We start from the raw sequence: 100735 nt of genomic DNA, 5'->3' as shown, positions 1-100735 counted from the left end.
TTCTCGCTTCTCGCTTCTCGCACTTCCCAAAAACAAAAAAGGCCGATACCTAAGTATCAGCCTTTGTTTTAAGCCTAATTATTTTTAGTGATGTTCACGGTTGTAGATGCACAGCATATCTAGGTAAGCGCTAACTAGCGTTGATAGCTCAGCTTCGCTCTTGGAGCGGTTCGCTTGTACGAAGATAGAGTAGCAAATGCCGTGGAACAGATTCGCCAAGTGTTCCGGTTCATGTTGGTCACAAACTTCACCACGTTCGATCGCTTTGATGAACATGTTTTGTACCAATAGTTGGTTTGTGCGGTTTGTGGTCACGAACAGCGGCCATACTTCATCACGCGTTGATGCGCTCCACTCGAACCAAACTTTCAGCCAATGGCAATCTTGGCTTACTAGCTCAATCATTGCATTAGTGATGTTGGCGATGTTTTCACGTGCGTGAAGGTCTAAGTCGATGTTATCCGAAAGGAAGTTTGAGAACTGACGTACAACGTGGTTCAGTACTTCATCAACCAAATCTTCACGAGTTGGGAAGTAATTAAATACTGTTGCAACAGAAACTTGTGCAATCTCAGCAATGTCTGCGTGACCACCACGGCCAATACCGCGACGAGCAAACACTTCAAGAGCGATTTCCATTAGTTGCTGTTTACGTTTTAAAGGGGAAAGCCTAGTGCGAGGTCTCTTAGCTATTGAGTCCATATTCTTTTCCTTGCCATTGAGTTGATATTATTTGGGGGTAACCCCCTAATTGATTATTTTAATAGTTGCTTAAAGCATTGATGAGTGTAATGGTGCATATGTGCAAGGTCAACATCTGATGCCCAATTTATAGACAGTAATGTCATTATTGATGATTCATTCAACTAGATAAATCCGAAAACTAAGACTTTCATCCAAGAATTCAATGGAATGGGATGCGACTTTCCACCTACTGAGTGGGGTGTTACACTACACGCCGCAAGATAAGGTGATCGTTTGCGTACGACCAACCTCAACCCACAAAGAAAATTGAGCACAGTATGAAACATACAATAGAAGTGATGATTTCTGAGCAAGAAGTTCAGGATCGAATTCGTGAATTAGGTAAGCAAATTACAGAACATTACCAAGGCAGTGAAGATCTGGTATTGGTTGGTTTGCTACGTGGTTCATTTGTATTTATGGCTGACTTAGCACGTGCTATCGAACTGACTCACCAAGTCGATTTTATGACCGCTTCTAGCTACGGTAACACGATGGAAAGCTCACGTGATGTACGTATCTTGAAAGACCTTGATGACGACATTAAAGGCAAGGATGTACTGATCGTAGAAGACATCATTGATACAGGTAACACGTTAAACAAAATCAGTGAAATCCTGTCTCTACGTGAACCAAAATCTATCGCTATCTGTACGCTGCTTGATAAGCCATCTCGCCGTGAAGTAGAAGTTCCGGTTGATTGGGCTGGTTTCTCTATTCCAGATGAGTTTGTTGTTGGTGTTGGTATTGATTACGCTCAGAAATATCGTCACCTACCATTTATTGGTAAAGTGGTTCCGCAGGAATAATTTCTGTCGCCAGTTTTAGAATTAAAAAAACGCCCATCTTAAATGGGCGTTTTTTATTTATCTTGTTGACGATTTATTTGTGATGATTAATCGCGACATAACAATTTGTTGTCATCGTTAAGAATGGTCGAGAGCGCTTTTTGGTAAGACGCTTCCACGGTCTCTTTTGAATTTGAACGAATCCCTAAGTACTCAAGACGACCATCTTCAATGCCGTACACCACTCCATGAATTTCAACATCCTGACCGCGTTCCCATGCGTTTTGCATGATGGTTGAGTTGCCCAAGTTATATACTTGCTCGGCTACGTTGATTTCACCTAGTTTATCGGCGCGATCGTCAAGAGGCATTTGGTCAAGGTAAGCGCGGTGCTTAAAGTAAAGATCACGGATGTGAAGTAACCAGTTGTTGATAAGGCCGAGTTGAGGGTTATCAATTGCGGCATTCACACCACCACAACCATAATGACCACAAACGATGATGTGCTTTACTTTGAGTACGTCGACGGCGTATTGCACGACAGAGAGGCAGTTTAGGTCGGTGTGGATGACCTGGTTAGCAACGTTTCGGTGAACAAATAACTCGCCTGAGAAAAGTCCCGTTAGTCGCTCTGCTGGAACGCGACTGTCTGAACAACCAATCCAAAGAAAGTCTGGTTTCTGACCTTCCGCTAGTTTTGCGAAATATTCTGGACGATCAGATTTTATTTCTTCTGACCATTTCGAGTTATTTTCGAATAATTGTTTAATTTCCGGCATCTGACATCTACTTCCCTAAAATTAAAAAAACCAACCACTCTCTAGTGCTTACTAAGCGATCAGCGCTGTAACTATACACAATGTTACAATTTCGATCCCGTTAAATATTCATTCAAGATGACTCATCTGACTAGTTCTCGCTGTGAAAATCATAAAATATGCAGCCATCATTCAGTAAGCAAATAAGCCCAATTTGGTCGTGGCTTTTTTTCGTTTATTTCTTTAGCGAAATATTTGTTAGATTGATGGCATTTTGTCTTTTTAATGCAGGGAGCAAATTCGTGTTCGGTAGTCGCTTTAAGGATATCAACCTCAAAGGGGATCTGTTTGGTGGTGTCACAACGGCCATCATTTCACTTCCTCTCGCATTAGCATTTGGTGTGGCTTCAGGAGCTGGTGCAGAAGCTGGTTTATGGGGCGCGATCATGGTGGGGTTATTTGCTTCACTGTTTGGTGGTTCCAATACACTTATTTCTGAGCCAACCGGTCCCATGACGGTGATCATGACAGCGGTATTAACCAGTATGATGGCCAAATACCCAGAAACGGGCATGGCCATGACCTTTACCGTGGTGATGATGGCGGGCGCGTTCCAAATTGTGCTCGGTACATTAAAGCTTGGTAAATACGTAACGTTAATGCCATACAGTGTTATCTCCGGCTTTATGTCGGGTATTGGTGTCATTCTCATTATCTTGCAGTTGTCGCCTTTACTTGGCCATGCTGCGCCATCTGGCGGTGTGATAGGGACACTATCGGCTCTGCCAGATACGATTTCTAATCTTAAGTTCAGCGAACTGTTTTTAGGTTTGTTGACGTTGGGTATCTTGTTCTTCTTCCCTAAGCAATATCGCAGATACGTGCCAGCGCAGCTGGTGGCTCTTGTGGCGGTAACGTTACTTTCTGTCCTTGTCTTTGATGCCGATGATATTCGCCGAATTGGTGAAATCCCAGCAGGTTTACCTTCTTTGGTGGTGCCACATATCGATCCTGCGATGTTTACCGAAATGGTCATCGATGCATTGGTATTGGGTACGTTAGGTTGTATTGATACCTTATTGACAGCGGTTATTGGTGACTCACTCACGCGTAAAGAGCATGATTCAGACAAGGAACTGCGTGGCCAAGGTTTGGCGAACATGATTTCTGGGCTGTTTGGCGCTCTGCCAGGTGCGGGGGCGACGATGGGAACGGTGACCAACATCCAAGTTGGCGCTCGCTCACCGTTATCCGGTGTGATTCGTGCGCTGATTCTCGCGCTGGTGGTGTTGGTCGCTAGCGGTTTGACTGAACCCATTCCGATGGCTGTATTAGCCGGTATTGCGGTTTATGTTGGCTTTAATATTCTGGATTGGAGCTTTATCCAACGTGCCCATAAGGTGAGCTTTCCGGGGATGGCGGTCATGTATGGCGTCATGCTGCTGACAGTATTTGTCGATTTGATTGTGGCTGTAGGGCTAGGGGTATTTATTTCTAATATCATCATCATTGAACGCTTGAGTCGTGAGCAAGCACGCCAAGTTAAAGCCATCAGTGATGCTGATGAAGACGATGTACCACTGACCGATAGCGAAAGAGGCTTGTTGGACAGAGCTAATGGTAAAGTGTTGTTCTTCTATCTGTCCGGTCCGATGATCTTTAGTGTTTCTAAAGCGATCTCTCGTCAACACTCGAGCATTTCTGACTATGAAGTCATGATCCTCGACTTAACAGATGTCCCTATGATTGATGTGACGGTCGGCTTGGCTTTGGAAAACGCCATTAAAGATGCTTTAGACGCGAACTGTGAAGTGTACTTGTTGTGTCCTAACCAACGTACTCGTGAGCAACTAGAGAAATTCCATGTGATTGATTTAGTGCCGGATGCGAATACATACAAGTTCCGCTATGAAGCGCTCAATGCGGCTATCAGGCATGTTGAAACTGATGAGCATCAAATGCTGACGCTTTAATCAACAGTCTCTTTTAACTAAGCGCTGCTGGGGTTCTGGGAGCGCTTTTTTATTGTTTTTAGATTGAGTGATTAAGAATCATAAAAGATAGGTATTTCTAATTTTATAGAAAGGTTTATTTGTATTCATCGTTATTCAACGATAAACTAATTCAACTTTAGTGCAATACCGATAGTCGGTTATGACGCCGACAGCAGTTTCCCCATTTGGTATTGGCATTCACGATTCATCAACAGATGGCAAGTATTACGCAATGTACGCATTAGAAATTGAACAGCTTCGCAAGACCTATGCGGGCGGATTTGAAGCGTTGAAGGGCATCAGCTTACAAGTAAAGAAAGGTGACTTTTACGCACTTCTTGGGCCGAATGGGGCTGGTAAATCAACCACCATTGGCATTATCTCTTCTTTAGTCAACAAGACATCTGGCACCACCAAGGTGTTTGGGTATGACATTGATACGCATCTTGAATTGGCGAAGCAAAACCTAGGTTTGGTTCCTCAAGAATTCAACTTCAACCAATTTGAAACTGTCGAACAGATTGTCATGCAGCAAGCGGGTTATTATGGGGTTTCAAAAGCGCTAGCTAAAGAGCGTGCAGAAAAGTACCTGACCAAACTCGACTTATGGGAGAAACGTAAGGAACGTGCGCGTAACTTGTCTGGTGGTATGAAGCGTCGTTTGATGATTGCGCGAGCTCTAATGCACGAGCCTCAATTGCTGATCCTTGATGAACCAACCGCAGGGGTGGATATTGAACTGCGTCGTTCAATGTGGGACTTCTTAAAGGAGATCAACCAAGAGCAGGGCATTACCATCATCTTGACCACGCACTACTTGGAAGAAGCAGAAATGCTGTGTCGTAATATCGGTATCATCAACAAAGGTGAACTGATTGAAAATACGACCATGAAGGCGCTGTTGGGTAAATTGACGGTAGAAACTTTTATCCTAGATATTGAGTTCGACGGTGAAGTGCCAGCACTTCAAGGGGTAAGTAGCCAATCGATGGTCAATGGTTCATTGGAAATCGAATTAGATAAGAGCCAAGGGTTGAACTCGGTGTTTAACCAATTATCTGATCTAGGCGTAAAAGTGCTGTCTATGCGAAACAAAGCGAACCGTTTGGAAGAGTTGTTTGTCAGTATCGTACGTGGAGGTAACCAATAATGTACCAATTGTATTGGACGGCTTTTTGTAGCCTAGTTACAAAAGAAGTGAACCGTTTTACGCGTATTTGGGTGCAAACTTTGGTACCACCTGCGATTACGATGACGTTGTATTTCATTATTTTCGGTAACTTGATTGGCTCTCGCATCGGTGACATGAACGGCTTTAGTTACATGGAATACATTGTTCCGGGTTTGATCATGATGTCGGTGATCACGAACTCGTACTCGAATGTGGCTTCCTCTTTCTTTAGTTCCAAATTCCAAAGAAACATCGAGGAATTGTTAGTGGCGCCAGTGCCGAACTACATCATCATTCTCGGCTTTGTGATGGGCGGCGTCGTACGTGGCCTATTAGTCGGAACGATTGTCACGTTTGTTTCGCTCTTCTTTGTTGATTTGCAAGTCGATCACTGGGGCATCATCATTGCGACCGTCTTTATGACGTCAGTGGTATTTTCACTTGGTGGCTTAATTAATGCGGTTTATGCGAAAACGTTTGATGATATCTCGATTATCCCTACGTTCGTTCTGACTCCGCTGACTTATCTTGGCGGTGTGTTTTACTCCATCAGTCTATTACCTGAATTTTGGCAAGGGGTGTCTAAGCTGAATCCAATCGTCTACATGGTGAACGCTTTCCGTTATGGTTTCCTTGGTGTGTCTGATGTGGGTATCGTTACGTCGTTTAGCGTATTGATCGTCTTTGTGGTTGCGCTCTACGCTGTGGCTCACTATCTAGTGACTAAGGGGATTGGGTTAAGAAGTTAACCTTAACAACACATTCAAAGGGCAGCCATGAGAGCTGCCCTTTCTTAATGCACACCAATACATTCCCATACAATTTTTCGACTTTTAACATGCTAGGTTTGATTCATTTGTTGTAAATGCATTTGCTGTAAATGAGTGAAGCCATGAATATTGTCCCCTCTCCATCTTTCTCTTTTAAATTGCTTGTTCCTAAATATTGGTCTGTTTGGTTCGCCTTTGGTCTGTTGGCGCTGATTGTCAATCTGCTTCCATACTCAGCCTTACGTTTGTTAGGTAGGGGCATTGGTTCGCTTGCGATGCTGGCCATGAAGCGCCGTAAAGGCATTGCAAAGCAAAATTTAAAACTCTGCTTTCCCGAATACAGCGCTCAAGAATGCGATGAACTGGTAAAGACAAACTTTAAATACACAGGGATGGCGCTGATCGAGACCGGAATGGCTTGGTTTTGGCCTGAGTGGCGAGTGAAGCGTCTAGCCAAGGTGGTTGGAAAAGAGCGTTTACTGGAACAAGAGAAAAATGGGCGTGGTGTACTGGTGGTTTGCAGTCATCACCTAAATTTGGAAATGACGGCGCGTATTTTTAGTCAATTTGCCAAAGGCTATGGTGTTTATCGACCGAATTCAAACCCTGTTTATGAGTTTGTTCAGCATCGAGGACGCACGCGTTGCGGCCATCAAATGATTGACCGGAAAGACGTTAAATCAATGCTTAAAGTGCTGAAAAACGGTCAGCGACTGTGGTACTTACCTGACCATGATTACGGTGTTAAAAATTCGGTCTTCGCCCCGTTTTTCGCTGTTGAGCAAGCCGCGAGTACTGCAGGATCAAGTGTGCTTATTGATGCGACAAAATGTGCAGTGATGTCAGGGGTTACGGTCAGTGAACATTCTCACTACACGCTCTATATTGGTGAAGATCTCAGTGGACGTTTCGAGCGCCGTAATCCAGTCAAAGCGGCAAGTATCTTAAATCAAGAACTTGAAGGCATGATAAGAAGAGACGTGCCAGCTTGGATGTGGCTGCATAAGCGGTTTAAAACTCGTCCGGAAGGTTTGAGTGGCGTTTATGCGTAGGAGGGATACAAAAAAGGTCGGCTTAGTGCCGACCTTTTTATTTGCGAATTTCGTTTATTCAGCGTTTGCTGAATTCGCTTCGCTAGATTCTTCTTCTTTAGCTTCTACCGCCATATCAACAGTTTGGTTGTCGATGAGGCGTGCTTTACCTAAGAAGGCAGACATCAAGATCACGGCTTGAGTGGTCTCTGTTGTGATTGCTTGAAGTGTGCGAGCATCACGAATGAAGATTTCATCTGGCTGCAAACCGGCAGCGCGTAATTGATCATTCGCATCTTCAATCACTGAAGCGTAATCGTCACGACCACCACGCATCGCGCTACTGATCCAGCGCATAGTACGTGCTAAAACAGGTGCGCGTTGACGCTCATCAATCGTTAGCAGGCCATTGCGAGAGCTCATTGCAAGGCCGTCCATTTCACGAACGGTTGCGACACCTACGATTTCGATGTCCATTGCTAGATCATCAACCATCTTACGAATAACAGCAAGCTGTTGGAAATCTTTCTCACCAAAGCAAGCTACATCAGGTTGAACGATGTTGAATAACTTATTTACGATAGTCGTCACGCCACGGAAATGGCCCGGACGAGAAGCGCCTTCAAGAATCGTAGAAAGCCCAGGCACATCGACAAAAGTCTGTTTATCTAAGCCTTCAGGGTAAATGATCTCTGGTGTCGGTGTGAATACCAACTCGACGCCTTCACCGCTTAGCTTGTTAAGATCTTCTTCAAGTGTACGAGGGTAGTTATTTAAATCGTCTGCACGTTCAAACTGCATCGGGTTGACAAAGATGCTTACCACAACGACATCGGCGTACTCGCGTGCTTTACGGACCAGTGTTAGATGGCCTTCGTGTAGGTTGCCCATGGTTGGGACAAACGCAACTTTACGACCTTCACGTTTGAACGTCTTGATCTGTTCACGAATGGCTGAGATTTCTGCAAAAGTGTGCATGCATTTATCCTCTAGGCAATAGTATGAGCGTCGTCTGGGAACACTGCGCTTTCAACGTCTGCCATGTATTTTGCCACAGCTGTACGCATATCGCCTGTTTCAGCAAGGAAGTTTTTCGAGAACTTTGGCATGTAGTTCGCCGAAATTCCGAACATATCGTGCATAACTAGGATTTGACCGTCCGTTACGTTACCTGCACCGATGCCAATTACTGGTACATCAAGTACTTGAGTAATACGAGCTGCCAATTCAGCTGGAACACACTCGAGTAAAACAATTTGAGCGCCGGCTTCTTGCAGTGCTAATGCATCTTTTACCATACGATCGGCTTTTTCTTGATCGCGACCTTGCACTTTGTAACCACCAAAGATGTTTACAGATTGTGGTGTTAGGCCCAAGTGTGCACAGACTGGTACCGCGCGTTCCGTTAGCATTTTTACGGTATCTACTAACCAGTCGCCGCCTTCAATTTTTACCATATTTGCGCCAGCACGCATGAGTACTGCTGCGTTCTCACACGCTTGCTCTGGCGTTGCATAGCTCATGAATGGCATATCAGCCATCAAAAGACAATTCGGGCTACCAGCGCGTACACAGCGAGTGTGATAAGCAATATCTTCAACAGTAACAGGTAATGTATCGGTCTTACCTTGCAGAACCATGCCTAGAGAGTCACCTACCAGTAAAACTGGCATTTCTTGGCTTTCGAAAAGTTGGGCAAAGCTTGCATCGTATGCAGTTGAAGTAGCAAATTTACGACCTTCTTGCTTCCACTTAATCAGGTCGTTAATGGTCATTTTTTTCATTGTTTTATCCTCACTAGGAGTTGGCTATGACTGCCAAATATTGAGGCCGTTGCGATCTACTTTTTCAAGTAGTGACGACACCTCGATCCCGTCTGGGAGTTGTAAACTTGGTGCAATTTCCGCAAGAGGGTAGAGTACGAACTCGCGCTCTCTCATTCCATAATGTGGAACTGTCAGTCTTTCGGAATCAATCACCTCATTGCCGTATAACACGATGTCGAGATCCAAGGTTCTTGGTCCCCAACGCTCGTCTTTACGGACACGCCCTTGTTCTTGCTCTATTGCTTGGGTGCAATCGAGCAGTTCAAGTGGCGTCAAATTGGTTTTAATTGCCACAACCGCATTGATGTAATCCGGCTGGTTTTGCGGACCCATTGGTGTGCTGCTGTATAGCGAAGAAGCTTGAATAAACTCTGTTTTAGGCAGGGTCTTCAGCGCTTCAATCGCTAATTTAGCTTGGCTGACGGGATCAGCCAAGTTACTGCCTACCGCAATGTACGCTGTGATCATGAGTTTGGTTTACTCTTTTTCTTGCGATAGGTTTTACGACGTCGTTGGCCTGTTTTTGGTGCTTGGCCATCTAGGTCTGCCGCCATGGCTTGGCGCATTTCTCGGCCAGCATTTTGGAAAGTTTCCCACCACTTAGCAAGCTTCTGAGTGTCGCCGCCTTCAATTTCACCGCGCATTTCAAGAAAATCAAAGCCAGCTCTAAATTTATTGAGCTCCATCAGGCGGAAAGCACGTTTACCATTGCGACGTGGAAGACGTAATTGCAGCTGCCAAATCTCGCGTATGGTCGCGGTATGACGGCGCGGAATGGCGATTGAACGTACTTGGTCATCAAGAATGATGTTGCTTGCTTCCATGATGGCATCGTAATGGCACAGATTACGCTGTTCCATGAGTTTGTCTGCCATTGCACACAGTGGGTACCACAGCATTGCAGCAAACATAAAGGCAGGGTTAATACGCTTACCTTCTTCGATGCGCATATCGGTTGAATCTAACACTAAATCAAGCATTTGCTCAGTGTGAGATTCATAATCTTCAGTGAAGTGCTCTGAAATTGCAGGGAACAACTGTTGGAATAAGTTGTATTCACGCAATAAATGGTAGGTTTCTAGCCCATACCCAGACTGAAGCAGTTTCAGTGATTCCTCGAACAGACGTGCCGATGGAATATCACGTAGTAGTGGTGCCATCTCTTCGATTGGTGCCGCGGTATCTTCTTCGATATCGAAGTCCAATTTCACCGCAAAGCGAACTGCACGCAGCATACGTACTGGGTCTTCGCGGTAACGGGTTTCTGGGTCACCGATCAGGCGAATAAGGCGATCTTCTAGATCTTCAATACCACGCGCATAATCGTGAATTGAGTAGTCTGCGATGTTGTAGTACATCGAGTTAATCGTGAAGTCGCGACGTTCGGCATCTTCATCTACGGTGCCGTATACGTTGTCGCGAAGTAGCATCCCTTCTTTCGATTGCTGGGAGATACTTTTGTTCTGTTGCTCTTGGTGGTGACCACGGAACGTTGCAACTTCGATGATGTCTCGACCAAACATAATGTGTGCGAGACGGAAGCGACGACCGATCAAACGGCAGTTTCTAAATAACTGTTTGATCTGCTCTGGTGTCGCGTTCGTTGCAATATCAAAGTCTTTTGGTTTTTGTCCAAGCAGTAAGTCTCGAACCCCGCCACCTACAAGATAAGCATCGAAACCGGCACCGTTCAGTCGGTATAGCACTTTCAGTGCATTGTCACTGATATGCTTACGCGAGATGTTGTGCTCTTCACGAGTAATTACATTAAGAGCGAGTTCTGGGATCATGGCAGATTCGCTTGGTGTATAGTCGTTTGTATTCATGTGCATCTGGCAATAACTGGGTTTAATCCAATCTTGCTTTGGTTAGTTTCTACGCCTCGAGGGCCAATTTTGCGGCTAATGATAGCCTACGCAGTGCCATTTGAGAATCACGGTGTGATCTCGATCTCTGCTGGAAGCTGTTCTAAGTGCCAATTTTCGCAACCCCAACGCAGTATTTCTTCAAGGTTTGCGCCTTTTACATCGTCAGGTATATCAAAGCCTAAAAATGTCATGGCATGCAGCAGAGCTGGCTTCGGATTGTCGACATCAATAGCCGTCGCATGGTTTTGTTTTGACAGCTTATTACCGTTTGAATCCATCGCTAACGGTAAGTGTAAATAGCTTACTTCTGGTTGCCCAAGTATTTGGTACAAGCTGATTTGACGACCTGTGGGCTCAATTAAATCCGCACCACGAACGACTTCGGTAACCCCTTGGTCGATGTCATCTAATACTACCGCAAGATTATAGGCAAATAATCCATCTCGACGCTTAATAATGAAATCTTCATTTACTAGAGCTTCTGGAATCGTCATGGTGCCTTGTTTCTTATCGAGAAAATCAGCGATAGGTTTGGTCATTTTTAGGCGAATCGCGCCTTCTTTCAAGCCTTTATCTCGACATGTCCCCGGATAATAGCCGCCGTGTTCTTTAATTTGCTTGCGAGTACATTGGCAATAATAAGCGTCGCCATTCTTTAACCAAGCATCGATTTGTGTTTGGTATAAGTGATGACGTTCGCTTTGGTATACGACGTTGCCGTCCCAGTGCAAATGGTAAGCGCGTAGTGCACTTAGAATCTCGTCAGAAGCTCCCGGCATTTCTCTGGGTGGATCAAGGTCTTCGATACGTACCAACCAATCTCCGTGATTGGCTTTCGCTTGAAAGTAGCTGCCGAGCGCAGCTACTAACGATCCAAAATGTAATGGCCCAGAAGGGGATGGTGCGAATCGACCTACATAGCGTGTCATGCGTGTATCTCGAAATTATTCTAATAAAGCTAAGCCAAAACAAAAAGGGAGCCTGAGCTCCCTTTCAATAATCATCATGCTTGGTTGATTAACCTTGCATTTGTTTCTCTTTGATCTCTGCAAGTGTTTTACAGTCGATACAAAGGTCTGCGGTTGGACGCGCTTCAAGGCGACGAACACCAATTTCAACACCACATGATTCACAGAAGCCGAAATCTTCTTCAGTGATTTTATCTAGTGTTTTTTCGATCTTCTTGATCAGGCGACGCTCACGGTCACGGTTACGCAGTTCTAAGCTGAACTCTTCCTCTTGAGAAGCACGGTCAACTGGATCTGGGAAGTTTGCTGCTTCGTCCTGCATATGGTGTACAGTGCGATCGACTTCTTCCCTGAGCTGATTACGCCAAGCTGTTAAGATTTTCGTAAAGTGTTCAACCTGTTCTGGTGACATGTACTCTTCACCAGGCTTTTCCTGATATGGCTCCACACCGGCAATGGCTAGGATGCCTATCGTTTTCTTCTTTGATTCTGGCATACAGCATCTCCTACTTACACCTAGTCAACTGCTTTGCAGTCAATTTAAGGCGGGTATCTATAGCAAAAAGAGGCGGTGCAGGCAATTACTGAATTGCAAACTTATCGTCATTGTGAAGATGACATCATTTTTTCTCTTAATTGATAAATTCAATAGCAGAGATTAGCTTGACTTCAGTATTGCTCAGTTCAGCTTTGTAGCAGAGAACTTCCACTCCAGCGTCTTGTGCTTGTTTTAGTAAAGTTGAATATTTCGCGTCTATATGGTGCGCCGCAGATACTTTTTCAATACCTGAATGTAAAACAGTGAATAAAAGTATGGATCTACTTCCAGTTTGTGCCATTTCTGTGAGCTCTCGCAGGTGCTTTTGTCCTCGAGTAGTCACGGCATCAGGGAAATAGCCTTGACCGGATGCGCTTTCTTCATCCAACAGCGTGACGCTTTTCACTTCTATATAACACTTTGATTTGTCACTTGCGCTGAGCAAGATATCAATTCGACTATTTTCATTGCCATATTTCACTTCAGTTTGAAGTTTGTCATACCCACACAGTTCTGAAATGACATTATTTTCAATTGCTTCTACGGCAAGTTGGTTAGCTCGAGCGGTGTTAATACAGATTTTATGGCCCTGTTGTGTTTCACTGAGCTCCCAACTATTGGGATATTTACGCTTAGGGTTATCAGAAGTGGAGTACCAAACTTTGTTGCCTGGTGTGGCGCAGCCTGTCATTGCACCAGTATTGGCACAGTGGATAGTGCGAACTTCGCCGTTATCCAGTTCGATATCGGCAAGAAAGCGTTTGTAGCGTTTGAGCAGAGTCGCTGACTCTAGAGTAGGTTCGAAATGCATTTTGCTTCTTTAGGGGGGACTGTTTTTATGTACAATGTTGCCAACATTACAACACAAGGTATTTCCTTTGTCACAATTGCCGATTGAAGCCGTGATGCCGCAATTACTTGCTGCGGTTAATCATCAACATCAAGTGATCTTAAAAGCTGCGCCGGGTGCCGGTAAGTCGACATTCTTTCCTCTAAAGCTTCTTCAAAGCCAAACCGTCACGGGCAAAATCATCATGCTAGAACCAAGACGTTTAGCGGCTCGTAATATTGCGCGTTATCTAGCACAGCAGTTGGGGGAACAAGTTGGAGATCGAGTTGGTTATCGTGTACGTGGTGAGACGAAGGTAAGTAAAAATACGCAACTTGAAATTGTAACGGAAGGGATCATGACTCGGATGATCCAAAATGACCCAGAGTTAGATGGCATCGACCTGCTGATCTTTGATGAGTTTCATGAGCGAAGTATTCATGCTGATACGGCATTGGCCTTTAGTTTAGAGGTTCAAGAAGCGTTGAGAGACGACCTCAAGCTGGTAGTGATGTCAGCTACGCTTGACCAAGATGCCTTACAAACCTTGTTGCCAGAGGCTGAATATATTGAGTCTGAAGGGCAAAGTTTTGAGGTGGAAACGCGTTATTTACCTCTGGGTACAAATGATCATTTGCCCACATCAATGGCAAGGACGATTGAAAGCCTAATTCAGAAAGAAACAGGGTCGTTGCTCGCCTTTCTGCCCGGCGTTGGGGCAATTAAGCAGGTCGCGGAACGTTTGTCACATCTTCCTAATACTGTGGAAGTTTGCCCTTTATATGGTCAATTGAGCTTTGCCGAGCAACAAAAAGCCATTGCTCCCGCTTCTGGAGGTAAACGCAAAGTCGTGCTCGCGACTAACATTGCTGAAACTTCTTTGACCATTGAAGGCATTCGATTGGTCGTCGATTCTGGATTAGAACGTGTGGCGCGTTTTGATTTGAAGAATGGACTTACGCGCTTGGAGCAAGTGCGAGTGGCACAATCGTCTGCGATTCAACGTGCTGGTCGTGCAGGGCGTATTGAAGAGGGCATTTGCGTCCGGTTGTATTCGGAAAGCCAATTCAAGCAGCAACCGCAAGTTCCCCAACCAGAAATCCTGCACTCAGATTTAGCAAGCTTGGTCATGGAACTATCATTCTGGGGAGCAGGGGATATCGCAGAGCTTAAATGGTTGAATATTCCTTCTTCAGCATCGCTTGCTCAGGCTAAACAGCTGTTGATTTCTTTAGGGTTACTTACCGAGCAAGGCCAACTCACTTCTGCAGGTAAAACGGCCCACGCCCTTGGTGTAGAGCCGCGCTCAACAGCAATGCTGATTCAAGCACAGCAGCGCAGTGAAAAAATGCTAAATACTGCTTTGGCTGCGGTCGCCCTAATTGAAGAGCCCGAGCGCAATGTGACTAACATCGCGCATAGCCTACATCGCTGGGTAAGTGGTACACATGCAAAGAAAGCTATATTGCACAAGCGATCTCAAGCGCTGGCGCACAAACTGGATACAGTATTCAGCCTACCTGATGTTGATGAGCGAGTGCTAGCGTTAGTATTGAGCTTAGCTTTCCCCGATCGCATTGCGCAGCAGCGTGTTAACCAATATGGTCGTTTTACTTTGTCGAACGGGCATGGTGCTGAGTGTCGACCAGAAGAGACACTCGGTGGTTGTGATTACTTAGTTGCGATTGATTTGATGCGCTCGCATTCTAACTCAAGCCAAATTAACCTAGCTTGTGACTTAGATATCAACGCATTACAAGAAATGTTCGAGCACCTTTTCACGACGGCTGAGCTGGTTGATTGGGATGAGAAAAAAGGCCGTTTGATTGCCGAACGCCAAATCAAACTTGGTCAACTGGTGATTAAGCGTGAAGCCTTGCCGAGTCCGGGTAAAGAAAAAATGACACAAGCTTTACTCACTTATGTCCGCCGTCAGGGCTTACAGAGTCTAAACTGGACGTCGGCAGCGGAAAATTTGTTAGAACGTATTCGCTGCGCAGTGGAATGGTTACCTGAGCAAGCTTGGCCAAGTTTTGATGAGACCAGTTTGCTTAATGGCCTAGAAGAGTGGCTAGAGCCGTACATGAGCACGGTTTCATCGGCGAAAGATTTGGCGAAAGTGAACCTAGTGGAAGCGTTAAACGCTCGATTAGGTTGGCCGTTGAATCAACAGATTGATGAGTGGTTGCCAGAAGATTATCGCTTACCAACAGGTTCGAAAAAGCGCATTCGTTACCAATTTGGTCATGAGCCTGTGCTGTCAGTGCGTATGCAAGAAGTGTTTGGAGAGAGCACTTCTCCAACGGTGGTACAAGGTCGCAAGCGATTGGTGTTAGAGTTACTTTCTCCAGCACAACGGCCTCTTCAGGTGACAACGGATTTAGCTGCCTTTTGGGCAGGAAGCTACAAAGAAGTGCAAAAAGAGATGAAAGGCCGATATCCAAAACACGTTTGGCCTGATGATCCTGCCACTCATGTAGCGACAACAAAAACAAAAAGACAATTGAATAATGACTGATACAAAAAAGCCCAGTGCAAAAAGAGCACCAGCGAAGAAAACAACGTCAAGTAAAACGACTGCCGCTAAGAAAAGCGGTGCGAAGCGACCGAGAAAATCGCCATCGAAGAAGCCAAGTAATGGCAAGCAGTCTTGGCTTAAAATCATTTGGTCATTTAGCTGGAAAGCGGGTGTAGCGTTGGCCGCAGTATTGCTTTTCGTCGGGATTTATTTAGATAGTGTAGTGAAAGATCGTTTCGATGGGCAGTTGTTTGATTTGCCAACGGTCGTGTACGCTCGCATTCTCAATTTGAATCCTGGTGAAAACATAACCATCAAAGAAATGCGTAACGAGCTAGATGTTTTGAATTACCGTAAGGTTAGTCAACCGCGTTATCCTGGCGAATACTCTTCCTCTTCCACTCGTATTGAGCTCATCCGTCGTCCTTTTGAATTTGCTGATGGCCCTGAGCCTGATCGTCACGTGATGTTGCATTTCTCAAGCAGCGGCTTAACGCGCATTCAATCTCTCGAATCAAAAGGTGATTTAGGTTACTTGCGTATTGAACCTAAGATGTTGGGTATGCTGGAGAAAGATCAAAACGAACAACGATTGTTCCTACGTCGTGATCAATTCCCTGAAATTCTTGTCGATGCACTTCTTGCGACCGAAGATCGTGATTTCTACCAGCATGATGGAGTCTCTCCTTTGGCGATTGGGCGTGCACTTGTTGCCAACATCAAGGCAGGCCGTACCGTACAAGGTGGCAGTACGCTGACCCAGCAGTTAGCAAAAAACTTATTCTTAACTCGCGATAAAACGTTATGGCGTAAAGTTCGTGAAGCGTATATCGCACTGATTTTGGATTATCGATACAGCAAAGATCGAATTCTTGAGGCTTACCTCAACGAAGTTTATCTCGGTCAAAGTGGCGGGGATGCGATTCATGGCTTTGCTTTGGCATCACGATACTACTTTGGACAACCAATCCAGGAGCTTCGTATCGACCAACTTGCGATGCTGGTGGGTATGGTTAAAGGGCCATCTTACTACAATCCAATTCGTTACCCTGAGCGCACGAAAACACGTCGTGATCTAGTTTTACGCCTCTTGATGCAACAAGACATGCTGACTTCTGAACAGTATGAACAAGCAGTCAATCGTCCGTTAGATACGCAAAGTAAACCTCGTATAGCAAGCCGTCAGCCCGCTTATTTCCAGCAATTGAATATTGAGCTGAAAGAAAAAGTGGGTGATAACTTCAAAGCTGAAACGGGGTTACGTTTGTTTACGTCTCTCGATCCTGTTTCGCAAAGTAAGCTAGAACAAGCGATTGCGAAAAAGGTACCTGAGTTGGCTAAGCGAGCAGGTAAAGAACTTGAAGCTGCAGCGGTTGCGGTTGACCGTCATAGTGGTGAGATTCGTGCCATGGTTGGTGGTAAGCGTGTCGGCTACGAGGGCTTTAACCGAGCATTGAATGCGAGTCGTCCAATTGGTTCGTTAGTGAAGCCTGCAATTTACTTGACGGCATTAGAGCAACCAGAGAAATACAACCTCGCTACCACGCTTCACGATACGCCGTTAAGTTTGAAAGGCAGTAAGGGTAGCGTTTGGTCGCCACGTAATTTCGACCGTAAATTCCGTGGTGATGTGCCTCTATACCTAGCACTAGCGAAATCTCTTAATGTGCCAACCGTTCGTTTGGGGATGGAACTCGGTATTCCTGAGGTTTCTGATACGCTAGAACGTCTCGGCGTTGATAAAAATGAGATCCGCCCAGTGCCATCTATGTTCTTAGGTTCTTTCTCTCTGACGCCATTTGAAGTCGCACAGATGTACCAGACGGTAACAAACTCGGGTAAACGCGCGAAACTGTCAGCATTGCGTTCGGTTATCGATATGGATGGTAATGTGATTTATCAATCACTGCCTCGTTCGGCTCAGGCTGTTGATCAGCAAGCGGCATGGCTAACTACATACGCAATGAAGCAAGGTGTTGCACAAGGAACTGGCCGTTTCTTACAAAGCCAATTCTCATGGGCGGCGTTAGCAGGTAAAACGGGCACCAGTAATGACAGCCGTGATAGTTGGTTTGTCGGTGTTGATGGTCGGGAAGTGACAACCGTTTGGCTGGGGCGCGATGATAATAAATCTACCAAGTTGACGGGTTCAAGCGGTGCTCTGCGTGTTTACGCCGAATATTTGCAGCAACGTATCCCTGAGCGACTGGAATTGCCATGGCCAAAAGAAGTGACGACATTGGGTTTCCAAAAAGCGGCGAATGGTGCGTTGGAACTGAACTGTCGTAGCGAATATAAGTTGCCAGTGTGGGATAAAACAGGCCAAATAAAACAGCAGTGCGAGAAAAAATCGAACTGGTTGAATAATTTATTTGATTGGTAAGGCTACCAAAAACGCTATCACTGACTTGTTTCATTGGTCGATTCTTAGTAAAAGTAGTTGATCAATATTCAGTAAAGGAAGATGTGAATGTCCAATAGCCCGTTAGTGCATGGTTTTGCGCTTTGGGTCTGCTCCTTTTTGATTGCCACACCTTCCTTTGCTAAACATCTCGAAGAGGACGGCTCTCGTCCTAAAATTGCGGTGGTTCTCGCTGGTGGTGGTGCGAAAGGCGCTGCGCATATTGGTGTGCTTAAAGCCCTTGAAGAGATGAACATTCCCGTTGATATCATTACCGGTACAAGCATGGGCGCTTATGTCGGAGGTTTGTACGCGACGGGTATGAGTGCTGATGAAATTGAGAGTTTTATCTACAGCGTGGATTGGAACAGCGGTTACCGAGATCGCGTTGATCGCAGCCAACGTCGCGTTCGCGACAAAGAATACGAAGACCGCTACCAAATAACGACAGATCTTGGTCTGAGGTTTGGTGAGGTGCGTTCCCCAACTGGTGTTGTGCAAGGGCAGAACATGTTGCGTATTCTGCGCGAAACGACGGGCAATCTAGGACGCTTTGACTCTTTTGACCAACTTGCTATCCCTTATCGTTCTGTCGCGACTGACATCGTCGAGCTTGATGAAGTCGTGCTCGATAACGGTTACTTAGTTGATGCGATGATGGCGAGCATGTCGGTACCGGGCGCGCTTCCTCCATACGAGCTCAACGGTCATATGCTGGTGGATGGTGGCGTTGTCAATAACATGCCTGTCGACGTAGCGCGCGCGATGGGAGCGGATATAGTCATTGCGGTCGACATCAGTACAGATTATAAAAACAAAGAAGACTTCACCGGCTTGTTTGCGGTTGCGGATCAGTTGTCGAATTATTTGGTGCGTCGTAGCACTCAAGAGCAAGCGGAAACTCTGAAAGATGATGATGTTTACATTCGTCCAGATGTTGGGCAAATGGAAACCGTAGAATTTGAAAAGATGCCGAGTGCATTTCAAGCTGGCTACGACATCACTAAAAAACTCAAATCCAAGCTTGAATCCTTGAGTGTCTCTAACGCGGAATACCAAAAATATATCGAGCACAAACAAGACGTTCGTAAAGGATTAGAATATGGTGATGAGCGGGTTGTTGATCAAATTGTTATTGTCAATAACACCCACTACAGTGATGTCTTACTTACCAACCGACTCGAGCTTGATACTGGTCGTCCTCTCAAAACGGCTGAAATCGAAAAAGCAGTCGAAAATCTTTATGCCTTAGATCGTTTTGAACTGATTACTTACCATTTTGAAGAGATTGAAGGTGTTAACCTACTTGTCTTTGAAGTGAATGAGAAGTCTTGGGGACCAAACTACCTGAACTTCCGCTTTTTCTTAGAAGATGACTTTAATACTGACAGCCAATATGGCATTGGTATCTCGTCGAACTTCACTAATCTAAATTCACACGGTGCCGAGCTAACGCTGAATGTTGACATGGGTACAGATAAGTTGATTGAAGCCGAGCTTTATTCACCGGTACTGTCGAGTCAGGAGTTGTTTGTTTCGGGTAAGTTGAATTACAACAACGAAAACCGAAACTGGCCTTTTAGTGATTTAGAAAACCCGGATATAGGTTCGGTTTACGATTTTCTTCCTGTCTCGTATACCGAGTTCATAACGGAACTTGCTGCGGGTGTGCAACCGACGTTATGGCAAGAGTTCCGTGTTGGTGGGCGTTATACCAAAGGGCAAATAGAGGCCTCAACGCTCGCATCTGCTGGGACTTTTGATTACGAGCGTTTGGGGGTATTTGCTAACTACCGTCTAGATACCTTAGACGACTTTGCTTTTCCCACGCATGGTATGTTGATTGATTTGGATTACCTGGTGTCTCATGACAAGAGCCCTGAGGATTTTCGTCAAACCAATACTAATGGTGATATCGAAGATACTGTGTATGAGATCACGGCACGTTTCAAAGGCGCAGTGACGCACAGTCGTCATACTTTAGTCGGACAGGCGGAATACAGCTTTGTAGAAAGCAAAAACTCCTCGATCCCGTTAGACCCACGTGAACTTGGTGGTTTCTTGAATCTATCTGGTATTCCACGTAATAGCCTGATTGGGCAGAACTTATTCTATACCAGCTTGGTGTATCGTTATAAATGGATGGATAACGACTTCGGGCTGTTTGAAGCGCCAGTGTACCTAGGCGCATCACTTGAACACGGTGGTGTTTGGTCAGATAACGATCTGAAGCTTAATGAAGCGCCACTGTATAATGCCGCATCGATTTTCTTTGGTGTTGATTCACCAGTAGGACCAATCATGTTGGCATACGGTCGTACAGAGCAAGATTTAGATGCTGTGTACCTGATCGTTGGAACATCATTTAAATAACCGGGAAAAGGACAGCAATATCTCCGCATATTTAGCCAAAATAAACAGGACTTTAGTCGTAAGTTGCTATGTTGGTCAAAATGATGAGATTTTAATTTAAGGTTAAATTTGCTATCCTTTCGCCCACAGTTTGGCCTCTGCGGCGCTGTTTCTCAATCAAGAATTGAATGAAAACAAGGGCAATGGAGAGCCAAGTTTCCAAGGATGTTCACTCCTTTACTTTTAAAAACAGTAATAAGAAGGAGGAACCGCAATGAGAGGAAAAAGTCGTGCTTGAAGCCTACCGTAAACACGTCGAAGAGCGTGCTGCCGAAGGAGTTGTTCCTAAACCGCTAGACGCAGAACAAGTTGCTGGACTTGTTGAACTTCTGAAAAATCCCCCGCAAGGTGAAGAAGCCTTTATTCTTGACCTGCTAGAGAACCGTATCCCACCGGGCGTAGACGAAGCGGCTTATGTTAAAGCTGGCTTTTTGACTGCGGTTGCTAAAGGCGAAGTATCGTCTCCACTTGTTAGCCGTGAAAAGGCAGCAGAATTACTAGGTACGATGCAAGGTGGTTATAACATCGCTCCGCTCGTCGAGTTTTTAGATGATGATGTTCTTGCGGCTATCGCAGCAAAAGCACTGTCTCATACCCTGTTAATGTTTGATGCTTTCTATGATGTTGAAGAAAAAGCGAAAGCGGGCAACACGTTCGCTCAACAAGTCCTTCAATCTTGGGCGGAAGCCGAGTGGTTTACAACGAAAGAGAAAGTAGCGGAAAAAATCACGGTTAAAGTCTTTAAGGTAACCGGTGAAACTAACACCGATGACCTGTCTCCAGCTCCAGATGCTTGGTCTCGTCCAGATATTCCAGTACACGCGAAAGCGATGCTTAAGATGGAACGTGATGGCATCAACCCGGATCAACCTGGCAGCGTTGGTCCAATCAACCAAATTGAAGAACTGCAAAAAGACGGCATTCCACTAGCATACGTAGGTGATGTTGTTGGTACGGGTTCTTCGCGTAAATCAGCGACCAACTCAGTATTATGGTTTATGGGCGAAGATATCCCATTTGTACCAAACAAGCGTACTGGTGGTATCTGTCTAGGCGGTAAGATTGCGCCTATCTTCTACAATACGATGGAAGATTCAGGAGCGTTACCAATTGAACTAAACGTACAAGACATGAATATGGGCGATGTGATCGACATTTACCCGTACGAAGGTGTGGTTCGTAAAGAAGGTTCTGAGATCTCAAGCTTTGAACTGAGTAAAGTGCTGCTTGATGAGGTACGTGCTGGTGGTCGTATTCCATTGATCATCGGTCGTGGTCTAACGAGCCGTGCTCGAGTAGCTCTTGGTCTTGAAGAGACAGATTTGTTTGCTAAACCCGTTGATCCAACTGCTTCTGACAAAGGTTATACATTAGCTCAGAAGATGGTCGGTAAAGCATGTGGCGTAGAAGGTGTGCGTGCTGGTCAATATTGTGAGCCTAAGATGACAACGGTAGGTTCTCAGGATACGACTGGCCCTATGACGCGTGATGAGCTAAAAGATCTTGCGTGTCTTGGTTTCTCAGCGGATCTCGTGATGCAGTCATTCTGTCATACGTCAGCATATCCGAAACCAGTCGACGTGAACACGCACCACACACTACCTGATTTCATTATGAACCGTGGCGGTGTATCGCTTCGTCCAGGCGATGGTGTTATCCACTCATGGCTGAACCGTATGCTTCTGCCAGATACTGTTGGTACTGGTGGTGATTCGCATACTCGTTTCCCTCTGGGTATTTCATTCCCAGCAGGTTCTGGTCTAGTGGCATTTGCAGCAGCAACAGGCGTTATGCCTCTTGATATGCCTGAATCAATCTTGGTTCGTTTTAAAGGTGAGATGCAGCCAGGTATCACGCTACGTGATCTTGTACACGCCATTCCTCTATACGGTATCAAGCAAGGCCTGTTAACAGTAGAGAAAGCGGGTAAGATCAACGAATTCTCAGGCCGTGTCCTAGAAATTGAAGGTGTTGAACACCTGTCTGTGGAACAAGCATTTGAACTTTCAGATGCATCGGCAGAGCGCTCAGCAGCGGGTTGTACTGTGAAGCTTTCTCAAGAGTCGATTGATGAATACCTAAACTCGAACATCACTATGCTTAAATGGATGATTTCGGAAGGTTACGGTGACCGTCGTACAATCGAACGTCGTATTACTGCGATGGAAGAGTGGTTAGCAAACTCAGAGTTGATGGAAGCAGATTCAGACGCTGAATACGCACATGTGATTGAAATCGATCTAGCGGAAATCAACGAACCAATTCTTTGTGCACCTAACGATCCAGATGATGCGCGTCTTCTGTCTGACGTTCAGGGTACTCAGATTGATGAAGTATTTATCGGTTCTTGTATGACGAACATTGGTCACTTCCGTGCAGCAGGTAAATTGCTCGACAAGTTTAACGGCCAGCTTGATACTCGTTTATGGGTAGCACCACCAACCAAGATGGACCGTGACCAACTAACTGAAGAAGGTTACTACGGTATTTATGGCCGTGCCGGCGTTCGTATTGAAACGCCAGGGTGCTCGCTATGTATGGGTAACCAGGCTCGTGTTGCGGATAAAGCAACGGTAATGTCGACGTCTACTCGTAACTTCCCGAATCGTCTAGGTACTGGTGCGAACGTTTATCTATCCTCGGCTGAACTTGCAGCGGTTGGTGCGATTCTAGGTAAGATTCCAACTAAGGAAGAATACCTGTCTTACATGGACCAGATTGATGCGACAGCAGCAGACACATACCGCTACTTGAATTTCCACAAGATGGAACAGTACACCAAGAAAGCAGATGATGTGATCTTCCAAGAGCCTGCATAATCTTAGCAAGTTTTGTTAATACTTGAATAAGCGCTCACCGATTGGTGGGCGCTTTTTTTGTGGAACGCTGCGCTTCGAAAAGAGAGAATGCTTCGCTCTAGGAATCGGGAAGTAAGCGCTGGAATATTAAAGATAAACGTGTGAGCTCAAAACACGTTGATAGTCTTTGTCCCTCAAAAGATAAAATGAAACCGTCTCTCGTCTCCCGCTTCTCCCATCCAACATCTCCCTGTATACTCCGCACCAAATTGATACGAAAAGGCGATCACGATGGAATTTGAATTCATCCGCAACACATTGATGGGCGAATACTATGTCAAATGCAGCATGGGGCATGAGATTGTGGGTCGTTGGTTGCAAGAAGAAATAGGCAAAGACCCAGCAAAAATTGCTCAGGTAGAAGCTTTAATTAATCAGGCATTTTCTTCGCCATCTCAAGAGCATAGATTGACCGGTACAGAGATCAGTTTGATGATCCACGGTGATGAGGTGCTAGTGCAAGAAAACGCGCTGGGCCATGAGTATGAAGTGGAAATGGAAAGCGAGTTTGATTTCTACGATGCAGAGAGTACAGCCAGCTGTGGTATAGAAGATTTTTGTGCCTTGATAGAGCAATGGAAAGACTTTTTGAACATTTAATGCACAGTTTTGGGTCGTCTAATTAGGATTGCCTTATATTTGTGAAAAGGGCGCACCGATATGGTGCGCCCTTTTTGTTTATAAGTTTGTTAATTTTACTAATTCTATATAAATCAATGGGATAAAAAGTTGGCACGCCGCTTGGATTAATATGAATGTTTCAGGATGAAAGCTGCGGAGAAGATTCAATGAAAATCATTAATGCCATTATAAAACCTTTTAAGTTAGACGATGTACGCGAAGCATTGGCTGATGTCGGTATTGAAGGGATGACAGTATCAGAGGTTAAAGGTTTTGGTCGTCAGAAAGGCCACACGGAGCTATACCGTGGCGCCGAGTATCAAGTCGACTTTCTACCAAAAGTAAAACTAGAAATCGCAACCCATGCAGACAATGTGGATCGCGTGGTAGAAGCCATCACTAAAGCGGCGCAAACTGGCAAGATTGGTGACGGTAAGATTTTTGTCTACGACTTAAACCAAGCGGTGCGTATACGTACTGGCGAAATGGACGCAGAAGCACTTTAAGAATTCAAGGGATTGGAGAACTATCATGGAATTAACAACAACGGTAACTGAATTACGTTACGCACTCGACACCTTTTTCTTCCTCATTTCCGGTGCGTTGGTCATGTGGATGGCAGCAGGTTTTGCCATGCTAGAAGCGGGCTTAGTTCGCTCTAAAAATACAACAGAAATTCTAACTAAAAACATCTGTCTTTACGCGATCGCTTGTACCATGTTCCTATTGGTTGGCTACAACATTATGTATGTCGATAACGGTGAAGGCGGTTGGTTACCATCATTTGGTGCACTAATTGGCACACAAGGTGAAGGTGCTGACCACTCTCTAGAGTCGGACTTCTTCTTCCAAGTCGTATTTGTAGCAACAGCAATGTCAGTGGTTTCTGGCGCTGTTGCAGAGCGTATGAAGCTTTGGTCTTTCCTAATTTTCTCAGCGGTACTGACTGCATTTATTTACCCAATGGAAGGTTACTGGACTTGGGGTGGTGGCTTCCTATCAGAAGTAGGCTTTAGTGACTTTGCGGGCTCAGGTATCGTACACATGGCGGGTGCTTCAGCAGCATTAGCAGGCGTACTATTACTGGGTGCACGTAAAGGTAAATACGGTAAAAATGGCGAAATCTACCCAATCCCAGGTTCAAACATGCCTCTTGCTACATTGGGTACGTTTATCCTTTGGTTCGGTTGGTTCGGTTTCAACGGCGGTTCTCAACTTATGGTTTCGGATTTTGAGAACGCGACTGCAGTTGGTCAAATTTTCCTAAACACCAACGCTGCAGCTGCAGCAGGTGCAATTGCCGCACTATTTGTATGTAAAACAACTTGGGGTAAAGCAGACCTGACTATGATTTTGAACGGTGCGTTAGCTGGTCTTGTTGCTATCACGGCTGACCCTCTATCTCCATCACCGCTTTATGCTGTGGCGATTGGTGCGGTATCAGGTGCGCTAGTAGTCTTTAGCATCATTGGCTTGGATAAGATTAAGATTGATGATCCAGTAGGTGCTATCTCAGTTCACGGTGTGTGTGGTTTCTTCGGCCTAATGGTTGTGCCACTGAGCAACGGTGATGCAACGTTTGGTGCACAGCTTCTAGGTGCGGCAGTTATCTTTGCTTGGGTATTTGGTGCAAGCCTAGTGGTATGGGCAATCCTGAAAGCGACAATCGGTATCCGCGTATCGGAAGACGAAGAGCTAGAAGGTATGGATATGCACGACTGTGGTGTTGGTGCTTACCCAGAATTCGTGACTGTGAAATAACACTCACAATGTAATAAATAGTTACAAACTTAACATTAAAAAACCTGCTCCAATGAGCAGGTTTTTTTATTGATTAATTGTTTTCTTATTGAACATGCATATAATAACGCAACTGATAAACGTTATCATTAGCATGGTAAAGGATTAAACAATGAAAAAACTGCTAACTCTTTCAGCGATTACTTGCGCTACTCTGGCTCCAACGGCAATGGCTGCTGAAGAAGTGAACGTGTACTCTTACCGTCAACCTTTCCTAGTTGAACCTATGTTCAACGAGTTCACTAAAGAAACTGGCATTAAAGTAAACGTTAAGTTTGCGAAAAAAGGTCTAGCAGAGAAGTTGGCTCAAGAAGGCGAATACAGCCCAGCTGACGTAATCCTTACTACAGATATCAGCCGTCTAGCTGAACTGACAAACAAAGGTCTGGTTCAAAAGGTAGACAGCAAAATCATCGAAGAAAACGTACCAGCACAGTACCAAGACAAAGAAAACGAGTGGTTTGCTCTGACTCTACGTACTCGTAACGTTTACTCTTCACGTGACCGTGTTGGCAAACTAGGTAACGACTTCAACTACGCGGATCTAGCAAAGCCTGAGTTTAAAGGCAAAATCTGTACTCGTAGCGGTAAGCACCCTTACAACGTATCTCTAGTGTCTTCTATGATCGCTCACCACGGTGAAGCTGAGACTAAAGAATGGCTGGAAGGCGTAAAAGCGAACCTAGCTCGTAAGCCTCAAGGTAACGACCGTGCTCAAGTTAAAGCAATCAAAGAAGGTCTATGTGATGTTTCTCTAGGTAACAGCTACTACCTAGGTAAAATGGTTAACGACAAAGAGCAAAAAGCTTGGGCAGACGCGGTATACATCAACTTCCCTAACCAAGAGACAACAGGTACGCACGTGAACATCTCTGGTATGGCGATGGCGAAGTTCTCTCCAAACAAAGACAACGCTGTGAAGCTTATGGAATTCCTAACGGGTGACAAAGCGCAGCAAATGTACGCAGAAGTAAACTACGAGTACCCAGTGAAGGAAGGTGTTAAGCGTTCTGAGCTTGTGGAATCTTGGGGTGACTTCAAAGCGGATTCGATTTCTCTAGACGACATCGCTTCTCACCATGAAGCAGCAATCAAGCTACTAGATGAAGTGAAATTTGACCTTTAATTCCATGTGGGGGTATAACTGTACCCCCATTTTATTAAAGGATATGAGATGTATTTGCAGCCGCATTTGTATTTCATAAAGCCTTGCAGTATTTAGGCAATGAAGAATAAACATTCTCTATGGAAAACCAGTAGTGGGGTGATTACCCTGTTACTGGTTTTGCCGATCTTAGCGATCTTCTATACCGCCATTGGCGAGACAGATGACTTGTTCACACACTTGATGTCGACGGTCATGCCTACCTATATCTATAACACCGTAGTTCTGACTGCAGGTGTGATGCTTCTTTCTTTGATTCTGGGTATTCCAAGTGCTTGGTTTATGGCGATGTGTAAATTGCCAACTGAGAAGTGGTTGCAGTGGGCCTTAGTTCTACCACTTGCGATGCCGGGTTATATCATTGGTTACATTTTTACGGATTGGTTTGATTTTGCTGGGCCAATTCAAATCTTCTTACGTGATATAACGGGATGGGGGCCGGGTGAATATTGGTTCCCTGATATTCGTACCTTAGGTGGTGCGACTTTCGTTCTTTCTCTTGTTCTTTACCCATACGTTTACTTGCTTTGTCGTGCTGCATTTATGGAGCAGAACGTTTCTCTACTGCAGAGTGCTCGCTTGTTAAAATGCTCCCCTTGGGAAAGCTTTTGGCGTATCTCTTTACCGCTTGTAAGACCCTCTATCGCTGTTGGTTTGTCTCTGGTCGCGATGGAAACCATCGGTGACTTCGGAACCGTCAGCTATTTTGCTGTGAACACGCTTACTACGGCGGTTTACGATACTTGGCTTGGGTATTCGAACCTCAATGCAGCCGCGAAAATCTCAGCAATGATGTTGATGATTGTAGTGTTGTTATTGAGTGCAGAGCGCTACAGCCGTCGTAAGCAGAAGCTGTTCCAAAGTCAGTTTAATAGCCATGAAGACTTCCGTTATGAGCTACGAGGTTGGCGAAAGTGGGGCGCATTAATTTGGTGTTGGGGCTTGGTGGCAATCGCGTTTATCTTCCCATTGCTACAGTTACTTGATTACGCCATCACTTACTTTGCACAAAGTTGGACGCCGGAGTTTCGTGAATACGCATGGAACAGTTTGGTGGTGTCAGTCGTGGCTGCAATCATTGGTGTTGCGATTGCGTTGACTGTGAACTTCAGTCAACGCGTAAACGGCGGCCGCTCTAGCTTGGCGTTTATGCGTTTGTCTTCGTTGGGCTATGCCGTCCCTGGTACGGTACTGGCTATCGGTGTGATGGTTGCGGTGTTGTTTATGGATCACCGTGTTAACGATATTGCGAAAGCGATGGAATGGGGGAGACCTGGGCTTATTTTCTCTGGTTCTATGTTTGCGCTGATTTTCGCGATGGTGGTACGTTTCTCGGCTGTTGCAATTGGCAGTGTGGAAAGTAACTTAAATAAGATCTCTCCATCGTTGGATATGGCTTCCCGTACCATGGGCTGTACGCCAAATACCATGCTTTGGCGAGTGCATTTCCCGTTGGTTAAACGTGGTGCCCTAATTGCTGGTTTGTTGGTGTTTATTGAGTCAATGAAAGAGCTCAATGCTGCATTACTATTGCGACCATTTAACTTTGAAACCTTAGCGACGTATGTATACAACTTCGCTTCGGATGAGCATTTAGAGCTTGCCGCACTTCCGGCTGTATTACTGGTCCTTGTCGGGTTAATCCCGCTTGTAGTTGTTAACCGTTCACTGGAGCAAAGTCACTGATGAGCTGTGCATTATCGATTAAAAACCTAACTTGTCAGTATGACGACCAGACTGTCCTTGAATCACTTTCTCTCGAAGTTGAGCAAGGGCAGATTGTCTGCCTACTTGGCGCGAGTGGCTGCGGTAAGACAACGCTTTTGAAAGCGATTGCTGGCCTGCTTCCTCTGAGTTCAGGTCAAATGAGTTTGAACTGTCTTACGATTGATGACGGTAAAAACTGGCTACCACCAGAGCAGCGTAATATCGGTATGATCTTCCAAGATTACGCTTTGTTCCCGCACCTGACAGTCGCTGAGAACATTGCTTTTGGTTTGAAGAACGAATCGGCGCAGCAAAAGCTGATGAAAGTCGAAGAGATGCTCAGCTTGGTTCACCTTAAAGGTTACGGTGACCGTTATCCTCACCAACTTTCTGGCGGCCAACAGCAACGTGTGGCGATTGCTCGTTCATTGGCTTACAAACCAGACCTTCTGTTGTTGGATGAACCGTTTTCCAATATTGATACCCAAGTTCGTCATGAACTGATCCGTGAGATCCGTAAAATCTTCAAAGAACAGGGGGTTACCGCGATTTTTGTCACCCATAGCCGTGAAGAAGCTTTTGCTTTTGCCGATAAGATGGCAGTGATGAACCATGGTGTGATTGAGCAGTACGGCACGGCATCTGAACTTTACTACCAGCCTTCGAGCAAATTTGTTGCGGACTTCTTAGGTGGTGGTAGCTACCTTGTTGCGAAGAGAATTTCCGACAATGAATATCAAACCCACCTAGGTGTGGTGGAAGCCAATGCTCAGCAGGAAATCCAAGTAGATGATGAGTGTGCATTACTGCTTCGTCCTCAACATGTTCAAATTACTGCGGATGAAGAGAGTGCAATCAAAGTACTTGAACAGCACTTTATGGGGGATCACTGTCGCTACGTGATAGATGTCAATGGTGACCGACTGTTGGCTACTTCAGCTCAGGCGTTGAATGTCGGGGATAGTGTGATAGTAAAAGTTGAAACCCAAGGTGTATTAGCTTTCGCGTAATGTTTACATCTATAAAATAAAAAGGCCCGGCGCTGATGCCGGGCAAGTGTTCTTCACCTATAGGATTGTGCTCAAAGCGAGCACAAGGTTCAGTTATAAAGACAAGAAGTCCTTAAACTGTTGAAGAACACGTTCTGCAGTGTCCTTATCTTGCATTTCTGCAAAAATTCGTAGTAGTGGCTCAGTACCTGAGAAGCGAGCAATAATCCAACCGCCGTTCTTGAAGTACACTTTCGCACCGTCTTCGTAGCTGACTTTCTCGATCTCAAATTCAAACTCAGGCAACTGCTTCTCAACATAAATCTTGTTGAATAGCACTTCTTTTTGCGCAGGTTTGAACTTGCAATCGCCTTCTGCCATGTAGGCATATCCGTATTTGCCGTAGATTTCATCCAGTAACTCAGACAGTTTCTTACCAGTGACTGAAATCATTTCTACTAATAGGCTTGATGCAAATACACCATCTTTGCCTTTAATATGGCCACGAATAGTTAAGCCGCCAGAGCTTTCACCGCCAATTAGTGAGTCGTCAGCTTCCATTTGAGAGCTGATGTGCTTAAAGCCTACAGGTACTTCAAAGCACTTCTCACCGTGGTCTTCCGCAACTTTGTCTAACAAGTGTGTTGTTGCGATATTACGCACTACTGAACCGGTCCACCCTTTGTATTCGAGCAAGTAGTAGTAAAGCAGTAGTAGCACTTCATTCGGGTGAATAAAGTTGCCTTTCTCGTCGATAATACCAAGACGGTCCGCATCACCATCGGTACCAATACCGATGTCATAGCCTTCTTGCTCGACAAGGTGCATCAAGCGGTAAAGGGTTGCTGCACTTGGTGATGGCATTAAGCCGCCAAAGTCAGGGTTCTTACCGTCGTTGATTACGTCTACTTCACAGCGGCCATTAATCAATACGGTTTGCAGCGCATTTTTAGCAACACCAAACATCGGGTCGACCAAAACGCGAAGGTTCGCTTTTTTGATGGCTTCAATGTCGATAAAGTCGATGATCGAATCGACGAACTCGTTCATCGGGTTAATAATATCAATCAGTTTGTCTTGTACTGCCTGATCAAAATCGACGCTTTTCACATCTTGTGCTGTAAGCGTTGCGATTTGAGACTCAATTTTTTCTGTGATGATTTCATCGGCATCACGCCCACCTTCGATGAAGACTTTGATGCCGTTATAATCCGCAGGGTTGTGTGAGGCTGTAATACACGCAGAGTATGCACAGCCCATCTCTTTTGCTTTAAACATCACGATAGGCGTCGGCACGAACTTATCGATAAAGCTAACTACGATGCCATTTGCCGCCAAAACTTCAGCAAACCAGCGACCAGCTTTATCAGAAAGAAAACGGCGGTCATAACCGATAATAAAGCCGCGATCAGCAACGGACTCAGCGTTGGTAATGTTTGCGACTGCTTGAGCAACCAAACGTACATTATCTTTAGTGAACTCCTCACCGATAAATGCACGCCAGCCGCCTGTACCAAATTTGATCATGATTCGATCCTCGATAAGAGCGGCGTCCCACCGCTTCTTAAATCTTTGCTAGCGAACCGATGCACTTATCGAATTCAAGTGCATCGGATAAATCAAAAGGGGAGAAGCTCTCCCCCAAAGAGATGATTAACCTAGAGTAACGATAACTTCGTTTACTGAACCTTCCGCTTGAACTGGTACAGAGGCACCATTTACTGCTTCACCGTTCACAGTAATCGACTTAACGCCTTTGCTTACTGAGTCTGGGTTAACGACTTTGATGTTGTACGTTGCACCTAGCCATTGGCGAGTCACTTCGAAACCTGGCCAGTTCGTTGGGATACATGGATCGATAGTCAGACCATCAAAGCCTGTTCGCACACCAAGGATAAAGTTGGTAACTGCGAAGTATGCCCAGCCAGATGTACCTGTTAACCATGGGTGGTTTGCACGACCGTGGTCTTGGTGGTCACGACCCATGATGAACTGCACGTATGAGTAAGGTTCTGCAATACGTTTTTCGATGATGTCGTTCTGGTTGTATGGGTTAAGTGCATCGTAGAATTTCATTGCACGATCACCACGACCCAGTTTCGCTTCAGCTACCCAAGCCCATGGGTTTGGATGCGAGAAGATTGCACCGTTCTCTTTTACGCCTTGGTAAACACGAGTCACGAAACCGATGTCATCGTTCGGCGTTGCAAATGATGGTGAGTTTAGATGCAGGCCGTACTCAGAGAACAGGTTCTCATCGACTGCGTCCATCGCTTTTTCACCGCGCTCTTGAGAAACCGCACCAGAAAGTACTGCTAGCGTGTTTGACTCAAGGTGCACTCGGCCTTCCGCTTGTTGCGCTGTACCGATCTTGTCACCATTCTTCGTCAGACCACGGATGTACCAACCGCCTTCGTCGTCCCAAAGGTGTGTTTCACACGCTTCACGAACGTTTGCTGCCATAACTGTGTATTTCTCAACATCCGCTTCTTTACCTAGGTATTTCGCTAGGTCAATGAACTCTTGCAGTGCCCAGAAATGTAGGAACGACACCATTGAAGATTCACCACCACCTAGGTTCAGACAGTCGTTCCAGTCTGCGCGTAGACCTTTACAGATACCGGTTTGACCGACGTATTCAGCCGAGAAGTCTAGCGCTGCTTTCATGTGGTCATAAACGGTTGCATCACCGCCGTCTGCGTAAGGGATCACTTCGTCAAAGAAACTGTGCTCACCCGTTTCCATCACGTACTTACAGATGGTTGGAACTAGCCATAGGTGATCATCTGAACACGTGTCTTCGATGCCGTGGATCTTGTCTTCATCAGAAGGCGTTGGAACGACGGTTGGAGATTTAGATGGCTTAACATCAGCTTTCTCAGGATCGAACCAGTCTGGATCGAACAGGTGCAGACCGTAACCTGCTTTCACTTGGCCACGAAGTAGGTCAACAAGACGCTTGCGGGTCATTGCCGGGTTGGCGTGAGGAACAGAAATCGCATCTTGCGCTGTATCGCGGTAGCCAAGACCAGTACGACCACCCACTTCGATGAACGAAGCAAAGCGAGACCACACCACACAAGTTTCTGCTTGGTATAGGGTCCAAGCGTTGATCATGGTATCTAGACCTTCGTTTGGTGATTTCACTTGGAATTTATTACAACGCTCATCCCAGTGTGCTTTGATGCCCGCAAATGCATTGTCTACTTCAGCGAGATCTTGGTATTTAGCGCGAAGGCGGTCGCCGTTGCCTTTACCGATACCTAGGATGTATGCGAAACGAACTTCTTCACCTGGTTGGATAGTAAATTGCTTGTGTAGAGAGCCACAGTGGTTGTAACACGTTTGTGCGGTGTTAAAACATTTACCTTGTTCTACTGCTAGTGGGTTTGCTTCGTCGCGGTATAGACCTAGGAAGCTGTCACGTTGGCCGTCGTATGAATCTGGGTCAAACGTTGAAGCTAGGTAGTAGAAACCTTCGAAATCGTTGGTGTTATAGTACAAGTCGTATTCAATCACACCTTCATTGTAAGACGTGCCTGCAGAGTACAGAGACATCTGGTGGTTTTGGTTGTCTGATTGAATATGGCTGAACGAAAATTCTACAAACGAGAATGCACTGATTGTGCGCGGCTTGTCTGAAGTGTTCTTGATAACCACATCCCAAACTTCAGCGTCTTCGCCTTTTGGTACGAATAGGGTTTTCGTTGCTGTAATACCGTTGTATTCACATTTGAACTTAGAGTAAGACAAGCCATGGCGAACTTCGTAGTTTGCTTCATCTAGGCTTTTTGCAACTGGTTGCCAAGAGATTGACCAGTAATCACCTGTCTCATCATCACGTAAGTAAACGTAGTGCCCAGGACGATCGAATGTCGCGTTTGGACGGAATTTAGTAACACGGTTGTATTCTGGAGAGTTATAGAACGAGTAGCCGCCTGCGTTGTGCGAGATAACGGTACAGAACTTCTCAGTACCTAGGTAGTTAGTCCATGGCGCTGGTACGTCAGGGCGAGTGATGACGTATTCGCGATTCTCGTTATCGAAATAGCCGTATTTCATTTGTGTATTTCCTTTTTACAATACTGCGTTTGCAGTCAAATTTAATAATTCTTTAAGCAAGATGTATTGTCATCTAGCTTGGTATTACTTCCACGGTTTACGGTAATTCACTCCCTGCAAATCAAGCAGAGGAAGGTGCCCTTTCAAACGTGATAAATAGTCGGTCCAATCGCGGTGTTGTTTTTCAGTCCAACATGCTTCTGCCATGGCTGTTAAGCGAGGGAAAATCATGTAGTCCATACGCGATGGGTTGTTGATGATTTCGCACCACAAGGCAGTTTGAATGCCCCAAATGCGCTTTCTGATTGGGTCATCAGCAGGGACTTCTGCTAATGGCTCATAGTTGTATGCTTTCTCTAATGGCAATGGGTTTGCCCAGTCAACACCTGGCTCTTCTGGTGCATAGTCTTGGGTCATGTCGAGGTAGGTGGTTTGTGCTGGTTGCAGCACTACATCAAAACCTTGGCGAGCGCAGTTCAATGCAGCTTCTTCGCTTAGCCATGAGTAGATCACTGTATCTTTACTCACTTTGTTGCCGTGTTGGGCTTCTTCCCAACCTACCATTCGTTTGCCTAATTTTCGTAGCTTGTCTTCTGCATGACGTAAGAAGTGCCCTTGTAGCTCTTTGTAATCGGTATAACCCAATTGCTCCATAAGAGCTTGGCAAGAAGGGCTCTTAGACCACACGCCATTAGGAACTTCGTCTGCCCCAATATGGACATAAGGCGCTGGGAATAGAGCTGCTACTTCTTCAAGTACTTTGTCGATAAACTCGTAACTACCCGGCAGAGCAGGGTTGATGACATTATCGTTATAGTGCTGAATGCTGCGATATTCGGTTTTGTCTTCCGCTTCAACAAGTAGGTGTGGCAGAGATTTGATTGCTGCGCGGCAATGCCCAGGAACGTCAATCTCAGGGATGATAGTGATGCCACGCTGTGCTGCAAAAGCCACCACGTCTTTAATTTGCTCTTGAGTGTAGAAACCGCCGTAACGCTGAGTTAAATGGGTGTATTGCGGTTCGATGGTTTCATCGATACCACGCCAAGCGCCAATGTCTGTTAGTTGAGGTAAGGACTTAATCTCGATACGCCAACCTTCATCGTCCGTTAGGTGCCAATGGAAGGTATTGAATTTGTAATGTGCCAACAAATTGATGAGGCGTTTTACTTGCTCTACCGAGTGGAAATGACGAGCGCAGTCCAACATCATGCCACGGTAGCGAAAGCGAGGACTGTCTTTGATAGAGCAGCACACCACTTCCATAGTGTTGGCACTCTCGTCTCGTTTTAGTAGTTGCAATAAGGTCGCACAAGCATGGGTAAAGCCAGACGAAGACCCTGCCTCAATCTTGATCGACTCTTCAGATACTTTAAGTCTGTAAGTACCTTCGTCCAGTGTTGGGTTACTTTTGAATAAGATTTTCCCACTGTTAGAAGAAGACAATTTGAATTGGTGAATGCGTTCAAGCTCTTCCAGCAACCATGCTTTTGCTGAATTCGCTAAATCTGTGTATATCGCGACACCAACTTGCTCATCGAAGCTAAACGACAGGTCACTCACTTCAATATGGTTGGGCTTTGGTAATAAAGGCTGTGCATGCGTTAAGCTTGCTGGAATATCACTGCGTTCGCGATAAGGTGAGGCCAAAACGATAGGAGTAACATCAACTTGTGCGCGTTGTGGATTTCCGTCAACGACAAAGTCAATCATGGCTTCATTAAATCCATCCGAGTAATAACGGAATGGGTTTGAACCAATACTGAATTCACAGTAATAGTGATGGTTGGCAGCCAATACCATACCTTCCGGTTTTAGTGTGCAAAAGCTACCAATTTGAGTCAGTTGACCATTTGAAACGCTGTCTGGAAGAATATAGCGGTCGAAAGCGAAAGTCAGGCTCCAATTGTTTAGGTCTTGGTCGCTCAAGTTATGAAAGGTGAGTCCAAAGCGGCAGTTTTGTTTTTGCTCAGAAAGGACCACTAAATCAACACGATATTCCATCTTCACTCCTACTCAACACTCACGGCGTAAAGGTTATGCTCTGGTTTACCAGCAAACATAATAGCGCCTTCAATCGCATCAAATTGAGGCTCTACCACCCATTGTTGAACGGGCGGTGACAGCCAATGCAGGATGCGTTCAGCAATACTGCCCATTAAGCAAATACGAGTCGCCCCGCGTTTGTTTAACGCAACCAGAAACATCTCAATATCGGCAGCGGTCTGCTTAAGCATTTCAATCGCTAGTGCATCACCTTGTTCTGCATGTTGGAAAATTGCTGGAGAAAATTGACCGTAATCGCGAGGTAGAGCTTGTTTGGACCATGCCACTACGTTGTCGATGTCATTTTCAAAATGAGCCATGACATGCGCTGCTAGAGGTGTTTTTTCACGGATGCCATCTTCTGCTAGCAAGACTTGTTGAATCAGGCGTAATCCCATTACTGCGCCGCCGCCTTGGTCGGAGATCGGGAACTCACGTCCACCAACAACGTGCTGCTCAAGGCCTTTCAGGAAAATACCGCAAGAACCGGTTCCAGCAATCATAATTGCACCATCTTTACCGCTGTGCGCGCCAATACAAGCACCGTAAGCATCAGTGTTGAGTGTCATACTGGCAAATGGGTGTTCCAAAGCCATGAATGCTTGCCAAGAGGTTTTGTGTTCAGCTCCCGCAAGAGCTAAGCCAACGTGCATAGAGGCAAAGTCTTGCTGAGTTAGGCCGCCTTGCTGCGCTGCTGAAGCGATGGATTCAAGAATGGATGCCATGGCGACTTCCGCTCCCAGCATGACGTTTGCACTTCCGCTTTTCGCTTCACCAATGAAGTTACCTTGCGCGTCTTTGATACGGGCTCGACATGAAGTGCCGCCGCCGTCAATACCTACAAAATACATCCCCATGGTTATTGCTCCTTAATTTCTTGAGAGTTCGCTAAAGTCGAGATGTGCTGAGCCTGACTCATTACTGCGAGTAGGTACCAAGCGCCATGCGGGATCCATTGTTCTCCCCAACGCCAGTTCTGAAGCATGTCGTCTTTCTGTGCTGGTGGATTAAATGCAATGTCTTCCTCATCTTCGAAACCGCCGGTGATACCGTTGCAAACGCCACCTTTTGCGTTGAAGAAGCCATATTGAGGAAGGTAGTCCGGATTGTTACGGCCATGACCGTCCAACATGCACATGTCGTACGGGTTCAGGCCCACAATCCAGTTGATAGAATCTTGTGCGAGTTTAGAAAGCTGCTGCTTTAGAGTTTCTGACTCAATAAATGGTTGCGCCAAATACGCCATGGTTGCCAGTGAACCTAAGCGAGCATTCTCACCTTGCCACCAGTAACCCGATTCATTGTTGTGTGCCACAAAGAACGCATCACGTTTTGCTTCGTCCACGCCTTTTACATATTGGCGTGGGTAACCAAATGGGTTCTTCACTTTATGGGTGATTGCGACTTCAAACTCACAAGCTTGGGTGATGATTTGTTTTGCTACTGAAGCGCGCTCAGAGTCGTCTTCAATCGACAAGTATTCACATAGTGCGATAACAGGAAGCCCTGCTTCTGCCGCATGGAAGTAAGGGCGGCTGCCATCATGATTGGCAGCCCAAAAATGTTGAATGTGCTCATCACTCATTTGACGAGCAGAAAGACGATTTGCCCATACGCGGCTGTCTTCTAGGTAGCGTGTTTCTTTGGTGGTCTTGAATAGCTCAACGGCTGCAAGCAATGCGCAGTATTCATCGATGATGTTCTCTTCACCATCGTTTAGATATTGGATGTTGTGCTCTTTTAAGTGCCAGTAGCCGTTTTCTGCTGCATTACGGTATTTTTGTTGGTCGAACTCACCGTGAAACTCCAGACGTGCTGCTGAAGCTAATGCCGCAATGCTAACGCCAGCACCTTGTCGGTAACCGGCTTGGTAGTCATCAAACTTATGACCAAGTTGGGTTTCGTAGGCGCATATTTCACGTTGAGCTGTGTCTTTACTCCACTTGTCGAACACGGTCATGTAGAAGAAGCCTTTTTCGTTTTGCATACGAACAAGGAAGTCTGCACCGAACAGGGCTTCTTCAATAAGGCGAGTAGAAGTGAATTTAGCCAGTTTGTCGTTGCCTTCAAGCAGAGACAAACCTTTCAACATGTTCCACACCACCATTGGTGTCTGCTGTGGGTTTAGGTAGTTTGCGTATGACAAGTGACTCAGATATTTACTGACATCGCCTGAAGCGTCATACCAACCGCCGTGAACATCTGCGGTTTCGTCGGAATTTAGCAGTGGAACCTGACGATCTTGTTGATCAAAAATGCCACCACAACGTTGAGACTTAAAGTAGTGGATCACGTCAGATAGTGTTTGATCGAGAAGAATATGTTCACCAATTTCAAAGTGAGATGAACGCAAATGATCGAAACGAAGGTAGTAGTTACCAGGAGTATTAAATGAAGAAAAGTCTACAAGATAGAAATGACCTTGATGCCAGCTCGCTACTTTGCCTTGCTTTTCCACTGTTAGCGTAGCGACAGTTTGGTGGCTGTCCGCACAAACCAATAAAGCAGTATAAGAAGACAGACGTGGTTGGCTTGTCTGGATGATCGCTTTTTTAGGGCCCAGACGCTCGTAACCAATGTGGTTAGTCAGTAGCAGCATTCAAGTTTCTCCGGGAAACAATAAAATATAAAGGGAAAAAGGGGCCAGATTTATACCTGACCCTCGTTATGATTAATCTTCAAATAAGTAACAACGAACAAAGTGGTTGTCAGATAGCTGAGTTACAGCAGGCAGTCGCTCACGACATTTGTCTGTGGCATGAACACAGCGTCCTGCGAATGGACAACCAACTGATTCTGGCGTCCAAAGTGGTATCTCGCCTTTGTTGCCTTTCAACTTCTCGTGGATTGACTTTGATGGATCAGGAACGGCAGAAACCAGCAGTTGTGTGTATGGGTGTTGAGGCTTGTGAATGATTTCCTCTGTATCGCCCCATTCAACCATGTGGCCTACATACATAACCGCAAGATCTTCAGCGATGTAACGCGCTGTCGCGATATCGTGCGTGATGTAAAGCAGAGACATTTGTTTCTCAAACTTCATCTCTTCCATCAGGTTAAGAACACCGGCACGGATCGATACATCAAGCATTGATGTTGGTTCGTCAGCCAGTACCACTTCTGCACCAACCGCAATGTTACGAGCCAAGTTCACGCGCTGACGTTGACCGCCAGAGAGTTGATGTGGGAACTTTTGCGCCGTTTCTTTTGGTGGAATCAGACCAACTTGTTCTAGTAGGTTGTACACGCGCTCTTCCAACTCTTTTTTGTTGCCCGGAGAAACCTTCTTGTGGATCAGAAGTGGGCGAGCAATATGGTGGAAGATGTTGTGTGTAGGGTTTAGCGAGCCAAACGGGTCTTGCCATACCATTTGCACACCTTCACGGTAAGTCATCAAATCGTGACGAGAGGTGATGTCTTGGATATCACGACCTTTGTACTCGATGATGCCATCGGTTGGTGCGTACATTTTAGCAATCATTTTTGCAGTAGTAGACTTACCTGAACCAGACTCACCTACCACTGACAAGCCGCGGCTCTTGTACATTTTGAAAGATACGTCGTTGATTGCACGCATCTTAGATTGCTTGATTGAGTTACTGTTTAAAGGGAAGTCCTTAACGACATTTTTACCTTCAATCAGCAGTTCGCCGAATTGTTTGCTCATAATTCTCTCCAGTGTAATTTTTGTTCTTAGCTAGCGTTATTTTTTGTTGTTAAACCTTAGCTTGAGCAATGGTGTCGCCGTACAAATGACAATTTGAGAGACGACCTGGTTCAATTTGACGTAGTTGCGTTGGTACTCGTGTACATGCTTCATGTACGCGGTCGCAACGAGCTTGGAAGCGGCAACCTTGTGGCACTTCTAGCAAGTTCAGCGGGTTACCCGGAATACCAGTCAATTTGGTCTTTGGACCAGTTAGTGGAGGGAAAGAGCTACCCAAACCTTTGGTGTAAGGGTGGTAAGGACTCTCCAGAATCTGCTTAGAAGGTGCAACTTCAATTAATTCACCTGAGTACATGATGCCGATACGGTCAGAGAACTCGACCATCAAAGACAAATCATGCGTGATGAACAGGATTGAGAAACCAAACTCTTCTTTAAGCGCGTAAATCTTTTGTAGAATTTCACGTTGAACTACTACATCTAGTGCGGTAGTTGGTTCATCCATGATGATCATTTTTGGATTCAGAGCCAAAGCGATTGCGATTACTAGACGCTGACGCATACCACCAGAGAACTGGTGTGGGTAGTCGCTTAAGCGGCTTGGGTGGATATCAACGATTTCCAGCAGACCTTCAGCTCGTGTTTTTGCTTGAGCACGCGTCATATTGGTATGACGCATGATGACGTCGCAGAACTGTTCTTCCATAGTAAGAACAGGGTTCAAAGCGTTCATCGCACTCTGGAATACCATCGACATTTCGCTCCAACGGAACGCTTGCATACGGTCATCACTGTACTGGAGGATATCTTCGCCATTGAAAATAACCTCACCACCAGTGATAAACGCTGGTGGCTTATGAAGGCGCATTAGCGAGAAGGCAACAGTCGATTTACCACAGCCTGATTCACCTGCTAGGCCGAATACTTCGCCGGGTGCGATGTCAAAGCTGACGTTGTTACAGGCGCGGACATCGCCCGCATCTGTAATGTAGTCTACGCATAGGTTACGGATAGAAATTAGTGGTGCAGTCATGATTATTTATCTCCGCTCCATAGTGCATTTTGTGGTGCCAGTTCAGGCTCACGCTCTTTCTTGTCTTTTGCTGCTAGTTTCTTCCAGCGCTTCATGCCTTTGTGAGAGCGAAGCTGCGGGTTCGCAATTTCATCAACGGCGAAGTTAAGTAGAGCAAGACCTGTAACCAGTAACGTTAGTGCAATACAAGGAGCTAGAACTTCCCACCATGCGCCGATTAACATCGCCGATGAGGTTTGCACGTTGTACAGCATGATGCCCCAACTGATGGTGTTCGCATCGCCCAGACCTAGGAACGAGATTACAGCTTCCGTGTTGATTGCTAGCATTACTGAACCGATGAAGCTTGCACCTACGATTGGGATAAGGTTTGGTAGAATCTCAACGAAGATGATACGAAGAGATGACTCACCAAGAACCTCAGCCGCTTTAACAAATTCTTTTTCACGCAAGGCCATGGTTTGAGCTCGAACCACACGTGCACCCCAAGCCCAGGAGGTACCGGCAATGATTAATGCAATGGTGAGTGGCCCAGCCTCCCCGATAAAGGCGGCAAGTACGAACAGTAATGGCAGTTGTGGGATAACTAGCATGATGTTCATGGCAGCACTTAATACGTCATCAACACGGCCACCAAAGTAACCTGCTGAGATACCGATAACTGTTGCTAGGAAACAAACGATAATACCCGCACCGAAACCAACACCTAGAGATACTCGCGCGCCGTATGCCACTTGAGACCAAATGTCACGACCCATGCGAGACGTACCTAGAACGTGGTCCGCTTTTTTCGACATGATAAGCGTACGACGGTCGTCGGCTAGATTTTTAGCCACCCAGCCATCAGGGTTGTTTTGCGCTTGTTTTACAACAAAGCCAGGGTATTCATGTGGGTTACCCGTGCGTTTGTCTGGTGCGTGTTGAGTAATTAAAGGAGCAGCCACTGCAACAAAGATAAACAAAGCGATAATGGCTAAACCAACACGTGCGAACGCGTTACCTAAAATCAGTTTAAATAGTTCTTTCATGATTATTTGCCTCCCTTACGTAGGCGAGGGTCTAGAATCATGTACAGCATGTCAGCCATTAAGTTGAAGCACAGCATGAACATCGTCATGATAATTAGCTGACCTTGAAGTACTTGGTAGTCACGTGCGTGAATTGCGTTTAGAAGCACTGTGCCTAGGCCTGGGTAGTTGAAGATCATCTCGATGATAAGCTGACCACCGATTGCCATACCTAGAGACATTGAAAGTGCTGTAACACTTGGTAGTAGCGCGTTACGTGCAGCGTAGTTAAATACAACACGGTTTTGGCTTAGACCCTTACCTTTTGCCATCGTGATGTAGTCTTCAGCAAGAAGGTTGATCATGTTGTTACGCATATTTACTAGGAAGCCACCAATCTGAACAATCGTTGCACAGAACAATGGAAGAACCGCGTGATAACCAACGTCCTTTATGAATTCCCAACTTGTCCAGTCAGGAATGGTACCCGGTGTGTAAGCGTAACCAGATGGGAACCATTTAAGACCGATTGCAAAAATAAACAGCGCTAGCATCGCGATAACCATTTGCGGGATTGCTTGGATAATCAGCGTTCCAGGCGTTACAAATGCATCGTATTTGCTACCACGTTTCCATGCTGCAAAGATACCCAGTACAGATGCAATAGAGAATGAAAGCACAACTGCCGTACCAGCTAGGAATAGTGACCAACCAAATGCACTGCCTAGTAGAGAGTTAACTGAAAGCGGGTAGAACTGGATAGAAGTACCTAGCTCCCAGCTTAGAATGTTTTTAATGTACGACAGGTATTGAACATAAATTGGACCATCTACGAAACCTAACAGCTCTTTCATTGCTGCGATTCGCTCTGGTGTTACCTGTACTGATGCGTTAGCAAACATCATGGTAACTGGGTCACCAGGCATTGCTCGCGGAATAATGAAGTTTAACGTCGCTGCAACCAAGAGCGCGACAAGATAGAACGACAAACGTCTTAAAAAATAACCCATAACTCACACCTTACTCACCCAGATTTTTTCCCTGTTTCTGGTTTCAGGTCGCTCCTAGCGAAATTTAGAGCGAAAAATCCCCTGACGACGAGCGCCATATGTTGGTTTGGTCACAAGGGGATTTTTATAGGCGGCACACGGGATGTGTGCCGCTAGAAATGAACTTCTACTTATTTAACTGGTTTTAGATCCAATACGTGAAGTAGACGCTCTGGGATACCAGCCCAAATGTTTGGACGGCCCTTAGGATTTTCTTCGTTCCACCAACCTGTGAAGCGAGTTGTGTTGTATTGGTACATGTAAGCACCAGACAATACAGGAATAGTCACTTGGTCTTGAGCGATGATTTGCTGGATACCGTGAGCGATTTCTAGCTGTTCTTGCTTATCAGCTGTTTTGTAGAAGCTGTTAAGTAGGCCATCTAGCTTATCGTTCTTGTAGAAGTGCATCGCGAAACGAGGCATACCGTCGCCAGACTGAAGTGCTGAGTTGTAAGCACTGTTCCAGTAAGTGTATGGGTCTGCACCGTGGAAGTAGTTGGTGTACGCAACATCGTAAGTACCTTCAAGCATTGCTTGGTTGTACACAGAGAAATCTGGTGTACGAGCACGTGCTTTGATACCTACTTCTGCAAGTTGCTCAACAGCAAGCTGTACAGTGTTGTTGAAGTCAGTCCAACCGTTTGGAGATTGGATTAGAAGCTCGAAAGACTTACCTGATGGAGTGTCAACAAAACCATCTTTGTTTACGTCTTTGAAGCCAGCTTTAGCTAGAAGCTTCTTAGCGCCTTCAGCGTTGTATGAGTTGTAAGCTTTGAACTTGTCATGAGTCTTTTCGTCAGACCAAGCTTCGAATGCGTAGCCAAGGCCAGATGCGAAGTCGTTCACAGTACCGCCGCCGTAGAAAGCGATATCAATGATAGTTTGACGGTCAAGAGCCATAGAGAATGCACGACGGAAGTCAACGTTAGTTAGTGCTTCGTTTTTCGCTGCATCTGGGTTCTTGAAGTTTACAACGAATGCCTGTGTACCTGCTGGCGGGTACCAGTAGTGGTGTTTAGGGCTCGCTGCTGCGTAAGTGCGGTCGATATCTGGAACGAATGAAGAAGTCCAGTCCATCTCACCGTTTACAACTTTACCTAGGAATTGGTCGTTGTTTGCGATTTGTGGAACACGTAGACAGTCAACGTCTAGGTTCGCTGCATCCCAGTAGTTAGGGTTTTCACACTGGATGTACAGTTGAGGAGTGAAAGTATCGATCACTGTGAATGGACCAGAACCAACTGGGTTTTCGTTAGTGAATGTTGCTGGATCTTTCACTTTACTCCATACGTGCTGTGGTACGACAGGTACACGAGCAATTTCGTAAGGAACGTTAGAGTTCGCTTCAGTCAGAGTGAACTTAACCTGGTATTCATTAAGTTTTTCTACGCCAGCAACCCAAGTATTGATACCAGACTGGTCTAGTTCTGGCTTCTCTTTAACTAGGTTGAAAGAGTAAACTACGTCATCTGCATTGAATTTCTCACCATCAGACCATTTAACGCCTTTACGAATATCGAAAGTTACGCTCATTAGGTCGTCAGACATTTGGAAGTTTTCTGCTAGACGGAATACCGGTGTGTTACCGTGCATTTCGTTGAAAACAACTAGAGGCTCGTAAATAAAGTCAGTAGTTGTGTGCAGGTTAGTTGCACCCAAGAAAGGGTTAAAGTTACGAACAAAAGTTGTAAACTCTTTAGGGTGGATAGTCAGTTCACTGCGCTCAGCGGCTGTAGCTACTGATGCAAAACCTGTAGTAGCCGTTGCAATAATTGCTGTTGCTAGTGCTGTTTTTTTAATATTGGCAAGCATAGCTGTTCCTTACTATTTGCTTTCATTTCACTAATGGAATTGAATGTCATCAATTGATAAACACTCTCCAAGGCCCACCTCTTCACTACACTTCAAATTGTGTCGCTCTAAGAGTGGCCTGTAGGCCTTAGGCAGGACTAAGAAAACACCTTATCCACAAAATAATCAAACTCGATTCCCGTTAAAAACGTTAAAAACTAAGCCAGCTACGTTACAAACGTCATTTTGTTCGTTTTTAAGTCTCTGTAGGCTAAAAAACAAACGTTGATATGTGTCGCAGTTTATATCCGCACAAATACTGCGTGTTAGTGGTTGCTTACGTCATAGGTCTTTTATTGTATGTTTATTTTTTTGTTCTCTTTGCTTTGGCGATCTGGCTCACACACGAAAATTTTGTTAATTAACTAGGTGAAATTTAATCTGCCGTTCTGTTGTGATTGACTTCGCAATCTCCGTTAATTGTTGGTCAATTTTCCCTTTAAAAGTAAAAAACAGCCCATTTTGGCGATGAAATTTGGCGGCTGATTATGCTTTTTTTATAGGGGAAAGGAAGTGTTTTTTCTGCGTATTTGTTCGAAATGACACGATGCTATTTGCCGTCGCTCAACCCAGAAAAAACTTGGTTTAATCGTCTTTTAAAAATGATTCTGATATGTTGCTTCCAAGTCTTATAGGAAGGACTGAGGTGGGAAAGTGGTCCATTATTGAGTGGTGAATGAGGTGAATGAGGTGAATGAGGTGAATGAGGTGAATGAGGTGAATACATTTGAGCATTGCTGTGGAAGCTAGGATGGCTGCTTTTACTATCAAAAAAGCCCTGCGCGAGGCAGGGCTTGAATTAAAATAGGCATGCTTAGCTCGTGAGGAGCCTTTGCAGTTTGTCCCGCTGTGCTTCGATGTAAGCACGTTCTGGGCTTTGTTCTTTACAGTGCTCAAGAATAAACTCTATCGAGTTTAAAACGGTTCTCCAGCGTGGTGTTTTTGGCAAAGTTTCGATGCGCATGTATTTATCAAGTGTTCGAGTCTGTAATGTACTGCGGTCTAGGTAAACACGCCAAAAGCCGCTTTGCTCAGCGAAAGCAAACTTGGTTTCTCCTGTAACGGACTCCCAGTATTCTAAAGCATGTGTCATCGCATCAACCAGTACTTCACGCATCAACTCTTGTTTATCTTTCTTATTGCCTAATGCTTTGTCGGCAAGACGAGTAAACTCTCCGCCCAGTTCTTTCAGTTTTTGTAGTTGATCTTTGTCTCCATCGAACGCATAGCATGAAAGAACTTCTACTGCCGTTTCCAGATTATGAATACGTGCTGCGTTTGCTCCACCACCAACGTTAAAGATGTACATAACGTCTAAACCAGAGCCTTCTGGCAGTTTGAGAATGTCTGCTTCAATGTTTTGACGAATATCTTCGATGTAGATATCAATCTTGCCACAGTAGTGTGGTTGCTTGACGGTTAAGAATTTTGGCGCAATGAGTTCATCAGCTGATGAGCGTTTTAACTGTTCTAGGCTGCGTTTGAAGAGTTTACAAGCAGCCTCGTTGGCAAAGCGAATTCGTTGGTCTTCTCGCAAACAGATGATGGCCTCAGGAGCAGATTCAAGTTGCTCTAACAAACGTCCTTGTGTTTCAAGTAAACTGGCTTCGACTTCTGCGCGTTGACGCAGCTCAGATTCAAGCAACTTGTTTTCCATGTGACGCATTTCGGCTTTGCTTGCTGTCAAATGCGCTTGGATTCGAGCGGCTAGTTCTTGTTTATTAAATGGTTTGGACAAGTAATCATTTGCACCAGCCTCGAAGCCTCTTACACGATCTTCTGTCTGGCTTAATGCCGTTAACATGATGATCGGCAGTTCTGCGTGGTCGTAAGTGTTACGTAACTCGCTACATACCTGGTAGCCACTCATGCCTGGCATCATGATATCCAATAGCAACAGCTCTGGTTTCTCTTGTTCAATTAACGCTAGCGTATCAGGGCCATCTGAAATCGTACGCACTCGATAGCCTTCCAATCGTAAGAAGCTCTCTAAAACGCGTAAGTTTACTGGTTCATCATCTGCGACGTAGAGTAGTGGACCATCCGGGTTTTCTGGCAGAGATAAGTCGTCGGTGTTTTCCAAATTTGCTTCAGGGATTTGGAAGTGACCACGAGCCGCCAGAGTTTGTGTTGCTTTTATTTCCTCTTCTGTTGCAAGAGGTAAAGTGAAGCTAAAGGTTGTTCCTACCATTGGTTGACTACTTACATACAGTGAGCCGCCCATTAACTCGATAAGCTGACGGCTAATGGATAGGCCGAGTCCTGCACCCTGACGGTAACGACTTGCATCTTGGCCCGCCTGAATGAGCGGTTCAAAGATGTGCTCCAAGTGTTCCGCTGGGATACCTTGGCCAGTATCAACGACTTGGACGCGCACCTGATCGTCCACCACATTTGCGGAGATGACAATTTTACCTTCTGAGGTGTACTTAATTGCGTTACCAATCAAATTGTAAAGCACTTGCTCTATACGTTGTGGATCGGCAGAGACCGCTTTTAAGTCCGCAGGAACTTGGTTAATGATGCGGATTGTTTTGTTACCTAATAGGTGGCCAGAGAGTTCTAGTACCAAACGTGTTGCACTTGCTAAGCTTACCGCTGATTTTTGGATATCCATGCTGCCATAGCGCATCTTATGATAATCCAATAAATCATCAACGAGATTTGCCAAGCGCTGACCACTCTTAATAATGATGTCTAGCTGGTATTTTTGGCTCGCAGGAATCGCACCGTTTGCGCCAGATACCAATGTCTCTGCAATCCCCACCATGCCGTGTAGCGGTGTCCGCAATTCGTGAGACGTAGTTGCTAGGAATTCATCTTTGAGTTTGTCTGCTAATTGCAACTCCTCGTTTTGCTTTTGAATCAACTTAATGTTGCTCTCAAGCTCTTCGTTTTGTTGTTTAATCGTTTGAATCTTTTCTCGAATTGAGCGCTGCATACGTTCAAAGCTGATCGCAAGACGCCCGATCTCATCTTTTCGCTGAGTATTAAAGGTCGTCTCATCTAAGTCACCAGCAGACACTTTCTCAGCTGCCCAAGTAAGCTTGAGTAGCGGCGAAGTGATGAAATTAGATAAGTAATGTGAAGCGATAACGACTAATACAATTGCAATCAACATCGCAATCACAAACAGTTTCTCAAGCTGATGGACACGGGCAAACGCTTCTTTTTCAGGAAGCTGTACGACTAGCGCCCAAGTTAGACCACGAGTTTCAATGGGTGCAAACGCCGCGATCATCTCTTCACCTAAGCGGTTGCTGTAAGTGCCTACTTCGGTTTCGCCCGCGAGTGCTTTGTCGATAATTTCTAGGCTGTTTTGGATGTTGTCTTGCTTGGTGTTAATTGTACGAGGTTTGTGATCACTGCCAACCAACAAAGTCTCAATAGAAGAATCACGGTTAATTTCTGCAATTAGCTTTGTAATGCCATTGTTTGGTAGTCGGAACATGGCATAGCTGTGCAGGTAACCTTGCTGAACAATCGGCGCACCTAGCCAGGCGACTTGCTTACCGTTTTCGATCTCAAAGTCAGAAAACACAACAGGTGTGTAATCTTCATTGACTTTACGACGCGCATTAACGTCCTCCGACAGACGTTTGAATGTTCGGCCCAAGGCGCTGTCTTTATAGCTGCCAGTCAGTAAGTTTGTGCCGTAATTGTCATCTTTATTGATTGAATAAGTCACGTTACCGTCAATGTCGACCAACAAGATGTCGTTGAAGTCAGAGCGCTTTAACAGTTCTAGATACGCCCAGTGGTAGCGTTTATGTAATAGGCGATAACGCTCACTACCAACATAGTTAGAGGACTCTGGCAAAATTGAAGTTTTTATCTGGTCGCCACTGCCTTGGATATAACGTTGCTGTGCGTTCTCTCTCGCTTCGTCAATATCATGCCCTAGGCGACTGAATGCATTGACTAAACCATAGAATCGACCACCACTGGCATACGCCAATTCTGAGCGAACAAAGCCCATGACCTCAGTTTCTTGAGCCGCAAAGTAGTCGATGATCTGTTGTTGCTTCGTGTCACGCACAGAAAGTAGGTGTGAGGTACTTTGTTCTTGAAGATCTTTACTGTGTGACTGCAGGAAGAAAATCGCAGTGATCGTCAAAGGCGTGATACTAAGAACCAAAAACGCGGTCATTAGCGTGCTTTGCAGGCGCTTAAATTTCTGCTTTTTGTAGAATTTAAACATGAATAAGATTACAACTCATAAAAGGGCAGCGACCAAATTACTAGGGCTTGCCAAGGTTCTCGTTAAAAACGGATAAGAAGTTAGATTCGATAGAATTAACAAAATTAACGAGTTTTTTTTCTTTGACAAGAAAGTTGATTGCAAAGCGTGGGGAGTGACGCAGTTTTTCGAAGAGTTGAATGAAATTTAAGTAAGAAGTGCGCAGGATTTCACCTGCGCAATAGAGAGGCTAAGGTTTTTTCGCGTAGTAAATCGAGAACTTATTAGTCTTATTTAGCGTCTCGCAATTATTGAATGTTTGCTCAATAATTGGAGGGTATTTCAAGAAGCTGTTTGCAACGATGATCATTTCACCATCTCGTGTCATGTAGCGTGGTGCTTGTCCAAGTAAGGTTTCGGCAGCGTTATAGTTGGTGTCTAAACCACTATGGAATGGTGGGTTACTAATGATAAAACGGTAGTCTTTAGCCGTGTCTGAGTAGATATCTGAGGCAAAAACACGACCTGATAACCCGTTCGCTTCGAGTGTTGCTTGGCTTGAAGTGATGGCATACGCGTTGATGTCACACATTTCAATCGCAATTTCTGGATTGGCTTTCGCCATAAATGCGCCTAAAACACCTGCACCACAACCGAAGTCGAGCACTTTACCTGACAGGTTTGGCAACGTTTCTAAAAGTAATTGGCTACCCAAGTCAAATTCACCATGGCTGAATACACCTGGAAGGCTTTTTACTTCAACGGATTGTTCTCCAAGAGTAATGGTATAAGATTTAAACCATTCTGCTTGATCAAACGGCTTTGGCTCGCTCAAGCATGTTCCCCAGTAAAATGAACAACGACGAGCCGTGTCGTACTTCTTCACAGGGCCATAGCCTTTAAACATTTTCTCAATGCTTTTCACGCCGGAGCGATTTTCGCCGACGACTACGATCTCAGTGTTGATGCCTAGCTTCGCCATTAACATAGCGAGTAGGTACTCCGCCTCTGGCTTTGCCTTTGGCCAGTACAGTAACACCATGTCTGCCTGCGTATCGGCATCAAACTCTGAACCAAAATGGCTTTTGATTTTTTCAGAAGTACTGATTTGACGGTAATAGCTGTAGTTTGAAGTGAATACTTCAACAGACTCACAGTGATCCACCAGTTCCAGTGGAAATAAGTCTTCTACTTCACCAGCAACTAAAACGTGTTTTCCGTTAAAATACTCGAGTTGACGCTGAGCTATTTGGCTTGGAGCGATATAAGCAGACATAAATTTGGTTCATCAGAAATAATTAGGGCCAGATTTTCGCATAATCTGGCCCAAGCTTGAAGTGAATAAGCGGTTGTTAGCTATTGTCTTGTTGGTTGAGGAAGTCTTTAAACTCTTCTTCGTAGATATTGAATAGAACCATGGTCACGGCAAAGATCAGTGGACCGTAAATAAGGCCAATTAAACCAAATAGATGCAGACCGCCCAGCAGCGAGAAGAAGATCATTAGCGTGTTCATGCCTGCGCTGCCTTGCATTAGCAATGGACGTAATAGGTTATCGATCGAACCAACGACAACGATACTCCACACCGTCAAGAAGATTGCCCAAGTGGTGTCACCAGTCAGGAACAAGTAGGCTGCTGCTGGAATCCAGATCAGTGCGGTACCGACCACTGGAATGAAAGAGGCGAAGCCCATCATGGTGCCCCAGAATAAGCCAGGGAAACCAGCAAGCCACATACCGATACCGCCAGCGAAACCTTGCGCTATTGCGGTTAAGAACGAGCCCATAACTGCAGATTTCGATACTTGCTCAATTTCGGTCAGTATTTTGTCTTCTTGGCTACGAGAGAGTGGCAGAATATGGCGCATCGCCGAGATGATCTTGTCGTGGTCACGCAGTAGGAAGAACAAAACGAACAACATTAGGAAGAAATCCATTAGGAAGTTCGTTGCATCACCGAGGATTTTTGCGCTAATAGCTACAAGGTTTGAACCAAATGATGTGGCGAATTGACCAATCTTCTCTGCGATAGCTTGAGGCTCTATTTTATCGAAAGGTAAGTACTCATTAACCAGTGCTAAACCTTTGACTACCCAAGGGTGTTGGAAGATATCTTGGATTCCACCATTGGTCACCCACTTATAGGTGTTTTGAGAAAAGACGGAACCTTGCTGAACGATAGCAGCAAAGACAAACAACAATGGAATCACAATAATAAAGGTTAGAACCACGCAAGAGAGTAGCGAGACCAAGTTTTTATGGTTAGGCATTTTGCTCTCAAACCACTCATGTATTGGGAACATAAGTAGCGAGATGATAAAGGCCATTACGATTGAGTTTACATAGGGCTCAACCAATAAATAGCAGGCAAAAGCAGCGGCGAGTAGTGCAACAACTAACACTCGGTGACTCGACGTGATTTTTACATTGTTCGGCATGGGATTAATCCAACTTACGGATGATGTTACGGCTAGCGCTTTATACCACAGCGTCAAACCTTTATTACTTTGCACCGACGATTCTTTCAAGCTTATGACATAGCCGAATTGGGAAGGTGCAACGGACCTTGTTATAATGACCACAAATCAGGCAGTTATCAATCAAGAGATAGAAAAATGGGTTGTTGTAACGGTGACAAGAAGTGTCAGAGTGAAAAGAAAACTAAGCGTATTCCGTGGTTTGGTATCGTTCTTGGCGTGTTAGCTATCTTAGTGATTTTTAACTGGCAAGCGTAATGCAGGCAATAAAAAAGGACCGTGAAGGTCCTTTTTAGTATTGATGTTCTGGGGAGAAAAGCTTACTTCGCTTCTTCTGCCAGAATTGCAAAACAGCGATCTGCCGCTTCTAATGTTGCATCGATCTCTTTTGAGCCGTGTGCAAGAGAAGTGAAGCTTGCTTCGAATGCCGATGGCGCTAGGTATACGCCGTGTTTTAGCATTAGGTGGAAGAAACGTTTGAAGCGCTCAACATCGCACTTAGTCACGTCTTCGTAGCACGTTACGGTTTCTTGGGCAGTGAAGAAGAAGCCAAACATACCGCCCACTTGGTTTACTACCAATGGCACGCCGTGTTTGTCGGCAAGTTCTTTGAAGCCTTGTGCAAGTTGCTTAGTTTTTGCTGCTAGGCGCTTTTCGTTCCCTTCTTCTTTTAGAAGGTTCAAACATGCAAAGCCTGCTGCCATTGCAACTGGGTTACCAGAAAGCGTGCCCGCTTGGTAAACAGGGCCTGTTGGCGCTACGTATTGCATGACTTCTTTACGACCACCAAAAGCGCCCACTGGCATACCACCACCGATAACCTTACCTAGTGTCGTTAGGTCTGGTTTGATGTTGTAGTGTGCTTGCGCGCCACCAAGAGCAACACGGAAACCTGTCATTACTTCATCAAATATCAGTAGTGCACCTTCTTGGTCACAGATTTCGCGTAGACCTTCATGGAAGCCTTCTACTGGTGGAATACAGTTCATGTTGCCCGCAACTGGCTCAACGATGATACAAGCGATTTCGCCTTTGTTTGCAGCGAACAGTTCACGGACTGAATCTAGATCGTTGAATGTTGCCGTTAACGTATGCTTAGCAAAATCTGCAGGAACGCCAGGAGAGCTTGGTTGGCCTAGAGTTAGTGCGCCAGAGCCCGCTTTTACTAGCAAGCTGTCAGCGTGGCCGTGGTAACAACCTTCAAATTTCATGATCTTGTCACGGCCAGTGAAGCCACGAGCAAGACGGATAGCACTCATGGTTGCTTCTGTGCCAGAGCTCACCATGCGGATTTGTTCCATTGATGGCACGAGCTCAGATACAAGCTCAGCCATCGCGATTTCCATCTCAGTTGGCGCACCAAAACTTAGACCGCGTTGTGCTGCATCGATAACTGCTTGACGGATAACTGCGTGGTTATGACCTAGAATCATAGGACCCCAAGAGCCAACGTAATCAATGTACGCTTTACCATCGGCATCAAAAATCAGGGCACCGTCTGCTCGTTCGATAAATAGCGGAGAACCGCCAACGCCGTTGAATGCACGAACTGGTGAGTTCACACCGCCAGGAATGGTTTGCTGAGCCTTTTGATATAGCTCTGATGATTTGGTCATGGGGTTATCCTCTTTTGATTGCTCGGACCAAGTGGAGCGCATTGTACCTAGCTAATTTCAAGTTAGAAACGTTTTGGGTAATTTATGTGTAGTCTGGCGTTGTAATCTTACATATCAGCATCGGATATAAAGAATCGGCGGTGAATACTTGAACGAGTTGGTCAGGTATTGGATAATCGCTCTAATTAGCACAAATTTGACGTCTTGCTTCAGGCTTGACGCATTACACGAGTGAGAGAGGTCTTCGTGAGCGAAGTAAACGTACCATTGTCTTTTTCTGATGCCGCGGCATCTCGCGTTCAAACGTTGATTGCGGAAGAAGAAAACCCAGCGCTGAAATTACGCGTATACATTACTGGTGGCGGCTGTAGTGGTTTCCAATACGGTTTCACATTTGATGAGAACGTAAATGAAGGCGACACAACAATCGTAAACAGCGGTGTAACACTGGTTGTAGACCCAATGAGCCTGCAATACCTAATCGGTGGCGTGGTTGATTACACAGAAGGTTTAGAAGGAGCTCGCTTCTTCGTCAATAACCCAAATGCGACGACAACTTGTGGTTGTGGTGCATCATTCAGTGTTTAATTAACACGACAACAGGCAGCCAATTGGCTGCCTGAGTTTTACGTAGCAGGAAGTCACGTAAACGCACTCCCAGTTCCAAAGAGAGCTGCGAGCTAAAAATAAAAAGGACTTTGTATGTCTGGATCTTCTTTTGGACGTCGTATTGTAGAGCGTCCATGGCTAGTCTCTCTAACGCTTGTGATCGCTTTAGCTGCTTGGCTCGCAATGGGTCAACTTAAAGCAAAAGACGAAACGGCTTCTCTTTCAAACTCTCAATCTGAAGACACACCTGTTGCTAAGGTGATGTTCAACTCTTTTACCGCCCAACCAACCAGCAAAACCATTGAACTGTACGGTCGCACTGCACCAAATCGACAAGCTCGCCTAGGGGCTGAAGTCGCAGGTAAGATCATCAGTTTGAATGTGCAAAAAGGGCAAAACGTGAAACAAGGGCAGGTGATTGCCAATATTGATGAACGTGACCTCGATATTCAGCTCAAACGCGCTAAAGCGATGCTGCGTGTTAAAGAAAAAGAGTTTAAAGCCGCAGAGTCTCTGAAAAATCGAGGTTTACAGGGTGAAGTTGCGTTTGCCACAGCACAAGCGGCCTTGGTTGATGCTCGAGCAAGCCTAAGTAACGTTGAAACTGCACTCAAAAACACCAAAGTAAGAGCGCCTTTCGATGGCATTCTTGACCATAGATTCGTTGAAGTTGGTGACTTTGTTGGTGTTGGCGATCCGATTGCCACCGTTATTGACCTTGAAAAGTTAGTCATCGAGGCGGATGTGAGCGAGCGTCACATTCAGTATTTAAAAGAAGGCCAAGTCGCTGACGTTCGCACTATCAACAACGTCCACCACCAAGGCACAATTCTTTATATCGGACGTGTGTCTTCGACTTCAACCAATACGTTCCCCATTGAGATCGAAATTGATAACCGTGAGAGTGCAATGCCGGCGGGGATCAGTGCCGAAGTCGTGTTGTCTTTGAGTGAAGTGTTGGCCGTAAAAGTGACCGCAGCGATGCTTGCGCTCGATGAAGAAGGCAACCTTGGCATCAAGACACTGCGTGAGCAGCATGTCCACTTTGTTCCTATTCAACTTGTGAAAGCCGAAAAAGATGGTGTTTGGCTGTCTGGATTGGGCGACCAAGTGGACATCATTGTGCTCGGACAAGGTTTTGCGCGTGATGGTGATTTAGTGATGGCGACGAAGGTGGATGATGCCATCGAAGCCGCGAATCAGCAGTAAGGAGGCAATATGTTTGCTTTGATTGATGCTGCGTTATTGCGTGCACGTACCATGCTCACCTTGTTGGTGATGATTTTGATTGCAGGTGTGATCACCTACATCACGATCCCCAAAGAGTCGAGTCCCGACATCACTATCCCAATCATTTATGTTTCTGTTGGGCATCAGGGGATTTCACCAACAGATGCAGAACGCTTATTGGTACGCCCAATAGAGCAAGAGTTGCGTTCGATTGAAGGCGTAAAAGAAATGACCGCTGTGGCTTCAGAAGGTCATGCCTCTGTGACGTTAGAGTTCAGTGTAGGCGTCGATCTTGCTGAAGCAATGGCCGATGTGCGTGATGCTGTCGATCTAGCTAAGCCGAAGTTGCCAGAAGACAGCGATGAACCGACCGTAAATGAAGTCACATTTGCCTCTGAAGAACCAGTACTTACGGTTGTGCTTTACGGGACTGTACCAGAACGTACAACCGTACAAATTGCCCGTGTACTTCGCGATAGATTAGAAAGCTATCGTCAGGTGCTAGAAGTCGATATTGCGGGAGATCGGGAGGACATTGTAGAGATCGTCGTCGATCCATTGCTGATGGAAAGCTACGGTTTGGATCAAGCGGATATCTACAACTTGATCGCGTTAAACAACCGTGTCGTAGCAGCAGGTTTTGTCGATACGGGATATGGTCGTTTCTCAGTTAAAGTCCCTTCTGTTTTTGATTCTTTAAAAGACGTCTTAGAGTTGCCAATTAAAGTTAATGGCAAAGAGGTGATTACCTTTGGAGATGTGGCGACGGTGCGTAGGGCGTTTCGTGATCCTGAGAGTTTTGCTCGCTTAGATGGTAATCCTGCTGTTGTTCTCAACGTCAAAAAGCGCGCAGGTGAAAACATCATTGAGACAGTTGAGTTAGTCAAACAAGTAATGCTTGAGGCACAAAAGCGTTCAGAGTGGCCGAATAACCTACAAGTCAAATACACGTGGGATCAGTCTGATGACGTCAAACTGATGCTTAACGATCTGCAAAACAACATTCTCTCGGCAATCATTCTTGTGGTGATTGTTATCATTGCAATTCTTGGGGTTCGAACGGCGTTGCTTGTTGGGATCTCTATTCCGGGATCTTTCCTGACGGGGTTATTAGTTCTGTCGGTATTTGGCTTAACGGTCAACATTGTTGTGTTGTTTGCTCTCATCATGGCAGTCGGCATGCTCGTTGATGGGGCAATTGTCGTGACAGAGTTTGCCGATAGGCGGATGCAAGAGGGTATACCACGTAAAGAAGCCTATCGTGATGCTGCAAAACGTATGGCATGGCCGATTACAGCCTCTACGGCTACCACTCTCGCCGCATTTGCTCCATTACTCTTTTGGCCAGATATTACTGGCGAGTTCATGAAGTATTTACCATTAACCTTAATTGCAACCTTGACTGCTTCTCTTGTAATGGCGTTGTTGTTTGTGCCGGTTATAGGCGGAATCATTGGTAAGCCTCAAGCTGTTAACCAGAAAAGCCAGCAAGAGATGGTTGACTTGCACAACGGAGAGTTTGAGAAAGCGACGGGCATTACAAAGCTTTACTATCGTACGTTGTCGATTGCGATTAAGCACCCACTTAAAGTGTTACTTAGTGCGATATTGCTTGCGGGTGGAGTCGGTTTTACTTACAGCAAAGCTGGCTTAGGTGCGGAGTTTTTTCCAGAGGTAGATCCTGCTTTCTTTACCGTCAAGGTGCGTTCTTACGGTGATTTATCGATCAACGAAAAAGACGTCGTGATGAAAGAGATCGAAAAAGTCATGCTAGGACACGATGAGTTTGAGAGTGTCTATACGCGTACCGGAACGGATTCAAATGATGGTGATGAGATTGGTCAGATTCAGATTACGCCTGTCGATTGGCAATATCGTCGCAAAGTGAAAGACATCATTGAAGAGCTCAAACAGACTACTAATCAATTCTCAGGCGTAGAGTTGGAGTACAAATTCCCCGATGCTGGTCCGCCAGTAGAGCATGATCTCGTCATTGAAATGTCGGCACAAAACTCAAGCATTGATCAGTTAGACAGTGCGGCCAAAATGGTTCGTTACTGGGCTGATCGCAATCCCGCTTTAACTAACTTGAGTGATACCACTAATAAAGAGGGGATTGATTGGCAGATTGATATCCGCAGAGACGATGCTTCTCGTTTTGCTGCTGATGCGACTTTGGTTGGTAATACTGTCCAGTTTGTGACTAACGGTTTGAAGATTGGTGATTATCTGCCCGATGATGCCGATGAAGAAGTCGATATCTTAGTGCGTTATCCGCAAGATAAGCGGGATATCGGGCGCTTTGATCAATTACGCGTAAAAACGGCGGCTGGCTTAGTTCCGATCACGAACTTTGCGCAGATTAAGCCGGACCATAAGCAAGATACGATTCGACGTGTTGATGGTCGACGCGTAGTGAACATCAAAGCAGACATGGTTGAAGGTTATAACCTTGCTCTTGAATTACCAAAGATAGCTGCAGAAGTAGAGCAGCTGGGCTTGCCTGCTGGTATTGAGTTTAAAATTCGCGGTCAAAACGAGGAGCAAGAAAACTCTTCTGCGTTTTTACAAAGTGCCTTTATGGTTGCACTTGGCGTTATGGCGTTGATTTTGATTACCCAGTTCAACAGCTTTTACCAAGCCTTTTTGATCCTTAGTGCCGTCCTGTTTTCTACGGTTGGTGTGTTTGCTGGCTTGCTCATCTTCCAAAAACCGTTCGGCATCATTATGTCGGGTATTGGGGTGATTGCGTTGGCTGGTATTGTTGTAAACAACAACATCGTATTGATCGACACCTATAACCAAATGCGTAAACGTGGTCTAGAAAAGTCAGACGCGATATTACGGACTGGGGTTCAGCGCTTGCGCCCTGTGTTGCTTACCACAGTGACGACCATATTAGGTTTGTTGCCAATGGTGTTAGAAATGAACATCGATTTGGTGAACCAAAAAGTTGAATTTGGCGCACCAAGTACCCAGTGGTGGTCTCAATTAGCAACCGCAGTTGCTGGTGGCTTGGCATTTGCGACCGTGCTGACTTTGGTTTTAACGCCTTGCCTGTTAATGCTTGGACGTGAGCATAATATTGATGATTCTCAAACAGAAACAAAAGAGGCAGCCTAGGCTGCCTCTTGGTGATTCAATTTTTACTCGCATCACTCAACATTATTTCATTGCGAGTAACTTACTGTAACGGTCAAGCTTCGCCATGCTGATTTTCGCGTTAGCCATAAAGGTTTGCTTTGCTTTCCCCGTCAAAGATTTCGATTGCGGCAATTTTACCGTCCTTGCGTTCTTGTGTACGCCGTTTACTAAGAATTCATAATGCAGGTGAGGTCCGGTTACTCGTCCAGTACCACCTAGAGTACCAATCGTTTGTCCTTGTTTAACACGTTGACCTGTCTTCACCATGCGTTTGGTTAAGTGTAAGTACTTAGTCACATAGGTATTGCTGTGTTTAATGAAGACGTAGTTACCATTGAATTTGTTGTAAGCCGACTTAAGCACTACGCCGTTACCCGCAGCCCAAATTGGAGTACCAACTGGTGCTGCATAGTCTGTACCACGGTGAGGGCGAACTTTCCCGGTTACTGGGTGAAGGCGACGAGGGTTGAAGTTTGAGGTTACACGGCGGAAATCCAGAGGCGCACGTAAGAAGGCCTTTTTCATTGCTCGACCATTTTCGTCGAAGTACTTACCACTCTTCTCATCTAAAATCGCGGTGAAGGTGTCACCTTGGTTTTTAAAGACTGCGGCGATGATCTTACCACGTCCAATGACTTCGCCCTCGACGACCTCTTCTTGATAAAGCACTCGGAAGGTGTCGTTTTTACGAATATCCAGCGCAAAGTCGATATCCCAACCAAAGATTCCCGCCAGCTCCATGATTTGATTTGCATTCAATCCCGATGAAATACCAGCATTCCAGAAGTTAGATTTAATTGTCGCTTCGGCGTAGTTGTATTGATAGTCGACTTCTTTTTTGTCGACTTCAGAGACGTATTTACTTCCCTGCAACTTGATACGGAAAGTTTCAAAAGCATTCAATGTACGTTTTAGCTGTATAAAATCGTTATTTTCATCAAAGCCAAATTGCAATCGGTCTCCGGGACGAAGCCGAGTAAGCTGCGCTTTGATCTCTTTATCTGAAGTGATGAGTTCGTGAAGAAGACGAGGGGAGAGCCCCACACGATTAAACAGGACGGCAGCGCTTTCGCCATTTTTGACTTTGTAGGTTTCCCAACGCAAAACAGAAGGAAGATTAGAAGAGGCGCTGCGCTCGGGAGATTCTACAGAAATTGGTACCGAATAGTGCTCACCAACTTTGAGTCGGCTTTGCTGCGGGTCGAGGTCTTGCGGATCAGGCAAAAAGAATAGTGCAAAGATGATGAGGGCACTAAAAAAGCCGATCAATACTTTGTGCAAGAGTGGGAGTCTGACAAAAATCGAATGCATAAGGTACTTGATTGCTAAATTAAACGTAAAAATTGACAACTACCTAGTCTAACGTGTTTCAAAATGCATCGCTATTCAAGTAAGATGTTCAGCTATTATATTTTTGCCAAATCTGTGGGAGTGAACAAGAATGGCGAGCATTGAAGCTGCATTAGCCGAGATTAAGCGCGGTGTTGAAGAGCTGATTCCAGAAGAAGAGCTGATCGCGAAACTAAAAGAAGGCCGTCCTCTACGTATTAAACTCGGTGCCGATCCAACAGCACCTGACATCCACCTAGGCCATACGGTTATTTTCAATAAGCTTCGCTTGTTCCAAGAGCTAGGTCATGAAGTGACGTTCCTAATCGGTGACTTCACTGCAATGGTTGGCGACCCAACAGGTAAGAACACAACGCGTCCTCCACTTAGCCGTGAAGACGTATTGCGCAATGCAGAGACATACAAAGAGCAAGTATTTAAGATTCTTGATCCGGCTAAGACTAAGATTCAGTTCAACTCTGAGTGGCTATCTGAGCTTGGTGCCGAGGGTATGATTCGTCTAGCGGCTAACCAAACGGTTGCACGTATGCTAGAACGTGACGATTTTAAAAAGCGTTACGCAGGTGGTCAGCCAATCGCTATTCATGAGTTTATGTACCCACTACTGCAAGGTTGGGACTCAGTAGCAATGGAAACAGACGTTGAGCTTGGTGGTACTGACCAGAAGTTCAACCTACTAATGGGGCGTGAACTGCAAAAATCTCACGGTCAAAAACCACAAGTGGTATTAATGATGCCACTGCTTGTTGGTCTAGACGGTGAGAAGAAGATGTCTAAATCTTCTGGTAACTACATTGGTATTAGCGAAGCGCCAAGCGAAATGTTTGGTAAGATCATGTCTATCTCTGACGATCTAATGTGGAGCTACTACGAGCTACTGTCTTTCCGTCCATTGGAAGAAATTGCACAGTTCAAAGCTGACGTGGAAGCAGGTAAGAACCCTCGTGATATCAAAGTACTGCTAGCGAAAGAAATCATTGCTCGTTTCCATAGTGAAGCGGATGCTGATGCGGCAGAGCAAGAATTCGTGAACCGTTTTGCTAAGAACCAAATTCCAGATGAAATGCCTGAGTTTGATTTTGAAGCGGGCACACCAGTAGCAAACCTACTGAAAGAAGCAGGTCTATGTGCTTCAACTTCTGAAGCAATGCGCATGGTTAAACAAGGCGCAGCTAAGATTGAAGGCGAGAAAGTTGCTGATGCGAAGTTTGCGCCAGAATCTGGAACTTACGTATTCCAAGTTGGCAAACGCAAATTTGCACGTATTACTATTAAGTAATCAATAACTGCCCAAAATGAAAGCGCCTAATCGGCGCTTTTTTTGTATTAAAATTTAGTGAAATCGTATGACATTGACTGTAAAAACAGATGAACTTTGTTACTATACGCGCGCTGTAAAATGAGCAGCTTTATCGGAGATTTACATGAACAATACCGACCATCCTCCCAGTTGCTGGGTGAGTAAGATTAAGGGAGCGAAATAACCCGCTTCGGTATTGGCGATCTCCGCCTTACCTGAGTGGTAAGGCATCTTTTCTATTTTTCCTTCTTGTTATTTCCTTCAACTAATTCTGAACAGACAGTGCAATTGTATTGATGTCTTCACGCATCTTGATTTTGTTATATAGAAAGCAAGTGCGCGAACAACCTTTTGCGTGCGTTGTCGATGGTCGTTACCAATGCCAATCGGGAGATTCGCCATGACGGTAATGAACAACACTTTTATTGAAACAACACCAAACTTCTCAGAGGTTGAAATTGGTGCCGCTCGTAATGCATTTCTGCAATATGAGCAGGAGCAACAGCTACACTTATTGACCGTAATGCCTATCGACGAAGCCGTCGGTATTTTACAGCACTGCTCGGTTGGTTATGTGAACAGCCTAATTGCTCAACTAGAACAAGCAGGGTATGACAAACGAGCGAGACATTATGCGCACCAGCTAGGGCTGCATATGTCAGAGGTTGATACACCGGACGGTTATTTATCGACGAGTGTTATCGAGCATGTGAAGCAGCGTATTGGCTGGATCATTGCCCTTGCATTACTTGGTATTGTCTCTGGACTTATCATCGCTCAATACGAGGACACACTAAGCCAATTGGTTTTGCTGGCTGTATACATGCCCGTGATTGCTGCTGCTGGTGGTAATACAGGAACGCAGGCGGCTACGTTAGTTATCCGAGCTCTTGCAACTGGAGAGCTTAAGAAGCGTCAATGGCTTGCAGTGCTTTGGAAAGAAAGCCGCGTCGCTTTATGTATCGCGTTTACGATTTCTATCGTGATGATTGGCAGAATTATGCTGTTTAGCGGTAATCAATCAACGGGCGGTTTTGAGCTTGAAACCATCGCATTTGCTATTGCAGTCGCTCTGTTTATTCAGGTGACGATTTCGACGACATTAGGTGGGCTACTGCCTATTATTGCTCGAGCATTTAAACTGGACCCTGCCGTTTTGGTGAGCCCAGTTTTAGCATCAATTGTTGATATCTCAGGTATGTGGATTTACTTTACCGTTGTTAACTACTTCTTAGGTATTGCCTGACTGAAGCTGATAATGTCTTGATAGAAGAGTTTTTCAAAACGCGTAATAGGGGCGACGACAGGTTTGTTATCGTCCCTTTTTTCTGGGAAATAATCCGATACAAACTGAACAAACACAGTGTTTGGTTTACCATTCTTATCTAACCCATACCCTGCCATATTGTAAGTCCCGTATAACGAGCCACTCTTTGCTATCAACTGCCCTTTGATCGGTGCTTTACGCATACTTTTTCGGTACTGCAAAGTCCCAGACTCACCTGACTTTGGCATGATGGCGATTAGGTTGAGTTCCTTCTCATGCTGCCAAATGTAACGCAGGATTGCCGCCATAGAGGTCGCTGAGATTCGGTTGTTACGTGATAAGCCAGAGCCATCTTCTAGTCTTGCATTACGAATATCGACTCCAGTATTGGCAAAAATAATTTGCTTGATCGCTTCTGTACCATTGGCGAAGCTTCCCGCCTGGACAAAAAACTTCGCGCCCAATGTTTTGGTCAGTGTATCGGCAATAAGGTTATCAGAGCGTTTAAGCATTTGATCCAACAATTGAGGTAAAGGCTTCGATTTATGTATCGCGAGCAATTTACGCTGCTTTTCTGGAGGCGTGCCGATACGGATATTGCCTTTCAAGCTGATTCCAACTTGTTTAAGCAACTTCTCTAATTTTTTGCTGGTGTAACTTTCTGGGTCTTGTACGGCAAATTTAAGAGGTAACGGTTTGTCCCCTCGGTCAACGAGGCAGCCGTTAAGTTCATAATGGTTGTCGGGCTTGGCAATTAGGTCTAAATCGCAATGACGGCTCTTTTGGACGCTTCTAGACACGGTTTTTACACTAGTGCTGACATTAATTGGTTGATGTTCAGGAACATAAACCCGTGTTGAACCGTTTTTCTTGGTGTAGATGGAAGCTTGAACACAGTTGTCATTTAGAGTGATCGCCGATGCTGGCGCACTATAACAAACCCCTAGAATGTCCCACGGCCAACCGACCGCGCGGTTATATCCAGTAAAGGCACTATTATCAAGCCATAGGTCGCCTTTGATTTGCGTTAAACCGTTTTTCTTTGCGCGAGTCAGTAGATTTTTGAGATCGCCAGTCAACAACGTTGGATCACCAGAAAAATGAATGACGGCGTCCGAGCTAGAGCTTTCTAGGGTAGTGCGAAAAGCAAAGTTGTTTCCCAATTCAAGTTTCGCAGCCAAAGCGGTGACGACTTTTAGCGTGCTAGCTGGCGGGAAATATTGGTCGGTTGGATTAATACCGGTTAGCTCGCTTTGGTCGTTGAGTTTTTCAGCAATCAAGCTGACACGGGAGCCTTCTGGCAAAACCTCTTGATGAGGATAAGCCATAGATGTAAGTGGGGCGAGACTAGAAAAAAGTAATAAAGACCAACGTAAGCGCATAATGACAGTTCGTGAGGTTAGTTATGCAATTGAGTATATACCGAAAAATTGCAGAATTCTGGATATAAAAAATGCCCGCATAGTGCGAGCATTTTATCTTCAAGTCTTAAGACTGAATTAGAAGTCGTAACGTAGGCCTAGAGCTAGCTCGTCTTCTGCGTCAGCTTTAGTCGCTTTGTGGTTAGCGAATTCAGTTGAACCCATTTTATCGCCAGCATCAATTAGGTTGAAGTTGTACGATACGTAACCACGGAAGTTAGGCTTGAAGTAGTAAGACGCGTCGATAGCGAAGTTGTTCGCTGAAGTATCGCCGTTTGTCTCTGCGTTGTTGTACGTAGAAGTGAACACAGTTTGACCTAGAGTGTAAGCACCCGCTAGTTCGTAACCTGTGTAGTCTACAGTGTTTTTGAAGTCAGCTTCTTTTTCGCCGTCAGTGAATACACCAGCGAAGTATAGATCGCTCATAGTGTAAGAAGCAGCAAGCATGTATTCGTTAGCGTCAGCTTGATCTGCGTAACCAGCACCTAGGTCAAGACCAGTGTCACCTAGAGTGTAGATTGCAGATAGAGAGTAGCCATCTTCGCCGTTGTCTTTGTATGCGCCGTTTTCTTCTACACGGTCAGCAAAACGGTAGCTAGCTTTAACTGCTAGGTTTTCGAATTGGCCTTTGTAAGAGAACATGTTGTCTGAACGGTCAGCCGCAGCTAGTTTGTCAGCAGCTGTGTTACCAGCGTAAGCCATGATATCTGTGAAGTCAGTGATAACGCCTAGCGCACCGTCGTTCTTACCGTAAGTAACTTCACCGAAAGCACCGCCTAGACCAGCGTATGCGTAACGAGTGTCTAGATTGCTGTTGCCGTCTACGCCGCCTTCTTCAGCTGTAGTGAACTCACCTTCCCAGAAACCAACACCGTATAGGTTGTCGTTGATTGCTTGAGTACCAAGGAAGTTTAGACGGATGCGAGAGTTATCCGCTACGTCGCCATCTTTCATAGATAGACGTGCTTCAGCACGGCCGCCCATTTCTAGAGAAGTGCCGTCTTGGTTGTAAAGTTCAGCTGCGTTAACGCCAGTTGCCATAGCTGCTGCAGATACAGAAAGAGCAATTAGAGTCTTTTTCATCTTATTTGTCCTAGTTAGCTGTCCATAATCATTGTTTTATGGGGGAGAGGTTATCTCTCACAAGCTGTTGTTGTGCGTATAGTTTCACTCGTGAGAATCGCCCACATTCGAAAAAGCTATGACGTAACAGCTTGCCGGACATGTTTTACTGCTAAAGTTTCCTTATGAGTTAGTAAAATGATATAAATCCAACTAATGAACAGTGTTCAATTGTTTGGGTTTTTAGTTTAAGTTATTGTATTTAAAAGGTTAGGTTGGGGCTGGCATTGGTCTGACATTGATTTGTTTTTATCTTTTTTGATGTTTTTAGTGTAATGAACAGTGTTGTTTTCCAATAAACTGCGATGATGGTTAAATCTAAAAACAATTCATGACGAGGTATTTCTTTCGCTGTCACGCTGTGAAATCGAATTAGGGTGATTTCATATCGGAGTTTGTTTAAACTAACTGAAACAAATCTTCGAACGCACTACCTAGCCATTTGGTTGGGTGGGCTTTTTTTGTCCAAAGACACCTTTGGCCTTGAGGTTATATAATGGAAAAAGTTCCAATGACAATGCGTGGCGAACAATTGCTACGCACAGAACTCGATCGTCTACTAAAGCTTCGCCCACAGATTTCAGAAGCAATCGCAGAAGCACGCGAACTTGGTGACTTGAAGGAAAATGCAGAATACCACGCGGCTCGAGAAGAGCAGGGTATCTGTGAAGCACAAATCCGTGACATCGAATACAAACTGTCTGTGGCTCAGGTTATCGACGTAACCAAGATGGACAACACAGGCAAAGTGATTTTTGGCTCAACAGTGACTTTGATCGATTGCGATACAGAAGAAGAAAAAACTTACCAAATTGTTGGTGATGACGAAGCTGATATTAAATCGGGTCGAATCTCTGTTAGTTCTCCAATTGCTCGTGGTTTGATTGGTAAGATGGAAGGCGACGAAGTCGTTATTCAAACCCCAGGTGGTGCGAAAGACTTCGAAATCGATAGCGTAGAATACGTGTAATCACTCGATATGTCTTATCGTTGGATGCAAAAAAGGTCGCCATTGGCGACCTTTTCTTCTTCCATAGGGTAAGTTGAGATTACTTACGAGGAATTTCGATTTTACGCTCTTCAGATTGGCGGTATAGCACAAGTACTTTACCAATAGTCTGAACTTTTTCAGCGCCCGTCTCACGTACGATAGCGTCGATGATTAGCTGTTTTGTCTCACGGTCTTCTGATGCAACTTTCACTTTGATCAGTTCGTGATGGTTTAGAGCGATTTCAATTTCTGCTAGCACGGCTTCTGTAAGTCCATTTGCGCCCATTAGCACAACAGGTTTTAAACTGTGAGCCAGGCCTTTAAGGTGCTGCTTTTGTTTGGTGCTTAGGTTCATTACGCGGCCAATTTTCTTTAAAATAAGGGTTGAAAAAAGCTATTTTAACGCCATCTATTGCTGAAGACTATAATTTATTGAGCAATAGGTTGAGCCTATTAGAACAATAGCTCCTATTTACGCCTTGTTGGGATTAAAATGAGTAAACAAAAACATTCGGCTAGTTCTGGTCGTTGGTTGAAAGAACACTTTGATGATAAATACGCTAACGAAGCTCGTAAAAAAGGCTATCGTTCTCGGGCTTACTTCAAAATTGATGAGATCCAAACGAAAGATAAATTGTTGAAACCTGGTATGACTGTCGTCGATTTAGGCGCGGCTCCGGGGGGCTGGTCTCAATATGCTGCTAAGATATTAGGTGACGAAGGACAAATCATTGCGTGTGACTTATTACCAATGGATCCAATCGCTGGTGTAAGCTTCTTACAAGGTGACTTTCGTGACGATGCGGTATTAGAAGCGTTGTTGGAAAGAATCCAACCTTCGATGGTAGACGTAGTAATGTCTGATATGGCGCCTAATATTGCAGGCAACAACTCAGTAGATCAGCCGCGAGCTATGTATTTAGTTGAATTGGCTTTAGATATGTGTCGACAAGTTCTAGCACCTAATGGTAGCTTTGTCGTAAAGGTTTTCCAGGGTGAAGGCTTCGACGAGTACGTTAAAGAAGTCCGAAACATGTTTAAAGCCGTAAAAATCAGAAAACCAGACTCATCGCGAGCTCGCTCACGAGAAGTCTTCGTTGTAGCCACTGGTTACAAAGGTTAACTATTTCGCTCGTTTAGAGCATGGTTAACACTATAGCTACAGCTAATAAACTGTAGTACCCTACCTTTAATTACAATTAGTTATCGAGAGGCTGACACCTTGAGTGACATGGCAAAAAATTTAATTCTGTGGCTTGTTATCGCTGTCGTGTTGATGTCGGTATTCCAGAGCTTTGGCCCTGGAGAGAGCAACGGCAGAACCGTGGACTACACCACGTTTGTACAGGAAGTTGGCCAAGGCCAGATTCAAGAAGCAACTTTTAAAGACGGTGAGATTAGTTTCGTTCGTCGTGGCGGTGGTGCCCAAATGGTCACCTACATGCCAGTGTATGATCAGAAGCTTCTAGATGACCTAATCAACCAAAATGTGAAAGTACAAGGTACGCCTCCTGAAGAGCAGAGCTTACTTGGTACTATCTTTATTTCTTGGTTCCCAATGATCTTACTGATTGGTGTGTGGATTTTCTTCATGCGTCAAATGCAAGGCGGCGGCGGTAAAGGCGCAATGTCCTTCGGTAAGAGTAAAGCTCGTATGATGAGCGAAGAACAAATCAAGACAACTTTTGCTGACGTCGCAGGCTGTGATGAAGCAAAAGAAGATGTTAAAGAACTGGTAGACTATCTGCGTGACCCAAGCCGTTTCCAGAAGCTGGGCGGTAAGATTCCAACGGGTGTTCTAATGGTTGGTCCTCCGGGTACTGGTAAAACGCTACTAGCGAAAGCCATTGCAGGTGAGGCAAAAGTACCATTCTTTACTATCTCAGGTTCTGACTTCGTAGAAATGTTTGTTGGTGTTGGTGCATCTCGTGTGCGTGACATGTTCGAACAAGCGAAGAAAGCGGCACCTTGTATCATCTTTATTGATGAGATCGATGCGGTAGGTCGTCAGCGTGGTGCTGGTGTTGGTGGTGGTCACGATGAACGTGAGCAAACACTTAACCAAATGCTAGTAGAAATGGATGGTTTCGAAGGTAACGAAGGTATCATCGTTATCGCTGCGACTAACCGTCCAGATGTATTGGACCCAGCGTTGCTACGTCCAGGCCGTTTTGACCGTCAAGTTGTGGTTGGTCTACCTGATGTACGTGGTCGTGAACAGATCCTTAAAGTACACATGCGTAAAGTACCTCTTGCTGGCGATGTAGAGCCTTCTCTCATTGCACGTGGTACGCCTGGTTTCTCTGGTGCTGATCTTGCTAACTTGGTCAACGAAGCTGCACTGTTTGCTGCTCGTGGCAACAAACGCAATGTATCTATGGTTGAGTTTGAACTAGCAAAAGACAAAATCATGATGGGTGCAGAGCGCCGTTCAATGGTGATGTCTGAAGAGACAAAAGAGTCTACGGCTTACCACGAAGCTGGTCACGCTATTGTTGGTCGTCTCGTGCCTGAACATGATCCAGTGTATAAAGTATCTATCATTCCACGCGGACGTGCGCTTGGTGTGACAATGTACTTACCTGAGCAAGACCGCGTAAGCATGAATCGTCAACATCTTGAGTCGATGATTTCTAGTTTGTATGGTGGTCGACTGGCTGAAGAGCTTATTTACGGCAAAGAGAAAGTATCAACTGGTGCATCCAACGATATTGAACGTGCAACAGATATTGCTCGTAAGATGGTGACACAGTGGGGCTTCTCTGAAAAATTAGGTCCGCTTCTTTATGCAGAAGACGAAGGTGAAGTATTCCTTGGCCGTAGTGTGACGCAGACTAAACACATGTCTGATGATACAGCGAAGCTTATCGATGACGAAGTCCGTAAGATCATCGACCGCAACTACGATCGTGCGAAGCAAATTTTGGAAGATAACATGGACATCATGCATGCGATGAAAGACGCGCTAATGAAGTATGAAACCATTGATGCTGGCCAAATTGACGACCTGATGGAACGTAAAGAAGATATTCGTGAGCCTGCTGGTTGGGGGGATAAACCTACTAATAAACCAGAAGACGACGATAAGCCTCAAGCGAAGCCTGAAGTAAAAGCGGAAGAGAAGTCTGTTGAGCCTACTAAACCAGTAGAGCAATCAACGACTCAAGAAGCGACTTCAAGCGAAGCGCCAGAAAAGAAAGACTCTGAATAAAGAGTAGTCTTTGATAATAAACCCCGAGTTAAGCTCGGGGTTTTTGTTTATGTTGTAATTATTAAAGCTATGATCATTAAAGCAAATAATAAATCCCTCAACCTATCCCATCCTCACGTGATGGCGATTCTCAATGTCACGCCGGATTCATTCTCTGATGGTGGCAAGTTTAATAATCTTGATTCTGCTTTGATCCAAGCTGAGAAAATGATTAAGGCTGGAGTGAGCATTATTGACATCGGTGGCGAATCAACACGTCCCGGAGCGCCAGACGTTACATTAGAAGAAGAGTTGCAACGTGTTATTCCTGTGATCAAAGCTATCCGTGAAAAGCACGATGTTTGGATTTCTGTTGATACCAGTAAAGCTGAAGTGATGCGTCAAGCGATTGAGGCTGGTGCAGATCTCATTAATGATGTTCGCGCCCTTCAAGAGCCGGGAGCGTTAGAGGTGGCTGCTGCATCAAACTTACCAATCTGTTTGATGCACATGAAAGGGCAACCTCGAACCATGCAAGCCAACCCTCACTATGATGATTTGATGAGTGATGTGGCTGAATTTCTGCATGAACGTATTACCACGTGCGAATCGGTAGGGATCGAAAAGTCACAACTTATTCTTGATCCTGGTTTTGGTTTTGGCAAAACCATAGAACACAATTATCATATGCTTGCTCATCTCGACAAGTTTCATGAGTTTGGTTTACCTATATTGGCTGGGCTTTCGCGTAAGTCCATGATTTTTAAATTATTGGATAAGCCAGCGAGCGAGTGTGCTAACGCAAGCGTTGTCTGTGCGACTTTGGCAGCGATGAAAGGTGCACAGATCATTCGAGTTCATGATTTTGAAGAAACCATTGAAGCAATGAAAATTGTCGAGATGACGAAAAATAATATCTAAAAGAATTAAGGAAAGTTTTATGTCTGATAAAAGACGTTACTTTGGTACCGACGGTGTGCGCGGGAAAGTAGGACAATACCCAATTACCCCTGATTTCGTACTTAAGCTTGGCTGGGCTGCTGGTCGTGTACTAGCAAAACAAGGTACTAAGAAAGTGATCATCGGTAAAGATACGCGTATTTCTGGTTATATGCTTGAATCTGCACTGGAAGCCGGCCTTGCTGCTGCGGGGTTAAAAGCGACCTTTACTGGTCCGATGCCAACACCGGCGGTGGCATACCTAACGCAAACCTTCCGCGCGGAAGCGGGGATTGTTATTTCTGCTTCACACAACCCTTATTACGACAACGGTATCAAGTTCTTCTCGTCTGAAGGTACTAAATTACCAGATGATATCGAGCTTGCTATTGAAGCTGAGTTAGATAAAGACATCGAGTGTGTCGAGTCTGCTGAGCTAGGTAAAGCGACACGTCTAAATGATGCTGCTGGTCGTTACATTGAATTTTGTAAGAGCACATTCCCATCGGAGCTTAGCCTAGCAAGTCTTAAGATTGTCGTTGACTGTGCACACGGTGCGACTTACCACATCGCTCCTAACGTATTTAAAGAGTTAGGTGCAGAAGTGATCGCAATGGGTGTAGAGCCAAACGGCACTAACATCAACGCTGAAGTTGGCGCGACTGACGTTCGTGCTTTACAAAAGCGCGTTGTAGAAGAGCAAGCTCATCTCGGCTTGGCGTTCGATGGTGACGGTGACCGTATTATCATGGTTGACCATCTAGGCAACAAGATTGACGGTGACCAAATCGCTTACATCATCGCACGTGATGCTCTGCGTCGTGGTGAGCTAAAAGGTGGTGTCGTTGGTACGCTAATGACAAACCTAGGCATGGAAAATGGTTTGAAACAATTAGGCATTCCATTTGTGCGTGCTGCAGTGGGTGACCGTTATGTCATGGAACAGCTACTTGCTAAAGGCTGGAAAATTGGCGCGGAAAATTCAGGCCACGTTATCTTGCTAGACAAAGTAACTACGGGTGATGCTATCGTAGCAGCACTGCAAGTGATTGCGTCTGTAGTTGGCAGTGATATGTCGTTGCACGATTTGTCGCAAGGTATGACACTTTACCCTCAAGTGCTTGAGAATGTTCGTTTTGCTGGTGATAACAATCCACTTGAAGAGCAAGCCGTACTAGACTCTGTAGCGGCGGTTGAAGCGGAGTTAGGCGATAAGGGTCGTGTGTTGCTTCGTAAGTCAGGCACCGAGCCATTGATCCGTGTTATGGTGGAAGGTGAGGATGCAGATCTCGTTCAAAGCTCTGCGCTTAAGATTGCGGAAGCTGTAAAAGCGAGTTGTTAATCATTGCTTTAATGCCTTTTGCGAGAGAAAAGGGCAACTTTTGCCCTTTTTTTGAGCGCTTAATGCGTTAGTGCTGATTTTTTGCTAATTTTCCCTTGTCAGCGTTACTGGCTTTCGCTAGTATTGCTCCGCCTCCCGTTAGGAGGTCGCTAGCCTTGTTCTAAAATGAAAGTATTATTTTTGAACGGCGCTGGCTCAACAATTTGGAACATAGGTGGAAAAAATGTTTTCAGTTCTACTTGTGATTTACCTGTTGGCGGCGCTTGGTGTGATTGGCCTTGTGTTGATTCAACAAGGTAAAGGCGCAGATATGGGAGCCTCGTTCGGTGCAGGTGCTTCAAACACAGTGTTTGGCGCAAGCGGCTCAGGTAATTTCTTAACCCGAACAACTGCTATTTTAGCAACCGTATTTTTTATCATTAGCTTGCTACTTGGTCGTATGTCTACGCACAAGACTGAGTCACAATGGGTAGACCCAACGTTAGGTCAACCAGTTGTAGAACAAGTTAAAGATGCAGCGAGTGAAGTTCCAGCACCTACTGGTGATGAGATTCCTCAATAAGCTGTAAAAGTTTATGCGCCGAGATGGTGAAATTGGTAGACACGCTAGCATGAGGTGCTAGTGCCTTTGGTGTGAGGGTTCGAGTCCCTCTCTCGGCACCATGAATTTACAAACTTGTAAATCACTTGTTTGAGGGTATAATGCTCAGCAAGTCGGACGCGGGGTGGAGCAGCTTGGTAGCTCGTCGGGCTCATAACCCGAAGGTCGTCGGTTCAAATCCGGCCCCCGCAACCAATCTCTTCTTTCATTGGAAAGAATGATGCGATTGGCAAGTTTGCACAGTGCTAACCACACTGTGAGTTAAGAAAAGCATTTTTGGCTATTCTTAACGTATCAGGGTCCAGCAGCATAAAACCCCGACTTTCGGGGTTTTTTGTTATCTGAGTTTTTATAATCTCTCAGATACTGCTTGGTTTTTTGATTGGGCTCTGAGCCCTTTTTTTGTTTCTGGAGTGGTTAAAATGACTGGTTTAGAAAGACAACTTACTGAAATGCTTGAAGCTCCAGTAGAGGCATCAGGCTACGAGTTGGTTGGATTAGAATTTATTCGTGCGGGTGCGCACTCAACGTTACGTATTTACATCGACCATGAAAATGGCATCAATGTAGATGCCTGTGCAGAAGTTAGCCATCAGGTAAGTGCAGTATTAGACGTTGAAGATCCAATTTCTGTTGCTTACAGCCTAGAAGTTTCTTCTCCAGGCTTAGAAAGACCACTTTTCAAAGCAGCACATTACGAGCAATTTATTGGTCACGAGGTCAGCATCGTATTGAAAATGGCTGTTGCCAACCGCCGCAAGTGGGCAGGTACTATCCACAGCGTTGATGGTGAGACAATAGCGGTTACTGTTGAAGGGCAACAAGAAGAGTTTGCTCTAAGTAACATTTCAAAAGCTAACCTGATCCCTAAATTTTAGTTCCCTAAAAAAGTTTAAGCTTAGAGGCTAAATACAATGAGTAAAGAAATTTTAGCGGTAGCAGAAGCGGTATCGAATGAAAAAGCGGTACCTCGTGAGCGTATCTTTGAAGCTCTTGAGATTGCTCTAGCAACTTCTACTAAGAAAAAGTACGAGATCGAAATCGACGTACGTGTTGCTATTGACCGTAAAACGGGCGAATTCGAAACATTTCGTCGTTGGTTGATCGTAGAAGATGTTGAAAATCCAACAAAAGAAATCTCACTAGAAGCTGCACAGTATGAAGATCCAGAACTTCAACTAGGCGACTTTGTTGAAGATGATATCCCTTCAGTTACTTTTGACCGTATTACGACACAAACGGCTAAGCAAGTTATCGTACAGAAAGTACGTGAAGCTGAGCGTGCACAAATCGTTGAACAGTTCATTGACAACGAAGGTGACCTTATCACTGGCGTTGTTAAGAAAGTAAACCGTGAAACTGTCGTAATGGACCTTGGTAACAACGCTGAAGCGGTAATCCTACGTGATGACCAACTTCCTCGTGAAAACTTCCGTCCAGGTGACCGTGTTCGTGGTCTTCTGTACAAAGTAGCTCCAGAAGCTCGTGGTTTCCAACTGTTCATCACGCGTTCTAAGCCTGAAATGCTGGCAGAACTATTCCGTGTTGAAGTGCCTGAGATCGCTGAAGAGATCATCGAGCTTAAAGGTGCGGCACGTGATCCTGGTTCTCGCGCTAAGATCGCGGTTAAAACAAACGATAAACGCATTGACCCAGTGGGCGCTTGTGTTGGTATGCGTGGTGCACGTGTACAAGCAGTATCTGGCGAACTTGGTGGTGAGCGTATCGATATCGTTCTTTGGGATGATAACCCAGCACAGTTTGTTATCAACGCAATGGCGCCAGCTGACGTAGCATCAATCATTGTTGATGAAGATGCACACTCAATGGACATCGCAGTTGAAGCAGATAACCTAGCTCAAGCTATCGGTCGTGCAGGTCAGAACGTTCGTCTAGCGTCTCAACTAACTGGTTGGGAACTGAATGTAATGACTGTTGCAGATCTTCAGAAAAAACACGCTGAAGAATCTCAAGCATCAATCGAGAACTTCATGAAGTACCTAGACATTGAAGAAGACTTCGCTCAACTGCTTGTTGAAGAAGGTTTCTCAACGCTAGAAGAAATCGCATACGTACCAGTTAACGAACTGCTTGACGTAGACGGTCTTAACGAAGAACTTGTTGAAGAACTACGTAGCCGTGCTAAAGACGCACTAACCACTATCGCACTAGCACAAGAAGAGTCATTTGAAGGTCTTGAGCCAGCTGAAGACCTACTAGGTCTTGAAGGTCTAGAGCGTGAAATGGCGTTCAAACTAGCAGCGAAAGGTGTTGCAACACTAGAAGATCTAGCCGACCAAGGTATCGACGATTTAGAAGGTATTGAAGGCCTGACAGAAGAACGCGCAGGTGAGCTTATCATGGCTGCACGTAACATCTGTTGGTTCGGCGAAGAAGCATAATATCAGCAAGGAGGAAGCGGCATGACACAATTAACAGTTAAAGCTCTGAGTGAAGAGATTGGTACTCCAGTCGACCGCTTAATGGAACAACTTGCTGACGCTGGCATGAACAAAGCGAGTTCTGACCATGTATCGGATGAAGAGAAGCAAAAGCTTCTCTCTCACCTGAAGAAAGAGCACGGCGATACGTCGGGCGAATCTGAACCTACTAGACTGACGCTTCAGCGTAAGACTCGCAGCACACTAAGTGTTGCAGCAGGTGGCGGCAAAAGTAAGGATGTTCAAGTAGAAGTGCGTAAGAAGCGCACGTATGTGAAGCGCAGCACTATCGAAGACGATGCAAAACGTGAGGCTGAGGAAGCAGCAAAGCGTGAAGCTGAAGAGCTTGCGAAGCGTGAGGCAGAAGAACAAGCCAAACGTGAAGCTGCAGAGAAAGCACAGCGCGAAGCCGAAGAGAAAGTGAAACGTGAAGCGGATGCAAAACGTGACGCTGAAGAAAAGGCAAAACGCGCACAAGCTGAAAAGGCTAAGAAAGACATGAATGCAAAAAATGCGGATGTTAATACGCAAGCGAAGAAAGAAGCTGACGAGCTAAAGCGTCGTCAGGAAGAAGAAGCCCAACGTAAAGCTGAGCAAGAAGCAGCTAAGCTTGTTGAAGAAGCTCGTAAACTTGCAGAAGAAAACGAAGCTCGTTGGTCTGAAGAAGAGTCTAAGAAGAAAGAACTTGAAAACTCTGACTACCACGTAACCACTTCTACGTACGCTCGTGAAGCTGAAGATGCAGCTGACCGTAAAGAAGAAGGCGGTGCTCGTCGTAAGAAGAAGAAACCAGCTAGAGAAGAGCAGTCACGTGGTGGTCGTAACCAACGTGGTGGTAAGGGCCGTAACAAAGGCAAACTTGCTAAGCCAACTTCAATGCAACACGGTTTCGATAAGTCTGCTACTGTAGCAAAACAAGACGTAGTAATTGGCGAAACAATCGTTCTTTCTGAACTTGCTAACAAGATGTCGGTTAAAGCGACAGAAGTTATCAAAGTGATGATGAAGATGGGCGCTATGGCGACTATCAACCAAGTGATCGACCAAGAAACAGCACAACTTGTTGCTGAAGAAATGGGTCACAAGGTCGTTCTTCGTAAAGAGAACGAACTGGAAGAAGCAGTACTATCTGATCGCGACACTAACGCAGAAGCAGTACCTCGCGCTCCAGTTGTAACTATCATGGGTCACGTTGACCACGGTAAAACGTCAACACTTGACTACATCCGTCGTACACACGTTGCTTCAGGCGAAGCGGGTGGTATCACACAGCACATCGGTGCTTACCACGTTGAAACTGACAACGGTATGATCACGTTCCTTGATACTCCTGGACACGCAGCGTTTACTGCAATGCGTGCTCGTGGTGCTCAAGCGACAGATATCGTTGTTCTTGTTGTAGCAGCAGACGATGGCGTAATGCCACAAACAGTTGAAGCGATTCAGCACGCGAAAGCGGCTGGTGTTCCTCTGATTGTTGCTGTGAACAAGATCGATAAAGAAGACGCGAACCCAGATAACGTTAAGAATGAGCTAGCTCAATACGACGTAATCCCTGAGGAGTGGGGCGGTGAGAACATGTTTGTTCACATCTCTGCTAAACAGGGTACAAATATCGATGGTCTTCTAGAAGCTATCCTTCTTCAGTCTGAAGTTCTTGAACTTACGGCTGTAGCTGAAGGCATGGCGTCTGGTGTTGTTGTTGAATCTCGCCTAGATAAAGGTCGTGGTCCAGTTGCAACCGTACTTGTTCAATCAGGTACGCTAAACAAAGGCGATATCGTTCTTTGTGGCCAAGAATACGGTCGTGTTCGTGCAATGCGTGACGAACTAGGTCAAGAAATCACTCAAGCTGGTCCATCTATCCCTGTAGAGATCCTAGGTCTTTCAGGCGTACCATCTTCAGGTGATGAAGCAACAGTAGTACGTGACGAGCGTAAAGCACGTGAAGTAGCAAACTACCGTGCTGGTAAGTTCCGTGAAGTGAAACTTGCTCGTCAGCAGAAATCTAAACTAGAGAACATGTTCTCTAACATGACTGCTGGTGAAGTTGCTGAACTAAACGTAGTACTAAAAGCAGACGTACAAGGTTCTGTAGAAGCGATTGCAGACTCACTACTGAAACTGTCTACTGACGAAGTTAAAGTGAACATCGTTGGTTCTGGTGTTGGTGGTATTACTGAAACTGATGCAGTACTTGCAGAAGCTTCTAACGCAATCATCCTTGGCTTTAACGTTCGTGCTGATGCTTCTGCTCGTCGTGCGATTGAAGCAGCAAGCGTTGATCTACGTTACTACTCAATCATTTACCAACTGATTGACGAAGTTAAACAAGCAATGGGCGGTATGCTTGCTCCAGAATTCAAGCAAGAAATCATTGGTCTTGCTGAAGTACGTGACGTATTTAAGTCACCGAAACTGGGCGCAATCGCTGGTTGTATGGTTACTGAAGGTCTGATTAAGCGTAACAACCCAATCCGCGTTCTACGCGACAACGTTGTTATCTACGAAGGTGAGCTAGAATCACTTCGTCGCTTTAAAGATGACGTTCAAGAAGTTAAGAATGGCTACGAGTGTGGTATCGGCGTTAAGAACTACAACGACGTTCGCGTTGGCGACCAGATCGAAGTATTCGAAATCGTTGAAATCAAACGTACTCTAGACTAATTGACTAAAATTACTAAACGTCTGAAAGACAAATAGTAATTGGTTGTTGAATACACCATGGGGGGCTGGCTTGACCATCCCCCCATTCTTTCTATTTAAGAGAATGAATATGTCAAAAGAATTTAGCCGCACGCAGCGCGTATCGCAGCAGCTGCAAAAAGAACTAGCGATGATCCTTCAACGCGAAGTTCGTGACTCTCGCCTAGGCATGGTTACGATTTCAGATGTAGAAGTATCACGAGATCTTGCTTACGCAAAAGTATTCGTTACTTTCCTATGCGTGGGTGAGCAGACGCCAGAATCATGCCTAGCAGCGCTACGTGAGCACGAAGTGCACATTCGTATGATGCTTGGTAAGCGTATTCGTCTACGTCTAACGCCTGAAATCCGTTTTTACTACGACAATACGTTAGTAGAAGGTATGCGTATGTCGAACCTAGTGTCTGAAGTTGTGAGCGAAGATAAACGTAAACAGCAAGATTCAGGTCGCGAAGAAGATCAGGCAGGGGAAGAGTAATGGCTCGTCGTCGTAAAGGTCGTCCAATTAATGGCGTTATCTTGTTGGACAAACCAACAGGTATTTCTTCAAATGATGCACTGCAAAAAGTAAAACGTATTTTCTTTGCTGAAAAAGCAGGTCATACGGGTGCATTGGACCCACTAGCGACGGGCATGTTGCCAATCTGCTTAGGCGAAGCAACTAAGTTCTCTCAGTTCTTGTTGGATTCTGATAAACGTTATCGCGTGATTGCTAAGTTAGGCGAGCGTACTGATACGTCAGATTCAGATGGTGAAATAGTAGAGACTCGTCCAATCGACGTAGATCTAGCGAAGCTTGAATCGTGCATCGATACATTCCGTGGCGAATCGGACCAAGTTCCTTCAATGTTCTCTGCATTGAAGTACCAAGGTAAACCATTGTATGAGTACGCGCGTAAAGGTATCGAAGTACCACGTGAGTCTCGTAAGATCATGGTATACGAAATTGTGCTTCACCGTTTTGAAGGCGATGAAGTTGAGATGGAAGTACATTGTTCTAAAGGCACGTACATCCGTACTATCGTTGATGATCTTGGTGAAATGCTTGGTTGTGGTGCGCACGTGACGATGCTGCGTCGTACGGGTGTTGCTAAGTACCCATATGATAAAATGGTGACGTTAGAGCAGTTAAACGAACTTCTGGAGCAAGCTCATCGCGATGAAGTTGCGCCAAAAGAGCTGCTTGATCCGTTATTGCTACCAATGGATACTGCGGTTGAAGATTTACCAGAAGTAAACCTCAATGCAGAGCTTACCAATCTTGTTCAGCATGGTATGCCTGTACAGGTGTTCGGCGCACCTGCTGGTACGCCACTTCGCATGACTTCAGGTGAAGAGAAACTTTTCATCGGAGTCGCTGAACTAAACGATGACGGAAAAGTGGCACCAAAGCGTTTAGTGGTTTTCCGTGACGAAGCATAAGCTCACCAATGAATTGAAAATACCGGCGAAATCGCCGGTATTTTTGTATTGCGCGGATAAGGAAACTTCCCTATAATTCGCGCTTCGCGTAGCGGCTGAATCAGAGATTGGCTGCTACAACTTTAAACTTACTCTTATTAGGAGAGAATTATGTCTCTGAATGCAGAAACTAAAGCAGCAATCGTTGCAGAATACGCACAAGGCGAAGGCGACACTGGTTCACCAGAAGTTCAAGTAGCTCTACTTACAGCTTCTATCAACCACCTACAAGGTCACTTCAAAGCACACAAAGGCGATCACCACAGCCGTCGTGGTCTTCTACGTATGGTTTCTCGTCGTCGTAAGCTTCTAGATTACCTAAAAGGTAAAAATCTAGCTCGCTACCAAGACCTAATCAAGCGTCTAGGCCTACGTCGCTAATAAGCGACTGCATAGCAGTTTGTCTAAAAGGGGCTTTATGCCCCTTTTTTGTTGCCCGTTACTTATTTTGGCTGCTATAACTTAGCCAAATCAAACTTATGCCGTTATACTACACGCGGCTAAATCTCGTTTTGAGATTTTCACTAAGCTCATCGTATTACAGTCAACCAAGTCGACCAAAAGGTCGCGACTATTAAAAGTGTACTTCAGTCTGACTCAGTCCATTTTTACTAGTCGCGATTCGTAATACCTTGAGTGTCAATTAACACACTCTGAGGCGCCTTTATTCGTAAAGAACGCTCGGAAACAAGGAATAACAATGTTCGAAAAACCAGTTGTTAAAACGTTCCAGTACGGTAACCACACAGTTACTCTAGAAACTGGCGTTATCGCACGTCAAGCTACGGCTGCAGTAATGGTTACAATGGACGATACAGCAGTATTCGTTTCAGTTGTAGGTAAGAAAGAAGCGGTTACAGGCCAAGATTTCTTCCCACTAACAGTAAACTACCAAGAGCGTACTTACGCGGCAGGTAAAATCCCTGGTGGTTTCTTCAAGCGTGAAGGCCGTCCTTCTGAAGGCGAAACGCTAACAGCTCGTCTAATTGACCGCCCAATTCGTCCACTATTCCCTGATGCATTCAAAAACGAAGTTCAGGTTATCGCGACAGTAATGTCTGTAAACCCAGACGTTCAGCCAGATATCGTAACAATGATCGGTACTTCTGCTGCGCTTGCTATCTCTGGTATCCCGTTCAACGGTCCTATCGGTGCTGCGCGTGTTGGTCACGTTGATGGCCAACTTGTTCTAAACCCAAGCAACACAGAGCTAGATGCATCTAAGCTAGACCTAGTGGTTGCAGGTACAGAATCTGCGGTACTAATGGTTGAATCAGAAGCAGACAACCTAACTGAAGAAGAAATGCTAGCTGCGGTTGTTTACGGTCACGACCAACAACAAGTTGTTATCAACGCGATTAACGAATTCAAAGCTGAAGTTGCTACTCCTGCTTGGGATTGGGTTGCTCCTGAAGAGAACACTGCGCTTAACAACAAGATTGCTGAGCTAGCAGAAGCGAAACTTGTTGAAGCTTACCAAATCACAGAAAAGATGGCTCGTTACGACCGCATTCACGAAATCGCGGCAGAAGTAAACGAAGTGCTACTTGCTGAAGATCCAGAAGCGAACACAAAAGAAATCCACACTATCTTCCACGATCTAGAGAAGACAGTTGTACGTCGTAGCATCATCGCTGGTAACCCACGTATCGATGGTCGTGAGAAAGACATGGTTCGTGCGCTAGACGTACGTACTGGCGTTCTTCCACGTACTCACGGTAGCGCGCTATTCACTCGTGGTGAAACTCAGGCGATCGTTACAGCGACTCTAGGTACACAACGTGACGCTCAAATCATTGATGAGCTAACTGGTGAGCGTAAAGATCACTTCCTACTACACTACAACTTCCCTCCATACTGTGTAGGTGAAACAGGTTTTGTAGGTTCTCCAAAGCGTCGTGAAATCGGCCACGGTAAACTGGCTAAGCGTGGTATCGCTGCAGTAATGCCATCTGTAGATGAGTTCCCATACACAGTACGTGTTGTATCAGAAATCACAGAATCTAACGGTTCTTCATCAATGGCTTCTGTATGTGGTACTTCTCTTGCTCTTATGGATGCAGGTGTGCCAATCAAGTCTTCTGTTGCGGGTATCGCAATGGGTCTTGTTAAAGAAGGTGACGATTTCGTTGTTCTTTCTGACATCCTTGGTGACGAAGACCACCTAGGCGACATGGACTTTAAAGTAGCAGGTACTCAATCTGGTATCACTGCACTTCAAATGGACATCAAGATCGAAGGTATCACCAAAGAGATCATGCAAATTGCGCTTAACCAAGCTCAAGGCGCACGTAAGCACATCCTATCTGTAATGGATGAAGCAATCTCTGGTGCTCGTGAAGACATCTCTGAATTTGCTCCTCGCATTCATACAATGAAGATCAGCTCAGAGAAGATCAAAGACGTTATCGGTAAAGGTGGTGCAGTTATCCGTGCTCTAACGGAAGAAACTGGTACAACTATCGAAATCGAAGACGACGGTACTATCAAGATTGCAGCAACTGAAGGTGCTGCAGCGAAAGAAGCTATCCGTCGTATCGAAGAGATCACTGCTGAAGTTGAAGTAGGCCGTATCTACACTGGTAAAGTAGCTCGTCTAGCAGACTTTGGTGCATTCGTTACTATCCTTCCAGGTAAAGATGGTCTAGTACATATCTCACAAATCGCTGAGAAGCGTGTTGAGAAAGTGTCTGACTACCTAGCTGAAGGTCAAGAAGTTCAAGTTAAAGTTCTTGAAATCGACCGTCAAGGCCGTGTACGTCTAAGCATGAAAGAAGCAGTAGAGAAGCCAGCAGAAGAGGCGTCTGACGCATCTGAAGCGAAAGGTGAGTAATCTTAGTTTCGACTTTTGGTCTTTTATTAGCTTAAGAGCCTGAAAGCATGCTATAAAAGGGGAGCATTTTCGCTCCCTTTTTTTTTGGTTTGTTTCGAAGTATTTACCCTCAAATGAGGTTAACTATCCTATAGTGCATAAAAGAGAAACAGACCCAGAGCGGTCCAAACAGGAGTACTAATTAGTGAAATGGTTTCAAACCGCAAGTTTATGTGTTGCTATCGCGCTGACCGGTTGTGCTAATACATCTCAACAATCATCGGAGAAATGGATTTATCCACCGATGGCCGTTCCTCTGCAGCCGAGTGTTCAACAAGAGGTTCAGATCGCGCGTCTGTCTCAGCTTTTACAACGCCCTGATCTAAGTGATGAAGTGCGCGCAAAAATGCATTACGAACGTGGTAACTACTACGACAGTGTTGGTCTTCGTGATCTTGCTCGTTTGGACTTCAACCAGTCTCTACAATTAAACCCTGCTCAACCTGATATATTTAACTTACTTGGGGTGTACTTTACCCAGGTAGGTGAGTTTGATGCGGCTTATGAAGCCTTTGACTCAACGTTAGAATTAGCACCAGAAAACTCTTACGCAGAACGTAATCGAGCCATTGCGTTGTACTACGGCGGTCGAATTGATCTTGCTTTAGAGGACATGACTAAGCACTACGAAGAGATGCCTAGTGACCCATTCCGTGCATTATGGTTATACATCATAGAAGCAGAGCAAAACCCCGAGCAAGCGAAAGCGAACTTAGAAAAACGCTACCAACGTGATCGCAGCGAAGAGTGGGGATGGGTGCTTGTTGCCATTATGCTTCGTGATGTGTCAGATGATGCCGCACTTAAAGCTATTATGGATGGCACGCGTGAAAATTACCGCCTTGCGGAGCGCCTGACAGAAACCTACTTTTATTTAGGTAAGCGCTATCAACTGGAAGGGGATGTGGCTGATGCCATTGCCTTGTATAAATTGGCGATTTCTTTCAATGTGTATGAGTATGTTGAGCATCGTTACTCTTTCCTAGAGTTGGCTCAAATATACGATAGGCTACAACAAGAACAGCTGGCTAAGCTCAAAGCCGAGCAACAAAAAGAAGAAGCAAAATAACAGAAGGCCGCTCACTTAGAGCGGCTTTTTTGTGCTTGAAGATTTTGAACCTCTCCACTAAAATAGTTAGCCTTGCTAACTAAATGGATTGTACTCAATGGCATTAGAAAAAAGCTTGATTGATTTGGAACGTTTTTGTGCAAAAGCGTGGCGTGTTTATGCCAAGGAAGATCCGCTTTCTCATTTGAGCTTTAACGAGTTTGATTATCTACGAGTGATCCAGCTTTACCCAGAGGGAGTTCGAATTACGGACCTTGCTGAGGATCTTCAGGTGACAAAACCTTCCGCTTCTAACATGGTGGTTCGTTTGGAGAAAAAAGGATTAGTACAACGCATTGCTTGTAATGAAGATGCACGTTCAAAGCGTGTTCTTTTAACGGAAGAAGTCATTCAAGAAATGTCGTTAGAGCAAGTGGTTTACAAGGATATTTCTGAACAACTCGTGCGTAAACTTGATAAACAAGAAGCACAGCAACTGAAAGCGCTACTGGATAAAGCGCTCGGAAACTAAACATACATTTTATTCTTTTATCTATTTAGTTAGCCTTGCTAACTATTGGTGGTAGTCATGCAAAACTCTATATATAAACAGTTTTGGAAATACACAATTCCGACCGTTGCAGCCATGTTGGTCAACGGCTTATATCAAGTCGTAGATGGAATTTTTATCGGTCGTTATGTAGGGGCTGATGGATTAGCCGGGATCAATGTAGCCTGGCCGATCATTGGCTCGATACTTGGTATTGGTATGATGGTGGGCGTAGGTACGGGTGCACTCGCCTCGATCAAACAAGGTGAAAAAGACAGTGAAGGTGCTAAACGTATTCTCTCTACCGGTCTTTTGCTTTTAGTTGCTTTGATGCCTGTCGTAGCAACAACTTTGTTCTTCTTCGCTGATGACTTTATTCGTTGGCAAGGGGCTGAAGGTCGAGTATACGAACTTGGTTTGCAGTACCTGCACATCTTAAGCGTGGCGTGTGTGTTCTCGTTAGGTTCAATCGCAGTGCCGTTTTTGCTGCGTAACGACGATAGCCCGAACCTAGCCACCATCTTGATGGTGATTGGTGCAGTGATCAATATCGTGCTTGATTACTTGTTTATTGCTTGGCTTGGTTGGGAGCTTGAAGGTGCAGCGATTGCGACTGCGTTAGCACAGATGGTGGTCACCATTCTTGGTGTGGGATACTTCTTTACTTCAAGAGCCAACATGCGTTTGTCTTTCAGTGACTTGAAGATGCAGTTTGATGTTATCCCTAAGATTGTCATGATCGGCACATCAAGCTTCTTCATGTACGCATACGGCTCAATGATGGTCGCGCTGCACAACGCGCTGTTTGCCCAGTACGGTAGTGCGTTGTTGATTGGTGCTTATGCTATCTTGGGTTATATCGTTACGGTCTACTACTTGATCGCGGAAGGCATCGCTAATGGTATGCAGCCTTTAGTGAGCTATAACCATGGCGCACGCAACCAAGACAATATTCGTAAGCTGTTGAAGGTCGCAATGGGCACGTCAGTGCTCGGTGGTGTCGCGTTTGTTATTTTGATGAACATCTTCCCGTATGAGTTTGTCTCGGTGTTCAACAATGCCGATCAAAACCTGATTAATGCGACAGTAGTCGGCATTCGCCTCCATATGTTTGCATTGTTCTTGGATGGTTTCTTAGTGGTTGCTGCGGCGTACTACCAATCGGTGAACAAAGGCAGCAAAGCCATGTTTGTGACCATTGGCAACATGGTTATCCAATTACCGTTCTTGTTTATTATGCCCAAGCTATTTGGTGTAACGGGTATTTGGATTGCATTCCCACTGTCTAACATTGCTTTGAGCTTAGTGGTGATGAGTATGTTGTGGCGTGATATTAAGAAGTTAATGAATGAGAGTACTGTAGAGCCGAGTGTTCAAGTTTCTTAATCGAAAAACGCAAACGAAAAAGCGAGGTTAACACCTCGCTTTTTTGTTGGCTTGAAAACCCTGAGAAGGGCTTAGATGTTCTTCACTTCTAAGCCAGCAAGCTGATGCCAGTAACCGTTACATTGGCGGTCTTGGATTTTGCCTGGGTTAGTACCTTTCTCGTTTGAACGGAATTGGTCTAGTTCAGAGAAGGTACTGATACCGAGTGGGCTTAGACGAACCACATCAACCAAACCTTCCATGCTCGGGAGATCATTGACCAAGTTGTAGCAGTAACCCGATTGAGTCTGAATGCCATTTAGGTTGAAGACTTCTTGACCTTCTTGGCTGCTGACTTGGATACCTGTTGGGTACTTAATACAGCAGGTCTCGCAGTCGTCTTTGGCTTTGTTTTCTGCACGAGCGGTAAAGCAGCGTGCCGAGTAAGCCAGTGGCAGGTAACCATGGCTGAAAACTTCCACTTCAAACTTATTGCGAATACCTAGTTCGTCACATTGAACCAGCGTGTTGCTGAGCCACTCACGCGATAGCTCTACTGGCATACACCAGCGGGTCATGCCTTGTTTTAGGAACAAGTTAAGCGTGTGGGCGTTGTAAGTGTTAACCGCTGGGCCAACGACGAAAGGCACTTTGTGCTCAGAAGCCAGTTGAACCGCAGACACATCGTTAGCTTCAATCGCGAAGTCACCGTTGTCGATGTACTTTTTCATGATGTTGACTTCACTTGGCGCTTCTAATAGTGCCATCGTTGAAAGCACCACTTGTTTACCAGATGTAGACAGTTCTTTCGCAATATCAAACCAATGTGCAGGCTTCATTTCACGACGTTTTGAACACACGGTCTCACCTAGGTAGATGATGTCCGCAGAGCTTGATTTTGCTTGTTCGTAAAACGCTTCAACGTCTTGCTTTGGCCAGAAGTACAATAGTGGACCAAGTGCGTATTTCATTGAGTTATCCATCTTAACCTCTACTGCCATTTACGGTGGTAAGCACCAAGTGTGGTTTGCGTACCTTCCGATACGTTTGCCAACGCTGCATCCCAAGCCGCTTCAACTTGGTAAGCTTCTGGGTTTGCTTGGTAGCGATCAATCGCTGCACGCCACGTACGCGTTACTTGTTCTACGTAAGCAGGGCTACGTTGGCGACCTTCAATTTTTACGGAAGCCACATTTGCCGCAAACAGCTCAGGCAACATAGAAAGGGTGTTTAAACTGGTTGGCTCTTCCAGTGCGTGGTAGCGTTTTTTCTCGCCTTCAATTTCAGCTTCAAAACGACCTTTACACAAGGTTGGGTAGCCCGCGTTTTCACCGGCGCTGTAGCGATCGATCAGGATGTCGTTAAGACGAGATTCCAGACCGTTTTCTGTTTCTTGCCAGCGAACGTATTTCGCTGGAGAACACGCGCCCACGGTGTTTGGTGACTCGCCGGTCATGTAAGACGACAAGTAACAACGACCTTCTGACATGATGCACAAACTACCAAAAGCAAAGACTTCCAGCTCGACATCGCTGGTGATGTTGCGAGAAAGCTGTTTTACCTGATGGATAGACAATACGCGAGGCAGTACAACGCGCTTCACGTTGAAGTTTTGTTTGTAGAAATCAACAGCCGCAACGTTGGTCGCTGAGGCTTGCACAGATAAGTGCAATTCTAGTTCAGGGTATTTGCGAGCAGCGTATTCCAGAACCGCAATGTCAGCGACAATCAAAGCATCAACACCAAGAGCCACTGCGTTATCGACGGCATTTGTCCAGCGATCAAAGCCATTTGGATGGGCAAAGGTGTTGAGCGCAACGTGGATCTTTTTGTTGCGGTCATGAACGTATTGCACCGCTTTTTCTAGCTTCTTGCCGTTAAAGTTAAGACCAGCAAAGTGACGAGCGTTGGTGTCGTCTTTAAAGCCGATATAGACGGCGTCTGCACCGCAATCAATCGCGGTTTTTAGCGCAGGCAAGTTACCCGCAGGACACAAGAGTTCCATATGCTCACAATTTTAGAGAATAAAAAGGTGCCCGCATTTTATGAAGAATTATGAATAGCGAAATTGACCTAAGTTAGGTTTAGCTCAATAAAGTTGAGATTTACCCCTTGAGAGTAAGGGGTAACACTCAGATTTTGTTGCAGTTGAGATCAGTTCTTATGACGGCGGTTTTGCGCAAACAACTCTTCAACTTCGTGTTTAGGTTGAGGACGGTAAAAATGGAAGCCCTGAATCGAGTTACATTGCAGGTTCGATAGCAGTGTTGCTTGTTGGTGGGTTTCCACACCTTCGGCGACCACGGTCAAATCCAATGATTTACCAAGGTTGATGATGTTCTCAATCACTGTTACTTGTTTCGGGAGCGTATCGATGTCGTTGATAAACGCGCGGTCGATTTTTAGTTCATCGATGGGGAAGCGTGCTAAGTAGGAAAGGGAAGAGTAACCCGTACCGAAGTCATCAATAGACAATGCGAAACCCAGCTTTTTGATCGCATTAAGCATTTGCAGCGTGTGTTCGCTGTCGCTCATTACTGCACTTTCGGTGAGCTCGAAGGTAATACAACTTGGGTCAAGTTCGGTAGTGCGCAGCAGCTTTTCCATGTAGTCGATCAGTTGTGGGTTACCAAATTGCTCTGGAGAGAGGTTGATCGCCACGCGTCCCGGTAAGATGCCTTGCAGTTTCCAGCGCTTTACGGTGTTAAACACATCGCGCATTACCACACGACCAAGGTGTTCAATCAAGCCTGCACGTTCAGCTACGGGGATAAATGCGCCCGGGCTAATGTAACCTTCAACCGGATGCTTCCAACGTACTAACGCTTCGGCTCCGTTAATGCTGAAGTCGCGGGCGTTAACTTTCGGTTGGTACCAGACTTCCAAGCCGTTTTGCTGCAACGCTTTTTGTAGCTCGATCTCTAACCACAAACGCATCCGCGCTTCTTTGTTCATCTGATCGTTAAATTTAATCAAGCGGTTACGACCACGGTCCTTTGCTTCGTACATCGCGGTATCAGCGTTTTGTAGCAGAATGCGCGCGTCTTGCCCGTCTTCTGGGTAACGCACACTACCAATAGAACACGCAAGGCGCTTACTGAAATGGTGCAGATCGAAAGGTTGGTTAATCAGAGAAATAATGCGCTCAGATAAAATCTCCGCCATGCGAGTGTTTTCAGGCTCAGGCAGGATGATGCCAAACTCGTCGCCGCCTAAATGGCCAATAATTGCTTGGTTTGGCAAAGAACGCTTTAGACGAGCGGAAACCTCTTGAATCACTTTATCACCGATGTGATGGCCAAGTGAGTCATTGATATTCTTAAAGTTATCGATGTCGAGGTAGAAAACCAGCAACGGCGTCTGGCTCTTAATCAGTTGCTCTAATCGTTTAGTAAAGCCAAAGCGATTATACAGCTTGGTCAGTGAATCAATGTGTGCGTCTTCATTGGTGGCAGAAGAGAGTAGTTTTGGCGCATCATCAGCGTCTTGGATCAATATGATTTGGGACTCGCTACCAAGAATTGCCGTAGTATCCGCATGCAATTGGACTTTACGTTCAAATCCACAACGTGCGCTGGTTAAACAAACAAAGGGCTTTTCTGATAACAGCGTGCTGATGCGATGGGTGAAAACCTTTTTGCTGTTTTCATCAATGAACAAGCGAGTAAGCTCTTCACCCAGTAATTCGTGGGGAGAGTTTAACCCCAGTAAGCGAGCTGAAGCAGGGTTTGCAGAGATGATAATGTCATCTTCAACAAGCAATAAACCGTCAGGTAAGAGCTGGGTGAGCTTGGCAAACTTGCTTTCAGATTCTTCTAAAGAGCGAACCAGAATTTGTTTTTCTGATGTATCGACGGCATGAAAAACCACAAAGCGGATTTCGTTTTCTTCGTGAATCGGAGAAAGACTGAAGTGCAAACTGGTTTCGAGATCGGTTTCGTCGAGTGTGATTTCTGCTTCGACATGCTCGCCTTTGAAGGCACGCTGATAGTAGGGCGCGAGCTTTTTGTAGAACTGCTCTCCCAATACCTGACTGTCGTTAAGGCCGATGATTTCATCATGACCTAAGCCTGCAATGTCACAATAGCGATCACTTACCATTCGATAATTGTGTTTCTTATCAAGAATGGCAAAAAAGAAAGGGCTATTTGAGGTTAGCGTTGCAAACCAATGTTGTAATTGCTGGGAAGGCATTAAGGTGTTACCGATCTCCAATGAGCCTGATTATTCGTCCGTGTAATAAAAACGCTATTTTGATAACTATAACTTTGAACATACCGTTATTATAGCGTTTATCCACGACTTAGCGTCAATAATACACGTAAGGTCAAAAAAACGACGCTAAGGTTGGTAAAACTGCCTACTTCTAAAACAAACAGTTTTATTGATACATAACAGGTACTGGTATTACTCTATTGCGTAATATAAACGACCTTATGACAAAGTAACGGATAATTAGCGTGTTAAACAAGATTCGCAGTCAACTAGTAAAGAACGCAGCATCAATTTTGCGATCTCCAGTCCAGTTATTGCCACAAACTGTTCAGAAAAAAGCCTTGTTAGAAGGCCTAAAAATGGTGTTCAAAGAAGCCCTAGAAGATGGCGATTTTGAGTTCCTTGAAGACAAGTGGCTAAAAGTTGCGATTAAAGACTTGAACTTAGCATGGTATATCAGCTACCAAGATGAAAAGTTAGTGGTAGCAGAGAAACCGGTTCAGGAAGATGTGAGTTTTAGTGGTAACCTTAACGACCTAGTACTTATTGCTGGTCGTAAAGAAGACCCTGACACGCTGTTCTTCCAACGTCGCCTTTCTATTGAAGGTGACACCGAGCTTGGCTTGGAAGTGAAAAACCTGATGGACAGTGTCGACTTAGAGCAGTTACCAAAAGCAATGCAGGTTGCACTGAACCAACTGGCTGACTTTGTTCAAAAAGGCGTTCAAGCACCAGCACAAGAAACCGGAGTAGCGAATGCTTATTCGAACTGAAGCCCCTGCGGACATTCTGACCATTGACCGCCTATTGAAACATGCTTTCCCCACTGAGGCGGAAGCCAATCTAGTGATGCGCCTGCGTGAAAACGGCAAGCTCACTTTGTCGTTGGTAGCATGTACAGATGAAGGTGAAGTCATTGGTCACGCATTGTTTAGTCCTGTGACGCTAAACGGTGAAGATTTGTCTTGGCAAGGGCTTGCACCACTGGCGGTACATGAAGACTACCGTCGTCAAGGTATTGCGGCTGAAATGATTAAAGAAGGTTTCGATTCTTTACGTGATTTTGGTTACCCAGTCTGTGTGGTATTAGGTGAGCCAGAATACTACGCTCGTCAAGGTTTTGAAGCTGGTGAAGAGATGGGTTTTGACTGTGCATGGGAAGTTCCACAAGGTGCATTCCGTGTCGCTGAATTAGTAGAGGGCCAGTGTGATGGTCGTTCAGGTCGTATTGATTACTCACCAGAGTTTTCTGAGTTGTAGTTTGCCGTCTATCTACTCGACTTAGAGAAACAAAGCCCGCATTAAAAAGCGGGCTTTGTTGTCGATGCGCAAAGAGAAAGCGTGGATTAATCTTGCTCTTGGATACGTTTTTTGCCCCAAACCTCGATTTTGGCTTTTTTGCTCATACCAGCGGCATTCAGAGTCATGTTACCCCAGCTTTTGTATTCCATATCCAGACGCTTAAATTTAGCATCTTCAGATCCTGGTAGAGTCCATGCGCGCGTCGACATGCCCTTGGTTAAAGTGCCGACCATGGTCTTGAGTTTTTTTTCACTGCCATCAGTCATGGTCACTTTCATGTTCTTGATGCTCATGGTGCCTTGAGTACACTTGATTTTAATCTTGCTGAATTTACGATTTTTGAAAAGACCATTTGGCTCAACCGTATCAGTTTCCGTTTGAAAGTTTACGGTTTTTTCAGCGATCAGCTCCCAACCATCGTTGCTATCCTTAGCAAAAGTAGTAAAGCTGGTGGTCGCGACGAGCAATGTGATTGCGAATGATTGGAAAAGCTTCATAACACCTCTGACTTTAAATGCGAAATTTTGGTAGGATTGCCTCGTTCAAATAGGTGACAAAAGATGTCAATTAACGAGAAACAATATTTACATGAAATGGGGATCAGCACATGGGAGCTGACTCACCCAGAAAGATTGGAAGGCTATCAGTCGCCATTATTGGATTTGCAAAGTTCTTGTAAACTCCTATTGGTATCGCCAATGTGTCCTGAAAACGAGACAGCTTTGATGTTTGAGCGTGTATTGAAGAGCATTAAACTCTCGCTCGATGATGCGCTGTATTTAGAACCGAGCCGAGTATCTTCTTTAGGCGAGCACGAGTTGGAGTGGGTATGGTTTGCTGGGTGTGAAGTAGATGCAAGCGTTAATGCAAAACAACTGACTTCCCCACTACTGAAAGATATTGATGGCAACAACGAACAACGTCGCGCCTTGTGGCAGCAGATCTGTTCGTATTCGTAACGGAGCAAAAGCGTGACGATTCAAATTACGCCGATGGAAGCTAAACACTCAGATCAAGTTTGGCAAATTGAGCAGCAAGCACATTCTCACCCTTGGGCTGAATCACTGGTTCGAGATTTATCGAGTCGAGGTGCTTGTCATCATGTGATGACGGAAGATCATCAAGTATTGGGTTACTTTTATGCGCAGAATATTGTGGGTGAAGTGACCTTACTTAATATCGCGATAGCACCGCACCAACAAGGAAAAGGCTTAGGTCAGAAGCTTTTGGATGCTTTCCTTGAATACTGTGAACAAGCAAAAGCAGAGAGCGCTTGGTTGGAAGTGCGTGAAAGTAACCATCCAGCTATTCATATTTATGAACAAGCGGGCTTTAATGAAGTGGATCGTCGTTACAACTATTACCCTGCTAAAACGGGCAATGGCAAAGAAGATGCCATCATTATGAGTTACTTATTTTTGATTTAGTTTTTAGTCATTACGAATTACCTCATCAACACTTATGCTATAAATGCGTATCTGACTTCGAGGCTATTGAATATGTAATAATAATTTTTTGAATTTTTTACATCTCTTTGTGTGGAGCTAGTTTTCCATTGTTGGCGCTAGGGAATGTGAGCCCTAGGGAAAGAGAGGATGAACCGAGCAAATTGAGTTCATGTCTTTCCAGTTTGCTAGCATAGCGATAATAAGCGAGAATACCGCACAATATCGAATAGTAGATATGCTTGCCCATTTTGTGAGCATAAAAGTAATTTAGAAGATTAACTAATGTCAAATCCCCTTTTTTTAGGCGAAGTTTCTAAGCGTAGAACGTTCGCTATTATTTCTCACCCGGATGCGGGTAAAACCACCATTACTGAAAAAGTACTGTTATTCGGAAACGCAATCCAAAAAGCAGGTACGGTTAAAGGTCGTGGTAACGCACAACACGCAAAATCAGACTGGATGGAAATGGAAAAGGAACGTGGTATCTCAGTAACCACGTCTGTCATGCAGTTTCCTTTCAACGATTGTCTGGTTAACCTACTTGATACTCCTGGACACGAAGACTTCTCGGAAGATACATACCGTACACTTACGGCGGTGGACTCGTGTTTGATGGTTATCGACGCAGCGAAAGGTGTCGAGGATCGTACTCGTAAGCTGATGGAAGTTACTCGTTTGCGCGACACACCAATCGTAACTTTTATGAACAAACTTGACCGTGACGTTCGTGACCCAATGGAAGTATTGGACGAGGTTGAAAACGAACTTGGCATGATGTGTGCGCCAATTACCTGGCCAATCGGCTGTGGTAAAGAGTTTAAAGGCGTTTACCACATTCACCGTGACGAAACGATTCTGTACGAATCTGGCCACGGTCATGAGATCCAAGAAGTTCGTATCATCAAAGGCCTAGATAACCCTGAGCTTGACGAGAAAGTGGGTGAAAGCTTGGCAGCAAGCGTTCGTGAAGAGCTTGAACTTGTAATGGGCGCTTGCCCTGAGTTTGACCAAGAAGCGTTCCTAACGGGTGAGTTAACGCCAGTTTACTTCGGTACAGCACTAGGTAACTTCGGTGTAGATCATATGCTAGAAGGTCTGACTGAATGGGCTCCAGCACCGAAGACTCGTCAAGCGGTTGAACGTGACGTTGAAGCGACAGAAGACAAGTTCTCAGGTTTTGTATTCAAAATTCAAGCAAACATGGATCCAAAACACCGCGACCGTATCGCATTTATGCGTATCGTTTCGGGTACTTACACACAAGGCATGAAGATGAACCACGTTCGTCTAGGCAAGCAAGTGAGTATCTCGGATGCGGTTACCTTCATGGCGGGTGACCGCTCTCGTGCAGAACACGCTTACGCGGGTGACATCATTGGTCTTCACAACCACGGTACGATTCAAATTGGTGATACGTTCACTCAAGGTGAAGCGTTGAAGTTCTCAGGTATCCCAAACTTTGCACCGGAACTGTTCCGTCGTATTCGTCTAAAAGATCCATTGAAGCAGAAGCAGCTACTAAAAGGTCTGGTTCAGCTTTCTGAAGAAGGTGCGGTACAGGTATTCCGTCCACTACAAAACAACGATTTGATCGTTGGTGCGGTTGGTGTACTTCAGTTTGACGTGGTTGTGGCTCGCTTGAAGTCAGAATACAACGTTGAGGCAATCTACGAAGGCGTTAACGTGGCAACGGCGCGTTGGGTTGAGTGTGGTGATGCGAAGAAATTGGATGAGTTCCAGCGTAAGAACCAAACTAACCTAGCGTTGGATGGTGGCGATAACCTAACGTATATCGCACCAACCATGGTTAACTTAAACCTAGCGCGTGAACGTTTCCCTGATATCGATTTCCGTGCGACTCGTGAGCACTAATCGAATCTAACTCGCTTTATATTGCGTACTAGATCATAAGCCGCCGTTAGCTATACACTTAGCTAACGGCGGCTTTTTATTTGGCGCAACGCGAATTCTATTAGCTAAAAAGGGAGTGTGATGGACTGGTTTAAGAAAGGGCTCAAACGCTATGACGATTGGTGCAAAGAGATGGGGCTGACGCCTGATCAAAAGCGCAGTTGTGTGCCGTATAAACAAGACCCAGTTCATGAAGACGAGCCTGCTAAAAAAGCAGAGCAAGGGAAAGCAAATAATGAAACTGTTTGATACCCACTGCCATTTTGACTTTGACGTCTTTCAACAGGATTTTACTCACCAAGTCGACCTCGCTCGTGAGCAAGGGGTAGAGCGTATCTTGATTCCGTCTATCGGGCCGAGTAACTGGGCTCGTATTCAAGAGCTGGCCAATCAATACTCTCACCTTTATTACGCGCTGGGTTTTCATCCCTATTTTCTACAACAAGAGTTTGAGCAGTTTGTTCCTGAGCTCGAATCTCTGCTTTCCTCACGCAACCGACAATGCGTTGCGATAGGGGAGTGTGGTTTAGACTTTGCTATCAAGGTTCCCGCCGAGCTTCAAGAGCAGGCGCTCAAATTACAGTTCAAACTGGCAAAACGATTCGAACTACCCGTTATTTTACACAGCCGAAAAGCACACAATCGTCTCATCCAAATGGTCAAAGCTGCTAAGTTGCCGAAAGGTGGTGTGTTGCATGCTTTCTCTGGCAGTTATCAACAGGCGATGGAGTGGGTTCGATTAGGTTTTCTTATCGGAGTTGGGGGCACAATTACCTACCCAAGAGCGAACAAAACACGCGACGCGATTCAAAGGTTACCACTGCAACATCTTGTACTCGAAACCGATGCTCCAGATATGCCTATACTTGGCTATCAGGGCGAACCGAATCACCCTTCAAAACTCATTTATGTCTTAAATGAGCTGTCTGCGTTGCATATAGAAAACAAGCAATCGATTGCGTCTCAGCTATGGGAAAATAGCAATTCTGCCTTCTCTATATGTGAATAAAATCTAAAGATGGTGTTTAAAAGCGAAAACGTTTCCCTTCTTATTGTGAGATAACTCACAAACGAGAGTGAATCAATGATGAATCTTATAAGAAAGTGTGAGGGTGGCATTACTTTAATTGATTCGGGATGAGTATAATTGCCCCCGCTTTATAGCTCCATTTTGTAACACGCCAATAAATAACTTATAAGGAAGTCATAAACTATGAGCCTGTTTATGAGCCTAGTCGGTATGGTAGTGCTTCTTGCTATTGCATTTGCATTTTCTAATAACCGAAAAGCTATCAACTTTAGAACTGTGGGTGGCGCATTTGCTATCCAATTTATCCTAGGTGCATTTGTTCTTTACGTACCTTGGGGCCGTGATCTACTAAACGGTTTCTCTACTGGTGTATCTAACGTTATCAACTACGGTAACGATGGTTCATCTTTCCTATTCGGTGGTCTTGTTTCTGACAAGATGTTCGAAGTATTCGGCGGCGGCGGTTTCATCTTCGCATTCCGCGTTCTTCCTACACTGATCTTCTTCTCTGCACTGATTTCAGTTCTTTACTACATTGGCGTTATGCAGTGGGTTATCAAGATTCTTGGTGGTGCACTACAGAAAGCGCTTGGCACATCTCGTGCGGAATCAATGTCAGCAGCAGCTAACATTTTCGTAGGTCAAACAGAAGCGCCTCTAGTTGTTCGTCCGTTCGTTCCAAAAATGACTCAATCTGAGCTATTCGCGGTAATGTGTGGTGGTCTAGCGTCTGTTGCTGGTGGTGTACTAGCAGGTTACGCATCTATGGGTGTTCCACTAGAATACCTAGTAGCAGCATCATTCATGGCTGCACCAGGTGGTCTACTGTTCGCTAAGATTCTTCACCCAGAGACTGATAAGCCTCACGAAGATATCGAAGAAGCAATGGACGGTGGCGACGACAAACCAGCCAACGTAATCGACGCAGCAGCGGGCGGTGCGGCTTCTGGTCTACAACTTGCGCTAAACGTAGGTGCAATGCTAATCGCATTCGTTGGTTTGATTGCTCTAGTTAACGGTATGCTAGGTGGCATCGGTGGTTGGTTCGGTATGCCTGAACTAACACTAGAACTTATCCTAGGTTACGCGTTCTCTCCACTAGCATTCCTAATCGGTGTTCCATGGGACGAAGCAGTTGTTGCTGGTTCATTCATCGGTCAGAAACTAGTAATCAACGAATTTGTTGCATACTTGAACTTCACACCTTACCTAGGTGAAGGCGCTCAAGTTGTTGCAGCAACTGGTGAAGTAATGTCTGCTAAGACAACAGCTATCATCTCATTCGCACTATGTGGCTTCGCGAACCTTTCTTCTATCGCGATTCTACTTGGTGGTCTAGGTAGCCTTGCACCAAACCGTCGTTCAGATATCGCTCGCATGGGTATTAAAGCAGTTCTTGCTGGTACGTTGTCTAACCTAATGGCAGCGACTATTGCAGGCTTCTGCCTTAGCCTTGCAGCACTATAATTAGAATCGGTTCTTAATATATAGACGCCGTTTTAAATCATGCCCTGTAGCAAGAGATTGCTGCGGGGCATTTTTCGTTTTTCAGGCCTGAAAATTTTATCGTATGTAGGTCGATGCAATTCGCTTACGCAGTCGATGGAATAGGGGCTGGGAAATTTTGAGATACAAACCGTTTGCGCTCTATTTGGTGCTACAGTTTTGCGGTGAAACTCTATAATGTAGTAATCATGAAATGGTGGTTCTGACAACCACTTAATCACAGAGTGAATATTACATACTCGATGGGCAAATGAATTGCCCTCCAATATCAGTTCCCACAAGCGTTTTATTGTGTGATGTGATATTAAAGACACCGCAATCATAGATTGTTGTGCCATAGGCCAAACTGGTACTGTGCGGTGACAAGGATAGCAATTGGTATATGATTTTTCGCAGTATATGCCGAGTCTTCAGGGAACCAAGTCCGTTCATTAATAGACTGCTTAGCTAAAATCTCACGCTGTCTCTACTTGTTGATTATAGTTAGAGAAGTGATGTGAAGCTGAGTAGTGAATTTTTTGAATATTGATCGGAGATAGAAATGAGCGATTTAAAAGCAGCAGCGCTACGTGCACTGAAACTTATGGACCTTACTACGCTAAATGATGATGACACTGATGCAAAAGTGATCTCGCTATGTCATGACGCGAAAACTGCAGTAGGCAACACAGCTGCAATCTGTATTTACCCTCGCTTTATTCCTATTGCTAAGAAGACACTTCGTGAGCAAGGTACGCCAGAAGTTCGCATTGCGACTGTAACGAACTTCCCACACGGTAACGACGATATCGACATCGCTGTTGCTGAAACAAAAGCGGCGGTTGCTTACGGTGCAGACGAAGTAGACGTAGTTTTCCCATACCGCGCTCTAATGGCGGGTAACGAGAAAGTTGGCTTCGAACTAGTTAAGCAATGTAAAGAAGCTTGTGGTGATATCCTTCTTAAAGTGATCATCGAAACAGGTGAACTAAAAGAAGAAGCGCTAATCAAGAAAGCATCTCAAATCTGTATCGAAGCAGGTGCTGACTTCATTAAAACTTCAACTGGTAAAGTGCCAGTAAACGCAACACCAGAATACGCTCGCATGATGCTTGAAGTTATTCGTGATATGGGTGTTGCAGAATCTGTTGGTTTCAAACCAGCAGGTGGTGTGCGTACTGCTGAAGATGCAGCGTCATACCTAGCAATGGCTGATGAAATCCTTGGTGACAACTGGGTTGATGCTCGTCACTACCGTTTCGGTGCGTCTAGCCTGCTAACAAACCTACTAAATACATTAGAAGTATCGGACCAAGTCGCTGATCCAACAGCGTACTAATTCCAAAAAAAGCGTCTGAACGGTAGCACCAGCTTTGGTGCTACCAAACCTCTTCTATCCTACTTTTACCATGGCTCATTATGAGCTTGGGAGGCACTAATGTATTTACCACAAGAAATCATTCGTAAAAAACGTGACGGCGAAGTTCTAACAGCCGACGAAATCAACTTCTTTATTCAAGGCGTAGCAAACAACAGTGTATCTGAAGGCCAGATCGCCGCTTTTGCTATGACAATCTTCTTCAATGAAATGACGATGCCAGAGCGTATCGCACTAACCTGTGCAATGCGTGATTCAGGTATGGTTATCGATTGGAGCCACATGAATTTTGGTGGTCCAATTGTCGATAAGCACTCTACTGGTGGTGTGGGTGACGTGACTTCTCTAATGCTTGGTCCAATGGTGGCTGCATGCGGTGGTTTCGTACCTATGATCTCTGGTCGTGGTCTTGGCCATACGGGCGGTACGCTGGATAAGCTTGAGTCTATTCCTGGCTACAACATCACACCGACAAACGACGTATTTGGTCAAGTAACCAAAGACGCAGGTGTGGCAATTATCGGTCAAACGGGTGACCTAGCACCAGCGGATAAGCGCGTTTACGCGACTCGCGATATCACAGCGACAGTAGATAATATTTCACTGATCACGGCGTCGATTTTATCGAAGAAGCTTGCTGCAGGTCTTGAATCTCTAGTGATGGACGTAAAAGTAGGTTCTGGCGCATTCATGCCAACTTACGAAGCGTCTGAAGAGCTAGCAAAATCAATCGTAGCAGTAGCAAACGGTGCTGGTACTAAGACAACCGCTATCCTAACGGACATGAACCAAGTATTGGCCTCTTCTGCGGGTAACGCAGTGGAAGTACGCGAAGCGGTTCGTTTCCTAACAGGTGAATACCGTAACCCTCGTCTACTTGAAGTAACCATGGCTTCATGTGCTGAAATGTTAGTACTTGGCAAACTGGCTGAGAACACAGAAGACGCACGTGCGAAATTGATGGAAGCACTAGATAACGGCAAAGCGGCTGAGTGCTTCGGTAAGATGATCGCCGGTCTAGGTGGCCCAGCAGATTTCGTAGAAAACTACGATAATTACCTAGAGAAAGCGGAAATCATCAAACCAGTATACGCAACTGAAACGGGCGTTGTATCTGCGATGGATACTCGTGCAATCGGCATGGCTGTGGTTTCTATGGGCGGTGGTCGTCGTGTAGCAACAGACGAGATCGACTACGCGGTTGGTTTTGATAACTTCATTCGTTTAGGTGAAGTAGCGGACAGTGACAAGCCTTTAGCGGTGATCCATGCTCGCACAGAAGAGCAGTGGGAAGAAGCGGCAAAAGCGCTTCGCAGCGCAATTAAAGTAGGCGGTGAATACACACCAACGCCAGAGGTCTACCGCCAAATCCGTGCAGAAGATCTTTAATCGAACAAGTAATTACACAAGGCCTACTCAATCATAATTAGAAGCCGAGTGGGCCTAAGGAACGAGCAATGAAAAGAGCATTTATTTTAGTACTAGACTCATTCGGTATCGGCGAAACCGCTGATGCGAAGCAATTTGGTGACGTAGGTTCGGACACGCTTGGTCATATTGCTGACCAGTGTGAACAAGGCTTAGCAAACAACGATAAACGTGAAGGCGCGCTTCGTCTTCCAAACCTATCTAAACTGGGTTTGGCAATGGCACATAAAGAGTCAACAGGTCGTTTTGCTCCTGGTCTAGATGCAGACGCAGAGATCATCGGTGCGTACGGTCACGCAGCAGAGCTTTCTTCAGGTAAAGACACGCCGTCAGGTCACTGGGAAATCGCAGGTGTTCCTGTTCTGTTTGATTGGGGTTACTTCACTGACAAAGCGAACAGCTTCCCGAAAGAGCTGACTGACCGCATTCTTGAGCGTGCTGGTCTGGACGGTTTCCTAGGTAACTGCCACGCATCGGGAACTCAAGTTCTTGACGATCTGGGTGAAGAGCACATGAAGACTGGCAAGCCAATCTTCTATACATCAGCTGACTCTGTATTCCAAATCGCATGTCATGAAGAGACATTCGGTCTAGACCGCCTACTAGAGCTTTGCCAAATTGCACGTGAAGAGCTAGAAGATTACAACATCGGTCGTGTTATCGCGCGTCCATTCGTTGGTGCAGGTAAAGGTCAATTCGAGCGTACAGGTAACCGTCGTGACCTTTCTGTTGAGCCACCATCAGCAACGGTTCTACAGAAACTTGTTGAAGAGAAGCAAGGCAACGTGGTTTCTATCGGTAAGATTGCGGATATCTACGCAAACTGCGGTATCACGAAGAAAGTGAAAGCGACAGGTATCCCTGCCTTGTTCGAAGCAACACTAGAGCAAATCAAAGAAGCGGGTGACAATACGATCGTATTCACTAACTTCGTGGACTTCGATTCAGCTTACGGTCACCGTCGTGATGTAGCAGGTTACGCCGCGGCACTTGAGTACTTCGATGGTCGTATCAACGAAGTGCTGGATATTATGGAAGAAGACGATGTGCTTATCCTCACGGCAGATCACGGCTGTGACCCAACATGGCCAGGTACAGACCACACTCGTGAGCACATCCCAGTGATTGTTTACGGTAAGAAAGTACCAGCAGGTTCACTAGGCCGTCGTGACAGCTTTGCTGATATCGGTCAAACATTGGCAACGTACTTCGGTATTTCCCCAATGGATTACGGTAAGAACTTCCTATAATTATTTAGGTTTTGAAAACTAGGAGCATCATGCTCCTAGTTTTATGTTCGCAGCATGAAAATGTTGCTTGTCGGAAATGAGAATATTCTAGCCAAAACCGCCAACAGCAGCGCGGATCGCTAGAGACAGGTTAAGGAAAAGAAACATGGCAACTCCACATATCAACGCAGAAATGGGTGCTTTCGCAGACGTCGTTCTAATGCCGGGTGACCCACTACGTGCAAAATACATCGCAGAGACTTTCCTTGAAGATGTTGTTCAAGTGTGTGACGTTCGTAATATGTTTGGTTACACAGGCACTTACAAAGGCCGTAAGATCTCAGTAATGGGCCATGGTATGGGTATCCCATCTTGTTCAATCTACGTGACTGAGCTAATCAAAGACTTCGGCGTGAAGAAAGTGATCCGTGTAGGTAGCTGTGGCGCTGTGAACGAAGACATCAAAGTACGTGATGTTGTGATCGGTATGGGCGCATGTACAGACTCTAAAGTGAACCGCATTCGTTTCAAAGGTCATGACTTTGCCGCTATCGCTGACTACAAAATGGTTCGTGCAGCAGAAGAAGCAGCAAAAGCTCGCGGCGTAGATGTGAAAGTAGGTAACCTATTCTCTGCAGAGCTGTTCTACACGCCAGATCCAGAAATGTTCGACGTAATGGACAAGTACGGTATCGTAGGTGTGGAAATGGAAGCGGCAGGTATCTACGGCGTTGCAGCAGAGTACGGCGCGAAAGCTCTGACTATCTGTACTGTTTCTGACCACATCAAAACTGGCGAGCAAACCACATCTGAAGAGCGTCAAAATACGTTCAACGATATGATGTTGATTGCGCTTGATTCAGTACTACTAGGCGATGAAGAGTAAGACGAAGGGATAGCGTTCTTTTCGCTTTAAAGCATTACAAAAACAGCCCGCATTGTGCGGGCTGTTTTTTTATCCGAGATCGAATGAGAGCTACTTTGTCAGTAACAGGTTTTCACCTTTTTTACGGCGGATTGGTTGTCTGCGTAAAATCATAATGAACAGCATGCCGCACACAAAGCTCATCAGAACCATCATGTACATGTAGCGATCACTCTTGCGGTAATGGTGATCAGAGATCGCTGTTACACGACCTGTTTCAAAGGTCACGCGAACAAAACCAATCACAGCGCCATCAGCCGATACGGGCTCGACCAATTGTTGGCGCCCGATAGAGGCTGTCGCCAGCGGTGTATCTAATCCTAGCACTTCACGTACCGAAAGCGCCTCTTCACTGGAAGCCAAACGTACACCTTGCGCATCATAGATGGTGGCATCAAATACTAAACGGTCTTGCGCAAGTTGGTTGGTTAACTTAAGTAGACTTTCTTGATCTTTATTTATGATCATTTCACTAGCGGATAACGACGCTTGCGAAATCAAAACTTTTGTCAGTGTTTCAAGCTGCTGTGCTTGAATCTTCTCGTTGTCCTTACTTATCACGACACTGTTTTTTATGGTGATAAATAGCATCACGCATAGCAGGATCAGCGCTAGGATTCGTAGGGCATTCCTCACTGAGAACAGGGATTCACTCATGCTGTTTACTCGTCCATTCAAAACAAAACAAA

80 protein-coding genes and 2 tRNA genes are annotated in these 100735 nt (G+C 45.3%); 50 read left to right on the top strand and 32 right to left on the bottom strand.

Annotated features, from left to right (window positions below):
• Positions 1-84: 84 nt before the first annotated feature.
• A complete protein-coding gene (opaR, locus tag BCT11_RS13150; protein ID WP_102388497.1) occupies positions 85-702 on the bottom strand; it encodes a transcriptional regulator OpaR in 618 nt (205 codons plus the stop codon).
• 320 nt (positions 703-1022) lie between these two features.
• On the opposite strand from opaR, the gene hpt reads away from it, so the two are divergent.
• Entirely contained in the window at positions 1023-1553 is a 531-nt protein-coding gene (gene hpt, locus BCT11_RS13145; protein ID WP_038870502.1) for a hypoxanthine phosphoribosyltransferase, read from the top strand.
• A gap of 86 nt (positions 1554-1639) precedes the next feature.
• On the opposite strand, the gene can is transcribed toward hpt, so the two are convergent.
• Positions 1640-2311, bottom strand: coding sequence for a carbonate dehydratase (gene can, locus BCT11_RS13140; RefSeq protein ID WP_038870504.1), 672 nt, complete (start codon positions 2309-2311; stop codon positions 1640-1642).
• Between the two features lie 281 nt (positions 2312-2592).
• Between can and BCT11_RS13135 the strand changes: the two genes are divergently transcribed.
• From BCT11_RS13135 to BCT11_RS13120, 4 genes are all read left to right on the top strand, one after another.
• Entirely contained in the window at positions 2593-4263 is a 1671-nt protein-coding gene (locus BCT11_RS13135) for a SulP family inorganic anion transporter (protein ID WP_038870506.1), read from the top strand.
• 253 nt (positions 4264-4516) lie between these two features.
• Positions 4517-5434 (top strand): ABC transporter ATP-binding protein, encoded by a 918-nt coding sequence (locus BCT11_RS13130; protein WP_038879226.1) that lies wholly within the window; start codon positions 4517-4519, stop codon positions 5432-5434.
• Positions 5434-6204 carry an ABC transporter permease gene (locus BCT11_RS13125; RefSeq protein WP_038870509.1) on the top strand — a complete coding sequence of 257 codons (771 nt, stop codon included), beginning with the start codon at positions 5434-5436 and terminating at the stop codon, positions 6202-6204. The genes BCT11_RS13130 and BCT11_RS13125 overlap by 1 nt, the downstream gene beginning before the upstream one ends.
• A 143-nt stretch (positions 6205-6347) precedes the next feature.
• Positions 6348-7277 (top strand): Kdo(2)-lipid IV(A) acyltransferase, encoded by a 930-nt coding sequence (locus BCT11_RS13120; RefSeq protein WP_038878915.1) that lies wholly within the window; start codon positions 6348-6350, stop codon positions 7275-7277.
• A gap of 54 nt (positions 7278-7331) precedes the next feature.
• Here the strand turns inward: BCT11_RS13120 and panC are convergent, their stop codons facing one another.
• The 7 genes from panC to sfsA all read right to left on the bottom strand — a co-directional run bounded on the left by panC (position 7332) and on the right by sfsA (position 13267).
• On the bottom strand, positions 7332-8234 hold the full coding sequence (gene panC / locus BCT11_RS13115) for a pantoate--beta-alanine ligase (RefSeq protein ID WP_042603137.1): 903 nt from the start codon (positions 8232-8234) through the stop codon (positions 7332-7334).
• 11 nt (positions 8235-8245) lie between these two features.
• On the bottom strand, positions 8246-9040 hold the full coding sequence (gene panB, locus BCT11_RS13110) for a 3-methyl-2-oxobutanoate hydroxymethyltransferase (RefSeq protein WP_038870513.1): 795 nt from the start codon (positions 9038-9040) through the stop codon (positions 8246-8248).
• Between the two features lie 24 nt (positions 9041-9064).
• Entirely contained in the window at positions 9065-9550 is a 486-nt protein-coding gene (gene folK / locus BCT11_RS13105; RefSeq protein ID WP_038870514.1) for a 2-amino-4-hydroxy-6-hydroxymethyldihydropteridine diphosphokinase, read from the bottom strand.
• Positions 9547-10914, bottom strand: coding sequence for a polynucleotide adenylyltransferase PcnB (gene pcnB / locus BCT11_RS13100; RefSeq protein ID WP_038870516.1), 1368 nt, complete (start codon positions 10912-10914; stop codon positions 9547-9549). Before pcnB ends, folK begins: the two co-directional genes overlap by 4 nt.
• Before the next feature lie 101 nt (positions 10915-11015).
• A complete protein-coding gene (gene gluQRS, locus BCT11_RS13095) occupies positions 11016-11879 on the bottom strand; it encodes a tRNA glutamyl-Q(34) synthetase GluQRS (protein ID WP_038878922.1) in 864 nt (287 codons plus the stop codon).
• 88 nt (positions 11880-11967) lie between these two features.
• Positions 11968-12414, bottom strand: a complete 447-nt coding sequence (gene dksA, locus BCT11_RS13090) for an RNA polymerase-binding protein DksA (protein ID WP_010450149.1) — start codon at positions 12412-12414, stop codon at positions 11968-11970.
• Positions 12415-12550: 136 nt separating this feature from the next.
• Entirely contained in the window at positions 12551-13267 is a 717-nt protein-coding gene (sfsA, locus tag BCT11_RS13085; RefSeq protein WP_102388496.1) for a DNA/RNA nuclease SfsA, read from the bottom strand.
• A 67-nt stretch (positions 13268-13334) separates the two neighbouring features.
• Here sfsA and hrpB point away from each other — a divergent pair, with 67 nt between their 5' ends.
• From hrpB to BCT11_RS13035, 10 genes are all read left to right on the top strand, one after another.
• Positions 13335-15803: an ATP-dependent helicase HrpB gene (hrpB, locus tag BCT11_RS13080; protein WP_102388495.1), complete on the top strand. Its 2469-nt coding sequence runs from the start codon at positions 13335-13337 to the stop codon at positions 15801-15803.
• A complete protein-coding gene (mrcB, locus tag BCT11_RS13075; protein ID WP_102388494.1) occupies positions 15796-18186 on the top strand; it encodes a penicillin-binding protein 1B in 2391 nt (796 codons plus the stop codon). The genes hrpB and mrcB overlap by 8 nt, the downstream gene beginning before the upstream one ends.
• 87 nt (positions 18187-18273) lie before the next feature.
• Positions 18274-20577, top strand: a complete 2304-nt coding sequence (locus BCT11_RS13070) for a patatin-like phospholipase family protein (protein ID WP_102388493.1) — start codon at positions 18274-18276, stop codon at positions 20575-20577.
• A 269-nt stretch (positions 20578-20846) separates the two neighbouring features.
• The gene (gene acnB / locus BCT11_RS13065; protein ID WP_102388492.1) at positions 20847-23435 is read left to right on the top strand and encodes a bifunctional aconitate hydratase 2/2-methylisocitrate dehydratase; all 2589 of its coding nucleotides are present in this window, start codon (positions 20847-20849) and stop codon (positions 23433-23435) included.
• Between the two features lie 270 nt (positions 23436-23705).
• On the top strand, positions 23706-24074 hold the full coding sequence (locus tag BCT11_RS13060) for a YacL family protein (RefSeq protein ID WP_102388491.1): 369 nt from the start codon (positions 23706-23708) through the stop codon (positions 24072-24074).
• 188 nt (positions 24075-24262) lie between these two features.
• Positions 24263-24601, top strand: coding sequence for a P-II family nitrogen regulator (locus BCT11_RS13055; RefSeq protein WP_010450136.1), 339 nt, complete (start codon positions 24263-24265; stop codon positions 24599-24601).
• A gap of 25 nt (positions 24602-24626) precedes the next feature.
• Positions 24627-25856: an ammonium transporter gene (locus BCT11_RS13050; protein WP_102388490.1), complete on the top strand. Its 1230-nt coding sequence runs from the start codon at positions 24627-24629 to the stop codon at positions 25854-25856.
• Positions 25857-26007: 151 nt separating this feature from the next.
• Entirely contained in the window at positions 26008-27021 is a 1014-nt protein-coding gene (locus BCT11_RS13045; protein WP_005439400.1) for a Fe(3+) ABC transporter substrate-binding protein, read from the top strand.
• Positions 27022-27120: 99 nt separating this feature from the next.
• Positions 27121-28746, top strand: a complete 1626-nt coding sequence (locus BCT11_RS13040) for an iron ABC transporter permease (protein ID WP_102388489.1) — start codon at positions 27121-27123, stop codon at positions 28744-28746.
• Entirely contained in the window at positions 28746-29777 is a 1032-nt protein-coding gene (locus BCT11_RS13035; protein ID WP_039976212.1) for an ABC transporter ATP-binding protein, read from the top strand. Before BCT11_RS13040 ends, BCT11_RS13035 begins: the two co-directional genes overlap by 1 nt.
• A 93-nt stretch (positions 29778-29870) precedes the next feature.
• Here the strand turns inward: BCT11_RS13035 and BCT11_RS13030 are convergent, their stop codons facing one another.
• From BCT11_RS13030 to hemL, 14 genes are all read right to left on the bottom strand, one after another.
• Positions 29871-31283: a phosphoglucomutase/phosphomannomutase family protein gene (locus BCT11_RS13030; RefSeq protein ID WP_038878937.1), complete on the bottom strand. Its 1413-nt coding sequence runs from the start codon at positions 31281-31283 to the stop codon at positions 29871-29873.
• A 126-nt stretch (positions 31284-31409) separates the two neighbouring features.
• Positions 31410-33818, bottom strand: coding sequence for a N,N'-diacetylchitobiose phosphorylase (locus tag BCT11_RS13025; RefSeq protein ID WP_102388488.1), 2409 nt, complete (start codon positions 33816-33818; stop codon positions 31410-31412).
• 84 nt (positions 33819-33902) lie between these two features.
• Positions 33903-35822: a family 20 glycosylhydrolase gene (locus BCT11_RS13020; protein ID WP_038878942.1), complete on the bottom strand. Its 1920-nt coding sequence runs from the start codon at positions 35820-35822 to the stop codon at positions 33903-33905.
• Between the two features lie 8 nt (positions 35823-35830).
• On the bottom strand, positions 35831-36721 hold the full coding sequence (locus tag BCT11_RS13015; RefSeq protein ID WP_045405523.1) for an N-acetylglucosamine kinase: 891 nt from the start codon (positions 36719-36721) through the stop codon (positions 35831-35833).
• A gap of 2 nt (positions 36722-36723) precedes the next feature.
• Positions 36724-38463: a glycoside hydrolase family 9 protein gene (locus BCT11_RS13010; protein WP_102388487.1), complete on the bottom strand. Its 1740-nt coding sequence runs from the start codon at positions 38461-38463 to the stop codon at positions 36724-36726.
• A 72-nt stretch (positions 38464-38535) separates the two neighbouring features.
• Positions 38536-39531: an ABC transporter ATP-binding protein gene (locus BCT11_RS13005; RefSeq protein WP_102388486.1), complete on the bottom strand. Its 996-nt coding sequence runs from the start codon at positions 39529-39531 to the stop codon at positions 38536-38538.
• A 49-nt stretch (positions 39532-39580) separates the two neighbouring features.
• Complete coding sequence (locus BCT11_RS13000; RefSeq protein WP_005386550.1) at positions 39581-40564, bottom strand: ABC transporter ATP-binding protein; 984 nt, start codon at positions 40562-40564, stop codon at positions 39581-39583.
• Positions 40565-40566: 2 nt separating this feature from the next.
• The gene (locus tag BCT11_RS12995; protein ID WP_038878949.1) at positions 40567-41592 is read right to left on the bottom strand and encodes an ABC transporter permease; all 1026 of its coding nucleotides are present in this window, start codon (positions 41590-41592) and stop codon (positions 40567-40569) included.
• 2 nt (positions 41593-41594) lie between these two features.
• On the bottom strand, positions 41595-42581 hold the full coding sequence (locus BCT11_RS12990; protein WP_038865841.1) for an ABC transporter permease: 987 nt from the start codon (positions 42579-42581) through the stop codon (positions 41595-41597).
• A gap of 170 nt (positions 42582-42751) precedes the next feature.
• The gene (locus BCT11_RS12985) at positions 42752-44434 is read right to left on the bottom strand and encodes an ABC transporter substrate-binding protein (protein WP_102388485.1); all 1683 of its coding nucleotides are present in this window, start codon (positions 44432-44434) and stop codon (positions 42752-42754) included.
• 853 nt (positions 44435-45287) lie between these two features.
• The gene (locus BCT11_RS12980) at positions 45288-48674 is read right to left on the bottom strand and encodes a response regulator (RefSeq protein WP_042603154.1); all 3387 of its coding nucleotides are present in this window, start codon (positions 48672-48674) and stop codon (positions 45288-45290) included.
• Between the two features lie 229 nt (positions 48675-48903).
• Positions 48904-49929, bottom strand: a complete 1026-nt coding sequence (gene rsmC / locus BCT11_RS12970) for a 16S rRNA (guanine(1207)-N(2))-methyltransferase RsmC (protein WP_038865846.1) — start codon at positions 49927-49929, stop codon at positions 48904-48906.
• Positions 49930-50005: 76 nt separating this feature from the next.
• Positions 50006-51091 carry an AI-2E family transporter gene (locus tag BCT11_RS12965; RefSeq protein ID WP_038865847.1) on the bottom strand — a complete coding sequence of 362 codons (1086 nt, stop codon included), beginning with the start codon at positions 51089-51091 and terminating at the stop codon, positions 50006-50008.
• A gap of 359 nt (positions 51092-51450) precedes the next feature.
• Positions 51451-52746 carry a glutamate-1-semialdehyde 2,1-aminomutase gene (hemL, locus tag BCT11_RS12955; RefSeq protein ID WP_102388484.1) on the bottom strand — a complete coding sequence of 432 codons (1296 nt, stop codon included), beginning with the start codon at positions 52744-52746 and terminating at the stop codon, positions 51451-51453.
• Positions 52747-52992: 246 nt separating this feature from the next.
• On the opposite strand from hemL, the gene erpA reads away from it, so the two are divergent.
• The 3 genes from erpA to BCT11_RS12940 all read left to right on the top strand — a co-directional run bounded on the left by erpA (position 52993) and on the right by BCT11_RS12940 (position 57708).
• Positions 52993-53334, top strand: a complete 342-nt coding sequence (gene erpA / locus BCT11_RS12950) for an iron-sulfur cluster insertion protein ErpA (protein WP_005439421.1) — start codon at positions 52993-52995, stop codon at positions 53332-53334.
• Between the two features lie 114 nt (positions 53335-53448).
• Positions 53449-54564 carry an efflux RND transporter periplasmic adaptor subunit gene (locus tag BCT11_RS12945; RefSeq protein WP_102388483.1) on the top strand — a complete coding sequence of 372 codons (1116 nt, stop codon included), beginning with the start codon at positions 53449-53451 and terminating at the stop codon, positions 54562-54564.
• A 9-nt stretch (positions 54565-54573) separates the two neighbouring features.
• Complete coding sequence (locus tag BCT11_RS12940) at positions 54574-57708, top strand: efflux RND transporter permease subunit (protein ID WP_102388482.1); 3135 nt, start codon at positions 54574-54576, stop codon at positions 57706-57708.
• Positions 57709-57750: 42 nt separating this feature from the next.
• Here BCT11_RS12940 and BCT11_RS12935 read toward each other — a convergent pair whose 3' ends face one another.
• Complete coding sequence (locus BCT11_RS12935; RefSeq protein ID WP_042603158.1) at positions 57751-59040, bottom strand: peptidoglycan DD-metalloendopeptidase family protein; 1290 nt, start codon at positions 59038-59040, stop codon at positions 57751-57753.
• Between the two features lie 130 nt (positions 59041-59170).
• Between BCT11_RS12935 and tyrS the strand changes: the two genes are divergently transcribed.
• On the top strand, positions 59171-60358 hold the full coding sequence (gene tyrS, locus BCT11_RS12930) for a tyrosine--tRNA ligase (protein ID WP_038865855.1): 1188 nt from the start codon (positions 59171-59173) through the stop codon (positions 60356-60358).
• 421 nt (positions 60359-60779) lie between these two features.
• The gene (locus BCT11_RS12925; protein ID WP_039976195.1) at positions 60780-61625 is read left to right on the top strand and encodes a magnesium transporter; all 846 of its coding nucleotides are present in this window, start codon (positions 60780-60782) and stop codon (positions 61623-61625) included.
• Here the strand turns inward: BCT11_RS12925 and dacB are convergent.
• Both dacB and BCT11_RS12915 read right to left on the bottom strand, forming a co-directional pair.
• The gene (gene dacB / locus BCT11_RS12920; RefSeq protein ID WP_042603159.1) at positions 61604-63028 is read right to left on the bottom strand and encodes a serine-type D-Ala-D-Ala carboxypeptidase; all 1425 of its coding nucleotides are present in this window, start codon (positions 63026-63028) and stop codon (positions 61604-61606) included. The genes BCT11_RS12925 and dacB overlap by 22 nt on opposite strands.
• Before the next feature lie 117 nt (positions 63029-63145).
• Positions 63146-64150: a porin gene (locus BCT11_RS12915; protein ID WP_038865862.1), complete on the bottom strand. Its 1005-nt coding sequence runs from the start codon at positions 64148-64150 to the stop codon at positions 63146-63148.
• A 535-nt stretch (positions 64151-64685) separates the two neighbouring features.
• On the opposite strand from BCT11_RS12915, the gene greA reads away from it, so the two are divergent.
• Positions 64686-65159 (top strand): transcription elongation factor GreA, encoded by a 474-nt coding sequence (gene greA, locus BCT11_RS12910; RefSeq protein ID WP_038865864.1) that lies wholly within the window; start codon positions 64686-64688, stop codon positions 65157-65159.
• A gap of 79 nt (positions 65160-65238) precedes the next feature.
• Here greA and yhbY read toward each other — a convergent pair whose 3' ends face one another.
• Positions 65239-65535, bottom strand: a complete 297-nt coding sequence (gene yhbY, locus BCT11_RS12905) for a ribosome assembly RNA-binding protein YhbY (protein WP_005380066.1) — start codon at positions 65533-65535, stop codon at positions 65239-65241.
• Positions 65536-65673: 138 nt separating this feature from the next.
• Here yhbY and rlmE point away from each other — a divergent pair, with 138 nt between their 5' ends.
• From rlmE to vmrA, 17 genes are all read left to right on the top strand, one after another.
• Positions 65674-66303 (top strand): 23S rRNA (uridine(2552)-2'-O)-methyltransferase RlmE, encoded by a 630-nt coding sequence (rlmE, locus tag BCT11_RS12900; protein WP_038878958.1) that lies wholly within the window; start codon positions 65674-65676, stop codon positions 66301-66303.
• Positions 66304-66411: 108 nt separating this feature from the next.
• Positions 66412-68391 carry an ATP-dependent zinc metalloprotease FtsH gene (gene ftsH / locus BCT11_RS12895; RefSeq protein ID WP_198593945.1) on the top strand — a complete coding sequence of 660 codons (1980 nt, stop codon included), beginning with the start codon at positions 66412-66414 and terminating at the stop codon, positions 68389-68391.
• 69 nt (positions 68392-68460) lie between these two features.
• Positions 68461-69291 carry a dihydropteroate synthase gene (folP, locus tag BCT11_RS12890; RefSeq protein ID WP_038865870.1) on the top strand — a complete coding sequence of 277 codons (831 nt, stop codon included), beginning with the start codon at positions 68461-68463 and terminating at the stop codon, positions 69289-69291.
• Positions 69292-69310: 19 nt separating this feature from the next.
• Entirely contained in the window at positions 69311-70651 is a 1341-nt protein-coding gene (gene glmM, locus BCT11_RS12885; RefSeq protein WP_038878962.1) for a phosphoglucosamine mutase, read from the top strand.
• 223 nt (positions 70652-70874) lie between these two features.
• On the top strand, positions 70875-71213 hold the full coding sequence (gene secG, locus BCT11_RS12880) for a preprotein translocase subunit SecG (RefSeq protein WP_010649836.1): 339 nt from the start codon (positions 70875-70877) through the stop codon (positions 71211-71213).
• 17 nt (positions 71214-71230) lie between these two features.
• Positions 71231-71314, top strand: a tRNA-Leu gene (locus tag BCT11_RS12875).
• A gap of 56 nt (positions 71315-71370) precedes the next feature.
• Positions 71371-71447 (top strand) — tRNA-Met (locus BCT11_RS12870).
• A 227-nt stretch (positions 71448-71674) separates the two neighbouring features.
• Positions 71675-72130, top strand: coding sequence for a ribosome maturation factor RimP (gene rimP, locus BCT11_RS12865; protein WP_038865875.1), 456 nt, complete (start codon positions 71675-71677; stop codon positions 72128-72130).
• A 36-nt stretch (positions 72131-72166) separates the two neighbouring features.
• A complete protein-coding gene (gene nusA, locus BCT11_RS12860) occupies positions 72167-73654 on the top strand; it encodes a transcription termination factor NusA (protein WP_038865878.1) in 1488 nt (495 codons plus the stop codon).
• A 21-nt stretch (positions 73655-73675) separates the two neighbouring features.
• Positions 73676-76360: a translation initiation factor IF-2 gene (gene infB, locus BCT11_RS12855; RefSeq protein ID WP_038865880.1), complete on the top strand. Its 2685-nt coding sequence runs from the start codon at positions 73676-73678 to the stop codon at positions 76358-76360.
• 109 nt (positions 76361-76469) lie between these two features.
• Positions 76470-76877: a 30S ribosome-binding factor RbfA gene (rbfA, locus tag BCT11_RS12850; RefSeq protein WP_005449148.1), complete on the top strand. Its 408-nt coding sequence runs from the start codon at positions 76470-76472 to the stop codon at positions 76875-76877.
• On the top strand, positions 76877-77821 hold the full coding sequence (gene truB, locus BCT11_RS12845) for a tRNA pseudouridine(55) synthase TruB (RefSeq protein ID WP_102388480.1): 945 nt from the start codon (positions 76877-76879) through the stop codon (positions 77819-77821). Before rbfA ends, truB begins: the two co-directional genes overlap by 1 nt.
• A gap of 150 nt (positions 77822-77971) precedes the next feature.
• The gene (rpsO, locus tag BCT11_RS12840; protein WP_005380094.1) at positions 77972-78241 is read left to right on the top strand and encodes a 30S ribosomal protein S15; all 270 of its coding nucleotides are present in this window, start codon (positions 77972-77974) and stop codon (positions 78239-78241) included.
• Positions 78242-78560: 319 nt separating this feature from the next.
• Positions 78561-80693 carry a polyribonucleotide nucleotidyltransferase gene (gene pnp / locus BCT11_RS12835; protein WP_102388479.1) on the top strand — a complete coding sequence of 711 codons (2133 nt, stop codon included), beginning with the start codon at positions 78561-78563 and terminating at the stop codon, positions 80691-80693.
• Positions 80694-80877: 184 nt separating this feature from the next.
• The gene (gene nlpI / locus BCT11_RS12830) at positions 80878-81801 is read left to right on the top strand and encodes a lipoprotein NlpI (RefSeq protein WP_038878965.1); all 924 of its coding nucleotides are present in this window, start codon (positions 80878-80880) and stop codon (positions 81799-81801) included.
• A 97-nt stretch (positions 81802-81898) separates the two neighbouring features.
• On the top strand, positions 81899-82312 hold the full coding sequence (locus BCT11_RS12825) for a MarR family transcriptional regulator (protein ID WP_038865889.1): 414 nt from the start codon (positions 81899-81901) through the stop codon (positions 82310-82312).
• A gap of 57 nt (positions 82313-82369) precedes the next feature.
• On the top strand, positions 82370-83716 hold the full coding sequence (gene vmrA, locus BCT11_RS12820; RefSeq protein ID WP_102388478.1) for a sodium-coupled multidrug efflux MATE transporter VmrA: 1347 nt from the start codon (positions 82370-82372) through the stop codon (positions 83714-83716).
• Positions 83717-83787: 71 nt separating this feature from the next.
• Here vmrA and BCT11_RS12815 read toward each other — a convergent pair whose 3' ends face one another.
• The 3 genes from BCT11_RS12815 to BCT11_RS12805 all read right to left on the bottom strand — a co-directional run bounded on the left by BCT11_RS12815 (position 83788) and on the right by BCT11_RS12805 (position 87889).
• Positions 83788-84666, bottom strand: a complete 879-nt coding sequence (locus BCT11_RS12815; RefSeq protein ID WP_181137163.1) for a U32 family peptidase — start codon at positions 84664-84666, stop codon at positions 83788-83790.
• A 20-nt stretch (positions 84667-84686) separates the two neighbouring features.
• Entirely contained in the window at positions 84687-85700 is a 1014-nt protein-coding gene (locus tag BCT11_RS12810) for a peptidase U32 family protein (protein ID WP_102388477.1), read from the bottom strand.
• Between the two features lie 149 nt (positions 85701-85849).
• Positions 85850-87889, bottom strand: coding sequence for an EAL domain-containing protein (locus BCT11_RS12805; protein ID WP_038865896.1), 2040 nt, complete (start codon positions 87887-87889; stop codon positions 85850-85852).
• Between the two features lie 266 nt (positions 87890-88155).
• Between BCT11_RS12805 and BCT11_RS12800 the strand changes: the two genes are divergently transcribed.
• Together BCT11_RS12800 and BCT11_RS12795 are read left to right on the top strand one after the other, a co-directional pair.
• The gene (locus BCT11_RS12800) at positions 88156-88683 is read left to right on the top strand and encodes an SCP2 domain-containing protein (RefSeq protein ID WP_005431915.1); all 528 of its coding nucleotides are present in this window, start codon (positions 88156-88158) and stop codon (positions 88681-88683) included.
• Positions 88667-89170 (top strand): N-acetyltransferase, encoded by a 504-nt coding sequence (locus BCT11_RS12795; protein WP_038865898.1) that lies wholly within the window; start codon positions 88667-88669, stop codon positions 89168-89170. The genes BCT11_RS12800 and BCT11_RS12795 overlap by 17 nt, the downstream gene beginning before the upstream one ends.
• Before the next feature lie 86 nt (positions 89171-89256).
• On the opposite strand, the gene BCT11_RS12790 is transcribed toward BCT11_RS12795, so the two are convergent.
• Positions 89257-89709: a hypothetical protein gene (locus BCT11_RS12790; RefSeq protein ID WP_042603165.1), complete on the bottom strand. Its 453-nt coding sequence runs from the start codon at positions 89707-89709 to the stop codon at positions 89257-89259.
• 63 nt (positions 89710-89772) lie between these two features.
• On the opposite strand from BCT11_RS12790, the gene BCT11_RS12785 reads away from it, so the two are divergent.
• The 10 genes from BCT11_RS12785 (at position 89773) to deoD (ending at position 100007) form a co-directional block, all read left to right on the top strand.
• The gene (locus BCT11_RS12785; protein ID WP_039976184.1) at positions 89773-90171 is read left to right on the top strand and encodes a DNA polymerase III subunit psi; all 399 of its coding nucleotides are present in this window, start codon (positions 89773-89775) and stop codon (positions 90169-90171) included.
• A gap of 12 nt (positions 90172-90183) precedes the next feature.
• The gene (gene rimI, locus BCT11_RS12780; protein ID WP_038865902.1) at positions 90184-90639 is read left to right on the top strand and encodes a ribosomal protein S18-alanine N-acetyltransferase; all 456 of its coding nucleotides are present in this window, start codon (positions 90184-90186) and stop codon (positions 90637-90639) included.
• Positions 90640-90942: 303 nt separating this feature from the next.
• On the top strand, positions 90943-92532 hold the full coding sequence (prfC, locus tag BCT11_RS12775; protein ID WP_038865904.1) for a peptide chain release factor 3: 1590 nt from the start codon (positions 90943-90945) through the stop codon (positions 92530-92532).
• Positions 92533-92652: 120 nt separating this feature from the next.
• Complete coding sequence (locus BCT11_RS28060) at positions 92653-92820, top strand: DUF5363 family protein (protein WP_157939363.1); 168 nt, start codon at positions 92653-92655, stop codon at positions 92818-92820.
• Positions 92807-93580 (top strand): TatD family hydrolase, encoded by a 774-nt coding sequence (locus BCT11_RS12770; RefSeq protein WP_039976182.1) that lies wholly within the window; start codon positions 92807-92809, stop codon positions 93578-93580. Before BCT11_RS28060 ends, BCT11_RS12770 begins: the two co-directional genes overlap by 14 nt.
• 204 nt (positions 93581-93784) lie before the next feature.
• On the top strand, positions 93785-95068 hold the full coding sequence (locus BCT11_RS12765) for a NupC/NupG family nucleoside CNT transporter (RefSeq protein ID WP_038865906.1): 1284 nt from the start codon (positions 93785-93787) through the stop codon (positions 95066-95068).
• A gap of 580 nt (positions 95069-95648) precedes the next feature.
• A complete protein-coding gene (gene deoC, locus BCT11_RS12760; RefSeq protein ID WP_102388476.1) occupies positions 95649-96425 on the top strand; it encodes a deoxyribose-phosphate aldolase in 777 nt (258 codons plus the stop codon).
• 99 nt (positions 96426-96524) lie between these two features.
• Positions 96525-97853, top strand: coding sequence for a thymidine phosphorylase (gene deoA / locus BCT11_RS12755; protein WP_038865909.1), 1329 nt, complete (start codon positions 96525-96527; stop codon positions 97851-97853).
• Between the two features lie 68 nt (positions 97854-97921).
• Positions 97922-99142, top strand: a complete 1221-nt coding sequence (locus tag BCT11_RS12750; protein WP_039976179.1) for a phosphopentomutase — start codon at positions 97922-97924, stop codon at positions 99140-99142.
• A gap of 145 nt (positions 99143-99287) precedes the next feature.
• Entirely contained in the window at positions 99288-100007 is a 720-nt protein-coding gene (deoD, locus tag BCT11_RS12745; RefSeq protein ID WP_038865914.1) for a purine-nucleoside phosphorylase, read from the top strand.
• Between the two features lie 90 nt (positions 100008-100097).
• On the opposite strand, the gene BCT11_RS12740 is transcribed toward deoD, so the two are convergent.
• Positions 100098-100703 (bottom strand): YtjB family periplasmic protein, encoded by a 606-nt coding sequence (locus BCT11_RS12740; RefSeq protein ID WP_102388475.1) that lies wholly within the window; start codon positions 100701-100703, stop codon positions 100098-100100.
• Positions 100704-100735: the final 32 nt, after the last annotated feature.

This window comes from Vibrio sp. 10N.222.52.B12 (assembly GCF_002875385.1).
Taxonomy (GTDB): domain Bacteria; phylum Pseudomonadota; class Gammaproteobacteria; order Enterobacterales; family Vibrionaceae; genus Vibrio; species Vibrio jasicida.
The sequence above is the reverse complement of the archived record's forward strand: the minus strand, read 5'-3'. Positions and strand labels throughout refer to the sequence as shown.

What these genes read in the sequence shown, in the direction of transcription:
- opaR (WP_102388497.1), bottom strand. Translation starts at nt 702, where the DNA reads ATGGACTCAATAGCTAAGAGACCTCGCACTAGGCTTTCCCCTTTAAAA.
- hpt (WP_038870502.1), top strand. Translation starts at nt 1,023, where the DNA reads ATGAAACATACAATAGAAGTGATGATTTCTGAGCAAGAAGTTCAGGAT.
- can (WP_038870504.1), bottom strand. Translation starts at nt 2,311, where the DNA reads ATGCCGGAAATTAAACAATTATTCGAAAATAACTCGAAATGGTCAGAA.
- BCT11_RS13130 (WP_038879226.1), top strand. Translation starts at nt 4,517, where the DNA reads ATGTACGCATTAGAAATTGAACAGCTTCGCAAGACCTATGCGGGCGGA.
- BCT11_RS13125 (WP_038870509.1), top strand. Translation starts at nt 5,434, where the DNA reads ATGTACCAATTGTATTGGACGGCTTTTTGTAGCCTAGTTACAAAAGAA.
- BCT11_RS13120 (WP_038878915.1), top strand. Translation starts at nt 6,348, where the DNA reads ATGAATATTGTCCCCTCTCCATCTTTCTCTTTTAAATTGCTTGTTCCT.
- panC (WP_042603137.1), bottom strand. Translation starts at nt 8,234, where the DNA reads ATGCACACTTTTGCAGAAATCTCAGCCATTCGTGAACAGATCAAGACG.
- panB (WP_038870513.1), bottom strand. Translation starts at nt 9,040, where the DNA reads ATGAAAAAAATGACCATTAACGACCTGATTAAGTGGAAGCAAGAAGGT.
- folK (WP_038870514.1), bottom strand. Translation starts at nt 9,550, where the DNA reads ATGATCACAGCGTACATTGCGGTAGGCAGTAACTTGGCTGATCCCGTC.
- pcnB (WP_038870516.1), bottom strand. Translation starts at nt 10,914, where the DNA reads ATGCACATGAATACAAACGACTATACACCAAGCGAATCTGCCATGATC.
- gluQRS (WP_038878922.1), bottom strand. Translation starts at nt 11,879, where the DNA reads ATGACACGCTATGTAGGTCGATTCGCACCATCCCCTTCTGGGCCATTA.
- dksA (WP_010450149.1), bottom strand. Translation starts at nt 12,414, where the DNA reads ATGCCAGAATCAAAGAAGAAAACGATAGGCATCCTAGCCATTGCCGGT.
- sfsA (WP_102388496.1), bottom strand. Translation starts at nt 13,267, where the DNA reads ATGCATTTCGAACCTACTCTAGAGTCAGCGACTCTGCTCAAACGCTAC.
- mrcB (WP_102388494.1), top strand. Translation starts at nt 15,796, where the DNA reads ATGACTGATACAAAAAAGCCCAGTGCAAAAAGAGCACCAGCGAAGAAA.
- BCT11_RS13070 (WP_102388493.1), top strand. Translation starts at nt 18,274, where the DNA reads ATGTCCAATAGCCCGTTAGTGCATGGTTTTGCGCTTTGGGTCTGCTCC.
- BCT11_RS13060 (WP_102388491.1), top strand. Translation starts at nt 23,706, where the DNA reads ATGGAATTTGAATTCATCCGCAACACATTGATGGGCGAATACTATGTC.
- BCT11_RS13055 (WP_010450136.1), top strand. Translation starts at nt 24,263, where the DNA reads ATGAAAATCATTAATGCCATTATAAAACCTTTTAAGTTAGACGATGTA.
- BCT11_RS13050 (WP_102388490.1), top strand. Translation starts at nt 24,627, where the DNA reads ATGGAATTAACAACAACGGTAACTGAATTACGTTACGCACTCGACACC.
- BCT11_RS13045 (WP_005439400.1), top strand. Translation starts at nt 26,008, where the DNA reads ATGAAAAAACTGCTAACTCTTTCAGCGATTACTTGCGCTACTCTGGCT.
- BCT11_RS13040 (WP_102388489.1), top strand. Translation starts at nt 27,121, where the DNA reads ATGAAGAATAAACATTCTCTATGGAAAACCAGTAGTGGGGTGATTACC.
- BCT11_RS13035 (WP_039976212.1), top strand. Translation starts at nt 28,746, where the DNA reads ATGAGCTGTGCATTATCGATTAAAAACCTAACTTGTCAGTATGACGAC.
- BCT11_RS13030 (WP_038878937.1), bottom strand. Translation starts at nt 31,283, where the DNA reads ATGATCAAATTTGGTACAGGCGGCTGGCGTGCATTTATCGGTGAGGAG.
- BCT11_RS13025 (WP_102388488.1), bottom strand. Translation starts at nt 33,818, where the DNA reads ATGAAATACGGCTATTTCGATAACGAGAATCGCGAATACGTCATCACT.
- BCT11_RS13020 (WP_038878942.1), bottom strand. Translation starts at nt 35,822, where the DNA reads ATGGAATATCGTGTTGATTTAGTGGTCCTTTCTGAGCAAAAACAAAAC.
- BCT11_RS13015 (WP_045405523.1), bottom strand. Translation starts at nt 36,721, where the DNA reads ATGGGGATGTATTTTGTAGGTATTGACGGCGGCGGCACTTCATGTCGA.
- BCT11_RS13010 (WP_102388487.1), bottom strand. Translation starts at nt 38,463, where the DNA reads ATGCTGCTACTGACTAACCACATTGGTTACGAGCGTCTGGGCCCTAAA.
- BCT11_RS13005 (WP_102388486.1), bottom strand. Translation starts at nt 39,531, where the DNA reads ATGAGCAAACAATTCGGCGAACTGCTGATTGAAGGTAAAAATGTCGTT.
- BCT11_RS13000 (WP_005386550.1), bottom strand. Translation starts at nt 40,564, where the DNA reads ATGACTGCACCACTAATTTCTATCCGTAACCTATGCGTAGACTACATT.
- BCT11_RS12995 (WP_038878949.1), bottom strand. Translation starts at nt 41,592, where the DNA reads ATGAAAGAACTATTTAAACTGATTTTAGGTAACGCGTTCGCACGTGTT.
- BCT11_RS12990 (WP_038865841.1), bottom strand. Translation starts at nt 42,581, where the DNA reads ATGGGTTATTTTTTAAGACGTTTGTCGTTCTATCTTGTCGCGCTCTTG.
- BCT11_RS12985 (WP_102388485.1), bottom strand. Translation starts at nt 44,434, where the DNA reads ATGCTTGCCAATATTAAAAAAACAGCACTAGCAACAGCAATTATTGCA.
- BCT11_RS12980 (WP_042603154.1), bottom strand. Translation starts at nt 48,674, where the DNA reads ATGTTTAAATTCTACAAAAAGCAGAAATTTAAGCGCCTGCAAAGCACG.
- rsmC (WP_038865846.1), bottom strand. Translation starts at nt 49,929, where the DNA reads ATGTCTGCTTATATCGCTCCAAGCCAAATAGCTCAGCGTCAACTCGAG.
- BCT11_RS12965 (WP_038865847.1), bottom strand. Translation starts at nt 51,091, where the DNA reads ATGCCGAACAATGTAAAAATCACGTCGAGTCACCGAGTGTTAGTTGTT.
- hemL (WP_102388484.1), bottom strand. Translation starts at nt 52,746, where the DNA reads ATGACCAAATCATCAGAGCTATATCAAAAGGCTCAGCAAACCATTCCT.
- BCT11_RS12945 (WP_102388483.1), top strand. Translation starts at nt 53,449, where the DNA reads ATGTCTGGATCTTCTTTTGGACGTCGTATTGTAGAGCGTCCATGGCTA.
- BCT11_RS12940 (WP_102388482.1), top strand. Translation starts at nt 54,574, where the DNA reads ATGTTTGCTTTGATTGATGCTGCGTTATTGCGTGCACGTACCATGCTC.
- BCT11_RS12935 (WP_042603158.1), bottom strand. Translation starts at nt 59,040, where the DNA reads ATGCATTCGATTTTTGTCAGACTCCCACTCTTGCACAAAGTATTGATC.
- tyrS (WP_038865855.1), top strand. Translation starts at nt 59,171, where the DNA reads ATGGCGAGCATTGAAGCTGCATTAGCCGAGATTAAGCGCGGTGTTGAA.
- BCT11_RS12925 (WP_039976195.1), top strand. Translation starts at nt 60,780, where the DNA reads ATGACGGTAATGAACAACACTTTTATTGAAACAACACCAAACTTCTCA.
- dacB (WP_042603159.1), bottom strand. Translation starts at nt 63,028, where the DNA reads ATGCGCTTACGTTGGTCTTTATTACTTTTTTCTAGTCTCGCCCCACTT.
- BCT11_RS12915 (WP_038865862.1), bottom strand. Translation starts at nt 64,150, where the DNA reads ATGAAAAAGACTCTAATTGCTCTTTCTGTATCTGCAGCAGCTATGGCA.
- greA (WP_038865864.1), top strand. Translation starts at nt 64,686, where the DNA reads ATGGAAAAAGTTCCAATGACAATGCGTGGCGAACAATTGCTACGCACA.
- yhbY (WP_005380066.1), bottom strand. Translation starts at nt 65,535, where the DNA reads ATGAACCTAAGCACCAAACAAAAGCAGCACCTTAAAGGCCTGGCTCAC.
- rlmE (WP_038878958.1), top strand. Translation starts at nt 65,674, where the DNA reads ATGAGTAAACAAAAACATTCGGCTAGTTCTGGTCGTTGGTTGAAAGAA.
- ftsH (WP_198593945.1), top strand. Translation starts at nt 66,412, where the DNA reads ATGGCAAAAAATTTAATTCTGTGGCTTGTTATCGCTGTCGTGTTGATG.
- folP (WP_038865870.1), top strand. Translation starts at nt 68,461, where the DNA reads ATGATCATTAAAGCAAATAATAAATCCCTCAACCTATCCCATCCTCAC.
- glmM (WP_038878962.1), top strand. Translation starts at nt 69,311, where the DNA reads ATGTCTGATAAAAGACGTTACTTTGGTACCGACGGTGTGCGCGGGAAA.
- secG (WP_010649836.1), top strand. Translation starts at nt 70,875, where the DNA reads ATGTTTTCAGTTCTACTTGTGATTTACCTGTTGGCGGCGCTTGGTGTG.
- rimP (WP_038865875.1), top strand. Translation starts at nt 71,675, where the DNA reads ATGACTGGTTTAGAAAGACAACTTACTGAAATGCTTGAAGCTCCAGTA.
- nusA (WP_038865878.1), top strand. Translation starts at nt 72,167, where the DNA reads ATGAGTAAAGAAATTTTAGCGGTAGCAGAAGCGGTATCGAATGAAAAA.
- infB (WP_038865880.1), top strand. Translation starts at nt 73,676, where the DNA reads ATGACACAATTAACAGTTAAAGCTCTGAGTGAAGAGATTGGTACTCCA.
- rbfA (WP_005449148.1), top strand. Translation starts at nt 76,470, where the DNA reads ATGTCAAAAGAATTTAGCCGCACGCAGCGCGTATCGCAGCAGCTGCAA.
- truB (WP_102388480.1), top strand. Translation starts at nt 76,877, where the DNA reads ATGGCTCGTCGTCGTAAAGGTCGTCCAATTAATGGCGTTATCTTGTTG.
- rpsO (WP_005380094.1), top strand. Translation starts at nt 77,972, where the DNA reads ATGTCTCTGAATGCAGAAACTAAAGCAGCAATCGTTGCAGAATACGCA.
- pnp (WP_102388479.1), top strand. Translation starts at nt 78,561, where the DNA reads ATGTTCGAAAAACCAGTTGTTAAAACGTTCCAGTACGGTAACCACACA.
- BCT11_RS12825 (WP_038865889.1), top strand. Translation starts at nt 81,899, where the DNA reads ATGGCATTAGAAAAAAGCTTGATTGATTTGGAACGTTTTTGTGCAAAA.
- vmrA (WP_102388478.1), top strand. Translation starts at nt 82,370, where the DNA reads ATGCAAAACTCTATATATAAACAGTTTTGGAAATACACAATTCCGACC.
- BCT11_RS12815 (WP_181137163.1), bottom strand. Translation starts at nt 84,666, where the DNA reads ATGAAATACGCACTTGGTCCACTATTGTACTTCTGGCCAAAGCAAGAC.
- BCT11_RS12810 (WP_102388477.1), bottom strand. Translation starts at nt 85,700, where the DNA reads ATGGAACTCTTGTGTCCTGCGGGTAACTTGCCTGCGCTAAAAACCGCG.
- BCT11_RS12805 (WP_038865896.1), bottom strand. Translation starts at nt 87,889, where the DNA reads ATGCCTTCCCAGCAATTACAACATTGGTTTGCAACGCTAACCTCAAAT.
- BCT11_RS12795 (WP_038865898.1), top strand. Translation starts at nt 88,667, where the DNA reads ATGCTTATTCGAACTGAAGCCCCTGCGGACATTCTGACCATTGACCGC.
- BCT11_RS12790 (WP_042603165.1), bottom strand. Translation starts at nt 89,709, where the DNA reads ATGAAGCTTTTCCAATCATTCGCAATCACATTGCTCGTCGCGACCACC.
- BCT11_RS12785 (WP_039976184.1), top strand. Translation starts at nt 89,773, where the DNA reads ATGTCAATTAACGAGAAACAATATTTACATGAAATGGGGATCAGCACA.
- prfC (WP_038865904.1), top strand. Translation starts at nt 90,943, where the DNA reads ATGTCAAATCCCCTTTTTTTAGGCGAAGTTTCTAAGCGTAGAACGTTC.
- BCT11_RS28060 (WP_157939363.1), top strand. Translation starts at nt 92,653, where the DNA reads ATGGACTGGTTTAAGAAAGGGCTCAAACGCTATGACGATTGGTGCAAA.
- BCT11_RS12770 (WP_039976182.1), top strand. Translation starts at nt 92,807, where the DNA reads ATGAAACTGTTTGATACCCACTGCCATTTTGACTTTGACGTCTTTCAA.
- BCT11_RS12765 (WP_038865906.1), top strand. Translation starts at nt 93,785, where the DNA reads ATGAGCCTGTTTATGAGCCTAGTCGGTATGGTAGTGCTTCTTGCTATT.
- deoC (WP_102388476.1), top strand. Translation starts at nt 95,649, where the DNA reads ATGAGCGATTTAAAAGCAGCAGCGCTACGTGCACTGAAACTTATGGAC.
- deoA (WP_038865909.1), top strand. Translation starts at nt 96,525, where the DNA reads ATGTATTTACCACAAGAAATCATTCGTAAAAAACGTGACGGCGAAGTT.
- BCT11_RS12750 (WP_039976179.1), top strand. Translation starts at nt 97,922, where the DNA reads ATGAAAAGAGCATTTATTTTAGTACTAGACTCATTCGGTATCGGCGAA.
- deoD (WP_038865914.1), top strand. Translation starts at nt 99,288, where the DNA reads ATGGCAACTCCACATATCAACGCAGAAATGGGTGCTTTCGCAGACGTC.
- BCT11_RS12740 (WP_102388475.1), bottom strand. Translation starts at nt 100,703, where the DNA reads ATGAGTGAATCCCTGTTCTCAGTGAGGAATGCCCTACGAATCCTAGCG.